The sequence below is a fragment of the Duganella hordei genome, from assembly GCF_040369125.1.
Lineage (GTDB): Bacteria > Pseudomonadota > Gammaproteobacteria > Burkholderiales > Burkholderiaceae_D > Rugamonas > Rugamonas hordei.
Genome location: NZ_BPWI01000001.1, coordinates 859,500 through 974,842 on the forward strand (window position 1 = coordinate 859,500; position 115,343 = coordinate 974,842).

Genomic DNA, 115,343 nt, shown 5'->3' on the forward strand with positions numbered 1-115,343 from the left:
TCAAGAGTGTCGATTCGGGCGCGACCTGGAGCCGGGTAAACGGGCTGAACGTGAATGACACGCCCAACGGCAACGGCATCGGCTTCGTGCTGCTCGATCCGGCCAGCGTCAGCCAGGGCACGGCCAAGCGCATCTTCGTCGGCGTGTCGCGTTACGGCTCGGTGGGACCGAACCTGTATTTCAGCAAGGACGGCGGCGCCACGTTCACCCCGGTCGCGGGCGCGCCAAGCGGCCTGATGCCGCAGCGCGCGGCGATCACGTCCAAGGGCCGCCTGTACCTGACCTATGCCAACGGCGCGGGACCGCACGGCTCGTCCAGCGTGGCCAACGAGCCGATGAGCACGGGCCAGGTCTGGGAGTACAACACCGTCGGCGGCGCCTGGACCAACGTCACGCCGGCCGGCATCAGCCAGCCGTTCGGCGGCATCAGCGTCGACCCGGGCAATCCCAAGCGCCTGGTCGCCTCGACCATCAACACCTATTGGCTGCAGCAGCGCGAGCCGGCCACCTACGGCGACCGCATCTTCACCTCGCTGGACGCCGGCCGCAGCTGGACCGACCTGATGGCGCGCGGCATGACGATCGACCCGAACGGCATCGACTGGGTCCGCACCTCGTCGATCCACTGGGCCGGCGCGATCGAGTTCGACCCGTTCGATACGAAGTCCGCGTGGGTGATATCCGGCAACGGCCTGTTCAAGACCAGCGACATCGACGCGCCCACCAGCAGCTGGAAGTTCGACGTGCATGGCATGGAAGAGACCGGCGTGTACGAAGCCGAGAGCATTCCTGGCGGCCCGCTGGTGACGGTAGTCGGCGACTACGACGGCTTCATCAGCACCGATCCGGCCCAGTACGGCCCGCGCCACACGCCGTCGATGGGTTCCACCACCGGCCTGGCCGTGGCCGCGCAGGCTACGCACGTGATGGCGCGGGTGGGCAATTTGCTGTACACCTCGACCAACATGGGGGTGAGCTGGGAGCAGGCGCCGTCCATGAATGGCTCGCGCGGCAACCTGGCGCTGTCGGCCGACGGTTTCGTGCTGCTGCACAGCCCGGAAAATTCGACCACCACCTACCGCTCCACCGATTTCGGCGCCAACTGGACGCCGGTGGCCGGCCTGGCCGTGAACAACGCGCGGCCGGTGGCCGACAAGGCCAACCCGGCCAAGTTCTATGTCTACGACCGCGTCAGCGGCAAACTGCTGGTGAGTACCGACGGCGGCAGCTCGTTCAATCCCCAGGCCCAGCTGCCCACCGGCGGATCGAGCCTGGTGCGCGCCACGCCCGGCCTCGAGGGCGACCTGTGGGTGTGCCTGGACTCGAAGGGTCTGAGCCACTCGACCGATTCGGGCGCCACCTTCACCAGCGTGGGCGGCATCAATTCCTGCGGGTCCATGGGCTTGGGCAAGGCGGCGCCGGAGGCCAGCTATCCAACCCTCTACATGTGGGGCGCGGTAGGCGGCACGCGCGGCCTGTTGCGATCGACCGACCGGGGCGCCCATTGGGACCGCATCAACGACGATGCCCATCAATACGGCGGCTCGCTGAGTGGCTGGGTAACCGGCGACATGAACACCTACGGCACCGTCTACATGAGCACCAACGGCCGCGGCAGCGCCTACGGCAGGATCGACCCGGACGGCGACGTCCAGGTGGTGCCGCAGGTGTACGCGAAGCCGGCGCCTACTGCCGAGTGCAAGTACGTCGTGACCAGCGGCTGGTGGGGCGGCCACATCGCCGACGTGCGCATCACCAACACCGGGTCGGCCACCATACCCGGCTGGACGGTGAACTGGACCTACAGCGACAACTCGTCGGTGCAACAGTTCTGGAACGGGGCGGTGACGGGCAGCGCGCCGAACTACTCGGCCTCCGACGTGGGCTGGAACCACGACATCGCTCCGGGACAGACCGTCACGTTCGGCATAGTCGTCGGCGGCCAGGATGGGCCGGACTTCACCGCGATACCGGCCGTGACCGGCGACGTCTGCAAATAAACGCCTCTTATTCAACAAGGTAATCCCATGAAAAAAACTCTGTTCGCACTGATCGCCGGCGCCAGCCTGATGCTGGCCTCCCAGGCCCATGCCGGCGTCACCAATTTCGATGACCTGGCCACCGCCGGCGACTTCGCCAGCCTGGGCGATATCAGCCCGTACGCCGGCCTGAACTGGAGCGCAGACTGGTACGCCGGCGACACCGGCATCGACGGCTACGCCAACGGCGCGCACTCCGGCACCAACTACGCCGTCAACGGCTTCGGCGCCGACGCGGTCGACATCAGCAGCGCCACCGCGTTCAAATTCACCGGCGCCTGGTTCGCCGCGCCGCAGGGCGTGGACGACAAGGCCAGCTGGGTCAACGTCACCGCCTACGACGCCTCCAACCACGTCATCGGCAGCACCGGCAACGTCGCCATCGGCGCCAGCTATGTGTGGGTGGCCGGCGGCTTCGACAACGTGTCGCGCCTGAGCGTCTCGCGCGACAGCGGTTGGTATGCGATGGACGACTTCAGCACCGCGGCCGCCGCGCCGGTGCCGGAGCCCGGCACGGCGCTGATGCTGGGGGCCGGCCTGCTGATGCTGGGCGCCGGCCGACGCCGGTCGCGCCGCCGCTAAGCGGCCGGCAACCAAGGCTGTAGCGGGGGCCGCGCCACAGCGCGGCTCTTTTTTTAGAACCATTTGAACTAGACGACGATGCAATTTAAGAAAAAAATAAGCCTGATGGCCAGCGCCATCGCACTGTGCTGCGGCAGCATGGTGGCCGCCGCCGATACCGCCACGGTGGCGCAACCGGACCAACCGTGGATGAACCGCCAGCTTGGCGCGGACCAGCGCACCGAGCTGGTGTTGCAGGCCATGACGCTGGACGAGAAACTCAAGCTGGTGATGGGCTATCTGGGCGCGGACGACGAAGGCAAGCATTTCAAGCGTCCGCCAGCATCGCACAAGCAGTCGGCCGGCTTCATTTACGGCGTCGAGCGCCTGCAGATTCCGCCGCTGTGGCAGACCGACGCCGGCGTGGGCGTGGCAAGCCAGGCGGGGCCGGAAGCGCGGCCGGCGACGGCGCTGCCGTCGGGCTTGAACACGGCCGCCACCTGGGACTTGCAAACCGCCTTCGACGGCGGCGCCATGATCGGCGCCGAAGCGCGTTCCTACGGCTTCAACGTGCTGCTGGCGGGCGGCGTCAACCTGATGCGCGAACCGCGCAACGGCCGCAACTTCGAATACGCGGGCGAGGATCCTCTGCTGGCCGGCAAGATCGTCGGCGCGCAGATCAAGGGCATCCAGTCCAACCATATCATCTCGACCCTCAAGCATTACGCGCTGAACGACCAGGAGACCGGCCGCACCACGCTCAACGTCAAGATCGAGGAGCAGGCGGCGCGGATGTCGGACCTGCTGGCCATGCAGATCGCCAAGGAAGAGGGCAACCCCGGTTCGGTGATGTGTTCCTACAACCGCATCAACGGCGTCTACGCCTGCGAACACAACTACCTGCTGAACCAGGTGTTGAAGCAGGACTGGGGCTTCAAGGGCTGGGTGATGTCCGACTGGGGCGCGACCCATAGCACGGTGCCGGCCGCCAACGCGGGGCTGGACCAGCAGTCCGGCCTGCCGTTCGATGTGGCCGAGTATTTCGGCGCGGCGCTGAAGGAGGCGGTGCAGAACGGCTGGGTGCCGCAGGCCCGCCTGGACGACATGGCGCGGCGCGTGCTGCACAGCATGTTCGAGCACGGCGTGGTGGACCGGCCGGTGCCGGCCACGCCCGAGGCGATCGACTTCAAGGCCCATGCCGCGGTTACGCTGCGCGATGCGCAGGAGGGCATGGTGCTGCTGAAAAATGCCGGCCGCGTGCTGCCGCTCAGTTCATCGATCAAAAAGATCGCGGTCATCGGCGGTTACGCGGACAAGGGCGTGATGGCGGGCGGCGGCTCCTCGCTGGTGTATCCGGCCGGCGGCAACGCGGTGCCGGGGCTGGAGCCCAAGTTCTGGCCGGGCCCGGTCATGATCTATCCATCGTCGCCGCTGCGCGCCATCGAACGCCATGCGCCGCAGGCCAAGGTCAGCTTCAACGACGGCAACGATCCGGCCGCCGCCGCCAAACTGGCCAAGGACGCCGACGTGGTGGTGGTGTTTGCCACCCAGTGGACCGGCGAGGCCTTCGACGTGCCCAATCTGTCCCTGCCCAACAAGCAGGACGCGCTGATCGCCGCCGTGGCGGCGGCCAATCCGAAGACCGTGGTGGTGCTGGAAACGGGCGGCCCGGTGACCATGCCGTGGCTGCCGAAGGCGGCGGCGGTGCTGGAGGCCTGGTACCCGGGCACCAGCGGCGGCGATGCGATCGCCGGCGTGCTGTTCGGCGCGGCCAATCCGTCCGGCCACCTGCCGGTGACGTTCCCCGCTTCCGAAGCGCAGCTGCCGCGCGTGGCGCTGGACGGCTATCCGGAACCCAAGGAGCCGCGCCGCTTCGACGTCGATTATCACGAAGGCGCGGCGGTCGGCTACAAATGGTTCGACCTGAAAGGCCATCAGCCACTGTTCCCGTTCGGCCATGGCTTGTCCTACACCGAGTTCGCGCTGTCGGACCTGGACGCGCGGGTGGAGCAGGGCGTGCTGCAGGCCTCCTTCACGGTCAAGAACGTCGGCAAGGTCAGCGGCAAGCAGGTGGCGCAGGTGTATGCCGCGCCGCTCGACGTCCGCTGGGAAGCGCCCAAGCGCCTGGTTGGTTTCCGCAAGGTCGAGGTCAAGCCGGGCGCCGGCGTCAAGGCGTCGGTCAGCGTGGATCCGCGCCTGCTGGCAATGTATGACACGTCCAGCAAGACCTGGAAGGTGGCGGCCGGCAATTACAAACTGACGCTGGCCAGCGACGCGATGGACCAGAAAGCCAGCAGCGTGGTGGTGCACCTGGACGCGGCCGTCTATGATGTCAACGGGCGGCCGGTAGCCGCGAAGTAACATCGGGCGCGGCCTGGCCGCGCCCATTTCCGGAGTCTTGCATGATGAATCCACAGAACGCAGCGTCTCATTTCAAACGCATCGTGGTGGTCGGCGGCGGCACGGCGGGGTGGATGACCGCGCTGGCGCTGGCCACCGGGCTGCGCGGCAGCACGGTGGAGCTGGTCGAATCCGAGGAGATCGGCATCGTCGGCGTGGGGGAGGCGACCTTTCCCTCGATCCGCGAGTACAACCGCCTGGTCGGCATCGACGAAGCGGAATTCCTGCGCGCCGCCAACGGCACCTACAAGCTGGGGATCGAATTCCGCGACTGGCGCGTGCGCGGCGAAAGCTACTTCCACACCTTCGGCGACTTCGGCCAGTTGAGCGGCCCGGAAGCGCTGTGGGGCCACTACCGCCGGCTGCGCGAGGGCGCCCCCGGCACGTTCGACGAACAGTGCCTGCCCTCCGTGATGGCGCGGCAAGGGCGGTTCTGCGTGCCCTCAACCGCGCCCGGCGCGCCGGTCTACAAATACGCCTTCCACTTCGATGCCACGCTGTACGCAGATTTCCTGCGCAAGCTGGCGCTGACGCGCGGCGTGCGGCGCACCGAAGGGCGCATCGTCGACGTGGCGCGCCGCGCCGACGGCGGGGTGGCTAGCCTGCGGCTGGCCGACGGGCGCGAGGTGGCCGGCGACCTGTTCATCGACTGTTCCGGCTTCGCCTCGCTGCTGCTGGGGCGCACGCTGGCCGAACCCTTCGTCGACTTCGGTCACTGGCTGCCGGTGGACCGGGCATGGGCCTGTCCCTGCGAGCGCAGCGGCGCCGAGCTGACGCCGTACACCCGCGCCACCGCGCTGGAAGCCGGCTGGGCCTGGCGCATTCCGCTGCAGAACCGGACCGGCCATGGCCACGTGTTCGCCAGCCGTTTCATCGACGAGGAGCGGGCCCGCGAGCAGCTGCTGCAACAGCTGGACGGCGCGCCGCTGGCCGAGCCGCGGCTGCTGCGCTTTGCCACCGGCCACCGCGCGCGCTTCTGGGTCCACAACGTGGTCGCGCTGGGATTGTCCTCCGGCTTCCTGGAGCCGCTGGAATCGACCAGCATCTTCCTGATCCAGAGCGGCCTGGGGCGGCTGATGCCGCTGCTGATGTCCGGCGCCCCGGTCGGCGCCGCGGCGGTGGCTGACTACAACACCGGCTCGGTGCGCCAGTTCGCGCGCATCCGCGATTTCATCATCCTGCACTACCGCCTGACGGCGCGCCGCGACAGCGAGCTGTGGCGCCACATGGCGGAGATGGAGCTGCCGCCGACGCTGGCGTTCAAGCTGCTGGCCTGGCGCGAGACCGGTTCCTTGCACATGTACGACGAGGAGGGCTTCGACGCCACCAGCTGGCTGGCGATCCACGCCGGCATGGGCCACTGGCCGATGCGCGAGGATCCGGTGCTGCTGGAGCTGGGGCGCGACGACGCGCTGCAGGCGCTGCGCGATCGGCGCGACGCGATCGCCGCCACCGTGGCGCGCCTGCCCGGCCACGACGCATTCCTGAACCACGTGCTGGGACGCTGACGACATGATCCATACGATGTCCTTAATCGGCGTCGCCTCTCTGGCGTCGCCCTGAAGGATGCCAACGACAATGGCATTGCCCTGTCAAGGCCCGCCTGTGCCTTGAGTGCACGGTTGCGTTGCGTTCGTAATGTATCTAGAATGATTGTATGCAACACCTCACTGTCCATGATCTGATTTCGGAAAATAATCGCTTACGTGCCTTATTGCAGCAACAAGCCGAGGCGCAACGCAAGGTCGAACAAGCGGTGGGTATCGAACGCCTGCTGATCCGCACCCTGACAGACAATATGCCCGAATTGATCTACGCGAAAGACGCTCAAAGTCGTTTTTTGTTTGGCAATATGGCGGTGGCCGACATCATGGGTGCCAGCAGCCCCGCCGCGTTGATCGGCAAGTCCGACTACGATTTCTACGCGAAAGAATTGGCGGATCAATATTTCACCGACGAACAAGCGTTGTTGCGTTCGGGTGATTCTCTGATTGGACACGAAGAGCCGGTCGCCGACGCCCATACCGGTGAGCAACGAACCCTGCTCACGACCAAGGTGCCGTTGCGCGACCACGACGGCGTAGTGATAGGCATTGTCGGTATTGGTCGCGATATCACCGATCGCAAGCTGGTCGAAGCAGAACTGTTGAACAGCAATAGCTTGTTGATCGAGCTAAACAAGAAACTGTCGCATGCGCAGGAGCAACTCGTTCAATCGGAGAAAATGGCGTCGATCGGTCAACTCGCCGCCGGCGTAGCCCACGAGATTAACAATCCGATCGGCTACGTATGTTCCAATATCAGCGCGCTCGATGGCTATATGGTGAAAATCCTTAACATCTTGGCGGTACACCTCGATGCGCAACAATTCATTACGGCGCCCGACGTGGTAGAGCGGCTGAACCGCTTGCGCATTGAAAACGATATTAACTACGTGATCACCGATTGCGGCGACTTGATGCGCGAAACCCGGGAAGGGATTTCTCGCGTCAGGCAAATCGTACAGGATCTAAAAGATTTCTCCCATGCCGACACCAATCTCGATTTCCATTGGGCCGATCTGCATCGGGGGATCGACTCGACGCTCAATATCATTTCTAACGAACTAAAGTACAAGGCCGATGTGGTCAAGGAATATGGCGACATTCCTCCGGTCGAATGTATCGGCTCGCAGATCAATCAAGTTATTATGAACCTGGCGGTCAACGCGGCCCACGCCATCGGTGCCAAGCGTGGCGTGATCACTTTGCGTACTGGGCTGGACAAGGTCCACGGTGACAAGGTGTGGATCGAGGTGGCCGACACTGGTTGTGGCATCGCACCCGAAAACGTGAAGCGGATTTTCGAGCCATTTTATACGACCAAGCCGATCGGGCAGGGAACCGGTCTGGGGCTGGCGCTGTCCTATGGCATCGTACAGCGCCACCGGGGGCAGATCGAGGTTACCAGCGTCGTCGGCCAAGGCACGGTGTTTCGCGTGACGCTGCCGCTCAAGCACACGCCTGTTGATATGCAAGAGATTTTGCCCCGCTCTTAGGCCTAAACGCTGAGCCAGCGCCACGACGCGATCGCCGCCACGGTGGCGCGCCTGCCTGGCCACGACGCCTTCCTGAACCACGTGCCGGGACACTGACCGCATGATCCAAACAATATCGCTATCGCTCCGCTCCCGGATCTTCCTTTCCGCCGGGACGGCCATGGTGCTGTTGCTGCTGCGCAAGAGCAACCGTCACTGCATGGCCGTCATACGTCACCATACGTTGCTTCGCGCGAGAGAACGCGGCACCGTGACCGCAGCCAGGCCCGACGACCACTACGCTGAACTGGCACTTTTCTTTCATACCAGGGAAATTACCCTGGCGCTCAAAAATGGTCAATTTCCTGCCAGCGTCATCCCATCGCATGCGCGTCAACGCGTACTCGCCGCGCTCGTATCCCCAGCCGTCGCCGGCGTCTTCGTAAAACGTGAATTGCCCACTCGCGCCAGGATAGACCCGAAGCTCGATCTGGGCACTGGTAACTTGCGACACATATTCCTGGACCGGGCCGATGGGAATGATGCTGCCGGCGCGGACGTGGACCGGGATGCGCGATAGCGGCGCATCGACCACGACCGTTCTCCCGCCGGCCTGCGATGTCCCGGTCCAGAAATCGAACCAAATTCCTTTCGGCAGATAGACTTCGCGGGTACGCTGTCCCTGCAGCGGAACGGACTTGGCGGCGTAATACATGGGTTCGAGCACGGGGCTGACCATGACGCCGTCGCCAATCAGCATCTGCGTTTTCAGATCGTATGTCCGAGGGTCGTCCGGGAAGCCGAACGCAACCGGCCGAATGAACGAGGCGCCCTTCAGGTAGACCAGTCCGGCCAACGAATACATGAATGGCAGGAGGCGATACCGTAACTGGATGGACTCGATGATCGCATCGTAGAACGGGGTCCCGGGCTCGCCGAAGTGCCACGGTTCACGCGGCGTGTCCGTACCGTGACTGCGGAACATCGGCAGGAATACACCGAACTGCAACCAGCGCGTATATAGCTCCCGATAGCCAAGATCCCCGACACCGGCATCGTAATCGCCATTCCAGAACCATTGCTGGCCACGCCGGACGAAGAATGCGCCAATATCGCACGTGACGTACGGATTCCCCGATGCGCTGTAGCTCTGGAGCGCCACGACCTGCTGGGCAAGGACCGACCATCTGGCCGCAATGTCGCCAGTCCACACCACGGCGCCTGCAGCCTGGCTGCCGGCGTACGCCGATCGCGTAAGGTTCACCAGACGCTTGGCAGGTGCAGCCTTCCGCCAGTTCCGGTAGAAACTCTGCGAGTCCACCAGAGCGTAGGCGTTGAGATACTGGGGATCGATGATCTTGGCCAAGCCGCGGATGTTGAGTTCATCCGCATTGTCAGGACGTTTGGCGTCCTGAACCCAATCAGCCACCTCCGGTTCGGTCGAGTCGCACCACCAGGCATCGATGCCGTGCCGGCCGAGATACTGCCATGCGTGGTCAAAATAGAGGTCGCCTGCCTTGCGCTGGAAGAAATCGACGTAATCGGTGCCGGCCAGCGTGTAGCCATTGTCTTTCAGGGCCCGGCCCGGCGGATCGAGCGGACTCGGGTTCGGCCAGACAGAAATCATCACATGGGCGTTCAGGTCAAGCGCGGCCTTCGTCATTGCCGCGATGTCGGGATACCTTGCCGCCTCCGGAACGAAGCTGCCCCAATGGTTGGGCATCCAGTAGTTCCAATCCTGGACGATGGTATCGAGCGGGATCTTCCGTCGACGGAACTGCGCGGCTGTCTCGACCAGATCCTGCTGGGAAACGTAACGTTCCTTCGATTGCATGTAGCCGAAGGCCCACTTGGGCAGCAGCCTGGCTGGCCCCGTAAGCTCGCGGTAGCCCGCGATGGCGTCGTCGGCTTTTTCTCCGACGATCACATAGTAATCGAGATCGTCCACGACATCGCTAGTGAGCGACATGCCGTCCGCGCCGTCGGCAAACGTGAGCGCACTGTACGAATCGAACAGCAGGCCATAGCCGCGCGTCGAGGTCATGAACGGCACGACGATACGCAGATTATGCTGATACAACCTCTTTCGTCTCCCGCGCAAATTCAGGTCGTCGGTTTCATCGAAGCCCAGGCCATATAATGCCTCATCGCCGTGTAAACTGAAACGCGCCGCCGCCTTCCAAGCATCCCTGTCTTTCGTCTGCACATAGGCGCCCGCGACCTGCCGCTCACCGTCGACGGTTTTTATCCTGGTGACCGTGGAGGGGTCCGGCATGGACTTGACAACTTCGACCCGTTCGAATGCGCGCGGTGACGCAGTATTCTCTTGCAGGAGCAAGGTGCCATCGGCTCGCCAGAATGAAAGCGCACCACTGCCGAGGTCAAGTTTGACCAGCATCTTGGGGGAGCGCAATGAGCACGCCTTGTCATCACCGCCGATCTTGATGACGGACGGCCGACCGCCAAAGTCGGCGCGCATCAGGCTTGCGCGCTCGGACCATTCCTGGTTCGGCGTCGCCGTGACACGGACGATGTGATCGTTGACGAAGCTGATTCTCAAACGGGTACTGGCGGTTGCGCACTCCACGCCCACCCCGGTCTTGCGTACGTTCTTCACCGGCGCAGTGCCCGACCCGCCGTGCAGCAGCTTCTCGGCGGCGCTCGCGTACCTGGTCACCGTCAGCGCTGGCACCGCCCCGACGAACTGCATAAGAAGTTTTCTACGGCTATACATATGTCCCCAATTGTTGTTATCGATCACCATCCTAGGCTTTGCAGTTCACATTGCGCATATCGCACTATGTAAATTATATATAAAGTACAAATCTCGGCAAAATTGGATGAATAGGCTAGACGCCCCCGCGCAGCAATTACAAAAATGCTCAAAGGCCACGACAAAAACGCGCAACGCCGCCTGCTGCCTATGTGGAAGTCCACATGGCTACGATACAATCGGCTGTATTAAACTTATAAGAGACAAGGCTCTGATCATGCGCGCAACCTCACTCAATCTTGGCCTGCTGATGTGCGCCATCCCGTTCGTCTGCGCGGCCCAGCGCAATCCGGAGCTGCCGTCACAGCAGGCGCCGGAACAGGTGCGCGCCAACCTGGCCGGTTCCGCGGTGCTGGCCCCCGACGACGTGCGCGCGTTGGCCGCCGCGCCGGCCGGCTTCGCGGAGGTGCAGCCCGGCGTCGCGCAGGGAAGGGTGGAAGAATTCAGCTACGACTCGGCCGTCACCGGCACGCGGCGCAAGGCCAACGTTTACCTGCCGGCCGGCTATTCGGGGCAGCGCCGCTATCCGGTGCTTTACCTGCTGCACGGTATCGCCGGCAACCACGAGGAGTGGCGCGGCTATGTGCACGCGCACACCATCCTCGACAACCTGATCGCCGCCGGCAAGGCGGTGCCGATGATCGTCGTGATGCCCAACGGCCGCGCGCTGGCGGACGATAATCCGCCGCCCGCCGACCGCATGTTCACGCCCGCGCACGTAGAAGGTTTCACCCGATTCGAACCGGAACTGCTGGCGTCCCTGATCCCGGCCATCGACCGCAGCTATCCGACCCGCGCCGAGCGCGGCCAGCGCGCGATCGCCGGACTGTCGATGGGCGGAGGCCAGGCGCTGAACATCGGCCTCGGCCATCTTGATACCTTCGCCTGGATAGCAGGCTTCTCGTCCGCGCCCAACACCCGAGCGAGCGAGGTGCTGCTGCCCGAACCTGCGCAGGTACGCCGCCAGCTGCAGCTGCTGTATCTTTCGTGCGGAAACAAGGACGGGCTGATCGGCGTGTCCCAGACGCTGCATCGCTACCTGAAGCAGCACGACGTCCCGCATGTGTGGAATGTGGATGAATACGGCCACGACCGCGAAAGCTGGGCAGATAATCTGTACAACTTCGCCCAGCGCGTCTTTCAGCCTGCGGCAGATTGATGCGTGGGCGCCGGTGTGCAACGGTGTCGCAGTGACAGACGGCATGACATGCTGTACATTGCGAGACCTGACGACTGCCGCCGCACCTGCGCCCGGCGGGGTCGCCGCCGTCCGACCATTCAACTGTAATCTATATGCACGCTTTATATTCAAAGGCACTGTTTCGGCTGGTCCTGCTTCTCGGTATGAGCATCCTGGTCGGGTATCTGTGCGTCATCCGCAGCTATCACCGCGTCGCCTTGTTTGAGCAAGAAGATTTTTCCTGGCAGTTGCGCACGCACAGCACCCACGACGCGACGACCCACCTGAACGCGAGAGTCGATGCCGCGCGCCTGATCATGGAATATGTCCTGTCAGGCAGCGATCCCCATGCCTATGTATCGAGCGGCCTGCTTTTCACAGATCGCAACGGCAAACCGGCACTGTTCGACTGGTCCAGGTTCGACAAGATCAGTTTCGAGGCACGCTGCTTCCCCGCCGGCACCATCCGGGTCGGCCTGGCCACCTTCGACGACAAGCTGTCCAAACGGGATGTGCTGATGACCTACCGCTCGCCAACGGCATACATCAACTGCAATCAGGACGGGGCCCGCGCCGAACTCGACCTGGCGCATTTGACGATTCCGGAATGGTGGGTCGACATGAACAAGCTCAACCCATCCGATCTGGGCTACTCGCTGGCCAAGGTCGCGCAGATCGAAGTCGGCACCAGCAACGCCAGCCGCTTCGGCACCCCGTCGCGTATCGAAATCGCGGGAATCGAAATGCACGAGCGGAAATACGGCTACCTGTATTTTCTGGCCGCGTTCCTGATACTGGCCTGGGCCGGTTTCGGGTTCTGGTTCGTCAAGCAGTGCGCGGCGGCCCTGGCCAACGACCTGCACGCGCGGATGCAGAAAGACCTGCCGCTGGTGGCGTACCAGCAGCTGACGCTGGAACCGCACAGGGAAAGGGAGAAATCCGCCATTTTGAGATTGCTGGCGACGCGTTATGCGGATCCGGAACTGGATCTGGAAACCGTGGTGTCGGAAACCGGCGTCAACCGTAATAAGGTCAACGACATATTGAAGGCGGAAATGGGGTATACCTTCATCGGTTACCTGAACAAGCTCAGATTGACCGAAGCATCGCGCCTGTTGGTGGAAAACACCAGCGCCAGTATCGCGGAAATCGCCTATTCGGTCGGGTACAAGAATTCCTCGTATTTCAATAAGCTCTTCAAGGAAGAATACGAATGCACGCCCAAGGCATTCCGGGAAGTGTGCAAAAAGGAAGCGCGGGAGCCGACGCCATAAAGCTCCATATTTCGCCGGCCGCGCCGAGCGCGGCCACGTGCGTTCACCGTCCGGTTGCATAGGCCAACTCCCCATCCGGCATCCGTCGCTCCGTCTCCCCCCGACGATTACGAGCGCCGCGACAACTCCTGAATATCCAATGAAAGGTGCCGTATTGCGCGACGCCGGCACAGCCCTGTGAGCAGCAAAAGCACAACGGCAATACCCACCGAAATAGCGCGAATGATGAAGATATTACAAGGGTGCAGATAATCGCATTGATACTGCACTTCCTTGCATCCGACACGCTGCAACGGCGACGCGGCCGCCCGCGCACAGGGAGGGAGGCGGCTCGAACAGCGGACCTTCAAAGCGCTCAATAGCAAAATCTGCACGAGCACCGATAACGACCGTGCAGAATTTTCGCCCGAGGCCGTCATGGCAGGCGGCGACGCATTTTGGCCCGTATTTTCGCCGCAATTTTTGGGATAGACTCGGCCCGTTTGCAGGACAGGCGGGCCTGTTCTCCGTCCTGCAAGCGACAGCCAAACGGTCCTGGACAGCATGGCCGAAAATAAAATGAAGGAGACATCAGCGTAGTGAAGCGCAGCGCACTAGCGCAGGCGCTTCCACATCTTCCATGCCCATACCGGCGGCACGCGCCAGCGACCGCGCCCCTGCCTAACAGGCACGCCTTGCAAGGCAGGGCTGCCAACCCTTTATCGCAGGGCTAAGTCACACCTCACGTCCTGCGCACGCCGGTGCCAAGGCGGAAGTGAATTTCACCTTGTCAGCGGCGTAGCCGGTGACAGGCAACTTGCAGTAGACGCAACAGAGAGGAAGCATAAATCATGAGGGGACAACAAAAAATGAGATTCCAGCTTACGGCTGTCGGACTGGCCTGCGCCACGCTACTGGCGGGCTGCGGAGGCGGTGGCGGTGGCAAAGGAAGCGACGCCGGGATGGCGCAATCAGTTTCCTTCCCGTTCCCGGGCGGGTCGAAGGTAGCTGTTCCGCCGGCCGTCGCGACCATCACGCTGAAGGCCACGGCCAGTTCCGGCGGGCCGATTACCTACGTGTCGAACACGCCGGCCACCTGCAGCGTCAGCGGCGACACGCTGTCGCTGCTGAAATCGGGCGAATGCTCGGTGAACGCCAACCAGGCCGGTGGGGATGGCTACGCCGCGGCCACGGCGCGCCAGCTTTTCGTCGTACCCAAGAATGATCAGGGTATTTGGCGCTTCGCCAACCCGGGAACGCAGCCCGTGGGGGCATCGGTGCAGGTGACACCGGCTTCCACCGCGGGTTCCTTAACCGACTTCCCCATCAGCATTACCACCAGCTCGCCCACAGTGTGCTCGGTTACCGGAACCACGTTGAAAATGCTCGCCGATGGGCTGTGCATCGTCACCGCCACCCAGGCCGGCAGCGATTTCTTTAACGAGGCTACGCTGACCAAGACCATTCCGGTCGGCGCCGCGGAAGGACCCGCGCTGACTTTCACAGGCGGCTACAGGCCAACCGATTCCTGGCGCACCGCGGAGGCCGGAAAAATCGAAGGGTACTCCTCGTCAGGCGCCCAAAACACCGTGGCCGATGACGGCAGCACCTTCACGTTCCGCATGGACAAGCGTTCGAGCGCCGCTGGTTTCGGCGGCTATTACGGTCTCCGGTTTTACGCCGCCACCCTGGAAAATCTTGTCGCAGGCGCCAACACGCTTGCCGGTGTGCGGATCGATTCCCAGAAGGCGATCAAGTTCAATATGCTGATGAACCCCGAAATGATCACCGCGCAAAAGACCGAGCTCAGAGTCTGGCTGTATCTCGGCCACTACGCCAACAACTGCAACGTGGTTCTGGAGAAGTTCATGACACCGGTGTTTTCGCCGTCCGTGCAGGGCTTGCAGGAGCAAAGTGTCGATCTCAAGTCGTTCACGGTCCAGAGTAGTTGCGGCCTGTCCAACCTCGACGTCTGGGACGAGCTGCAGAACTATCCGATCGCCAAGCTCGAGTTCAACGTGCCGGGTATCAACGATCAGGTGCCAACAGCGGGGACCGACATCTACACGACCAGCGTGACGATGGGGAAAATCACCTTCAAGTGATCGCGCACGACCATTTACCGTCCCCGCGTGGCGCGGCGGACAGCCAAAGCAACTACAAGAGTTCAAGAGGACAGAGACAATGAGGACAATCGGAACAATCACCAAGCGGAAACCGTTGCGGATGACCGCGCTGGCGCTCGCGGCGGCGCAGCTCGCGGCGCTGTACAGCGGCGCCGCGCAGGCGCAAACGGCGCCTTCGGCGCCGGCCGCCAAGGACGAGGAAGTCGTGAGCGTGGTCGTCAACGGCCAGCGCGAAGCGATGAAGTCGGCCGCCAAGCTCAAGCAGAATGCCGAGGAGGTCGTCGACGGCGTCGTCGCCGAAGAGGCCGGCAAGCTGCCCGACAAGTCGATCACCGAGGTGCTGCAGCGCATCGTCGGCGTGACGATGGACCGCAACCGCTCGCGCGGCGACCCGGAGCATTTCTCGGTCGAGGGTTCCGGCATTTCGGTGCGCGGCCTGACCTGGGGTTCGTCCACCTTGAACGGCCGCGAATCGTTCTCGGCCGGCTGGCCGGGACGCGAATTGAGCTGGGGCGACATTCCGGCCGAGCTGATGTCCGCCGTGGTCGTGCACAAGAACCCGCCTGCCGAGTTGATCGAGGGCGGCGTCAGCGGCCAGGTCGACTTGCGCACCGCGCTGCCGTTCGACTACAAGGGCGATAAATTCGCGGCCTCGACCTACGTGAACTATAACGAGCTCGGCAAGCAAACCTCGCCCGCACTCTCGGGTCTGGTCTCGAAACGCTGGGAAAACGACTTCGGCCAGTGGGGTGCGCTGTTCAACTTGTCCGCCAACCAGACCAATTCCCACAACGACACGGTGCAAGTTGACGCCTACTTTCCGCGCACCGACATCGTCGCCGGACAAACCGTGTGGGTGCCCAAATCGGCCTCGTGGCGCACCAACCTCGGCACGAACGACCGCGTCGGCGTCTATGCCGCGCTGCAGTGGAAGAAGGGGGGAGCCACGTCCGCGCTGACCTATTTCCACTCCGGCTACAAGGAAACCGGCACCGAGAACGCCCTGTACACGGGCGTGGAGAACCCCTACAAGTCCAAGCTCATCGACCCTGTGTTCGACAGCAAGGGCATCCTGCAGTCGGCCAGGTACACCTATCCGATCGGCGGCGCGGGCGCGAATAATTTCGTGGACGGCGGACTGGGTTTCAATACCAACCAAACCTATTTCGACAGGCGCTCGCAGACCCGCGAGATCGCCTGGAACACCAAGTGGACCATCGACGAGCGCTGGTCGGTCCAGAACGACCTGCAATGGGTCCATGCCACCAACAAGACCGAGAGCGAAAACATGACTCTGGCCACCTTCGTGCCGAGCATGAATATCGACCTGAGCAAACATGTCGGCGAGATCACCTTCGACGACAAGGCGCAAGCGTTCCTGCGCAATCCGGCCAACTACTACCTGCAGATGTTGGGGCCGGAAAGGACCAAGGCGGACGCCGACCTGTATGCGTGGAAGGGCGACGTGCGTTTCAAGTTCGACCATCCGATCATGCGCGATGTGCGCTTCGGCGTGCGCGCGACCAGGCGCACGGCGAACCACATCGACGCGACCGGCTCCATGTGGTACAACGTCGCCCGGCCATGGGAAGTCAGGAATTCGTCCACGCCGGGGCAGCCGGCCGCCACGACGGACGAACCGACCTGGGCGGGCCGCGCCAATTTCACTTACCTGAGCGATCCGAGGGTCGCAGCCCTGGTACCGACCAGCCTCTACACCTTCAACAACTTCTTCAACGGCAAGATCCCCACCCCGGGCGCCCTGGTGGTGCCGAGCCTCGCCGCGGTCAAGGACTACCCCAACGCCTACGTGGCGGCGGCGAATCCGATCATGAAGATTCAATGCGAACAGGGCAACGCGCAGTCAAATACCAACAACGACTGCTCGAAGATAGTCGACCCCTTCATGCCGCTTGTCTACGACGGCGATCCGTCCAAAACCTCCCGCCAGTCGGAGACAACGCAGGCCGCCTACGTGATGACGCGCTTCGGCTTCGACGACCTGCGTTTCCCGGTCGAGGGCAGCGCCGGCGTGCGCGTGGTCCACACCGACACGAAGGCCCAGGGCTACACCGTGTTCCTGCCGACATACGGCAACGGCTATTTGCCGGAGGTGCCGCGGTTTGGACAGATCAACGCGCCGATCGTCGAAGGCCGCAGCGCCGTCGACGTGCTGCCGAGTCTTAACCTGAAGATGGAATTCACCCCCGAGCTGCAAGCGCGCTTCGCGTTCGCCAAGTCGATGTATCGGCCGAGCTTTCAAGACCTGAGGGAGTACATCAAGCTGTACCAGCAGGTCAATGTCGACCAACCCACCGGCACCGTGACGGCCGTCAACTACCGCGGTGATGACCAAGGCAACGTCCACATGAAGCCCACCAAGGCCAACAGTTTTGACACGACGCTCGAATGGTATCCGGGCAACGGCACCTCGCTGACGGGCGCTCTTTTCTACAAGCAAGTGCATGACATCATCTTGCGCTCTGCCTATACCCGCGACTACAACGACCTGGCCGGCAACCCGCAAACCTTCCTGATCACCGCGCCGGACAATGCGGCGGACGGCAAGGTGGCCGGACTGGAGCTCGCCGGCCAAGCCTACTTCAATAATGTGCCGGCGTTGGCGCAGCTGTTGCCGGAATGGACCAAGGGCTTCGGCGTATCGGCGAACTACACCTACATCAAGAGCAGCCAGACGCTGCACCATCCGTTCAATATGAAGTACTGCCCGTCCTCCGGATCGTTCAACAACGATTCCTTGAGCTTGTATGGCTGCGACACCAATGGCATGCCGTTCACCGATATGCCCTTGCAGTATTTGTCGAAGAACGCCTACAACTTCATGGTCTTTTACGACAAGGGACCGATGTCGATGCGCCTGGCCTACAGCTGGCGCAGCCGCTTCCTGCAGGGGGTGAACGTCAATGGCACGTCGGACCCCAACGGCAGCGCCACCAGTGCCGATCCGACCCGGGCCACGGTTGTCGATGGCAAGACAGTCTATCCACAGGACGTGGCCTGGGGTTTGCCGACGTGGCAGGAAGCGGCCGGACAGCTGGACTTCGGGTTCGACTATCGGTTCAACGACCATATCCAGGCCAGTTTCAACGCAAGCAACATCCTGGATACCGTCGTTAAGCAGACCCAGCAGCAGGGTATCGGCAACATGACCCGTTCCTGGTTCGAGCCGGGCCGCAGTTATCGCCTGGCGCTGCGTTACACGTACTAAGCCCCGAGATCAGGTCCGTCGCCACTCAGGCGCGGCGGACCTTCCTTCGTCTCCTGTCGCTGTGCCGGCAGTTTCAGGGGCGGCTTCGGCCGCCCCTTTTTTTATATGGGTGGTCCATGTGTGACAAAGCTATTCGAACCATCGTCATCGTCGGCGGCGGCGCGGCCGGGTGGATGACGGCCACCGCGCTGGCCACCGCGTTCAAAGCCGGCGCCAGCGTCGAACTGGTCGAGTCGGAGGAGATCGGCATTGTCGGCGTGGGGGAGGCGACCTTTCCTTCGATCCGCGAGTTCCACCGCCTGCTCGGCATTGACGAGGCCGAGTTCCTGCGCGCCACCAACGGCAGCTACAAGCTGGGCATCCAGTTTTGCGACTGGCGCGCGCGCGGCGACAGCTATTTCCACACCTTCGGCGATTTCGGAGAACTGAGCGGGTCCCACGCGGTGTGGGGCCAGTACCGGCGGCTGGGCGAGGCCGGCCTTGGGGCGCTGGGCGAGCAATGCCTGTCAAGCGTGATGGCCAGCCAGGGCCGCTTCGCGCGGCCGGGAGAAGCCGACCGCTACGATTACGCCTACCACTTCGACGCCGCGCTCTACGCCGCCTTCCTGCGCAAGCTGGGGGAGCGGCGCGGCGTGCGCCGCACCGAGGGGCGCATCGTCGACGTGGCGCGGCGCGCCGACGGCGGCGTCGACCGGCTCACCCTGGCCGATGGGCGCGTGGTGGCCGGCGACCTGTACATCGATTGCTCCGGCTTCGCGTCGCTGCTGCTGGGGCGCACGCTGGGCGAGCCGTTTGTCGACTTCAGCCACTGGCTGCCGGTGGACCGGGCCTGGGCCTGTCCGACCGAGCGGATAGGGACCGAGCTGACGCCGTACACGCGCGCCACCGCGCTGGAGGCGGGCTGGGCTTGGCGGATTCCGCTGCAAAACCGCACCGGCAACGGCCACGTGTTCGCCAGCCGCTACATCGACGAGGGTCGCGCGCGCGAGCAGTTGCTGCAACAGCTGGACGGCCCGCCGCTGGCCGAACCGCGCCTGCTGCGCTTCCAGACCGGCCACCGCGCACGCGCCTGGGTGCACAACGTGGTCGCCCTGGGCCTGGCGGGGGGCTTCCTGGAACCGCTCGAGTCGACCAGCATCTTCCTGGTCCAGAGGGCCATGGGGCGGCTGATCGATTTGCTGCTGGCGGGCGCGCCGTTCACCGAGGAGGTGAAGGCCGGCTACAACGGCGAAGTAGGGCTGCAGTTCGCGCGTGTGCGCGATTTCATCATCATGCACTACTGCCTGAGCGCGCGCCGCGACAGCGCGCTGTGGCGCGCGATGGCAAGCATGGAGCTGCCCGGCACCCTGGCCTTCAAGCTGCACGCCTGGCGCCAGGCGGGCGCGCTGCACCAGTACGACCTGGAGGGCTTCGACGCGACCAGCTGGCTGGCGATCCATGCCGGCATGGGCCATTGGCCCGAGCGCGCCGACCCCACGCTGGGCGACGTCGAGCGCGCGGTGGCGCTGCGGGGATTGCAGTGGCGCCGCGAATGCATCGCCGCCGCCGTGGCGGCCATGCCCAAACACGACGCCTACCTGCGCGGCAGGCTGGGCCGCTGAGTGCGCTTGTATGCCGTGTTCATGCATTTCTCCTTGCCGGGCGGAGGTCAGCGCGCGGCGCCGCTTTGCCCGATCCGGTAGTAGTCAAAGTCGACCCGGCCGCCGGCGGTCTTGGTCGAATAATAGAACAGGGCGTAGCGGTAACCCATGAAGTGCGGGAAGGTGTAGACCAGGCGCGAGGGACGACCGATGGGGGTCCAGGATTTGCCGTCGAGGCTGTAGGAGAAGCGGGCGACCTCAGGCGCCCCTGGTATGCCGTAGGTCTTTGCGCCACCCTCGTAGACGCCGAAGCGGGCGTCGTCAGGCGCAGACTGGAATTCGCATTCGACCTTGAGGTGAACGGTTTGGCCAGAGAGGGGAATGGAGGCGATCTCCTCGGGCTGGTCGGAGTCGGCGCTCACCATGACGAGAGATCTGGCGCCGCCGCTCATCTTTACGCCAACAAAACCATACTTTTTCTGGAATGCGGCCAGGCCGGCCCAGTCGCCGTCTTTCATGCCGCTCACGTCGATGCTGGTGGTGGCGGAACTGTCGGGGCCAAAGGTGCGCTGGGTGAGGGTATTCCTGGCCTCGGGCAGGGTGGCATCGACCCGGCTGGTGACCAAGCTCAGGTAGCCCGGTCGCTTGCTGAGCGACCAGTTGCGCGGCTCGGGATTGTGATTCCATTGCCAGGCGAGGGGCAGGGCGCGGGCGCCGGGCCGGCGCTCGAATTCGTCGGAGGCGACGATGCCGGAGGCGCCGGAAGCGCCCTGGCGGCCGGCGGGGAGATCGAGCGTCATGGGCACCTCGCCGTCCTTGCCGAGCACGGGCCAGCCGTCCTTCCAGGTCACGGGAACGAGGTAGGGGATGCGGCCAACGGCGCCGTTGTCCTTGAACAGATAGGCATACCATTTGCCGTCCGGGGTGTCGATGAGGCCGCCCTGGGCGATGCCGCGGTCATCGAGTGCGATGCGCCCCTCGTAGGGACCGTCGATTTTGTCGGCGCGGTGGACGATGACGGTGCGGGACCAGCGGGTCTTGGGCGAGGCGATGTTGAAGAGGTAGTAGCGGCCGTTGATCTTGGAAAGCTGCGAGCCCTCGGCTTTGAGCCCGCCCTGGTCGGCGCCAAAGAGGGCGTTGACGTCTTCGATGATGACCTTGTTCACGCCGCCAGGCTTGAATCCGGAGAGGTCGGGTTGCAGCTCGATGAGCGAGATGCGACCGCCCCCGAAAACCATGTAAACACGACCGTCGTCGTCGAAAAACAGGCTGTGGTCGCCCAGCGCAGGCTCGAAACTCGTCTCTTTCCACGGGCCGCGCTCGGGATGCCGCGTGGCGTAGATGTGGGTGCGTCCTCCGGCGGTGGCGGAGAAAGTCGAGGCATAGAACATGCCGTCGTGGTAACGCAGGCTGCTGGCCCAGGAGCCCTCGCCGTAAACGCTCTTGCCGTTTTCGAGGCGGAAGGCTTCGTTGTCGGCCAGTGTGTCATAGGCGTAGGAGGCCATGCTCCAGTTGACCAGGTCGGTCGACTTCATGATCGGCAGGCCCGGGCTCATGTGCATCGTCGTGCTGCTCATGTAGTAGGTTTTTCCTACGCGGATGACTGCGATGTCCGGGACGTCGGCCCAGATCAGGGGATTATGGGCACGGTTCGCCTGTGCCGCCGGAACGGGCTGGGACAGATCGCGCTCGGCAAATTGCCAGTAGTCGAACTTGAACAGTTCTTCGCCGGCCGCACCGCGGAACACGAAGAAGACATCCTGGACGCCGGAGGCGGCGGAGACCGGTGCAGACTGCGGCTTCCATTGGCCGCCGGTTCCCGCGACCGGCAGCGTGCCGATCAGCTGGCCGTCGAGTTTGCCCAGACGAATCTCGATCTTCGCTCCGGTGGCCGCCTTCGCCTTGGCCGTGCTGGAGAGGCTGGCCATGAAGGCGCGCGCGCCGGTCGCGCCGAAATCGACATTTCGCACTTCGATGTAGGCGCCGTCGTGGATGTCGCGCACGTTCTGGCCGCCGGCGCTGCTGGGCTCGATTTTGACACCGGAAGACCAGGCGATGGTCTCGGCCTCCACCCGCTTGTAGGGATCGAGCGTGGCGACCGGCGCCGGTCCTTCCCTGGTCGGCCGCACCGTGGGGACCGAGCCGTCCGGGTTGAACTTCAACTCGTCGACGGACACGGAACGCTTGAAGCCGTCGCCTCCCGGAAGCGCGGCGTTGTGGTAGAAGAGGTAGGTCTTGCCCTTGTAATCCACCACGCCCGGATGGTTGGTGAAGGCGCTTTGCGGTGGCATGACGACGCCGCCGTAAGTCCACGGGCCTTCGGGTGTCGGGCCGGTGGAGTAGGCGAGATGCTCGGGGATGGGACCGGCGGCAAAAAACAGGTAATTGAGATTGGCGCGTTGATACAGCCAGGGGCCCTCCTCGTAGGATGTGCCGCGCAGAGCCGGCTTCGGCAGCGTCACGCCCTGGGTGTCCGGAGGGTTGCGTTCGCCCAGGGCCTTGACCGTCATCGGATGGCGAATGATGCCATTGTCCCCGACGCTGATGTCGTAGGAAATCATGTCCTTGTTCAGCTTCACCGACCACAGATTGGGATTGCCCCAGGCGAGATAGGCCTGGCCCTTGTCGTCGATGTAGACGGTCGGATCGATGCTGTCGTAGAGGCCGCCGGCGTGGCCGGCGATCAGCGGTTTTTTGAGCGGATCGGTGTAGGGGCCGAGGGGATTGTCGGCCACCAGCACGCCTATGCCCCGTCCTTGCACCGGGGCGTAGAGATACCATTTGCCATCCCTCTCGATCACCTGGGGAGCCCAGGCGCCGTTGTCAAAACCGTCCCAGCCGGAGATCTCCTTGGCGGCCCAGGGAAAATCCCGGAGGGAGGCGATCGCGCCGTGCTGGGTCCAGTTGACCATGTCCGTCGTCGTGGAGAGCACCCAGTTCTTCATGTTGAAATTGTTCTTTTCCCCGACATCTTCATCGTGGCTGGAAAACAGGTAGAGCGTACCCTGATGGACCATAGGGGCCGGATCGGCGGTATACATCGTTTGAATAACCGGGTTGAGCGCGAATGACACGGCGGGCAGCGCAGCCAACATGGACGAGAGAACGAGGGCGGAGCGGGTTGTTTTTTTCATGAGGGGCTTTATGGAGCTTATTGAATAATTGCTCGCTTGATGGTGACGGAACCTGCTGATCCGACGAATTGGATACCTACCGCCTCCGCATTCTGGACGTTAAAATCCGAACAGGTGAATTCTGTATCCTGACCTGCAACCAGCTCCTTATTGGCAGTCCAGCACTTCCACTCAGAAGCAGCCCAACCGGCGGAGTAGGTATAGAACTGGAACAAGGCATCCATCCCGCCATTTCGATCTGCAACAAACGCCTGATCAAAATTAAGCACCACTTTCAAGGTTTTGCCACTCCAATTGACTGGATTGGCGAAAGTATAGGCAGCGGCCGCCCCCGCCTGGTTGAGGGTAAGTCCCATGTACGCAGTTGAACTACTATTTGTGGCACCGGCACTCAAGGTCCAACTATTGGGGCGGTTACTCAATCCAAGGGCTTTGCCAGCGCCTACCAACATTGCATCCAGTACTTGTGGATCCCCCACGGCCGGAGTCGTACGGTCAAACAGCAGGCCTTCAGCCATCCCGATCTCCCAGGCGACTGGCAAGAGGCCGTTTGCAAGCGCCGACTTGGTGACATATTGATAGAAATGCTCCCGCGAAGCGAGATGCAGGTCAAGGTCAGCGCAAATTGACTGGTTACGCTTCATCGCGGCAAACTCCCCCAACATCACCGGAATCCCCTGGTCGACAAATTTTGTTTTCATTTTGGCGAACTGCGCATCGGTATAAGCCTCTTCCATCAGCGGAAGCCGTCCCGGCGAGTTGCGATAAGTATCGGTAGTCGAATGGTAGCCGTCACCCCAGTAACAATGCATCTGCGACCAGTCAGTATCTTCTCCCAGGTTCGAAAAAGCCCCTGGGTAATAATGAATTTCCATCATCTGGCGACCGGCTACAGGGTCGGAAGGCATGCCATTCCAATCATTGAAAGTCATGTCGATGTCGGTTCTCAGGCCTTGGAGCACCACCACGCGATAAGCGTTTCTACCGCCCGTCGAACGAACCGCATCGACAAATGTTTGATGATAGCTGTCGAGAACCCTTACCTGGTCTGGAAAGATAGCATCGGGCTCGTTGGCGCTGGCAAACAAGACATGCTCGTCAAAGTCGCGCAGCTTCGTGGCAATTTGCTGCCAGTAAGCCTTCTGTTTGGCGTTTACAGCGACTTTGCTTGCTTCGTTAACATGCCTCTCCAGCCAACCGCCGTCCCAATGGATGTTAACGATCGCGTAGAGCCCATTATCCACCGCATACTGCACCACTTGCTTCACGCGGTCGAGCCAGGCGTCGCTAATTTTTCCAGTCGTCTGGTCGGCATACTGATCCCAGGATACCGGGATCCGAATCGCGTCAAAACCGCTGTCCTTTACCAATTTTATGTAAGCGGCGGAGACCATCGGATTGCCCCAGCAAGTCTCTGACGCCGGGCTGCAACCATAAGCGTCCATGGTGTTTCCAATGTTAGTTCCCAGCTTTATTTTGGCAGCCAACTGTACGGCGTTACTGCTCATACCGGTCGCATTCGGGGCAATTGGATTGGTGTTGTAGTCCGGGTAAGCCGTGATCGCAAAGGACTGCGTGGTTTGTGCGCCGCAGCTGTTGGTATAGACCGCTGTTGCTGTACAGCTAGCATTTGGCGTTACGAATTGTTCGCGTGAAGAACCCGATGTTCCACAGCCACTCCATGACCAGGACCCGCCGTTGATCGGTTGCGGCCCAAATGCGATCTGGTTTCCGGTATTAATCGCTGCAGCTGCCGTTATATTCCAGGCGCCGGACGAATAAATATAGGGCGTTACCGTGGTTGGATCGCAGGTCTGCGCCTGCACGCTCGCAACGCTTCCTGACAGAGTCATAAAAAGGGACGTAATGACTAAACTTTTTTTATTCATTTCAATGATCTCCTCATTATTAGTATTAGGGGCTGTCCCGCAATCCGGCGGAGTCTATCCCAAATATCGCGGCGAAAATACGGGCCAAAATGCGCCGCCGCCTGCCATGACGGCGTCGGGCAAAAAATCTGCACGACCGGTGTTGATCCTCGTGCAGATTTTGCTATTGCTGGCTTTAAAAGGACGCTGTTCGATCCGGCCGCCACCTGTGCGCCACCTGTGCGCCGGCGACGCGGCACGCCGGATGCAATGAAGTGCAGTATCAATGCGATTATCTGCACCTTGTAATATCTTCACCATTCGCGCTATTTCGGAACGTATCTCCGTTGCCCTTTTGCCGATCACTCCTTAGGCTGGATCTGCGGCAGCGCGCCGGCCGGCGGCCGTCCTATCAGGTTGCGCGGCACGTAGCTGTAATCGGCCGCGCCGGGTTTTTTCCACGCAAGCATCAATGCGAGATCTGGGCCCGGGCCCTGGAAGTAGCGCACACGGAAATTGCGCAAGCCTTTCTCCAGCTTGATCCTGGTCGCCACCGGTGTGGGGGCATGGATGCCATCGTTGTCGATCACGTTTTCATCGTCGATGCTGAGCACGGCGCCATCATCGGCCAACAGCATCAGTTCCCACGTGGCGGCCTCCGCGATATTGACGGTGAAGCGAATATCCATCCCAAACCATTCGACCGTCGAGCCCAGGCCGGGAAAGCCTTCGCGGAAGGAGCGCGGCGTGATATCGAGTTGGGCCAGGCAAACGCGCTTGATCGGCTTACGCCGGCGCATTTCGGACACCGATTGGCTGCCGACATTGAGGCGATATACGTCGGCGACCATATGCCGATCCGACCCTTCGGCGCATTCTTCGAACAGCTTGGGGACCGCGCTGGCCACGGCCGTCTTCGCGGGTGGGTTGGGGTCCGGGGCCGGGGGAGGGGGCGGGGCCGCAGCCGGGGCGGGGGCGGGGGCGGGGGCCGGCGTCCGGGAGTCCGGCACGACGTCGAGCACTGGCAACGGGGGCACGGCGACCGGGGGCGGCGGAGCGATGACGGGAGGAGCGATATTGCTTGCGGCGGGCGGCGGTTCGGCAATCTTTTTTTCCGGTACTTTCTCCTGGAACAGGACCACGTCCACGCTGGGCGGCGGCGGCACGGGACGGCGCACGCGCGACAGCAGTATGCCGGCCAGCAAGGACAGGTGGATGAGCACCACGACGCCCAGCGCGTAGCGCCGGTTCTCGCGCCGCCTGGACGGTTGCCCTTCGGTTGCGGGCGGGGGCAAACTGGATTCCGGTGTTGAGCGCATACGTTTCTAAATACAATGTCAATTGATAAGGTTGGCGCCCATGCGGTGATCCCGATGCGCCCGCGCGGGAGGCGTTTATTCCTCCAACGCCACCACCATTACGGCTTTTGCAGGCACCTTGATCGGCAGCTTGCCGCCTGCGGCACGCGCGCTGAACGCCGACGGCTTGATGGCCTGCGGATTCTGGAACGTGTTATGCGCATCCATCGCGGCCGAGGTCAGCACCTTGCCGGCAGCACCTTTTACCTTCGTGCCGACGACGTTGACGGCGACATCGACCGCCCTGGACGGATCGGTGTTGACCAGCGCCAGGTAAAGCTTGCCGTCCCTGGCGCGTGCCGCCGAAGCGCTCACGCCGGGAATGGTCACCGCGCCCAGGGTGTAGCTGGTGTTGTCCTTGATCGCCAGCGGCAGCGTCTTGGCGTCCTGGAACGGCACATACATCTGGAACGCGTAATAGGTCGGGGTCAGGACCATCTTCTCCTTGTCGGTCAGGATCATCGCTTGCAGCACGTTGACCATCTGGGCGATGCTGGTCATGGTGACCCGCTCCGCGTGCTCATGGAAGATGTTGAAGTTGAGCGCCGCCACCAGCGCGTCGCGCAGGGAGTTCTGCTGGTGCAGCGCGCTTTTGGCGCCTTTCTCGTCGTACCAGGTACCCCACTCGTCGACCATCAGCCCGATCTTCTTCTCGGGATCGTTCTTGTCCAGCACGGCCACGTGATCTTTGACAAGCTGATCCATTTTCAAGGTATTGGCAAGGGCCGAGATCCACTCGTCCTCCTTGAAGCCGAGGGCTTCGCCCTTGACCTCCCAACTGCCGCCCGGGATGGTGTACTGGTGGACGCTGATGCCCACCGTGTGGCCCTTCAGTTCCTTGCTCAGGACGTCGGTCCACGAGGTGTCGAAACCGCTGCCGCCGCTGGCGATCATTTTCGGCCTGGACTGGTCGGGCGCCCTCAGGAAGTTCTCATAATTCCGGTACAGGCTGGCGTAGTACTCGGGCTTGATGTTGCCGCCGCAACCCCACGCCTCATTGCCGATACCGAACAGGGCGACTTTGAACGGCTTTTCGCGCCCGTTCTGGGCGCGCAGCCTGGCCAGGGGCGAACCGCCGTCCGCAGTCAGGTACTCGACCCAATCGGACATCTCCTGCACAGTGCCGGTACCGACGTTGCCGTTGACGTAGGCTTCGGCGCCCAGCATGTCGATCAGGTCGAAGAATTCGTGGGTGCCGACGGCGTTGATCTCGTCTACGTTGCCTCCGTTGACGTTGCTCGGACGCTTGTCCTGCGGGCCTATGCCATCGCGCCAATGGTAGGTGTCGGCGAAGCAGCCGCCCGGCCAGCGCACCAGCGGCACATGCAATTCCTTGAGCGCGCCGACGACGTCATTGCGCCAGCCCTTGGTGTTGGGGATGTTCGACTTCGGGCCGACGTACATGCCCTGGTAGACGCCGGTGCCGAGGTGCTCGGCGAACTGGCCGTACACGTTCTTGTTGATGACCGGGCCGGGTTTGCCGGCGTCGATGCTGATGCTGACCTCGCCGGCTGCAAAAGCCGGTGCTGCGATCATGCCGAGAACGGCCAGGCTGTGTTTAATGAGGTTCATACAGGGGTTTCCAGACAGTTGTTATTGAAGTGGCGGTGCCGTGGGCTCGATCAGCGGCAGAGTGCGCTTACCGGATTTTTTCCCTTTGCCGTGATAACACCCAGGCGGTACGGAATCTTGATGTAGTCGTCCACCCGCACTGCGGGGTCATTCCCCTGGAAGAGGTATTCGAGCGGCCGGCAAGGATCGATGGTCATCGTTTGATCGGCGTTAGTCCGCACCAATTCACCGTGGGAAATCCCTTCCGACCAACTCTGTTCAACGTTATCGCGAGCCGCGAATGCGTTCATAGGCGCGGAGGAGAATGGCTCCCATTTTCCGTCGAGGCCATTGCTCTTCCAAATCCGGAAGTAACGTCCTTGCGGCGAAATTGCCTCCACCACAGTAATGTAGGTATTCGTGTTGGCGATCTTGTAGGTATTGCTCGCCTCGAACAGGTCTTCCTTTTTTTCGATCATGACAGCGACGGTGTTATGGAAGCCGTTCGGGAACTGGGCTAATTCGGTTTCGGACCGAAGCAGACGTCCATTGTCGTCGGTGCTGAACAGATAGCATTTTTTATCATCGCAGATCACCCAAAAGTCCAACCAGCCCACGCCTGGCGGAGTCTTGACGATGTCGGGTACGACTGGAAAGAACGGCTTCGGCGCGCTCCAGGACATCGGATCGCCAATATCTTTCGAGGTTGAATACAGCGGGTCGGCGCCTTGATATACGAGATACCAGGTTTTCTGCGGAGCGAAATAAAATACCTGCGGCGCCGCGCGATAACCCGGCCCCATGGGGGACTTGTCAAGCGGGACTATTTTCGCGGTCGACGCGTTCGGCCATTTGTCAAAGCTCGTGTACCCAAGACCCCAGCCAGCAGATCCTGCCGTTGTCATGAATACGTGATATTTGCCATTCACGTAAACAATCGAAGGATCTTTCATAGCGTAAATTGTCTGATCTGGATCCGCTTGCGGCGCAATAAGCGGCGGGCTCGAAGTCCAGTTAAACGCCAGATTGTCAGGCGACGCCGCAGGCTCGGCGGCACATACTGCCAAAACAGCCCATAGGGCCATCCCCATACTGCGATTTTTTAATCTCATTAATATCCTCGTCTTTTTTGGCGCATCCGAATCCCTGTCCAGCAAACCGGCGGAGTCTATCCCAAATATTGCGGCAAAAATACACGCTGAAATGCGCCGCCACGTGCCATGACGGCCTTGAGCGAAAATTCTGCACGGCTGCAATGGGTACTCGTGCAGATTTTGCTATTGCCAGGGCACTGTGCGAGCTGGCCACCACCTGTGCGCTGGCGGCCGCGCCGCGGCGCCGCATGTCGGGTGCAAGGAAGTGCAGTATCACTGCGATTATCTGCACCCTTGTAATATCTTCACGGTTAGCGTTATTTCGGCGCTTACCCCACCGTGTCCTTTTGCTGCTCGCCTGTCCCTGTCGGCGATGTGCGATGACGCGCGCCATCACTTTGCGCCGACGGCAGCGGGACGGCCGGGCATCGCGGAAATTGCCTGTTCCATCGGCTATGGCCTTCCTGGTTCAACAAGTGGTTCAAGGAAGCGTACGGCTGACCCAGGGCCTTCAGCCCCCTCGGCAAACAGAAGTAAATCCCCAAGTCTTGCAACTATCCGCACACTGCTAGCAGTTTCAGAAAAATCGCTACCGACGACTGCGCCTTCCACCCTATGCTGACATTTGGCCTAAGAAAACCTTCAAGGCCGCATGACAATTTGTCAGATGAATATTCCGGGGATACGATGAAACTCAGCAGTGCATTTTTATTAATTGGAATCCTGTCGCTAAACGTCGGCTGTGGCGGCGGCTCGGCCAGCCCGACGCCAGGCCCCACCACACCAGCCCCAACGACGTCAGTCGCAACCACGCCAACGCCGACGACGCCAACTCCGGCAACGCCGGCTCCAACGACGCCGGCCGCAGGTCTCTATCCCGACTACAACCAGAATCCGATCGCGCCCGACGCGACCGGCATGGGCAGCACCGCTGTCCAGCTGGCCAGCCAAATTCGTCTGGGTTTTAATATTGGCAACACGATGGAGGCGATCGGCGGAGAAACCGCCTGGGGCAATCCCCTGATCACCCAGGAGCTGATCAAGGCGGCCAAGGCGGACGGATTCAACGCCATCCGGCTGCCGGTTGCCTGGGACCAGTACGCCAACCAGCAGACCGCCAAGATCGACCAGGCCTGGCTGGACCGCGTCAAGCTGGTTGTCAAATACTGCGTGGACAACCAGATGTATGTGCTTGTGAACATACATTGGGACGGCGGCTGGCTCGAAAGAAACGTCGTGCCCGACAAGCAAGTGGCTGTCAACGCGAAGCAAAAGGCGTTTTGGACCCAGATCGCCACGCAACTGCGCGACTTCGACGAGCATTTGATGTTTGCCAGCGCCAACGAACCGAGTATCGACACGGCCACCCAAATGCCGGTGCTCATGTCCTACCACCAGACCTTCGTCAACGCGGTGCGCGCCACCGGCGGCAAGAATGCCTACCGCACCCTGGTGATACAAGGACCGCAAACGGACATCGATAAAACAATGCAGATGTGGACGGGCATGCCGACCGACACCGTCAGCAATAAGCTGATGGCGGAGGTGCACTTTTATCCCTGGAACTTTACCTTGATGGACAAGGATGAAGTGTGGGGCAATCAATTCTATTACTGGGGCAAGGATAATCATTCGACCACCGACACCGCCCATAACCCCACCTGGGGCGAGGAGGCCTATGTCGATCAGCAGTTTTTGCTGATGAAGCAGAAGTTTGTCGACAAGGGCATTCCGGTCGTGCTCGGAGAGTACGCCGCAATGCTGCGTACCAATCTGACGGGCGATGCACTGGCCCTGCATAAGAAGTCGCGGATCTACTATATTCAATACACAACCCATGCGGCTGTGGCCAACGGCGTGATACCGTTCTATTGGGACGTGGGCGGCCTGATCGATCGGAGCAATAATACAGTCCTCGACCCGAACCTTCTCGATGCGCTGGTGAAGGGCGCGGCGCCGTAAGCTGCCGCCCCCACAATTCGCACAACAAGCAGACAATAACGAGACAACCCCAATTCAATACAGAGATGATGCGACTACTTCCAATCACGGCGATGCTGGCGGCGTTACTGGCTTGCGTGCCGGCCCTTGGCTTCGCCGAACCCAAACAACGCTTGATTGTCCTTACCGATATCGAGGCCGATCCCGATGACAGCCAGTCGCTCGTGCGCTTGCTCCTGTACGCGAACCAGATCGATATCGAAGGCCTCGTCGCCACGACCTCTACGCATCAGAAGTCGCGTATCGCACCGGCGTCCATACATGCGATCATCGACGCCTACGGCCGAGTGCAACCCAATCTGTTGAAGCACGAACCGGGGTTTCCGAAAGCGGAGGCGCTGAAAGCGGTGGTGCGCTCCGGCTCGCAAGTCTACGGCATGCAAGGTGTCGGCGACGGCAAGGACTCGCCTGGATCGGACGCCATCATCAAGGCCCTGGAGAAAAACGATACGCGGCCCCTGTGGGTTTCGGTCTGGGGCGGCGCCAATACGCTTGCTCAAGCGTTGTATCGGATCGGCCACGACAGGACGCCGGAGCAGGCCGCCCGCCTGGTCAGCAAGTTGCGCGTCTACACGATCTCCGACCAGGACGATTCCGGTATCTGGATACGCACCCAGTTTCCCCACCTGTTTTACATCGTCAGCCCCGGTGGGTATGGCAATGGCACGTGGACTGGCATGCATTCGACCGAGCCGGGCTTCGACAGCACGGAAGTGAGCAACAGCTGGATCGCCACGCATATTCAACAAGGGCATGGACCGCTGGGCGCGATCTATCCGGATGTTTCCTTTGGCGTGGAGGGCGATACGCCATCCTTCCTGTCCTTGATACCCAACGGCCTGAACGCGCCCGAGCATCCGGACTGGGGCGGCTGGGGCGGGCGCTACGAGTTCTACACGCCAGCGTTGGAGACGACCAATCCGGAAGGCTTCACCGGCAACGTACCTGTATTGCAAGAACCGCATGCCATCTGGACCAACGCCGTGGATAGTTACAGGCCGATGGTCCACAACGACTATGGCCGCACGGTGCGCGCCGACGACAAGGTCTCCACTGGGTACAGGACCACCATCTGGCGCTGGCGCAAAGAATTCCAGAACGATTTCGCCGCTCGAATGGAGTGGACCACCAAGCCCTACAAGGGGGCGAATCATCCACCAATAGTAAAGCTCGTACCCGGCGAACGGCTGACCGTCAAATCCGGCGAGGGCTTCATGCTGAGCGCGGCCGGCAGCTCCGACCCCGATGGAGATAGCTTGAGCTACCTGTGGTTTCAGTATCCCGAAGCTGGCAGCTACAAGGAGGAGATCAAGCTGGGGTACGCGGAAAATCATCATACCGTTTGGGGGCAGGCGCCAGTGGTAAGCAAGACGGAGACCGCCCACTTCATCGTAAAGGTTATCGACAAGGGCAGTCCGGCGCTGACGCGCTACCGACGCGTCATCGTCACAATCGTGCCGTCTGCGCCCTGAGCGTGTAAATAATTTCAATCGGCCGGTACAATGGGAGGGCCAGCCATCCGGCTGCGTGCTCTTTTCCTTTGATACGACACTATGAATCAACTGCGGTTTGATCTGAACGATTTGCAGGCCATGGTCGCGGTGGTCGAGCAGGGCGGCTTCCGCGCCGCGGCCACCACGCTGAACCTGTCCCAGCCGGCCCTGTCGCGCCGCATCAGCAAGCTGGAAGAGGCGCTCAACGTCAAGCTGTTCGAGCGCAGCACCCGGCGCGTGGCGCTAACCTTGATGGGCCGTGAATTCTTCACCAAGGCGGTCGAAATCCTGGATGGCGTGGAGCGCTCGCTGCACAAGATCAGCGATATCTCGCGCAGCCATTTTGGCCAGGTAACCGTCGCCTGCGTGCCGTCGGTCGCGCACAACTTCCTGCCGCCTATCCTGCAACGCTTCTATACCGAGCTGCCCGGCATCCGCCTGCGGGTGGCCGACGAAGGGGCGCATGAGGTGCTGAACATCGTCGCCCGCGGCGACGCCGATTTCGGCATCAATTTCCTGGGCGACGGCGAGCAAGGCATCGACTTCGAACCGATACTGAAAGAACGTTTTGTGCTGGCCTGTCTTGCCACCCACCCGTTGGCGCGCAAGCGCAGCGTCAGCTGGGACGACATCGGCAAGCACCCCTACATGACCGTCGCCAAATCCAGCGGCAACCGCATGGTGCTGGACCAGGCGATGGCGCCGACGGAGCGGCGCCCCAGCTCCTTCATCGAGGCGCGCCACGTCTCCACCTTGCTGGAACTGGTGCGCTCGGGCCTGGGCATCGCGGTCGTGCCGCAGTTGTCGATGCCGGCCGGCGCTGCCGGCGCCATGCTGCGTGCGGTTCCGCTGGCAGGCGAGGGCATCGAGCGCACGCTGGGGGTGATACGCCGTTCCGGCCGCATCTTCTCGCCCGCCGCGCAGCACCTGTATGAACTGCTGAAGGAGGAGCTGACAGGCAAACCCAATTGATGCATTTTGCTGATCAATTGCAATAAATTATGCAATATACATTATCGATGCAAGCTCGGATAATCGCCTGAAAATGGAGTTGAACAACAATCAGGAGACCAGCATGCATCGCCGTTTCATCCCTGCCACAGCTGTATCCATCGTGTTCGTGCTGGCCGCTTCGGTCGCCAGCGCGGAGCAAATCGATGTCATGAATTCGGGCGGCTTCACCGCCGCCTACAAGACGCTGCAACCACGCTACGAAGCTGCCAGCGGCGACACGCTGGCCACCGCCTGGGGGCCGTCGATGGGCAAGGCGCCGGAAGCGATTCCGAACCGCCTGGCGCGCGGCGAGCCGGCCGATGTGGTCATCATGGTCGGCTACGCGCTGGACCAGCTGATCGCCGAGGGCAAGGTCGAGCGCGCCAGCCGCACCGAACTGGCCGATTCGCGCATCGGACTGGTGGTGCGCAACGGCCATTCGCAGCCGGACATCTCCACCGTGGCGGCGCTGCGCCAGGCGATGCTGCAGGCCGAGTCGATCGCCTATTCCGATAGCGCCAGCGGGGTCTACATCGAGCGCGAGCTGCTGAAAAAACTCGACATCGAAGCGGCCGTCAAACCCAAGGCGCACATGGTGCAAAAAACCCCGGTCGCGGTCATGGTGGCCGAGGGGAAGTATGAGCTGGGCTTCCAGCAGGTGAGCGAAATCCTGCCGGTGCAAGGCGCGACCTTCGTGGCCCGCCTGCCGGAATCGGTGCAGAGCATCACCCGCTTCGCGGCCGGCATTCCGGTCGGCGCGCGCCATCCGCAGGCGGCGCGCCGCTTGCTGGACTTCCTGGCCTCGCCCCAGTCGCGCGATGCGGTCACCGCCAGCGGCCTCGATCCGGTGCCGGCCACCGCCGCGCACTAAGCGCTTTCTTCCCTTCCAAGCAAAGATACTACGATGACTACCCAATCAACGGCGACGCCGTCCCGCGTCGGTATGGTGCTGCGTGTTACCAGCGGCAATTTCATGGAAATGTTCGATTTTTTCCTGTTCGGTTTTTACGCGACCGCCATCGCCAAGACCTTCTTCCCGGCCGACAACGAGGTGGCGTCGCTGATGATGACGCTGATGACCTTCGGCGCCGGTTTCCTGATGCGGCCACTGGGCGCTATCGTGCTGGGCGCCTACGTCGACCGGGTCGGCCGGCGCCAGGGCCTGATCGTCACGCTGGCCCTGATGGCGCTGGGGACCATCCTGATCGCCTGCGTTCCCGGCTACGCCAGCATAGGCGCGCTGGCGCCGGCGCTGGTGCTGGCTGGCCGCCTGCTGCAGGGTTTCTCCGCCGGCGCGGAACTGGGCGGCGTGTCGGTCTACCTGTCCGAGATGGCGACGCCTGGCAATAAAGGGTTTTACGTCAGCTGGCAATCGGCCAGCCAGCAGGTCGCCATTATCGTGGCGGCGGCGCTGGGCTATGGTTTGAACCTGTGGTTCACGCCGGCCGAAATGGGCGCCTGGGGCTGGCGCATTCCTTTCTTCATCGGCTGCCTGATCGTGCCGGTGCTGTTCGTGATCCGCCGCTCGCTGCAGGAGACCGAGGAATTCAAGCGCCGCACCCACCGGCCGGACCTGCGCGCCATCCTGCGCTCGATGCTGGACAACTGGGGCCTGGTGCTGGCCGGGATGATGCTGGTGGCGCTGACCACGGTGTCGTTCTACCTGATCACGATCTACACGCCGACCTTCGGCAAGACGGTGCTTAAGCTCAGCACCAGCGACAGCCTGATCGTCACGCTGTGCGTCGGCTTGTCCAACTTCATCTGGCTGCCGGTGATGGGCGCGCTGTCGGACCGCGTCGGCCGCCGTCCGTTGCTGATCGTGTTTGCCGCGCTGACCATGGCCAGCGCCTATCCGGCGATGCGCTGGCTGGTGGCCGATCCCAGCTTCGAGAGGATGCTGATGGTGGAGTTGTGGCTGTCCTTCCTGTACGGCAGCTACAACGGCGCGATGGTCGTCGCGCTCACCGAGGTGATGCCGGTGGCGGTGCGCACCGCCGGCTTCTCGCTGGCCTACAGCCTGGCCACCGCCGTCTTCGGCGGGTTCACGCCGGCCATCGCCACGGCCCTGATCGAAGCCAGCGGCGACAAGGCGGCGCCGGCATTGTGGATGAGTCTTGCCGCCGTCTGCAGCCTGGCGGCGACGCTGGTGCTGTATCGCCGCCACCATGCGAGCCCGGCCGGCTTGGCGGCACAATGAGCAAGTATGCTCGACCTGGGTCTGCGCCACACGTTCCAATAAAAGAAGGGCTCCCGCGCGGTCGGGCGCGCTACGGTTTCGCAGGGCCGGTCAGGCGCAGCATCAGCACGCTGTGCGGCGCCAGCCGCGCTTCCAGCTTGCCGCTGGTGTCGCCCGTCTTCTTGCTCCACAGGTCGGACCAGCGGTAGACGGTCTTCTTGAAATCGACCGACCGCTTGCTCAGGTCATCGTTCATCAGGTGCGCCTTCCAGTCATGGCGCAGGTCGAGAGCCTGGTTGGAGCGGTTCAGGAACATCAGCGCCCATTGGCCGCCTTCGAGCGGCTTGGCATAGACCTCCAGCGGACCGTCGGCCAGGATGCGCAGCGCCTGCACACCCAGCTTGTCCTGGTTCACCGCGATCACGCCGGGGTTGGTCAGGATGCGCCGGGTCGACTCGGTCATGGAACGCAGGTCGTTGCCCAGGATGAGGGGCGAGGCCATCATGGCCCAGATCGACAGGTGGGCGCGGTCTTCATCCTCGCTCATGCCGTTGCCCACTTCGAGCATGTCCATATCGTTCCAGCGGCCAGGCCCTGCGAACTTGCGCAGGTTTGCCTGCTTGTCGAGGATGCGCAGCACGCCCAGACCAACGGAGAAACCGGGGCTGTATTCGCAGTCGAAGCAGTTATAGATATCGGGCGTGGTGCGCCACATGTGTGCGACCTGGCCGCCCCAGTCCCACGGTTTGCTCATGCCCCATTCGCAAACGCTGAACACCATCGGACGGCCCGCCTTGGCGATCGCGTCGCGCATCGTGGTGTAGGCCGCTTCGGCGTTCAGGCCCGGAGTGTCGCACCAGTCGTACTTGACGTAATCGATGCCCCAGCGCGCATAGGTCAGCGCATCCTGGTACTCGTGGCCGCGGCTGCCGGGATGGCCGCCGCAGGTGGTCGCGCCGGCGTCCGAGTAGATGCCCAGCTTGAGTCCCTTGCCATGCACATAGTCGGCCAGCGCCTTGATGCCTGATGGGAAGCGCTTGGGGTCGGGCTGGATGTTGCCGTCGGCGTCGCGCTGGCCGTGCCAGCAATCGTCAATGTTCACGTACTGGAAGCCGGCGTCCTTCAAGCCCTGCTTGACCATGGCATCGGCGGTCTCGCGGATCAAGCGCTCGTCGATATCGCAGGCGAACTTGTTCCAGCTGTTCCAGCCCATGGGCGGGGTGCCGGCCAGGCCTTCAGCTTTTTGAGCCCAGCTATTGCCGCAGGCGGCGGCACCCAGCAAGAGGCCTAACACGAGCTGCGCCGTGCGTTTGATTGTTTTCATTTCTTAATGTCTCCAAAAAAAGCGGTACCAATATATAAAACATCTATTAACGCGACAACTGAATGGGCCGCAGGCGCTGCGGTGGCGGAACCGGGCCCACGTCTGAAGCATGGGCCGTCCATCATGCTCGACGTTATCGCGGCGAATCGAATTTCTTGCAAACCGCAGAAATTGCAAGCAAAGTCAGTCACAGTGGAAGTCCGCCGTGGCAGTTGGCGCAAGGTTGAATGGTCGCTGGCGGAGGAGGGGATGGCGGCGGTTCAGCCCAGGTGTTCGGGCTGAGCGGTGAGGACGAGCAAGATCAGGCCGCGTGGTTGGAACGAGTCGGCTCAGGCGAGTGGTTCTGGCGGCGCCCTGTCGGCGGGCTGCTCCTGCTGCTGGGCGGCGAGCATCCGGAATGACTTCGGCGTGCAGCCAAATTCTTCCTTGAACAGCTTATTAAAATAAGGAACATTCGCGTAGCCAACCGAATACGCGATTTCGGACACGGCGGCGCTGCTTTTCTCAGTCAGCAGCCTGGATGCTTCAGTCAGCCGCAGTTTATTCAGGTAACCGGTGAATGTCATGCCGAGCTCAGATTTCAGCACTTCATTGATTTTATAGCGGTTCGCGCCGGTCCCTTCCACCACGGATTCCAGGTCCAGTTTGGGATCGGTATATGAGCTGGCGATATACCGAAAGACCGACGCCTTCTCCTTGTCCTTGTACGGTTCCAGGGTTAGCTGGCGATAGGCCTCCAGTGGCAAATTTATTTTTATTTTTGAATCCACGCTGGCCAACAGCGCGCGTGAATGGGCCAGAAAAAACCACACACCAAATGCCACCCAGCCACTCAGGATAATGACCCCGAGAGCGGCCAAATAGCGGTAATCGCGGCCATGCAATGTTAGTTCGCTGATTTCAATATAGACATCGACATCGCGTGGCGTAGCAGCGGCGGTGCCAAACATGATTTTCCCGACCTTGTCCAGCTTAAAAACCTGGCGCCCCAAGTCCTGCCTCATCGAAAGATACCACCATTCGGGAATAAGCAGCCGGGCCAGGTCGAGCGTCACCGGCGTGCTCTGTTCATAGCACGAAAAATACGTTCTAGGTGGAAGGTAAGTCTCGAACTTGCCTGGCTCGGAGAATTTTTCATCGAAGATGGACACCTCGAATGACATGGCAGTGGCAAGCGAACATTTGGCAACGAAGGAAACGCTATGGAACTTCGACCAATCCTCGTGGATAAACTGTCCTTTGTCGTCTTGGCGTTGCAGGTAGCCGGAGGCGGCAGGATACGCGACCACGTCCTTCAGCTTGAAGTCGAAGCGCAGCCGGTCACCCGACGTGTCGTGCAGGTGCGCTGACGGCACTGCGCCAGTTACCACATTGGAAAACGCTCCGTAATGCCAGCCGGCGCTATTTTTATTCGCCCCCGACAACGTCTGCGTCGGAAAGGCCAGGTAAACAAAAAAAACCACCAGCAGGGCGTCCACGACGAGCAGGGAAATCAGCGCCAGCAGCGCCTTTTTATAGAACTCTTGCATATAGGTAGGGTATTGAACTGTCTCGGCGCCGCGCGTTTTGACGGCTGCGGGTCCGGCATCATAACAGGCGACTTATGGACGGTCCCAGGTATTTTTTGGGCAAATAGGGACAACGGAAAAAATTGGGCGCCAGGCGTGGCGACCTGCATTGGCGTGCGGCGCACAACTGTGAAATTTCATTTCGGCATTTGAGAGTTTTCGTAAGTGAGACGGCCTCACCCACGGATAAGATGCATGCGGACCGGCAGCTTTTAGCCATCTCTGCATCCATAAATAACGCGTACGCCGGTCCAAGCACCGGTGCTGCAAAACCGGGCGCCGGCTCATTTAAATGGTTTTTTTGGAGGAGAACCGTATGAATCGGAAGTACAATTTAGTCATCCCGGCCTTGCTGGCTGGCCTGCTTGCTGCCTGCGGCGGCAGCCAGTCTGACAGCACCACCGACAATCGTCCCAAGTTCCTTGCTGCCACAACCAGCGTGATGGCCGCCGCGTCGACCTCGACCGCCTTGCCCGCCAGTTGGACCAGCGTGAAGTGGGGCGGCGGCGGATATGTCACCGGTCTCATTTACCATCCGACCAGCGCGAACGTCATGTACGCGCGCACCGACATCGGCGGCGCCTACCGCTGGAACAATTCGAACGGATCGTGGACGCCCATCACCGACGGCGCCGGCTTCAACGCGGGCGAGGGTACCTTCCACGGCGTCGAAAGCATCGCCCTGGATCCGACCAACGACAACAAGGTGTACCTGGCCACGGGCATGTACTCGCACAACTGGGACGGCACCCCGATCAACGGCCGCATCTATGTCTCGGGAGACCGCGGCGCCAGCTGGACGCACTACGACCTGCCGTTCCCGGTGGGCGGCAACGAGGACGCCCGCGCCATCGGCGAACGCATGAAGCTGGACCCCACCAATCCCTCGACGCTGTTCTACGCCTCGCGCACGGCAGGCCTGTGGAAGAGCACGAACTCGGGCCAGACCTGGACCCAGACCGGACTGTCGAGCAAGGTGCTGACGGCCGCCGAGATCCAAGGCCTGGGTACGGCTCCGGTGGGCGTCGAGCAGATCATCTTCGACAACTCGAACGTGGGTGGCGGCGCGACGACGTGGATCATGTACGCCGCCATCGCGCCGGATTACGTGCAGAAGGCGGGCCTGACCTCGACCATGTACAAGTCCACCAACGGCGGCTTCTCGTGGGCGCCGGTGTCGGTGCCGTCCAACGTGTCCGGCTACTTCGTCCCGCACATGCTGCGCACCAACGACGGCAATTACTACGTGGTGTTCAACAAGAACGCCGGGCAGGGCGCCCAAGGCCCGGGCTACCTCTACAGGTTCGGCGGCGTGACCAACGGCGAGACCTGGACCCAGCTCTCCACCACCACGCAGGGCGGCTACGGCGGCGTGTCCGTCTACGGCACCGGCGCGACGGCCCGCATCGCGCTGGCCGTGACCGGGACCTGGAGCGCCGGCCAGCCGGTGGTCCAGCTGTCCGACAACGGCGGCGCCACCTGGCGCGAAATCGCGGACGGCATGCAGCATTGGGGCGGAGGGTACAGGGGCTGGGTGGACGACATCGAGATCGATCCGGCCAACAAGGATCACATCATGCACGTCCACGGCGGCGGCGTCTGGGAAACCTGGAACGCGTCGGCGGCCAGCCCGAGCTGGGATGTTCCGCTGAATAACTTCGAGGAAACCGCCACCCTGGAGCTCGTCACGCCGCCGGCCGGCGCGTCGTACAAGTTCGTCAACAGCGCGGGCGATATCGGCACCTGGGTCCAGACCGACCTCGCGGCGACGCCGACCAAGGCGCCCACGAGCGCATGGAGCAATGGCAACGCCGCCGACGTGTTGTGGTCCGATCCGAGCTACATCGTCAGTGCCGGCGTCATCAACGGCACGCCCGCGGTCGCGTTCGGCTCCTGGTCCGGCGACAGCGGCAACACATGGTCGAACTTCGCGACCCTGCCCGCCGGCGCTTCCGCCAACACCGCCGAGTCGGCCAGCATCGTGACCCCGTTCCGCAACAACGCGATCTGGGCGCCCGCCAACTCGGTGCCGTCGTACACCACGAACAATGGCGCGAGCTGGACCTCGACCAACCTGCCGGCGCTGTCCGCCGTCGGTATCAATCGTGGCTACCGCCTGGTGGTCGACCGCAAGAATCCGAACAAGGTCTACGCCTACGATTCGGGCGGCGCTTCCTGGAGCAACCTGCCGGGCAAGGTCTACGTCTCGACCGATGGCGGCCACAACTTCACGCTGAGCCAGGGTTCGGTGTCGGCGAACCTGGCGCCGAACGGCTGGTATGCCACTTCGCTGGCGGTCAATCCGAACGTGGAGGGCGACCTCTGGCTGGCCGACGGCAATGCCGTGTACCACTCGACCAATTCGGGTGCCAGCTGGACCAAGCTGAACGGCTTCGCGACGATCGCGGCCAACGGTTCGACCGGACAGTTGCAGGGCGCCAGCGTCATCGCGCTGGGCAAGGCGCAGACCGGTTCGTCGTACTCGGCCGCGGTCTACGTGGTGGGTGCGATGAATGGCGTGTGGGGCATCTACCACTCCGACGATGGCGGCGCGACCTGGGCGCGCTTCAACGATGACGCGCATCAGTACGGCGGCATCGGCGTGATGGCGGCCGACTGGAACACCTACGGCCGCATCTACTTCAGCGGTACCGGCCGCGGTCTGGTGTACACCAACTAACCGGCGCGCTCGTTAGCGTAACGTGGCTTGAAAAAAGCAGTCCCTCGGGGCTAATGCCGTTCAGTTAAAACTGGGCGGCATTTTTATTTAAAGCCGATTGTCGTAAATGGGACGCTCTTCCGCCACGACTGAAAACGAATCGAGTCGATTCACGAACTGGCTTTCCAAGTCCACGAGATGTCTGGTTGCCGAATATTCCCGCTGGAACTGGGCCAGCGCGTCGTAGCTCTGGAACCACGTTTCGAGCACACCATCGTAGTCGGCCGCGACTCCGAACGGATTGCTCGCCGGCTTTAGCGCACTGTTCCACACATGTGCCGCCACGTTCCGCTCGTAAGCCTGACTGCCGGCAAATGCCTGTTGATAAGCGGGCCAAGCAGCCGCGAAGTCTTCTGCGGAAGTGCCGTGTTTGCGTTTGATGAAGTCGAAGGTCTTGATTTGGGCCGGTCCGCCTACAGTTGTCAGCAACGCGTTGACGTGCAGGAGCTGCTCCTGCGTCGCCACAATGATAAGTTTGCTCAGGTCGTTGAACCGGGCCTCGTCGGGACGGACCACCTCAGCGTAATTGGGCGCGGACATCAGATTGAGGAACATCTCCTTGGAGTCGAACCACAGTTCGATGACCGAGTCGCGCGTCGCCAGATGCGGGTAAACGGTGTCGATCGGCGCGCCATCCGCCGCCAGGCGGCTGTGGTTCTGAACATACTTGCGGACATAGTGCATGGTTTCCGGCATGCTTTGCACCAGCGGCGCATGGATGTTCGACAGATGGTTGAAAAATTCGTCGCGCGACATCGATGGATGCCTGGCCGACGACAGCACGACTTTTAGCGGTTCAGGGCGCGGCCCGCCGCCGGTTTGGCTGAGCGGACCGGAGTTTGTGGTATTGGTCATATGATACGTCCTTATCAAGTATGTGTTGCTTCATGATAGTTCCGCCGGCCCCCCCTGTCTTGTTCAAAAGTGCGGTGGAATTTATCTATTTGTTCGCCGCGCATGCCGGGGCGTCGCGCCGATCCGCCGGGGCGGGCGGCTGCGCTGGCAAGCGCCGCGATTATGTGTTTAGTTGATAACTTCATGTGCCGGTTCGGCGAACACCCCTCCTTTGAAAGTCGCGGCATTGGCGGACTTCACGCCTGGTTTAAGAAGGAAGCATGCCAGTGCGGGCAGCAAGACCAGAGCACCCAGCATATTCCAGATGAACATGAAGGCCAACAATATCCCCATGTCGGCCTGGAACTTGATCGGAGACAGCACCCAGGTGGCGACACCGATGGCCAGCGTGAAACCCGTCAGCATGACCACTTTCCCTGTGAATAAAAGCGCGCGGTAGTAAGCCTCGGACAGACTTTTACCCTCGCGCAGCTGCGCGAGCATGATGCTCATGACATAGAGGGCATAGTCGACGCCGATGCCAACGCCCAGGGCGATGACGGGCAGGGTGGCCACCTTGACACCGATGCCAAGCGCGACCATCAGCGCCTCGCACAGGATCGAAGTCATGATCAAAGGCACGACGGCGCACACGACCGCGCGCCAGGAGCGGAAGGTGATCAGGCACAGTAGCACGACCGCGCCATACACCCAGAAAAGCATGGCGCGGCTGGCGTCCGCGACCACGCTGTTGGTCGCGGCTTCGATCCCGGCACTGCCGGCGGCGAGCAGGAACCGCACATCGGGCGTGTTGTTTTCTTTCGCGAAGGCGGCCACTTTCGCCTCGACCCGTTGCAGCGTGTCCGCCTTGTGGTCTTGCAGATAAACCAACAGCGAGAGCGTGTTGCAATCGACGTTGAACAGTTCCGGCGGGACCTGGTTGGTCACGGAATTGAGCATGCTCTGGGTAGGCAGCAACTCGTACCATTTCGCCAGGCCTTCGTTCATCAGCACCATGACCTTGCGCGTCAGCGTCGACAGGGAATTGGTGGACTCGACACCCGGCAGCTGCCGCAGCTCCCATTCCAAGGCATCGACGCGCGACTGCGCCTCGTAGCCGGCACATTTGCCCGCCGGCGTCTTGACGATGACGACGAATACATCGCTGCTGGCGCCGTAGTTGGACGACATGAACGCGGCGTCGCGGTTGTAACGCGAGTCCGCGCGCAGCTCGGGCGCGCCGGCGTCAAGGTCGCCGATCTTGAGCCGCAGGCTGGCGGCGTAGCCGCCCAAGCTTGTCACCGCGCAGACGGCGATGGTCGCCATGGCCCAGCGGCGCTGGGTGAACAGGTCGAGGAAGGCCCACATCGGGTGTTTTCCTCCCCCCCCCGGTTGTCGCTCTTGTTGTTCCGTCTCCAGCGTGCGTGCCGCCGCCTTGGCGCTGACCCCGGTGTAGCTCAACAGGATAGGCAGCAGCATGAGGTTGGTGAAGATCAGTACCGCAACGCCGATGCTGGCGATGACGGCCAAATCCTGGATGACCTGGATACGTATCAGCATCAGCACCGCGAAGCCGACCGCATCGCACAACAGGGCGGTGACGCCGGCCAGAAACAGCCTGCGGAAGGTGTAGCGCGCGGCCACCAGCCGATGGGTGCCCCGCGCGATGTCTTGCATGATGCCGTTCATTTTTTGCGCGCCATGGCTCATGCCGATGGCAAAGACGAGAAACGGAACCAGGACCGAATAGGGATCGAGCTCATACCCCAGCGCAGGCAGCAAACCCAGTTGCCAGACGACCGCCACGAGCGAGCATACCAGCACCAATGCCGTGCTGCGGATGCAGCGGGTGAACCAGTAGAGCATGGCGGCAGCGATCGCGATGGCGGCGGCGAAGAAGAACAGGATCTGCCGCACGCCGTCGATCAGGTCGCCGACGACCTTGGCAAACCCGGTCACATGGACGCCGATGCGTTCGGACTGGTACTTCGCGCGGATCTGCTCGATCTGTGTCGATAAGGTCGCGTAGTTGATGGCTTTGCCGTCGGCGTCGGCGGACAGGAGCGGCACCGCGACGATGCTGGAACGCCAGTTCGGCGACACCAATTGGCCCAGCTCGCCGGACCGCTCGATATTGGCGCGCACATTGTGCAAGCTCGCGGCGGAGCCGTTGTAATCGGCGGGGATGACCGGTCCGCCCTCGAGACCGTCTTCGGTGACCGAGATCCAGCGGGTCGAGGCCGTCCAGAGCGATTTCATGCGTGGACGATCGACGCCCGGCAGCAAATACAGTTCATCGCTGACTTTTTGCAGCGTCGACAGGTAGCCGGCGTCGAGGATGTCGCCGGAGCGTTGTTCGACGGCCACCCTGACCACGTTGCCCGATCCGGTGAGTTCGCCTTTGTTGGCCAGGAAGTTGGCGATATAGGGATGCTGCTTCGGTATCATGTTTTCGAAGCTGGCGTTCAGTTCCACCCGGGTCGCCTGCCATCCCAGCAGCGCGGTCAACGCCATGCACAATATCAATACCAGCCGTCGATTGTTAAACAGCAGCCGCTCAACCATATTGCCGGAGCGCAGGTCGAAGTCGGCCAGGTCGCGCACGACCGGTTGCTGAGCGAGAGAGCTGTCAGCGTTCATCTTGCACACTCCATTATTGTGGTTGGGTTGGGGCCGGGACGGCGATCGCGCCCATCAGGCCCACACCGGTGAGCGCGCCGCCGGCGCCGTCGGCCAGTCCGGACAGCGGCGCACGTACGGCGCCCGCCGCGGCGAACGTGGCGCCGTCGTCGGTGCTGGCGAACACCTGGCCCATCTGGTTGGCCAGCAGCAGCCGCGCGCCATCCTGCGCAAACGCGGTGAACGAGGCCCGGGAGGCGACGTCGATCCTGTGCCACTGCGCCCCCATGTCCGGGGAGCGATAGGCGTTGCCGTTCAGGCCAGCCGCGACGATCGCGCCGGAAGGGCGCAGCGCCAGCGCGAAGTAGCTGCCGCGATATGGCGTCGCTACCGCCTCGAAGCGGGCGCCGCCGTCGTTCGAGCGCAGCAAAGTGCCTTGTTCGCCGGCGATATAAATCCTGGGACCCGCGCCCGCGATCGTGTACAGGTGCAGGCCGCGCGGGTTGTGCAGACGGTCCATGATCGGTTGCCAGCTTTTGCCGCCGTCGTCGGTGCTCAGCGCCAGCCCGTAGGCGCCGATGACAATGCCGTTGCGTGGATCGCGGAAAAACAGGTCGAACAACGGCTTGTCGGCGCCGTCCGCCGCCATCTGTCGCGCCGCTGCGGCGCTGCGGCGCTGCGCTTGGTCGCTATTCGGGCCTTGCTCCAGCTGTTGCGCGTACCGCTCCATCCGCGCCGCGATGGCCTTGCCGTCCAGTTGACGCGTCCAGTGCAGGCCGCCATCGTCCGTGTGCAGCACGATGCCGCGATGGCCGACCGCCCAGCCCTGCAGGGGATCGATGAAGCGAACCCCGGTCAGTGAAACGCTGACCGGCGCCGGCGATTGCCGCCAGGTCTTGCCCTGGTCGTCGGACAAGGCGATCACGCCGCGCTCGCCCACGGCGACGAGCCGGGGGCCGGCGGCGGCGATCGCCAGCAGCGCGACGTTGCCGACATTGCCGATGGCCAGCGCCGGACGGGTGATGGTGTCGGGCCGGTTTGGCGCGCTGTCGGCGGCGGCGACGGATCGCGGCCCGGCGAGGGCGAGCGCAACTAGGTAAAGGCTGATGAGTGAAGTGTTTGCGTTCATGGTATCGAAGGTAAGCGGGCCGCGCGGGCGGCTCCGCTGTGGAAAAGAGTGGATTGCTTAACGGACGCCTTCGCCGGCCATGGCGTCCGGCGTGAAATAGCTCTCCGGCTGGCGCTTGCCGACGGTGATTTGCTCGGCCTTTTCGTTCATCATGTTGTTGGCGATCCAATCCCCCGACTGCAGGTTGTAGTGGCCGAAAGGCCCGCCCAGGATGGCCGGAACGTCGGGCGCGACGATGGGGAGGAACCAGAAGGTCTTCCACAGTTGGCCTTTCGCGTCCCAGCCATCGGCCAGAACGGGCAGCCAGGTGTCTTCATCCAGGTAAAAGCGGCGCTTGGGAATGACATGGCGCTTGCCCGCCGCCAGCGTGGCTTCCACCTCCCACACCCGGTGCAGTTCCCAGCGAACGAAGTCGGGCTTGAGGTAGCGCTCGTCCATGGCGTCGGCGTCCTTGGCGGGACTGAAGATTTTATTGGCGTTGTAGGGGATCAGCAGCTCGCGCTTGCCAACCAGCTTCCAGTCGTAGCGATCCATCGCACCGGAGAAGGCGTAGATCTCGTCGAAATTCGATACGCCGGAGGTGACGAACGAGGGCGTGTCGTAGGCCGCGTTGGGCAACTTCCTGACCCTGCGCTGGCCGGTCAGATACTGCCAGCTCTGCCGGCCAACGGCGACCGGGTCCATCGGGTCGCGGATGAGCAGGGCCTCGCCGGCTTTCTGTGCCGGGCCATTGGTGACCAGTCGCAGGAAGTAAGGCTCCTTCTTGTAGGTCTCCAGCGTGCCGTCCTTGTAGTAGTAGGGCATCTGGTTGTCAACGACGGAGTCGGAAACCTGCACCTTCTTGCCATCGGCGGTGGTGATCCAGGTGTTGATGCGCCACTTGTAGGCTTCTCCCTGCCAGCGCAACAGGTGGTTCCACATCGCTTCCTGGCCCGTCTTGGGAATCGGGAACGGCACGCCGCCATAGGCGCCTTCCACCGCGAAGCCATTGTTGACGGTCTTGGCGCGGGTGGCGTTGGCCAGCGTGTTGTCATATACCCACTGGGGCGCCTGCGCGGTGCGGTGGGTCGGATAGACGTCGATGCGGTAGTTCGGGTACTTCTTGAAAAGCGCCTGCTGGCCTTCGCTCAGTTTCGACGCGTGCTGCGCCAGATTCTGCGCCGTGATGGCATACAGCGGCTTCTCCGCAGGGTAGGGGTCGGTCCGTTTCGTGCCCGATTTCGCGCTGTTGCCCTTGTAGCCGCCATCCCATTCCGGAATCGTGCCGTCCTTGTTGCCGGCGCGCTCGCCGCCCAGCGGGGTCAACTTGTTTTTCAGCTGTGCCGCCTCGTCGGCGGTGACGGCCGCCGTCGCGACGGCGGCCTGCAGGGTCAGCATCGCCAGCGTGGCGGCGAGCAGGGTGGGGGACTGTTTCATATGCTGTGCTTTCATTGGTGTGGTCAGAACGTGCGGGACAACGCGAACGAGATGAAGTCGCGGTCTTTGAGCGATTGTTTGAAGGAGAAGGCATTCTTGCCGTCGAGGACAGTGCTCGCCCCGCCCACGTAACGGGTGTAGGTGACGCTGCCTTTCCAGGTTTGCAGGTAGTCCCCGTTGAGGCCGAAGCTGACGTCGCCTCCCTTGCTCGAGCCGCCATTGAACAAGGTGATCACGGAGGAGCGTCCGTAAGGGTTGTAGCCGACACCGACGGGGAGCGACAGGTCGAGGCCGGACGCCGCCTGGTACCACGTCGGCGAGAAGATCAGCCGCGTGCCCAACGCGTCCCGGGTGGTGTTCGGATCGAGCGCCCCGGCGTTGCGGGCGATGCTGGTGCGGCGATGCCACGCCGCCTCGAACATCACCACGCCGCCGTCCCACAGCTCGCTCCGGGCCAGGGTGTGGATGGCGGAGAACTGGGCGTGCAGCGAATTGCCGATCGGGTACAAGGGATGGTCGTCGTTGTCGGACACGGCGCCGGGCGGCACGGTGACCGAGCCGCCGGCCGCGACCAGCGGCGTGTTCCGGCGCACGGAAACCTCGGCCGCCAGGTTGGTCGCGTCGATGGACTTGGAAACGCTTGCGCCGAAGGCGCGGATGCCTTCCGGATAGATCAGCCGGTAGGTCCCCAGATTGGGGAAGCCGCCGTTCGGCGTGACTTCGACGATGAAGTTGCGCGAGTGGAAGCGCAGCGCGTACAGGCCCAGGTCGTAGTCGGTATCGGCCGGACGCCAGCGCAGTTGGACGCCGCCCTGGCCGGATTTGCTCGCCAGCAGATCGTGCGCGCGCAGGAACGCCAGCTGCCCGACACCGGGCGCGGCGCCGGCGACCAGCGTTTCGCCGCCGCGGTCGAACAGGTCGGTGCGGGAGAAATAGCTGCCGGAGGCGGGTATGCGGTTTGGCTCCCAGCCGAACTGGTAGTAGGCGCCGGCGGTCAGGTTCGACGTGAGCTGTAGTTGGCCGGACAGCTGGTTGGTCGGCCGGATCAGTTCCTTGAATTGCGTGTTGGGCACGGACAGCAGCTTGATCAGGTCGACCGGGGCCTGTGCGCCGGCGATGCCGTTTTCGCCAAAGAACAGGCTCTCGCCCCACAGCAGCGAGTGGCGTCCCGCCCGAAAACTGCCGCTCATGTCCCCCACCGCGCCTTTGCCAAAAATGAAGGCGTCGAGCAACTCCGCCTTGCGGCCGTGAAGATCGCGTGTCGCCTCGGTGAAGCTGCCGACCTGGACCGAGCGCGGATTGAAGGTGGCGGCGGCGGTGTTGTCGGTGCCGCGGTTGTAGATGCTGTCGTACCAAGCCGCCGCGCTGACGCGCGCGCCGACGTTTTGATAGGTCACGTCGAACTCCGAGAGCAAGTCGACCCGGCTGGAGATGAAGCCCTTGCCGAAATTACGGTCGCCGTCGTCGAGGTTGGCGTTGGCGCTGCCGATCAGCTGCGCCGACGGCTGCGACAGCCGGTAGGCGCCGCTGTACTTGATCATATTGTCCCATCGCACCTGCAGATCGTCATTGCCAGTCTCGAATTGCGCCGCCAGCGCCGGTTGCGCGGCGACCAACGGCGCCAGCAAGGCCGCCAGTGTTCGCAGGCGCAGGCGCGCTTGCCGAGCGGGCCGGGTGACGCGGGGTTGGGGTCGTTGCATGCTGTCTCCTTGTATTGTTTTATTGTTCCCAAGCCGGGATAGGAAGACATTACAGGAGCGGCATGTGGCCTTTTGTCTGGCTGTGCGGGCGGACTTGACTGGACTCGGACGTGTGGTGTTCCGTTCAAAAAAAAAATGCCGCCCGCGGCGGCATATAAAGGAGTGTTGGTCGACCAACGATTGCAGTCGCTGCCGTCGTCAAGCGAGCGCTTCGCGCAGGAAGGCGCCGGCCAGCTCGGTGAATGCCTCCGGCTGTTCGACGTTGCCCAGATGCGCCGCGCCTTTGAGCACGGCGAATCGCGCCTGCGGAATCGTCGCCGCGATCGCTGCGCCGGCCGATGGCGGCAGCGCGACATCGTGTTCTCCGGCGATCACCAGTGTCGGACAGCGAATTTTATGCAAATTGGCGCTGTGATCGAGCTGCTGTATGGCCTCGATCGCGGCGATATAACCTTCGCCGCTGGTTTCCCTGACCAGGCTTTCGATCCATCCGACCGTCAACGGCGCGTTGTCGACAAAGCCGGCGGTGAACCAGCGCGCGATGGTGGCGGGGGCCTCGGTGGCGAAGCCGTTTTTGCGGAACGCGGCTATGCGTCCATCCCATACCTCGCGCAGATGGGCCCCGGTGGCCGCTGCGCCGTGGGCCAGCACCAGGGCACGGGTGCGATCCGGATAGGCCAGGGCGAAAGCCTGCGCCACCATCGAACCGAGCGACAAGCCGACCAGCGCGGCAGCGTGGATGCCGAGCCGGTCCAGCTCGGAGGCGATCAGATGCGCATAGCCGGCCATGGTGGCGCCGCCGTCCAGTGCCGCGCTGGCGCCGTGGCCTGGCAGGTCGACCACCACCAGGCGCAAGTGGCGGCGCCAGACGGGCACCTGCATCGACCACAACCCGGACGACGTCGCCAGGGAATGGATCAGTACGACGGCGGGCGCGTCGTCCGGACCGGACACCTGGGTGTTGAGTTGGGTCATGCGTGCTCCGATTGGTCGATACGCCAGCGCACCAGGCCGATGCCGGTGAACCATGCCGGCATCGGCTTGTACAAGATGGTTTCCGCCGCCGCGCCGCCAGCGGCCCCTTGCGCGACCAGCCAGTTGCGGATTTCCTCGGCGCCGTTGCCCGCCTCATTGACGTGGTCGGTGGCGTAGGCGGTCAGCGCCGCTTCGTCGCCGCTGACCAGGTGGGCCAGGAACGCGCGGTCGAATACCTCGTTGACCATGCCCATGCGGGGAGTGGCCACATCATGGCTGATACCTCCGGTGGCAAGCAGCGCCACGCGCGCCGCGCCCTGGTAACTGCGCACCGCCTCGCCGATGGCCTTGCCGAGCTTGAGGCAGCGGCGCATCGGCGGCAGCGGCGGCTGCACGCAATTGACGAGCAGTGGCACGACCGGAATGCCGGCCGACAGCCCCGCCAGCACCAGCGGCACGATGGTGCCGTGGTCGAGGGTGAGGTTCATCGACAAGGCGGGGTCGAAATCGTTTTGCAGCATTTCGCCAATCAAGTGCGCGCCAAGCGCGGCGTCGCCTGGCAGCACCGACTTGTCCACTTTCAGCCAGTGCTCCACCGGCGTTGGATAGCCGTCGGCGGCGCCGATGCAGAACGCCGGCAGGTTATCGAGGAAGAAATTGTGCAGATGATCGTCGGAGACGATGATCACGACATCGGGACGCGCCGCCGCGATTTCGGCGCCGACCCGCTTGAACGCGGCGAAAATTTCCAATCGATCGGCCTCGCCTATCGCCCCCGGGAAGTTCACCATCGAGGGCACGTGGCTGACCGCGTGCACGCTAACCAGCTTAGCCATGATCGACCTCCGCCAAGGCGCGCAGCGACGACAGGAAAACCTCTTCGGGGATGCGCATCCCCAGGCAGTGCGCGCGCAACAAGTAAGGGCTGACGCCGTTCATATACATGGCGCCGATGTCGTCGTTGCTGATGGCGGCGCGCAGCGCCGGCTCGAGCGGCAATTCGGCCACGTACGACGCCGGGTCGCGCTTGTAGCGCTCGAGTTCCGCCGGCTTGTGGTGTATGTCGTACAGCACCTTGTTCATCCAGTACGCTTGCGGGGTCGGCATGTCCTGCCGCCAGTTCCGCGCGGTCACGACGCCGCTCCTTCGTTGACGCGCGCGACGAGCCAGTCGACGATCGTCGGCACCGTCAGCGGCGTGTGTCCCATATGGCCTCCCGGGAACAGGCGCACATGTTTGGGCGTGCCATGCTCGATGAGCAGGTAGACATCTTCGATCGGACATTGACGGTCTTCCTTGCCGTTCACCAGCAAGATCGGCGCGCTGGGCCGGTCGAGCAGTCCCTGGTCCAGCAGCGAGAGCCGGCGGAAACCCTCGATGTATTCGGCGTCATTGCCGGCGCCGAGCATGCGGCAGCGCGTTTCGACCAGCTCCATCAGGTAGCTGTCGGGGAAACGCGACGCTTCCACCCACGATGGCTGGAACATATGGTGGGCGCCGCCGCCCCAATTGACCGCGCCGGCGATCTGTTGAGGATGCGTATGCGCCAGCTTGGTCGCCCAGTAGCCACCGAACGAACGGCCCAGACAACCGACCTTGGCGGCATCGAGGTCGGGCTGGGCGGCGGCCCAGTCGAACACCGCCAGGAACTGGCGCTCCGCGTCTTGCACGCCACGAACGGGCGATTCGCCGGTGCCGGCGTTGTCCATGGCGATGGTGGCGATGCCGCGCGCGAGGAAGGCGTCGCTCGCGCCCGTCATCTGTTCCTTCCAGGCGTCGACGCCGCCCCACATCACCACCACGGGCGGCCGCGCCACATGCGGCGGGCGGCGATAGAGCGCCACGACCTCGGCGCCTTCGCCCGCGCGGCCGGCGAATGGAATGCGGACCTGCTCGACAGGGATGTCCCAGGCGCGCGCGGCCAGCAGGTAGGACTCGCGTTCCATCTCCGCGCAGCGCAGCTTGGCCGCGTGGTTGGGGCAGGGGAAGCGTCCCATGAAGTACAGGCCGCTGGCGCGCATGTACAGCGCCGACGCGGCGTCGATGCCGTCCGATTTTTCAACCGCCGCCGCTTGCTTGAGCGCCGCGTCGCCGGCGGCGCCCCAGACCGCCGCCCAGCTTGCCCCATCGAGCCCCGACAGGCTGTCGATCAGTGGCAGAGCCTCTTCCGGCGAGACCATGTTCATCGGATGGGCGCGCGCGGCCAGCTTCGTGCGCATCCATGCCTTGGTTTCTTCGAGCGTTTTCGGGCGGCCGCTGACGGCGCCGTTGGTGATTGCGGTATTCAAGATTCCTCCTGGGATTGAACGCGGCGCGGCGGACTGCCGGGCGCGTGGTGGTGCGGGAAATTGTAGGCGCTCGTCACCTCGGTGACATGGCCGCGCCTGCGCTGGTTGTTGACTTGGTGTGCAGGGACGCTGGCGGCTCAGGCGCCATACCAGGCGCGCGCCTCGGCCGCGCTCGCGAGCCGGCGCCCGGTGTGGCTTGCGATGGCGGCGACCACGCGCACCAGGTCCGCGTTGCCGGCGGCGACGCTGCCATCGGGAAGGGCGACGTTGTTTTCAAACCCCACGCGGACATTGCCTCCCAGCGCGATCGCCATGGCCATGCAGCGCGCCTCGGCGCCACCAAAGGCACACACCGTCCATGGCCAATCGGCGGGCCACTGCGCAAGGAAGGGCAGCAGGTCGCTCGGTTCGGACTGCTGGCCCGCGCTGTAGCGCCCGAGTACGAACAGGGTGTTCGGCCTGGCGTGCGGGATCACGCCACGGCGCACCAGATCCTGTAATTGAACCGCCTCCTGCGGCGTGTAGACGATGTATTGCAGCGCCACCCCCTCGCGCAGGGCCCATTGGAACAAGTCGCCGCTGGCTTGTTCATGGCCGCTGTCCGGAATGAATTCGCGCAGCGCGACGGAGGCGGCCTGCGGGCGCAGTTCACGCAGCAAGGCGCGCTGCTGGTCCGGCTGGTAGATGCCGACGGCCTCGGTGGTCACCTGCACCAGCAGACGCTCGCCGAGGGCCGCCTCCAGCGCCCGCAAGGTTTCCCGGTAGCGGTTGGCGTCGAGGCTGTGGCCGCCCCGTTCGTCGCGCACATGCAAGTGCAACACGGTGGCGCCGGCCTCGACGCAGGCCTGCGCCGCGCGCACGATTTCTTCGCTGTCGAGCGGCAGCGCGGGGTGGTCGGCGTGGGTTTTTCGCGCGCCGTTGGGCGCCACGCAAATGGTCAACGGCGCCATGCGGGCGCCGTGGGAGGAAGTGCGAAGGTCGGTTGTCATGGTTGGCCATGCCGCCTAGCCGGCGGCGGATCAGGGGTACGCGGGATTGCTATCGGCTAGCATGCGCACCACCATGACCCTGGTCAACGGAAAACTGCCCGAACGCCGGTCCGGTCAACTCGGCCTTCAGAACCGGTCAAAACACTGACCGGCCTCGGCCAATTGCGCCTGCTTGCGAAAGTCGCGCGGCGAGACCGCGTAGCGGTCGCGGAACGCCCTGCTGAAATGGGCCACGTCGCTAAAGCCCCAGCTGTAGGCGATTTCGCCGATGGTGCGTTTCCTCAGCGCTGCGGCCGCCAGTTCGCGCCGGCAGTTCTCCAGACGCTTGTTCCACACGCTTTTCATCAGCGTGACCGCTTCGTCGTCAAAAAGCTGGTACAGATACCGTGCCGACAAATTGGTGGCGGTGGCGATCATGTTGACGTCCAGGCCGGGATCGCTCAGGTGGTCCTGGATGTATTGGCCGACCCGGTCGCGGTGGAATTGTTTGAGGCGCGACTGCGCCATCGTGTCCGAACGGTCGAGCGCGGTCAATGCCGTGGCAAGCACGCTGGGGATCATGTCGGCGATGCGGTCGGCGGTGTCGTCGGTCAGTCGTGGCACCATGTTGAACAGCTCGTCGATCACGGCGCGATACATCGCGCCGGGGCCGTCGCTCCCGCTCACCGTCAACGCCGTCAGGTCGTCGATGTGCGGCACCAGTTGCCGCACACGGTCGCGTGGCAAATAGACGGAGTGGGTGCGGATCTCGCCTGTTTCGATATGGAACGGCCGCGTCGGGTCCAGCACGAAAATGTCGCCCGCGTTGACCCGGCTTTCCCGGCCGTCCTGCGCGACCGTCGCCACGCCTTCCTTTTGCAGCGTCACCAACAAGCGGGGGGTTTGCTGCGGCGGCTTGCGGACGAACGAGGTCGAATGCGGGGAAAAGCGGATCGCGGCGAAGTGCAGCCGCGCGCTGCTGTAGGCGAGCATGTTCGTATGCAGCGGCTGCTGATTGCTCGTTTGCACGGCCAGGTCCATGGAAAACAGGCTATCCATTTTCTCCTGGAACATGCGCGCGCGCCTGTCGTGTGGCGTTCCGTCGGTACAGAACGTTTCGGTTTCGATCATGTCTCCTCCCGGTTGTCCGAGTGCTTTTTCTACGCCCGGGTAGGCCCGGACTCGACCGATTATGCAATAGTCCTTGCCTCGCTTGCAATAGACGATTGACCCGGGCGGTCAAATTCCGGCACAGGTTGAGACAAGCCCGCTTGTCGCGCTCCAGTAAGGTGTCTCCATACGGCGGCGCGGTGCCGCAGTTATTTACCCTGACGAAAAAATGTTCAATAAACAAGCAATATTAGTGGTTGGCGGAGGCATAGCCGGCATGTCCGCCGCCATTGCGTTCCGTTCGGCGGGCGCCGAGGTGGAGTTGATTGATCTCGATCCCGAGTGGCGCGTGTACGGCGCCGGCATCACCATCACCGGGCCGACGCTGAGGGCCTTCAAGTCGCTGGGCATACTCGACGAGGTGGTCGCGCGCGGCTACACGGCCGAGGGTCTCAATGTCTGCGACGTCGATGGCGTCGTCAGGCATCAGGTCGCCACGCCCCGGCTCGATGATGGCGCGGTGCCCGGCGCCGGCGGCATCCTGCGCCCGGCGCTGCACCAGATCCTGTCGGCACGTACCCTCGCCTTGGGGGTGAAAGTGACATTGGGCGTCACGCTCGAAGCGATCGAGCACACCGACGGCGCCGCCGAGGTGCGCTTTTCAGATGGCAGGACCGGTTCCTATGCGCTGGTGGTCGGGGCCGACGGCCTGTTCTCCCGGGTGCGGGAGTTGATCTTCCCGCAGGCGCCCCGGCCGCGTTTTACCGGCCAGGCGTGTTGGCGCCTTATGATGGAGCGGCCGCCCGAGATCGACCGGCGCCACTTTTATCTGGGCGGACCGGTAAAAATCGGCCTGAACCCCGTCTCTCCCGAGGAGATGTATATGTTCCTGCTTCACCCTTCCGAGCAAAAGCTGCGCTTCGACGAGGGCGAGCTGCACGTCCATCTGGCCCGGCTGATGGACGGCTACGGCGGTATCCTGGCGCGGATACGCGCTGGCCTGACGGAACGCTCGAGGATTGTTTACCGGCCGCTGGAAGGCATTTTGGTGCCGCGTCCGTGGTATCGCGGCCGCGCGGTCCTGATCGGCGACGCCGCCCACGCGACCACGCCGCAACTGGCCTCGGGCGCCGGACTGGCGGTCGAAGACGCGCTGGTGCTGCAGTGGGAGTGCTGCGCGGCGGGCGACATCGGCGTCGGCCTGGAGCGTTTCATGGAGCGCCGGTTCGAGCGCTGCCGGATGGTGGTGGAAAATTCGCTGGAGCTCGGACGACTCGAGGTGGCCCGCGCCCCGGTGGCCGTGCATACGGCGTTGCTCGAGCAATCCCTGGCGGCGTTGAACCTGGCGATCTAGGCCGGCGGAACCACAATAAAAAAACAGAATCGGAGACATCGTATGGCAGTCAAGTCGGTCGTAGACAGTCGGGCGCGGGACGAGGACAGGGCGGCCTACCCGGGCTGGCTGGTGGCGGTGGCGTCGATGGTGGCGCTGATATTCGGGCCCAGCACCATCGCGGTGTTGAGCTTTGGATTGTTCATCCGTCCGCTGGAGCAGGAGTTCGGCTGGAGCCGGACCGAGATCGCCCTGGCCAGCACCTTTATTTCCTACACCATCATGCTCATTTCGCCGCTGCACGGCTATCTGACGGACCGCTTCGGGCCGCGCAAGGTGATCCTGCCATGCATACCGCTGTTCGGGCTGGGCTTGGCGATGCTGTATTTCCTGCCGCCGGTGCATGCGATTTACTATGCGGCGTGGATATTGCTGCCCATCCTCGGCATCGGACTGTTCCCGCTGTCCTACCTGCAGACCGTGAGCACCTGGTTCAATGGCAGGCTGGGCCTGGCGCTGGGCGTCGCCAACGCGGGCATCGGCATCGGCGGCATGCTGCTGCCGTTGCTGATCGGTTTCCTGATCAACGCCTACGGCTGGCGCCTCAGCTTTGCCGTACTGGGTGCGATTACCGTGCTGACAAGCTTGCCGGTCGCCTGGCTCTTCATCCGCGAGCGCGAACGTGGCGCCGGCAGGCAGACGCGCGCCGCCGCGCCCGAAGGGCACGCCTTTGGCGTCGCGGCGCGCACGTCGAAGTTCCGCTTGTTGGCGCTGGCGTTCCTGATCCTGGGATTCATCAATACGGCGCTGGTGGTGCACCAGGTGCCTTTGCTTGCCGATGCCGGCGTGCCGATGTCGAAGACGATCGTCGTGCAATCGGTCTATGGCATGTTCGTGCTGGTGGGCCGCTTGATCACCGGCTTTCTGATCGACCTGTTCGCACCGGCGCTGGTCATGATGGTTTTCGTGCTGGGGGCGGCGGTCGCCTGCGCGTTGTACGCGATCGGCGTCAACAACGACCTCGTGTTCGTCGCGGCGGCGTTGTTCGGCCTGGTGTTCGGGGCCGAGTTCGATGTGTTGAGCTATCTGCTCAAGTCCTTCTTCGGGATGAAGTCGTTCGGCAGGCTGTACGGTGTGATTTTCGCGCTGTTCCAATTCGGCGCCGGCTGCGGCGCCGCGTTCCTGCCGCTGAGCCGGGCCTACACGGGCACCTACGCGGCGGGCTTGTGGGTTTTCTGCGCGCTGACGATGCTGTGCGCGGCTTGCCTGTATGGCCTTCATAGAAGCGCCGGCGCCAACGGCGGGGAAGTCAGGGGCGCGGCGCCGGCATAGCCGTCGGCGTCGATCCGCGTATGAATAAACAGGAGATGACATGCTTTTCGAATTGAAGGTCAACGGTACGGCCCATCGGATCGATGTGGACGAAGACACCCCTTTGCTCTACGTCCTGAACGGCGAACTGGGACTGAAGGGGCCACGCTTCGGATGCGGCCTGGCACAGTGTGGTTCGTGCTCGGTGCTGGTGGACGGCGTCGAGATACGTTCTTGCGTTGCGCCCGCTTCGGCGCTGGCGGGAACCGAGATCACCACGCTTGAGGGGCTGCCAAGGTTTTACGCCCTGCAGAAGGGCCTCAAGCGGATCCCCGAATTGCACCCGATGCAGCAAGCCGTCATTGACGAGCAAGCCCTGCAGTGCGGTTATTGTTACAACGGCATGGTCGTGAAAGGCGCCGAATTGCTGGCGTCCAATGCCCAGCCGACCGAAGCCCAGATACGCTCTGCCATGGCCGGCCATATCTGCCGCTGCGGCACCTACAGCCGCATCACCAAGGCGGTACGGCGCGCCGCCCTGGCAATTGTTAGAGAGGGGAGCGCGACATGATGCCCTTAAACCACGGGCGACGCCTGGTGCTCAAGGGCGGTGCGCTGACCGTCGGCTTTAGCCTGTTCGGCGGCACCGCGTCGGCCGTCAGCCCGGGGCCGTTTCCCGGCTATGTGACGGGTCCGGTCCCGGACCTCAAGCGCCTCGATAGCTGGATCGTCATCCACGCCGATAACTCCGCCAGTTTGCTGACCGGCCGCTCGGAATTGGGGCAGGGCGGCGTGCTGGGCTTGCTGCAGATCGCCGCCGAGGAACTGGATTTGTCGATGCGCCAGATCCGCTCGGGCCCGGCGCGCACCGGCGAAGCGCCTGAGACCGGTGAGACGGACGCGAGCTCGAGCATCGAAATGGCCGGCAAACTCGTTCGCCAGGCCGCCGCCGAGGCGCGTTCCGTCCTGTTGGATTTGGCGGCCGCGAGGCTGGGCGTTCCGCTCCAGGAATTGCGCGTGGTCGACGGTGTGGTGCATGCGCCGGCGGGCGCCGCATCGGTGACCTACGGCGAGTTGATCGGCGAACGCCGCCTGGACGCGCGGATAAGCGGCAAGGCCCAGGCCAAGCCGGTGTCGGCCTACCGCATTGTCGGCCAGTCCGTGCCGCGCCTGCACACGAGGGAAAAAATAACCGGCCAGTTCACCTATGCGCAGGGCGTGACGCTGCCGGGAATGTTGCATGGCCGGGTAGTCAGGCCGCGCGGTCAGGGCGTGTACGGCCAGGTCGCGCCCGTCCTTTCCATCGACGCGGAGTCGATCAGCGACATCCCGGGCGTGCGCATTGTGCGGAAAGGGAACTTCATCGGGGTGGTGGCGGACAAAGAGTGGCATGCGGTCAAGGCCGCCGCGCAGCTGAAGGTGAGCTGGGGAAGCGCCGGCAAGTTGCCCGGCAACGCCAAACTGTACCAGGCGATGCGGGCCGCCAAGACCACCGATTCCGTTATTCTGACCACCGGCGAGCTTGGACCCGCGTTCGACCAGGCCGCCTGCGTCGTCGCGGCGACCTACCACGCGCCGTATCAGGCGCATGCGCCGTTCGCGCCCAACTGCGCGGTCGCCGACGTGCGCCCGGACCGCGCCGCCGTCAGCTGCGCCACGCAGGGGATCTATGTCACGCGGATGGAGGTGGCCAAGGTGATCGGCATGTCGCCGGAGCAGGTCACGGTCACCCATGTCGAGGGATCGGGTACGTACGGGCCGAGCTGTTACCACGATGTGGCGCAGGCGGCCGCGATCATGTCGCAGGAGGCGGGGCAGCCGGTGCGCGTGCAATTCATGCGGTGGGATGAGTTTGGCTGGGATAATTACGGGCCGGCGCACCTGGCCGACGTGAAGATCGCAGCCGATCGCCACGGCAAGTTATTGGCCTACCAATACGATGGCTGGCAGCACGGTTGGATCGGCAGCGAAATGTCCGACGAGCTGGCGCTTGGCACCAGGGCGCCGTACGCGCCGTCGGGTCCCGCGCGCGTGGTCAACAAGGCCAACGCCGGCGCCATGTATGACATTCCGAACGTGCGCCTGAACAATCACCACATCTCGGCCTCCGACGGCTTCCTGCGCGGAAACCCGTTGCGCTCGCCCGTCGACCTGGCGATTTCCTTCGCGTCGGAACAAACCATCGATGAAGTGGCGCACCGCCTGGGGATCGACCCGGCCGTGTTCAGGCGCGTCAACATCAAGGACCCGCGCTGGCGCGGTGTGCTGGAGGCCGTCGTCAAGGCGTCCAGATGGGAGGGCGGCGTAGGCAAGGGGCGCAAGCGCAAACATGGTCTGGCGCGCGGTCGCGGCATCGCGCTGGGCACCCATTTCGTCTCGTACGGCGCCGCCGTCGCGGACGTCGAGGTCGATCTGCAAACCGGCGTGATTCGGATAGTGCATGTGTGGGGGGCGCTCGATGCGGGGCTGGTGGTCAACCCGGGGCTGGTGGAGGCCCAGATCGTCGGCATGCTGACGCAGGCGAGCAGCCGCATGCTCAAGGAGGAAGTGACTTTTTCGGAACTGGCCGTCACCAGCCTCGACTGGAACAGCTATCCGGTGCTCCGCTTCGACGAGCATCCGGGCATCACGCCGATTGTCGTGCAGCGGACCGACCAGCCCTCGACCGGCGCGGGCGAGGAGGCGATGGGGGCCGCCGCCGGTGCGATAGCCAATGCCGTGTTCGACGCGATCGGCGTGCGGCTCAGACAGTTTCCGATGACACCCGAACGCGTCAAGGCGGCGGTGGGCGGGAAGCGCATCGCTTAACAGGACAATGGACAGATATCTCTCCATCGAAGCCTTCGTCAGCATAGCGGAAACCCGAAGCTTTGCCGAGACCGCCCGCCGCATGCGCCTGTCCAAATCCGTTATCACGACCCGCATTCGGCAGCTCGAGGAGTTGGTCGGCACCCCGCTATTTCATCGCAACACCCGCAGCGTCCAGCTATCGGAGGCGGGGCTGGCGTTCGTGCGCCAGTGTGCCGATCTGGTCCACCGCACCGATCAGCTGGTCGATCAGATGCGCGGCCAGCAAGGCGCGGTGGCGGGGCGCTTGCGCATCCATGCGTTGCCGGGTTTCGTACTGGGGCGCATGGGCGCGTATTTGCGCGAGTTCCAGGCGCAGTATCCCGCCATTGCGCTCGATCTGGTCGTCAACGACGCCGTCGTCGATCCGGTCAAGGCCGGCGTCGATTGCGCGCTGCAGATCTTCGAGCCCAGTTCGGACGAGCTGATCGGCAGGGAAGTGTTCCGCGTGCGCCGCGTGTTTTGCGCCTCGCCCGATTATCTTCGGCGCCACCCGGCGCCGCGCAATCCGCGCCAGCTGTACGAACATACGCTCGGCCTGTATTCCGGCTACCCAACCCGCGACCGATGGATATTCGACAGCCCCGGGGAACAAATCGCGCTCGACCTCAAGCCGGCCTTGCGCTCGAACAGCGTGCACCTTTTGAAGGAGTACGGGTGCGAACACGCCGGCATCGTCTGCCTGCCGACGCTGGTGGCCGCCGACGCCATCCTGGCCGGCCAATTGCGGATCGTGTTGGCGGATTGGACCCTATCCTCGTTTCCGTTTTCAGTGGTGTATGCGCGTGCGCTCCGGGGCGATGTCAAGTTGCGCCTGTTCGTCGATAGCCTCTTGGGCAACTTCTCCGGCGAGCCGCCGTGGGATAGGGCGTTGGCCGAGCGCGGCCTGCTGCCGCCCGCGCCCGTGCGTTGAACCGGCGGCGGCGCCGCGCGCGGCAGGGCTCCTCCATTGTTCGAAAATCCCGAACGCTCCGGTTGTCGCCCAAGGGCTACCGGCGCGCGCCGGCGCCCCCTACACTGCAACGCGGAACGAAGAATTCCGATCGATTTCAAGCCAAACGGAGACAAGACATGACGCAGTACACCACCAAATTCGGTTCCCTGGAAAGCTATGAGAAAGGTGGCGTCCAGGTGATCAACGACAACGCCAAGAACTATGCGTTTTCCAACTGTTTCGAGATCGCGGCGACGTCGCCCCCTTATCAAAAGGTCGTTTTCGGCATCAACCAGATCTACGTGCTGGAAACCATTCGTGCTGAGGGCAGCTCTCCATGGTACACCTGTGCCCACGACGAATTCGTGCTGTGCATGGACAAGGAGGTCGATGTGGCGCTGGTCAAGCTCGATCCCGCCGTCCAAGTGACCGACCGGGACAAGAACGGCGCCGTGCTGGTCGACGGCGAGCCACAGGGCAAACCCATGGGCTGGATGCGCCTGCGTCGCGGGCACCAGGCGCTGTTGCCGGCCAATACAGCCTACCGTTTCAGCGCCACGGCGCCCGCCGTGCTGGTCCTGCAAACCTGCCTGGGCGACCTGTCGGTCGAAAAATGGGCGGACATCTGCCAGCCAGCCTAAGCACGCAACCGAAGGAGACAATGATATGAACGCCCCCACCCAATTCGACGTGCTGGCCTCGGCCGCACACCCCGTCCACGGCTACCAGGCCTTCACGCTGGGCGATTTCTCGTTCGAACGCGACGAGTATTTCGTACACATCCGCTGGACCACGGCCCGCGGCAAGCCACTGTCGCACAGCATGGACGCCGGTAACTTCCTGCGCGCGCTGATGCGCGACGTCGGCTGGGGCTTTTTCTATGGTTGGGTCAATTTCGACAGCGTGTTCGGCACCACCAACCATTACGACACGGTCGACGTGTTCGCGGGCAGCTACAACGCCAGCTACAAGGCGGCCGGCGCCGACCTGCTGCAGAACTTTCCCTCCGAACAGGTGCGCCTGACCTTCGTCGCGATCCTGGAAAACTGGACCAACGCCTGCTTCGACCCCTATGCCGCGCCGCTGGAGACGGGCAGCGCGTATGGCCGCAAGAACGGCACCAACCTGGCCGCGGTGCGCCGCGTGCGGCAACTGGCCGAACGCTGCGTCGGCCTGCGCGACGACCTGGCCATGCGCACCGACGCCGGCGGCTATCCCGTCAACCGCGCCTTCGCCGACGTGCCGCAGGACGTGCCGGAACTCCATCCGGAGCCGGGCTTCGAGGACGAGGTGCACGCCTTCAACCTGTTCGCCTACCTGTCGCGATCGGACGTGGTGTGGAATCCATCATTCACCTCGGTGGTCAAGCACAGCTTCATGTGTCCGACCACGGAAGAGCACATTCTGCCCATCATCCATGGCAATGACCGCGTCGAGTGGTTTTTCCAGATGTGCGACGAGATCACCTGGGACTGCGGCGACAAGCTCACCGCGGAACCGCGCGCCCGCGTCGTCATGAAAGCGGGCGACATGGCCGCCATGCCGGCCGACTGCCGCCACCAGGGTTATTCCCCCAAGCGCTCGATGCTGCTGGTGTGGGAAAACGGCTCGCCGAAGGTGGTGCATGACATCCTGGCCGGGAAATCGCCGGTTTATCCGGTGACCTTCTAAGTCCTCCAGCGGAATACCTATGCAAACCAAATTATTCATCGATGGCCGCTTTACCGACGCCGAAGACGGCGCCACGCTGGCCAGCCTGAACCCGCACGACAACTCGGTGATCGCCGATGTCGCCATGGCCGCCAAGGCCGACATCGACAAGGCGGTGGCCGCCGCCGCCCGTGCCTTCCCGGCATGGGCGCGGCGCTCCGCGATGGAGCGGGGGCGCTTGCTGCTCAAGCTGGCCGACGCCATCGAAGCGAACGCCGACGAGTTGGCGCGGCTCGAATCGCTCGACACCGGCCATCCGCTGCGCGACACGCGTGGGCTGGACGTGCCGCGCACCGCCGCCACCTTCCGCTATTTCGGCGGCATGGCCGACAAGGTGGAGGGCAGCGTGATTCCGGTGGAGGCCGGTTTCCTCAACTATGTGCTGCGCGAACCGCTCGGTGTGGTGGCCCAGGTGGTGCCGTGGAATTTTCCTTTGATGTTCACCAGCTGGAAGATGGGGCCGGCGCTGGCGGCCGGCAATTGCGTGGTGATGAAGCCGGCCGAGCTGACCCCGCTGTCGACCCTGCGCATCGCCGAGTTGATGGCCGAGGTGGGCTTCCCGCCCGGCGTGGTCAACATCGTGCCCGGCCTCGGCCATGTGGCCGGGCAATACCTGGCCGAACACGAGGGCGTGGCCAAGATCGCCTTCACCGGTTCGACCCAGACGGGACGGCGCATCGTCCAGGCCTCGGCCGGCAACCTCAAGAAGATCCAGCTGGAACTGGGCGGCAAGGGCGCCAACGTCGTGTTCGGCGACGCCAATGTCGACGCCGCCGTCAACGGCGCCGCGTTCGCCATTTTCCACAACCAGGGCCAGGCCTGCATCGCCGGTTCGCGCCTGGTGCTGCACGCGGGCATCGCCGATGAGTTCCTCGAGAAGTTCACCCGCCTGGCCGCGTCCATCAAGCTGGGCGATCCGCTCGACCCGGCCACGGAGATGGGACCGCTGACCTCGCAGCAGCACCGCGACCGCGTGTTGTCGTATTGCGAAGTGGCGCGCGGGGAGGGCGGCGCGGTGCTGCTCGGCGGCCGGGCGCCTTCGGACCCGGCGCTGGCGGCCGGTTGCTATGTCGAGCCGACCATCGTGCGCGCCGGCCCGCAGGACCGGGTCTGCCAGGAGGAGGTGTTCGGTCCCTTCGTCACCGTCAACACCTTCGAGACCGACGCGCAGGCGCTGGCGATCGCCAACGGCACCGAGTACGGCCTGGGAGCGGGCTTGTGGACCCGCGATCTGCAGCGCGCCCATCGGATGGCGCGGGAGATGGTGTCCGGCATGGTATGGATCAACTGCTACAAGCGGGTCAGCCCCGGCTCGCCGTTCGGCGGCGTCGGCCAGTCCGGCTACGGGCGCGAGATGGGCTTCGAGGTGATGCGCGAGTACACGCAGCCCAAATCCGTCTGGGTCAACGTCGATGCCGACGTCGCTCCCCATTATCCGCGCTGAGGGTAGCCACTATGGACGACTTCCTGTTCAGCACCAGCTTGCCGCGCGTGGTGTTCGGCGCCGGCGGCCTGCGCCACGCGGCCCGTGAAATCGAGCTGTTGGGCGCGCGCCGCGCACTGGTGTTGTGCACGCCCGAGCAGCGCCCGCTGGCCGAGCGCGTGGCCGTGCTGATCGGCCAGCGCTGTGCCGGCATCTTCGACCGCGCCGTCATGCACGTGCCGATCGAAACGGCGCGCGCCGCGCGCAACCTGGCGCGCGCGCTCGACGCCGATTGCGCGATCGCCATCGGCGGCGGCTCGACCACCGGGCTGGGCAAGGCCATAGCGCTCGAGTCCGAATTGCCCATCCTGGCCATACCGACCACATATGCCGGCAGCGAAATGACGCCGGTGTACGGCATTACCGAGGCCGGCGTGAAGAAGACCGGGCGCGACACCCGGGTGCTGCCGAAGAGCGTGATCTACGATCCGGAATTGACGCTGAGCCTGCCACCGGCGTTGTCGGTCACCAGCGGCATCAACGCCATGGCCCACGCGGCCGAGGGCCTGTACGCGCAGCACCGCAATCCTGTCATGGAACTGCTGGCGGCCGAGGGCATCGCGGCGCTGGCGCGCGGCTTGCCGCGCGTGGTGGCCGATCCGTGCGACCTGGCCGCGCGCAACGACTGCCTGTACGGCGCCTGGCTGTGCGGCGTGGTGCTGGGCAGCACGGGGATGGCGCTGCATCACAAGCTGTGCCACACGCTGGGCGGCAGCTACAATCTGCCGCACGCCGAGACCCACACCGTGGTGCTAGCGCATGTGCTGGCTTTCAACGCCGACGCCGCGCCCGGGGCGATGGCGCGCATCGCCGCCGCGCTGGGCGCGGACGACGCGGCGCAGGGCATGCATGCATTGGCACGCGCGCTTGGCGCGCCACTGTCGCTGCACGAGCTCGGCATGCGCGAGCAGGACCTGGACGCTTGCGCCGATCTCGCGGCCGCCAACGCCTACTGGAATCCACGCGCGGTCGACCGCGGCGCGGTCCGCAGCTTGCTGGGCGACGCCTGGCACGGCCGGGCGCCGGGAGTCGGCCATGCCGGCTGAGGGGCGAACCGGCTTCGCCAGCGACCGGCACGGCCTAATCGGGCACTTTTACTTCAGAGCGCTCTAACCTAAAAGTATCGGGTAACAAAACTCTGTCCTTCCTAGGGCCGAAACTGACTTCGCCAATTCCCCGATATCTGCGACGTCCAAACATGCCACACCTAAAAGTTGCCGGTAACGCACACACTGACGCAAACGTGTCGGGTATGTCCACGAGCCTTCCCCTTCTAAATCGCGGTTGGTTGAATACGCTTGCTTTCAAAGCATCGTTTACCTAAATTGAAATTCGGACTTTGCTGCGCCCGTGTCCAATCCTTAGTCTGAACTTCAGCGGCCCAACTTTTCGATTACTCCGCTGTCTCGTGATATTACGGGGTCATATGGCTCAATTCGCTCCTAATACTCCTCATCCGGCCGCTCTTGCGCGCCACGTCGCTGTGTTTCCGGCAGTGAAGACAAGGCGAAGAGCAATGGCGAATATCTGGTTCTTCGATTCGCCAAAAAATAGCAAACGCCATATCATCACTGGAGACTTGCAGTTCATGTCCTTCGTGCTGCTCGAAGGAACGTTATCTTGCCAACGCTACGATCCGCAGCCTGAGCCCGTTCACGTCCCAAATCATGGCATCGCAGCTCACGTGACGCCAGGCGCCTAACTGGCATCCTGTTTGTGCTTAAGACCTCGCGTACCGGCCCGCTTGCTTGCCCCGGATCAGCCCAGTTGATATTGGCGTCACCCGGACAAGAACGTTGTCGCTGGGCGTCGGCCTCGATCATACTGGCGTCAGTCGCAAAACCCTCGCCCTTTACCAAACCCTCAGCCATGCAACGGCGAGGCACCGAATCGAACAGCTTTCGGATCAACAGGCTGCAATGTAAATGTGCACATTCGTGTCGCTGCGGCAGATCGAAGGCGCCGGCCGGGGCTGATACAGAAAGCCTCAGTTACTGCGCAGGATGTCGGCCAGCATCGGGCGCAAGCGCGCGTTCAGCGCCGCTAATGTCTCGCTAAAACGCCCGGAACCCAGGAAGTCCTTTTCGCGCGCCGAGAACTCCACGTTGTCGCCTTCCCATTCCGCCCGCTTGGCCTCGAATAACCGCTCGTCGAACCTGCCGTCGACATCGAGCGGGAGGTGCTTTTCGAAGAACCGGTGGCGCAGAAGCGGCTTCGCGACGTCGTTCCTGGTCCAGCCTTCATGGTGATATACGAGCAGGGCAAGGACAGACCTGGCGTCGCGGTAGACACCTTGCCACGCGCCCACGTCCCACGCATCGGGTGGCGGGGACAGGCGTTCCACTAGGGAGGCGAAATGATCTTCAAGCTGATGATATGGGTCGCGGTCCGGCGTTGTGATCGCGCGCGCCATGCCGGACAGCTCAATCCAGCGCGCAATCGGGACGTTTGCGCCATCGGCTAGCTCGCCGCTAAGGCCGAGCCAGCGCTGCCTCAAGGTCTCGTGCGGATCCGAATCCAGCACTTTCGTCCATCCGATTGCCTCCGCACCCAGCACGCCACGCATTAAGCGGAACGGCACCTGCCGCACATCCTGCCCAGGCGTCAGCGCCGTAAAAACGTCTTCGATCTCGTTCCGATGTTCTGGAAAGAAGAGCTCGAGCGCATAGGCAAATCCATATGGAAGTCCGGTAACCCGCTCGAACACCCCGGGGGAGGTATGGTGCACCAGTGCGCACGATATCGAGCCCTTGCCATCGATCCAAGAGGGTATGGTAGAGGCACGCACCTCGCCGTTATTCATGTGCCGGAATAACCGTTCGACCAGGAACTGCTTCAGGCCGTCGTCGCCGTAAAAGGCGCCATGGAAGGGCTGCGCCTGCGTGTCGTCCGCCGCTGCGGCCAGCGCCACGCCGCGCTCGGCTAGCCAGCGCACGACGCCACTCTCCGGCTTGGTGCCGACGAAGCGGTCGTACTCGACGCCCTCGCGCACCAGGATCGTCGCCGGAATGCCACGCACCTGGAATTTGCGCGCCAGGTCCGGCCAAGCGTCCACGTCGACCCGCATGATCTCGATCTTGCCGCCATTCATGCGCTGGAGTGCGCCGAGCACCGGCGCAAAAGTCTTGCAGGGCTGGCACCAGCCGGCCGTAAAGTTCAACAACAGCGGACCGACCGGGCGTTGCAGGCGGTCACGTACCTCGGTCTCTGACACCAGGGCGGGAGCAATTATGTTGTTCATCGTGGACTCATCCTTAGACAGGGAAACGAAAGATAGTAAATCATTTAATAATCGCACCAGTAACTTACACCTGTTTGCGCCGCCACGCGGTCATACGACCCTTCGTAACCCAGTTCTTTCAGGTCCGCGTGGATCTGTTTCAAACTGCGCCGCTGCTTGCGCGGCTTGCTTGCTTCGGCCTTGAGCCATCCTGATAATTGCAGAGAGTATTTGTCTAGCCCGCTCGCTATACGCCGCTCGGCATAGCTGGGCTCAGTCATTTCCGATCGTAGATAGCGTCGGACTGTATTGCGCGAGATGCCGAGGCGTCGGGCAATCTCCCGTAGGGGAATCTGGTCACGAATGTGCCAGCGTCGAATTATGCCTAGTAAAGCCACGTCGATCACTCCGTTCTCCTGCCGATGAGACAGGTCGAATTGTGCTCTTCACGTGGGTCAGTTTCAGTTGCAAATTACTGGGGAAAGTGAGTCAATTTTCAGTGCAAATCAACAGACTGGACTCTCTTTACCTAAAAGTATCGGCTAAAGCAAGAAACAGCCGCTTTGGCATTACCCGATGCCATTACGTACATCAACCCGATAGTTTTAGGTTAGAGCGCTCAGAATTACTTTGACTGGGATCAACTCACAATTTGACATAATATAAATTATGCGAAGATTTGCAATTCATATTCCACGCGTTATTTCCAGGTTGTCTTCTCTTGCTTTACTCATTAAAATAAAAATATACGTAGGCACCTACTAATCATATGAGCAAAATCGACGGCCCTCTGACTACCGACTACAACCAGCAACAAGGCGGCGCCAGCATTGGTGCCCGCTTGCGTCGTTTGTCGGAACGCATCGATCGTGACGCTAACCGCGTGTATGCCAGTCTGGGGCTGGAGTTTGAGCAACGCTGGATGGGAACGCTGAATCAGTTGCATTTGAACGGCAACATGTCGGTCAATGAAGTTGCGGCGGCGCTTGGCATTAGTCATCCATCTGTGAGCCAGACTCGCCGCTCCCTGCTTGACGTTGGGCTGATTGCTGAGCATCCGGATCCGGATGACGGGCGTCGGCGCACGCTTGCGCTGACGGCGGCTGGAAAATCCCTGGTCGCGCGCCTGCTGCCAGTTTGGGCGGCGCTGGATGTGGCTGCGCTGGCGCTCAATGCGGAGGCCGGCGATCTGGTGTCTGGCCTGACCAGGTTGGATCGGGCGCTGAACCAGCAATCCTTGTTTGAACGCGTCAGCGCGGCATTGGCTGCCGCTCCAACACGCCGAGGCCTGTCATGAAGCCCGCTGTACGCATGCTTGCGCTCGTTCTGTGCGCGTCGGCCGGCATGGCGCGCGGTCAAGCCATCATGCCATGGGGCGTTGATCTGGCGGGCATGGACCGGTCGATCAAGCCTGGTGATGATTTTTTCCGCTACGGCGGTGGCAACTGGATGCGCACCACGCCGATCCCGCCTGATCGCACCAAGTGGAGCACGTTCTACCTATTGCGCGCCCGGGCCGAGGCCGAGGTCCAGTCAATTGTCGAGGCGCTGGCGGCCAAGCCACAGGCGCCCGGATCAACCGCCCGGAAAATCGTTGATTTTTACACCGCGTTTCTCGACACGGACGCCATCGAGCGAGCCGGTCTGGCGCCGGTGCGCGATGATTTGGCTGTCATCGCTGCGGCGCGCAGTCACGAGGAGATCGCACGCTTGATGGGACGTCCGGAGCTGCGTGCGGACGGCCCGATGTCGCTCACAGTTTGGCCGGACGCGAAGAATCCGGATCGCTATGGCATCAATATCGTTCAATCCGGCTTGAGTTTGCCGGGCCGCGACGTCTATCTGCAAAGCGATGCAAGGGCAACCGCCACGCGCGCGGCTTACCGTATCTACATCGCGCAGATGCTGAAGCAGGTGAATTGGCCCGACGCCGACCGGGCCGCCGACGCGGTGCTGGCCCTGGAAACAGCAATGGCCAGCTGCCACTGGACGGCTGAAAAACGCGCTGACCGCGACCAAACCTATCATCCGCAATCGCGGGCCGGGCTGATCGCCTTCGCGCCCTCCTTCCCTTGGGCCGACATGCTGGACGCGCAGGGCATCCCGCAGCAGAATTTTTTCGTCGTCAAGGAAGACACGGCGATCGCCGCCCTGGCCGAACTGTTCCGCGCGACGCCCGTGGCCGACTGGCGCGCCTACCTCGCCTTCCACTACCTGCAAGGCATGGCCGACCTGCTGCCGCCCGCCATCGACGAACTGCATTTCGATTTCAATGGCCGCACGTTGTCGGGCCAACAGCAGCAAAGAGTACGCTGGAAACGCGCGACGGCCGCGCTGAATGCCGCGCTGGGCGAAGCCGTCGGCGAATTCTACGTGGCCCGCCATTTCACGCCGCAAGCCAGGGCGCAGGTGGCCGAGTTGGTGGAAAATCTGCGCGCGGCTTATCGCGAACGCATCAAGCAGCTGGATTGGATGACGCCGTCCACCAAGCTGGCGGCGCTCGACAAGCTGGATAAACTCCGCGTCAAGATCGGATACCCGGAACAGTGGCGCGACTATGGCACTTTGGTTGTGCGCGCGGACGACCCTGTGGGCAATCAGAAACGCGCCCGCCTATGGGAATGGCGTCGTCTCACCGCACGCCTGAATCTGCGAGCCGATCGCGACGAATGGGGCATGACGCCGCAAACGGTGAACGCCTATTACAACGCATTCTTCAATGAGATCGTGTTCCCTGCCGCGATACTGCAACCGCCCTACTTTGATCCGAAGGCCGATACGGCCGTCAACTATGGCGGCGTGGGTGGCGTGATCGGCCACGAGATGAGTCACGTCTTCGACGATCAGGGCGCGAAGTCGGACGCCAGCGGCGCGCTGCGTCAATGGTGGCAGGAGGCTGACCTGGCCAACTTCCGCGCCCGCACTGCGCGTCTTGTGCGGCAGTTCGACCAATATGAAGTGCTGCCTGACTTGCGCGTGAACGGCCAGCTCACGTTGGGTGAAAACATCGGTGACAACGGAGGGCTGGCGATCGCCTTCGACGCCTATCAGCGCGCGCTGCATGGTCGCCCGGCCCCTGTTCTGGACGGTTTCAGCGGGCCGCAGCGCTTCTTTCTGTCGTGGGCGCAGACCTACCGCGAAAATATCCGGGAAGCGCAATTGCGGATCGACCTGCGCACCGATCCACACAGCCCCGCGCAGTATCGTGTCAACGGCGTGGTCCGCAATCTCGATGCCTGGTACGAGGCTTTTGGCATTGTGCCGGACCAGAAGCTTTATCTGGCGCCATCCGATCGTGTACGGATCTGGTAAGCCGGATAGTTATCGCGTCAAATCAAAGCCTGAACGGCGCACGCGCGTTCATCGAGGGACTCCCGGTTAACGACATGGGCAGGGGCTTGATTGCCCACGGCAACGCCGAGCGGCTGCTGGGTTTGTGAGCCAATCCAATAAAGGAAGCAACTGCACTACAGACGGCGGCGCGTCACGCTAGGCCATCTGCACGACGGCCTTGCCACCGAGCCGCTGGCCTCCCTCAAGCGCGGTGATCAGCTCGATCGTCTCGCTCAGCGGCACCACCTTGGCGATCGATAGTCGCAGTGTACCGTCACTGGCGGCGCGTCCAAGATTGTCGAGGATCTCCGGGCGGGGTGAGCAGACCACGAGCTTGAGCCTGCGGTCGAACAGCGCTCTCAAGAACTTGCCCGGCGAGGGATGCAGGTCCAGCAAGATACCGTCCGATTTCAGCAAGCCATAAGCGGTCTCACGGCTCATGTTGGCGGCAGTATCGAAGACCGCGTCGTAACGCGAGCTGAGCTGCGACAGGTCGGTGCGGCGGTAGTCGTGGACGGTTTCCACTCCCAGCGCGCGGGCGCGCTCGATGTCGCCCTCGCCGCAGGTACCCGATACCCGGACGCCGAGGCTGCGCGCAAGTTGTACGGCGGCTTCGCCCACCCCGCCCATGCAGCCGTTGATGAAGATATGCTGGTTCGCGCTCAGCCCGGCTTTATCGATCAAGCCGTTCCAGACGGTTATACCGGCCGAGCCAAGGCAGGCAGCCTGATCGAAGCCGACATTGGCGGGCTTGAGAGCCAGCGCGCTTTCGTTGGCGATGGCAGCCTCGCCCAGTGCGCCGCATTGCTTGAAACGAGCTTGCCCGAACACCTCATCGCCAATCTTGAAGCGCTCGACGCCGGGGCCGACCGACATCACAACGCCGGACATATCCATGCCCATCGCGCGCGGGAAGCGCATACCGGTGACGATTTTCATCTCGCCCCTGCGCAGCTTCCAGTCGATAGGATTGATGGCGGCGAACCTGACCCGGACGGCCACCTGGCCTTTGCCGGGACGCTCCGGTTCGAACGGTTCAAGGCGCATGACTTCCGGGCCGCCGTATTGCTGGTACTGAATTCGTTTCATCATGGTCTTGCTTTCTGTTTCAAAGGTAAAGTGCCACTGTAAAAAGGCGTGCTGATCGTGCGATTAGCTGAGCGCCATTTTCCAGTGATCCATAAATGGCGTATAGTCATAAAATTCAAAACACACTGTCTCAAAATTGGAACGAACTATGGATCTCAGTGCGCTAGCCGATTTCAATCTCGTCGCCACCCACGGTGGGTTCGGGAGAGCAAGCCGCGCAAGCGGACGGCCAAAGGCGACCCTGTCGCGCCATGTCAGCGCGCTCGAAGAGCAGATGGAAGTACGTCTCATCGAGCGTGGCGGCCGCGAGCTCCGTCTGACGCCGGAAGGCGCGATCCTGCACGCACGTACTGTTGCCCCCTTTGACGAGATTACGCAAGCGGCGGCAGAACTAAAAGCCGGCATAGGCCGGCCACGTGGCGTACTGCGCATTAGCGTGCCGCTTTTGTTCGCCGACGTCTCTGTGGGGCGCTTAAGCGCGGCCTTCTACGCCGCCTACCCGGAAATACGCCTCGACGTCATCGCGGAAGATCGTCTCGTCGATTTGGTGAGCGAAGGCTACGATGTCGTAGTGCGTTTCAATCCGCGCCAGGACGACACACTGGTCGGTCGCAAATTTTTGAGCGATCGCCTCGTACTTGTTGCGCCTCCCCACCTGCCGCAGCCTGGTTACACCGAGCAACCGCTCAAACTGGAGGCGGTAGTGCGCGCTGGTCGCGCCGAGGTTCCCCTATGGACCATCATCGATGCTTCAGGCAGAGTGCGCACCTATCGCCCGCAGCCAGTCATGTGCCTCTCGACACCCCTTATGGCGCGTGATGCCGTGCTTGCCGGCGCTGGCGCCGCCCTGCTACCTCGCTCGGCTGTCGCTGACGACCTGGCCTCTGGCCGCTTGATCGCCTGGGGAACGGCGCAGGGACCGATAATCGAATGCTGGGTATTGCACGCATCGCGTCGACTGGTGAGTCCCAAAGTGGGCGCGTTCGTGGAGTTTCTGTGCAATTACTTCGACTAGCTATCGACTACTTGGCTGGGACATTCATCTTTTTAAACATGCTCGCCATGGTTGACGGATCGATCGCCTGCATATCAAGTAACTTCAGCGATTTGACCATGTGCAGCGTCGTGGATTTGTACTTTTGGAAATGCGATGTCTTGAGGTGCGACTCATAAGCCTGACGGTCAGCATAGATCTCGAGTATCCTGAATTCGGTGTCGCGCTCCTTGTCGTACATCGGAAATATCGCAATAACCCCAGACTCCAGGCGTAGCGAAGCTTCCGCCTCTTCGGCGAGAATCGTCTTGTATTGCTGGAGATGATTTGCAGCTACCTGGATTTCCGATATGCGTACCATCATGCTTTGCTCCTGAGCGTACGAAACGTTAAATGTGGCGAGCACCATTGCCGGAATCGCAGCGGCGAAAAATCTTCGGGCCCGGCTAAATAAAACTTGGCCACGATTCCTGTTCGATCTCTTCAGTTCATTTTTACAGACTTTCATCTTTATCCTTGCGCAGGTAATTGACTCTGCTATTGCCAGCCACACGTAGCTGGCAGCGCGAATTTGGCGGCATGCCGGATTAAACCCCTATACCATCAAAAGTATTTTTAAAAAAGCAATAATTGGTGAGTATTGCTATCCTCTTTCAGGGATATATTTAATTGGTTTTCCACTCAAAAAAACTTTCACAAGCAGAGGCTTGCATAATAATTTCTTAAATTTCTTAAATTTCTTTGAAGGCATTGAAAAACATGAGAACTAAAATAATTGACTACATATGTCTCGGCTTCTTCATTCACGTCGCTGGTTCCGCATGGGCGGCCAATCCCGTTCCCGCCACCGGTGGTGTCTTGCCTTCAGGGGAAAATTCAGATCAATTATCCTGGCAACATTTTATTGCCGCGGTCGCTCCAGTGTCAAAGTCGCAAGTTCTCTTTGAAACCTGGGCGTCGGACCCCGACATTTACACTGCCACGCCACATTGGCCGACACCCGAGCAAGCGAGGATTAAAAAACTGCGGCCTGGTCTGCTGCAACTGAGCAAAGCACCTCATGCCTTGTCGGCAGCCATGATCGATGGCAAATGCAGTCCCGTTAGCCATCCCAAAGACGGCAATTTCCCGGTGGCTGGCAGTACGCCACCGGCGCAGCCAATCAAGTTGGCCGCTCCGCAGCCATGCTACGCCGAAGAAGTGCGGCGCAACCGTCCATCCTACGACTACCTGACCGGAAACGGCCTCAATACCCAAGCTGGACTGGCCATAGCCTATCAAAAAGCCAAATCCTCAGGCTGGCGCGTATCGCTGCCCACCGATGCGGTGGAGGTTAAAGTGGATTGGGTACCAATCGATACCATCGTCGATTGGCTGGCCGCCAATCACGTGAAAAAAACCGTCGCGCAAGTAAAAACGCAGTATTACACCACCATGTCTGGAGGCACTGCTTACGCTCTCGTCTCCCTCCATATCAGTTCTAAAGAAATCCCGAACTGGGTCTGGGCGTCGTTCGAACACCAGGATAATCCGGGGCGCTGCGACACGATGGGCTGCTACGACTCTTTCGGCGCGGCCAGGCCGAAAATCCCTCCAGCTCCGGAGGCCTCGGCCAACGGTCAATATGGTAATTGCGCCAAATCGCCTGCGGTCGCCCAACTATTCAAGGCGGCACATCTTGACGGCGTTTGGCAGAACTATTGTTTGAAATCGTCACAGATTGACTTCGTCGCCAAGAACGGTGAGCCGCTGATGTTGGGCGACTCGTTTACCGAGCGGATCGCGGCAGGCGTACCCATTCTGCAATCGTCCTGCATGGCTTGCCACGCCAGCGCGGCGGTTAACAAAGACGGTTCTCCCTTCACGACATTGCTCAGTACCAATCCAATGGGCAATGTAACGCTGCCGACCGACACGGTTAGCGTCGATTTCATCTGGGGCGTCATCAACCTGCTTCAATAAGGAGTGCATATGAGCTATTCACCGAACATAATCGACCCGGTCCCTCCATCGGCTTATCCAGTGCTGCAACGTGTCGCGACTGCAGCCCCGCTGATGCCCTCCTCCTGGAGCGGCGTGGCGTTACTGCATCCATTCAGCCCGCCGCAATCGAACAATCCCAATCCCAACAATCCTTTCTTTCAACTTTGCGTCGCCAATATCACCTATGTCGCAGGGGCCTATCTGTCGGCACAAATCGCCGGCCTCGATAATGGAAGCTGGTGGTATGTCGTGACGCCTGGCGGCACCGATCTGTCGACCGACCAGGGAAACAGCTGGGTCAGCGTCGACATGGGCTGGACGTTACCGGAAAACTGGTTTGGAGGGCAATTGGAAAACGCCGTTTGCGCCGGTTCCTGTCCGCTCAACTGGATGCCGGGTCCGACCGTGGACTGGTGGAAGGTTCCAGTGCCCGAACATCCGGGGGACGTATCCGCAGCGTCGACCTGGATGTGGTTCGACTCATCGTCCACTGCGCCGGTGCGAATGATGTTCGGCGAGGGGCCGCTGTCGACGGACAAGGGCGACCCTAATCAACTGGCGCTGTTCCAGATGTATTCGATGAGCTACCTGCCAGTGTTCAGCGAGGGTGCGCCAGACCAGCCGCCGCCTTGGGAAGAACCGGTCTTCCCAGGCTTTCAGAATGGCAACCCAGCGGGATACCAGACGTTCCAGTGGAATAGCAATTTCGGCATGACAGCGTTCATGACACCAGTAAACGAACTGTACAACCCGCTGGCGACCCGGATACTGTATGTGTGGAAACCTGACGATCAATACGCGGTGTTTAGCGACCGTGCTCAGCATACAAAGATGCTTTACGAATACAGCCAGCCCAACCCAGGCTCGCTGACGGCTCAAATCGCGATACTGACCGGACCGGCACCCGCGACCATCCAGCCGGCGCCAGCATACAGCGAAAATAGTTACGATATTCAATATACGAGCACTGCGCCGCCGACGTGCGCAGGCCAGAGCGCTGGATTCTTCTTCCCCCAGGAGCCGCCGGACTGGATGTCGCTGCCCGGGGTGGAAGGCACCATCCAAGCCACCATCAGCAATAATCCGGTGGTCAGCCCTGGCGCTACTGTGTTGATTTATTCGGCGCTGTTCCCGAAATCGGGAACCAACTATCCCGACTCTACCTATTTGTGGACGTGGTATTCCCCGCTCGACGACTCCGGTCTGCGCGCCCGGCCGGTTACCTTCATGCAGTCGCAGTCCGGAGTGGGTGTCGGTACCAGTCTGGCGCTAGCCGACTACTTCTTTTACGACGAGTTTGAAACGCCTATCGACCCGGGCAATTTCGACATACCGGCGATTTGCGAAGTACCCAAATAGGGCGCCACCGAACTGAAAAAGCGGACCTCAGTCGCATGACTGGGTTCGTTTTTTGATTTAGTTCCTTCCAACAGCTTTTTAAATAGTTATAGCAATACAGCAACTTTTTACTTGCCTTGCTTACGACGTGGATTTTTTACAAATCCTACGAGCCTTCTTCTGTGGGATAGACCGCAAGGATGCGCCGACAGTGCCGGTTGTGACTTGCTAAAAAACGTAACGGGCTCTGGCCATTTTCTGTCTTGTCAGCCGCCCCGGGCCGTTGCACCATCTTCGCCCACCGGGCATCCGCCTGGAACGGATAAACGAGGATGAGCACCATGCATCAGCTGAATGCGGCCGCAAAATTGTTTCGTCTTGCTTCGCTGGCGTGCCTGCTCGCCAGCGCCCACGCCCGGGCCTACGATCATCCGTTTCAGGACCCCGCCCTGCCGACAACGCAGCGAATCGACAACATCCTGTCGCTGATGACGGTGGAAGAAAAAATCGCCGCCCTGTCGACCGATTCCAGCGTCAAGCGCCTCGGCATTCCCAGCTTCGGCAGTTCCGAAGGCATCCACGGCGTGGTCAAGCGCGGCAACGCCGACAAAGGCCTGGCGGCGATTCCCACCACCCAGTTCCCGCAGCCGCCGGGCATGGGCGAGACCTGGAATCCGTCGCTGGTGCGCGCGGCCGGCGAAATCCAGGGCACCGAGGGCCGCTACATCACGCAAAATCCCAAGTACAACCAGCCGTCGATGATGCTGTGGGGCCCGCAGGCCGACCTGGCGCGCGATCCGCGCTGGGGCCGCACCGAGGAAGTCTATAGCGAAGATCCCTTCCTGGCCGGCACGATGGCCACCGCCTTCGTCAAAGGCCTGCAAGGAGACGATCCAAAATACTGGCGTTCGGTCGCACTGCTCAAGCATTTCCTCGCCAACAGCAACGAGAATGGCCGCGGCAATTCCTCGTCCGACTTCGACGAGCGGCTGTTCTGGGAATACTACGCCATGCCGTTTCGCATGGGCTTCGAGGACGGCGGCGCGCGGGCGCTGATGGCGTCGTACAACGCATGGAACGGCACGCCGATGGCGGTGCATCCGATTCTCAACAGCCTGGTGATCGGCAAATGGAATGCCGAGGTGGTGTCCGGCGACGGCGGCGCGGTCGGCAACCTGGTCAAGCTGTACAAGCGCTATCCCGACCACAAGGCGGCGGTGGTGGCGGCGTTCAAGGCCGGCATCAATCAGTATCTCGACAAATTCAAGGACGAGATGCAGCAGGCGGTGACGGAGGGATTGGTCACCGAGGCTGAACTCGATGCCGCGCTGCGGCGCAAATTCCAGGTCACCGTGCGGCTGGGCCTGATCGATCCGCCTGAAGGCAATCCGTACGCGGCCATCAAGGATGGGCCGGAACCGTGGCTGAGCGAGAAGCACCAGGCGCAATCGGTGCAGATCGCGCTGGAATCGGTGGTGCTGCTGAAGAACGCCGGCAACGCGCTGCCGCTGACGAAGGGCAAGCTGAAATCGATCGCCGTCGTCGGCCCCCTGGCCGACAGCGTGCACTGGGACTGGTACGGCGGCCATCCGCCGCATGCGGTCTCGCCGCTGGACGGCATCAAGGCCGCCGCCGGCCCCGGCGTGACGATCAACTACGCGGGCGACAATACCGACGGCGCAGCCGTCAAGGCAGCGCGCGCATCGGACGTGGTGGTGGTCGTCGTCGGCAACGATCCGACCTGCGGACCGAACATGGCGCACGACTGGACCGATGCCGGCACCAAGCCCTGCGCCGATCCCGGCGATGGCCGCGAGGGACGCGACCGCGAAACCCTGGCGCTCCAGCAGGAGCAACTGGTCAAGCTGGTGCATGCGGCCAATCCCAACACTGTGATGGTGCTGGTGTCTAGCTTCCCGTACACGATCAACTGGTCGCAGAAGAACGTGCCGGCCATCGTGCATCTGGCGCATTCATCGCAGGACGAAGGGACCGCCCTCGCCCGCGTATTGTTTGGCGACTACAATCCGGGCGGCCACCTGATCAGCACCTGGCCGGCCTCCATGCAGCAGTTGCCGCCGATGATGGACTACGACATTCGCCACGGGCGCACGTATATGTACTTCAAGGGCGCGCCGCTGTATCCCTTCGGGCATGGCCTGAGCTACACCAGCTTCAAGTACGGCAAGCTGCGCACCAGCAGCCCTTACCTGGATGCCCAAGGCGCGCTGACCGTCGACGTCGATGTCACCAACACCGGCAAGCGCGCCGGCGACACGGTGATACAGCTGTACGTCAGCCATCCGAAGTCCAAGGTGGCGCGGCCGCTGCGCGCGCTGGCCGGCTTCGAGCGCGTCAGCCTGCCGCCGGGTGCCAGCAAGACCGTGCACATACCGCTCAAGGCCAGCCAGCTGGCTTACTGGGACGCCGGCCGTGGCGCCGCCGCCATCGAGGCCGGACCGCTCAAGCTGATGATCGGCGAGTCGTCGTCGAATATCAAGCTGAGCAAGGAACTGCAGGTTCGATAATGGGCGTGCGCCGGCCCGGCCGGCCCTCCTGGCGTTATCGGCGCACGCTGTCTTGGTCGTCGTCATACAAAGAGCTGTCCTCGCTGCCCGGCCTGAGGATAGAGGTATCGTAGCTGGTGCCGGACGAGAAGCTGCTTATGCTGGACGCGTCATCATCGCGGGCCGTCGGCTCTTCCGCTCCGAACTTGTCCATCAGCTCTTGATCATGCCTGGCGGTGACCTTGGGCAGCTGCCCCTGAAGTGCCGCATTCCTCGAATCAATTCCGTACTGCGCCTTGAAGCGCTTGGCATCGTGCCGGACGACAGTACGGCGGGCCTCGTTCCGCGTCGCGGTATCCGCCGAGTCCATCGCGGGCGCATGGATACGCATCTTGTGCTCATGGTAGGACGCCTTGAGCGAAGGCACAACGTTGCGGATGCCAAAAACCATCGAGGTCAGCTTGCGGCGCTTGCCCATGATGTCTTCGTTATCGGCAAAATAGTCGCTGGCTTTGCGCGCCGCCCAGCCAGTCTTGGCCGGTGCCACGCCGGCCAGCTTGCGGGTCGGCCGATAGCCTTGATCCGTCAATTTTTCCAGGACAGCATCCGATCGCCGCGCATCCACCTCGGCAAACTTCCGGCCCAAGGCGACGTTGCCGCGCAAGGCGGCGGCATTGAGCGTGCGCATATCGCTGGCCCTGTCGGCCCGCCGCTGGAAGGTGGTATGCGCCTCGCCGTCGCGCTGGCTGATGCTGGCCGCCGCCTTGTAAATGCCTTGTTTGGCGTACAGCGTGGCATTGCGCAGGCCCACCGCGCCATACTGAACGGTGCGCTGCAAAGCCTTGTTCACGCCGGTCACGCCATGGTCCGACTGCAGGCTGGTGGTTTGGGCGATGGTCCGCGCCAGCAGCGGCGGCTTGTCGTAGCCGGCACGCACCCGATGACCATCCGGGCTGCTGAGAAATACCGCGTCCGGCCTGGGCAGCGCCACCTTCGCCAGGCCGGACGATGGTTGATATCCGTCTTCCTGAAGATAATCCTTCATGGTGCTGTTCGCGTCCTTGATCCGTGCCTGCATCTGCTGGTGGCTGCCTGCGTTATTGATGTCTTGTTTCATCCGCAGCCGATCCTGCTTGAACTCCGCCCTGGACAAGGCAATATCGTTGCGCAGGCTGCTCTCGGTGGAGGACACGCGTCGCGCCAGGCGGCTGTCGTTGATCTTCTGCCGCTGGTTCAGGTCGAACCGGCGCACGCTCTGGATGGCCTGCCCCATCCCCCGCACGTACTTGTTGCTGCTCGATAGCATCCGACTCGACAGCTGATTGCTCAGCGTTGGCGTGAACGTCGCGCGCTGCGCGGTCTTGGTTTGCGTGTCGTCCATGGGATGGTGGTAATAACCAGGTCCTTGTACACCGATAGTCATGTTGATTCTCCTTGCCCTGTTGCCGGCCTTATGCGGCGGCGTCCAGGAAATAGTGTGAGCGCCATGCGCCGGCCTGGCCGGACAAATTGGCGAATAAGCCCATGAGCTGCTCCGGCGCGACTTCGTCGACCCGGTATTGATACGCCAGCGTCACCTTCTTGCTGGGCGACAGCATGAAGGCCGGCGCGTTGCTGCCGTAGACAATCATGTTCGCTTCCAACAGCGCCTGATAGGCATCGAGCAGGCGGTCCTGCGGCGGCGTGCCGAAGTCGCAGTACACCATCACGTGGTCGGGACTGTTTTCTTCATCGTAAGCCAGATAGAAGTCGACACCGTCGACCTCCACCGCGTTGCCTTCGATGAGTTTTTCCGGTTGCGGCAGTTTGGCCAGGCGGCAGAAGCCGGTCGCCAGCTGGATATATCGTTCCTTGGACACGCGCATGCTCCTTCAATGGATGGTCGGGGGTCTCCATGAGTAGCGGCCCGCGCCGCGCGGTTCCGCCGCCATCGCGTCAAAAAAAATCCGGAACTACCTTTGCCGCCGGCGCTACTCAGCTTCAGACGGTGCCGCAGCATGCTCACGATGACCATGCCAGTACCGTCGGTTCGCTGATCCGACCATGCGTCGATGACGCTGCGAACCACCCAGCAACGGCGCCACGTTGGTGCCGTTCATCCGAACAACACTATATTTCGTAGACTGAGAATAAATATCATGGCAATCGTCAACCGCAGCCCTTCCCCCGACATCCACGCAATGGACGTCGTTCAAGACACGGCAACCACGTCCGCCGCCAAGCACGACCGTTCCGTTACGCCTGAAGCCACAACCAGCACCGCCACGCCGCCGACCCAATCCGCCCTCAAGCGCCAGCGCCTGTCGTCGCCGGTCGGACAAGCCGAGGCCGAAACTTCGCAGGCCGCCGTCAAATGGCCTGCAGGCGAATTCCAATCCGCACCATTCGTGCCGGCCGGCGCACAGACGCGGCGTGCGCAGACCGCCCACGCGGCGCAAACGGCGCCCCTGTCCACCAGCGGCCTGCCGCTGCCGCCGCTGAATCCGCAGTCCGTCGGCCGCTATTTCAAGCAGCCGGCCGGTAACTGGACCGTCGACCGCGGCCAGCTGGCCGATGTCGTTGCCCGCAATCTGACCAAGCTCGCCACCACAGCCCCGGAAAACCGGACCCAGCTGCACCTGGAGATCACGCTGCACTGGCACTGCCTGAGCGAGGCGGAACAGTGCAAGGTGCTTGAATCGCTGGGCACCGACCGCTCCAGCCTGCTGGGCAAAACCGCGCAGCCGGCGACATCCGAACAGGCGCGCACTCCGGTTCGCGACTGGCTGGAACACACCCTGGCCTTCATGCCGTCGGACCGCGCCAGCAGGCTGCTCAACGCCAGCAGCTCGGCGGTGCAGCGCAAACTGGAGACGCCGTTCAAGGCCAACACCGACCCGGCCGTCAAGCAAGCCATTTCGGAGCGCTTCACCGACCTGCGCATGACCATGCCGCTGGACCATATGTACGACTACACCGGCTTCTATTGGGACAACAACCGCAAGGTCGGCGAACTGCCGCCCGAGGTGGCCAAGAACCTGAAGGTCTGCGTCGTCGGCGGCGGGCCAGCCGGCATCCTCGCGGCCGACTGCCTGAACCGCATCGGCGTCAAGCCTGTCGTGCTGGAACAGGCCGACAAGATCGGCGGCCGCATCGCTTCCGAAACCTTGCAAGGCAAGGATGGCAGCACCACGCCGACCCGTTTGCATCCAGGCGGCATGCGCTTCCACACCACCCGCGGCAACGTGTACTGGAGCTTCGCCAAGCACTACAACCTGGACAACGTACCGTTCCCGAATCCGAGCTCGGTGCCGACTTCCTACCTGATCGGCAACGAGGTGCATGAAGCCGAGCCAGGCAAAACGCCGACCAATCCCGTCATGGCCAAGATCGCGCAGGATCTCGAACTGGCGCTGAATACGTCCCTGCTGAAGCCGATTCGCGATGCCCGCGACGCAGGCGACATCGCCACCTTCCGCCGCCTGTGCGACGAGGCCAAGAAGAAATTCGACCCGCTCAATTTCGAGAGCGGCATCAAGCAGTTGTTGAAGGAAAGCGGCGTCGAATGGAATGAGGAAGAGCAGAAAACCTTCGGTTCCGTGGGCATCGGCGTGGGCGGCTACAAGGGTTACTATAAAGTCGGTTTCCTGGAGGAGTTGCGCTTCCTGGTCGACGAACGCCTGGAACACCACGTCGGCCTGCTGCAGGGCGCCGACGAGCCGCTGCGCCGCGTGGTCGCCGACGCTGACGGTGTCGAGAATGGCTCGCTGGAAGATCAAGGCGCCATCAAGGTGAATACCGAAGTGACGAAAATCGCCAAGAAGGACGACAAGTATCACGTGACCTACACCGACCCGACGTCCAAGGAACCGAAGACCGAGGTCTACGATGAACTGTTCTTCGCCGGCGGTCCGCACGCCGCCAAGGAACTCAAGCTCACCAGCGAGATCGAAGGCCCCGGTGCGCTGATGTCGCCCGAACTGGCGCACGCCATCAATTCGGCCAACCTGGTCGGCGCGACCAAGATGGCGATCAAGATTCCGAACAGCGAGATCGCGGGCCTGGAGCTGCCCGGCAACCTGCAGGGCGACAAGCTGTTCCAGCAGTCGTACTTCCTCAAACCTGCGCCGGGTGGCAGCCACCACGTGCTGTACACCAGCTACACCCTGGGCACCAACTCCGACAAGGTGCTGGGCCAGAGCGCCGAGGACCAGCTGAAGACCTATATTGCGACCCTGCGCGAATCGGCCGGACAGAACCCCGACGATCCGGCCCACAAGAAACTGGCCAACCTGGCGACGCTGGTGGAGAACAACATGGAAAATGTCATGTACACCCACTGGAGCGAGAAGAAGCACTTCGGCGGCGCCTTCAAGATGGACGCGCCGAATGACCTGGACAACACCCGCGCGCTGTTCAGCGAGCCGTTCAAGGGCAACGACGGTGCGATCTTCATCGGCGAGGAGCATACCGCCGAAGGCGGCTTCGCCAGCGGCGCGGTGGCCTCCGCCATCCACGGGGTGCAGCAGATGATACTGCGCCACGACGGCAAGCTGCCGCCGAACTCCCCGCTGAAGCAGGAGGTGCTGTAAGCCGCGGCCCGGTATTTCTGCGACATTGACGCAACATTGATTTATACAATTTACTTGACACAGCGTTTGCTTTAGCCCGATACTAAATTCACACCGGATTTCCCATATCGCGAAATCCAGGTGGCAGCGGCAGCCAAGTCCAGCATCATTGGCCGCCGGCAAGACAGAATTTACGGTTGTGGCAGCAGTAACGCTGCTTTAAATACCGGGCTATAAAGCCCCCGATTTGCGCCTAGGCGCATCGGGGGCTTTTTTTTGCGTTTTTATTTCGCGTTAAGGGTGGCTATGGCAGCGCATATACCAAGTGCCGGATCGGTGAAGATCGCGTGCATACAAATGGAGCCGCACGTCGGCGACGTCGCAGGAAACCGGGCGGCCGCCGCGCGGTTCATCGAAGCTGCCGCGCGCCAGGGCGCACGGCTGATCGTACTGCCGGAGCTGTGCAATTCCGGCTATGTGTTCCGCAGCCGGGAAGAGGCGCTGGACCTGGCGGAAGACATTCCCGCCGGCCCCACCTGCCTGGAGTGGAGCGCCCTCGCCCGCCGGCTCGAGGTCTATATCGTGGCCGGCATCGCCGAGCGCGAAGGCACCGTCCTGTACAACACCGCCGTCGTCATCGGGCCCGACGGCTACATCGGCAAATACCGCAAGCTCCACCTGTGGAACGAGGAAAACATCTACTTCACGCCCGGCAATCTCGGCGTACCGGTGTTCGATATGCCGTTCGGCCGGGTCGGCGTCGCGGTCTGCTACGACGGCTGGTTCCCGGAAGTGTATCGGCTGGGGGCGCTGCAGGGCGCCGACCTGATCTGCGTGCCCACCAACTGGGTGCCGATGCCGGACCAGCCGCCCGGGCAGCATCCGATGGCGGTCACGCTGACCATGGCGTCGGCCCATTCGAACGCCTTGTTCATCGCCTGCGCCGACCGCGTCGGCGTCGAGCGCGACCAGGCCTTCATCGGCCGCAGCGTGATCGTCAACTGCGGCGGCTGGCCCGTGGCCGGGCCGGCCAGCCAGGACAACGAAGCCATCATCTATGCGGATCTGGACCTGTCCGAGGCGCGCAGCAAGCGGCGCCTGAATGAATTTAATCAGTTGCTCAGCGACCGCCGCGGCGATGTCTACGGCGATTACGAGGCGCTGACGAAATAACCGGGCGATGACGATCGCCCCGGCAGTAACCGGCGGCACGTGCTAAGGCGCGGGCAAGTGCAACCGGAATAAGCGGGACCATGACACTGGGATTTTTTCATATTAAAAGAGGGATAAGAGCAATGAAAAGCTTCGTAAGACTAGGATGTACCGGGGGCTGCACCGCGCTGGCGCTGGCGGCGCTGATGACACAGGTACACGCGCAGAGCAACGTCACTTTCTACGGCAACCTGGACACCGCCATCGGCAAATCCAGCGACACGCCGCTGACCATGGGGCCGGGGTATTTCAACTGGCTGGGCCTGGCGGGGACGGAAGACCTGGGCGGCGGCCTGAAGGCCGTGTTCAACCTGCAGATGCGGTTCAACCCCGACACCGGCGGCCTGTCCAATCCGGGCACCTTCTGGCAGGGCGAGTCGACGGTCGGCTTGAAGAGCGAGTCGCTCGGCACGCTGCGCCTGGGCCGCGCCATGTCGGCCGCTTGGCAATCGCTGTGGCGTCTGGAGCCATGGGGAAACGGCGCCACCTTCGCCACCCTGTCGGGCTATCAGACCGGCAGCTACAGCGCCGACGGCACCAACGACGTGGCGCTGAACTATGCCACCTTCGCCCGCATCAACAACGCCGTGTTCTACGACACGCCCAGCTGGAACGGCGCCAACATCACCGTTTCCGGCGAGGCGGAACTGGCGCCGGGCGCCCGCAAGCGCAACAAGGGCGCGGCGTTCAACTACGAGAGCGGCCCGGTGCTGGCCGTGGTGTCCTACGAGAAGAACCATGAGGACGATTCGATCGCCTACGCCGGCGGCACGTATACCGTCGAGAGCCTGAAAGTGTTCGCCAGCTATGCGCACACCAAGGTGCTCAACCTCAAGGCGGAGAACCTCTACCTGCTGGCCGCCACCTACGGCTTGAACGCGCACGACTCGCTGCGCGGCGGCTACGGCGGCAACAAGGGACTGGGCAGTCACAAGGTCAGCTTCGGCTACGTGCACGCGTTCTCGAAACGCACCAGCGTCTACGCCGATACCTGGACCGAACACCTGCGCGACAATGTGCACGGTTACGCGCTCGGCATCAGCCATTCGTTCTGAACATATTTGGGGAGCAAAAAAAATGCATAAGATAATCCAATTGAATGCGATGGCACTGGCCATCCTGTGCGCCGGCGCCACGATGGCGGCCGAGCCGATCAAGATCGGCGTGCCGATCGGTTTGTCCGGCGCCAACAGCGTGGTGGCGCCCGGCGTGGTGCAGTCGGCGCAGCTGGCGGTCGACGAGATCAACGCCGGCGGCGGCGTGCTGGGCCGCAAGCTGCAGCTGGAAATCGCCGACGACGGCTCGGGCGCCGTGGGCGCGCAAAAAGCCTTCGACTCGCTGGTGTTCCGCAAGAAGGTGGACGTGATCATCTCGATGGAAACCAGCGCCGCCCGCAACGCCGGCCTGCCCATCGTCAACAAGGGCAAGATCCCGTACATCTACACCTCGTTCTACGAAGGCCGCTCGTGCAGCCCATGGCTGTTCGTCAACGCCTGGGTGCCGGAACAGCAGGTGCCGCCCATCGTCCGCTACTTCATGCGCGACAAGAAGGCGCAGACCTTCTTCCTGGTCGGCAGCGACTACTCGTTCGGCCGCGGCATGCTGGAGTTCACCCGCAAGTTCATCGAAAGCCAGGGCGGCAAGGTGGTGGGCGAAGAGTACCTGCCGATGGACGGCACCGACTGGACCGCGGTGCTGAGCAAGCTGCGCGCCAGCAAGGCCGATGCGCTGATCACCTCGACCGCCGGCGGCGCGCCCAACGTGTCGCTGACCAAGCAGCTGCGCGCCACCGGCCTCAATCCGCTGTACGGCAACCTGGCGGTGGACGAAGGCACGGCCAAGAGCATGGGCGCCGACGGCCAGGGCCTGTATATTTCAGCGTCGTACGTGACCGGCATCGACAATCCGCAGAACAAGAAGTACCTGGCTGACATCGCGAAGAAATTCGGCGCCGACCTGAAGGTGCCGAACGATCTGTCGGTGCCGCAGTACGAAGCCATTTACCTGTACAAGGCGGCCGTCGAGAAGGCCGGCGGCACCGATCCGGCCAAGGTCAGGCTGGCGCTGGCCGAGGTGTCGCACGACGGCCCGCGCGGCCATGTGCAGATGTCCAAGCAGCACCATACGCCGCTGAAAATGTACCTGGGCCAGGTGCAGGCGGACGGCAGCGTCAAGGTGGTGCAGGACTTCAATAACATCGGCCCCGGGGAGCAATGTCCGGCAAACTAGGGCACCCGGCGTAAGTTGACAAGGAGCCGGGCCCCGCGCCCGGTTCCTGACGCAGAAAGTAAAACGAGGAGATGAAATGTCGTTGTTTTTGGATGTGATAAGTTCGGCCGCCATCCTGTATCTGGTGGCGGCGGGACTGCTGATGATCTTCGGTGTCATGAAGATCATCAACTTCGCGCATGGTGCGTTCCTGACCATAGGCGCCTACGCCAGCCTGGTGGTCACCCAGCTGGGACTGAACCCGTGGATCGCGCTGCCGGTGGCGATGGCGACGGGCTGGATCTGCGGCATGGCGATCGAGTACTTCATCGTGCGCCCGCTGTATGCGCGTCCGCTGGACGCGATCCTGGCCACCTGGGGCCTGGGCATCGTCATCGCGCAGCTGATCACGCTGAGCTTTGGGCGCGAGGCGCAATTCGCCACCAGCCCGGTGTCCGGACCGATGTCGGTGTTCGGCACCGAATATTCCGCCTACCGCATCGTGCTGATCGGCCTGGCCGCCGCGCTGGCGCTGGCCTTGAGCGTGCTGCTGACCAAGACCCGCTTCGGACTGGTCACGCGCGCCGTCATCATGAACGAGGAGCTGGCGCGCGGCCTCGGCATTCATTCGGGCCGGGTGCGCTTCTTCACCTTCAGCCTGGGCGCGGGCCTGGGCTGCCTGGCCGGCACCCTGATCACGCCGCTGTCCAGCGTCGATCCCAACATGGGGATACCATGGCTGATCAATGCCTTCATGCTGGTCATGGTGGCCGGCTCGTCCATGTTCGGCCTGGTCGCGGCTGCCGCGCTGTTCGGCGGCATCCAGGTGTTGTTGAGTACATTTGTCAGTCCGGTGCTGGGCGGTATCGCCATCGTGCTGTTGTCGGCGATCACGCTGCGCATTCGTCCGAAGGGGTTTTCTCATGATTAAGACATCAACCAAGGCCTCCAGCAAATCGCTGAAGCCGGTGTTCGGCGTCACGCTGGCGGCGCTGCTGATGGTGGCGCTGATGCCGTCGCTGCTCGACACCTATCTGCTCAACATCGTCATCCGCGCCTGCTGCTTCGCCATGGTGGCGCTGACCGTCGACATCCTGTGGGGCTACACCGGCATCCTGACGTTCGGCCAGTCGGCCTTCTTCGGCATCGGCGCCTACGCCGCCGGCCTGGTGTTCACCCATATGGGCTTCGGCGCCGGACCGGCCTGGCTGGCGCTGGGCATCGCCCTGGCCGGCGCCGCGCTGGTGTCGCTGCTGGTCGGCTGGCTGTCGTTCTACCAGGGCGCCACGCCCTTGTACGCGTCGGTCATCTCGCTGGTGCTGCCCATCGTCATGACGCAGTTGCTGTTCTCGGGCGGCACCTTCACCGGCTCGAGTTCCGGCCTGACCGGCTACACCACGATCGACCTGCCGCTGGACGCCTGGTTCTGGATCACCGGCGGCGCGCTGGTACTGCTGACCTGCGCCGCCTGGATTTTCGTCCACAGCGACGCCGGCAAGGTGCTGGTCGGCATCCGCGACAATGAATCGCGCTGCGAATACCTCGGCATCAATCCCTCGCTGGTCAAGATCGCCCTGCTGGTGGTCACCGCGCTGGTCGCCAGCGTGGCCGGCTTCGGCTACGCCTCCTTCAGCGGCGTGGTGGCGCCGGAACTGTCCGGCTTTGTGTTCGGCACCGAGATCATCATCTGGGTGGCGCTGGGCGGCCGCGGCACGCTGCTGGGCCCGGTGCTTGGCGCGATCCTGATCGAGACCGCCAGCGCCTACCTGAGCGGCAGCCTGCCCTTCCTGTGGAAACTGCTGGTCGGCATCGCCTTCGTGCTGGTCATCATCCTGCTGCCGCAGGGGCTGATGCCGCTGGCGCTCAAGCTGCGCCGCTTCCTGCCGCGGCGCGCGCGCACCGCCGGCCCGGCCCCGGTGCCGACGCTGACGGCGGCGCCCGACCGCCGCAGCGGCATCGACCGCATCGACCGCACCATTCCCGCCATGGAGCTGGCCGGCGTGGCCAAGCACTTCGGCAGCCTGAAGGTGCTGGAGGGCATAGACCTGACCGCCTATCCCGGCGAACTGGTCAGCCTGGTCGGCCCCAACGGCGCCGGCAAGACCACGCTGATGCGCTGCATGAGCGACGGCGCCGAGCGCAGCGCGGGCGACATCCGCATCGACCGCCACGACCTGCGGCAGCTGCCGCCGAGCCGCTGCGTCGGCTTCGGCATCGGCAGGAAATTCCAGACCGCGAACGTGTTCGAATCGCTGACCGTGGCCGAGTGCCTGCGCATCGCCCGCGCGCGCATCGAGACGCCGTCGCTGGTACGCGAGCGCAACAGCCTGTCGCTGCCGCCGTACGCGCTGGCGGTGCTGCGCGCCACCGAGCTGGACACCAAGCTCGACCGGGTATGCCGCAACCTGTCGCACGGCGAGCAGCAGGCGCTGGAGCTGGCGATGGTGCTGGCGCTGGAGCCGCGCGTGATCCTGCTGGACGAGCCGACCGCCGGGCTGACCAAGGCCGAGCGCACCAAGATCGGCCACATCCTGATCGAGCTGTCCAGGGACTACGGCCTGTGCTGCCTGCTGGTCGAGCACGACCTCGATTTTGTCCGCGAAATCTCGTCGCGCGTGGTCGTGCTGCACCAGGGGAAGATCGTCATGCAGGGCACGGTCGACGAGGTGGTGGCGTCCGAGCTGGTGCAGTCGGTGTACGCCGGCCACGCCGCCCCGGCGGCCGAACACAACAACGCCACACAGGAGAGCATGGCATGAGCGACGCGGCATTGGCATTACACGACATTTCCAGCGGCTACAAGGACGCCATCGTGGTCCGCAACGTGAGCCTGTCGATCCGGCCCGGCGAGATCGTCGCGCTGGTCGGCAAGAACGGCATGGGCAAGACCACGCTGCTGAAATCGATCATGGGCTACCTGCCCAAGCGCGGCGGCTCGGTGACCCTGTTCGGCAAGGATGTGACGCGGCAGCCGGCGCACCGCGTGGCCCGCGCGCAGATCGCCTACGCGCCGCAATCGCGTTCGCTGTTCCACGACTTGAACGTGCGCGACAACCTGCGGCTGGGGCTGGCCAAGGACAGCCTGTTCGACCAGCGCTTTGCGGAGGTCGAGCACCTGTTCCCCTTCCTCAAGGGGCGCATGGCGCAGCGCGCCGGCACGCTGTCGGGCGGCGAGCAGAAAATGCTGCTGATCGCCCGCGCGCTGATGGTGCGGCCGGCGCTGATCCTGATCGACGAAGTCACCGAGGGCATGCAGCCGTCGGTGATCGACCGGGTCGCGGCGGCGCTGCTGCACCAGCGCGCCACGCACGGCACGGCGATCCTGTTCGTCGAGCAGAACGTGCAGTTCGCCACCACGGTGGCGGACCGCTACGCGCTGCTGAAGCTGGGCGAGATCGTGCAGACCGGCGACACGCGCGGCGCCGACGCCCAGCGCGACATCATGCGACACTTGAGCGTCTAGGAGGACCACCATGAACATGCTCCACGGCGCGCAGCTCGCGCGCCAGATCGAACTGGGCGAGATCAGCCGCCACGACGTCATGGCCGGCGCCATCGGCCGCATCGCCGCGCACGACGCCGAGACCCAGGCCTTCGTCGCCGTGCTCGAACCGACGGCGGCGCTGGCGCTGGCCGGGCAGGCGCGCGGCCCGCTGGCCGGGCTGCCGGTGGCGGTCAAGGATATCTTCGACACCGCCGCGCTGCCCACGGCCTACGGCTCGCCCATCTACGGCGAGCACCGGCCGGCCGCCGACGCCGCGATCGTGTCGCTGATACGCCGCGCCGGCGGCGTGGTGGTCGGCAAGACGGTCACCAGCGAGTTCGCCTACATGGCGCCGACCCCGACCAGGAACCCGGCCGACCCGCGCCGCACGGCGGGCGGATCGTCCTCCGGCTCGGCGGCGGCGGTGGCGGCCGGCATGGTGCCGTTCGCCGTCGGCACGCAGACCGGCGGCTCCACCATCCGGCCGGCGTCGTTCTGCGGCATCGCCGGCTACAAGCCGACCTACGACCTGTTCCCCACGCCGGGCATGAAGTGTTTCTCGTGGTCGCTGGACACGGTCGGCCTGTTCGCGGCCGGCGTGGCCGATGTGGCCTGGTTCGCCGAAACGCTGATCGGCCGGCCGCTGCGGACCGACGCGGCGGCGGACGACCTGCGCGGGCTGGTGGTCGGCGTGCCGGCGGCCTATCCGTGGGAGGCGCCGTCGGCCGGCGCCGCCGCGGCGGTGCGCCGGGCGGCCGACGCCATCACGGCGCGCGGCGGCAGCGTGCGGGCCATCGCGCTGCCGTCGTGGTTCGACGCGCTGTATGCGGCCCATGCCACGCTGCAGCAATACGAGGCCAGCCAGTCGCTGGCGTTTGAATTCGACCTGCACGCGGCGCGCTTGTCGACGATGCTGCGCGATTTCCTGCGCGGCGCGGCCCACGTCACGCCCGCGCAGTACGACGCCACGCGCCAGCTGATCGCCGCCGCCCGCCAGCGGACCGCCGAGCTGTTCGACGGCGTCGACGTGCTGATGACGCCCAGCGCGCCGGGCGAAGCGCCGCTCGGCTGGGCCTCCACCGGCGAGCCGACCTTCAACAAGGTGTGGACGCTGCTCGGCACGCCCTGCGTCAGCGTGCCGGGCCTGAGCGGCGCCGAAGGCTGCCCGATGGGAATACAGATCATCGGCCAGCCGTGGCAGGACCGGCGCTGCCTGGCGGCCGCCGAACAGGTGGAGGCGGCGATACGGGCCGCCCTGCCCCGGCGCGGCCCATGAACGGCCTTGCGCGACGTTTGTTCCATACCGTACCATGAGCAGCACCACCAGTGAGCGATCGATATGACGGCTATCCATAGCGCAGCAGAGCAAGGCAACGAGACTTGGCGGGTCGGGATCCTGTTTTCCCGCTCCGGGGTGACCGCGGTCACCGAATCCGAACACTTCTTCGGCACCGTGCTGGCCATCGAGGAAATCAACGCGCGCGGCGGCGTGCGCGGCCGCCTGCTCGATCCGGTGGTGTTCGATCCCCAGGGCGACCTGGGCGCCTACCGCAGGCTGGCCAGCCAGATGCTGTCGCGCGAGGGCGTGAACGTGATTTTCGGCTGCTCGACCTCGTCCAGCCGCAAGGCGGTGCTGCCCGAGCTGGAGCGCAAGAACGGCCTGCTGTGGTACTGCTCGCTGTACGAGGGCTTCGAGTACTCGCCCAACGTAGTCTACACCGGCGCGGTGCCGAACCAGAACAGCCTGCAGCTGGCGGCCTATCTGCTGAAGAACTGCGGCAAGCGCATGTACCTGATCGGCTCGGACTACATCTATCCGCGCGAATCGAACCGCATCATGCGCGACTTCTTCGAGCGGCACGGCGGCGAGATCGTCGATGAGATCTACCTGCCCTTCGACGTGCGCCACGAGGAGATCGAGGCGGCCGTCGACGACATTTACCGCGACCGCCCGGAAGCGGTGTTTTCCACCGTGATCGGGCGTCCGGCGCGCGATTTCTACCGCGTGCTGCACGACGCCGGACGCGCCGAAAAGCGGCTGCCGGTGGCCAGCCTGACCTTGGGCGAGACCGAATTGAAACTGATCGGGCCGCAATACTGCGCCGGCCACATCGTCTCGGCGACCTATTTCAGCTCGCTGCCGTCGGAACAGAACCAGCGCTTCCTGGCCTCCTACCGGCGCCGTTTCGGCGCCGACGCCACCGTCAGCGCCTGGGGCCAGGCGGCCTACAACCAGGTGTATCTGTTTGCCGGCGCGCTGGAGCGGGCCGGCTCGATGGACACGCAAAAACTGGTCGACGCGGTGTTCGACGAGCGCTTCGACGCGCCGGAGGGCGCGATCGCGGTCGATCCCGAAAACCACCACGTCTGGCTGCAGCCCAAGATCGGCGTGGCCCGCGACGACGGCGCTTTCGACGTCGTCTGGCAGGCGGCGGAACCGGTCAAGCCCGACCCCTATCTGACCACATACGAGTTTTCCGAATTCTGGCTAAAGTAGGAACCTGAGATGAGCAGACTCTTTGATGATTTGCGCCATTTGCGCGTGGCCGTGATTCATCCGCCGGGCGAAGACCGCGACATTCTGCAAGGCCAGCTCAAGCGCATCGGTTGCCAGGTGCGCTGGATCTGGCCGTTTTGCCTGACGCGACCGCCCGACACCGACGTCATTTTCTTCCTGGTCGACCGCGAGCAGACCGCCACCGCCGACTGGTGCCTGACCGAGACCGAGGCCGTGCTGATCGCGCTGATCGACTATGAGAATCCCACGGTGCTCGGCGCGCTGCTCGAAACCAACGCCAGCGCCGTCATCACCAAGCCGTTCCGCTCGTTCGGCATCCTGAGCACGCTGGTGCTGGCGCGCTCGTCCAACGACTACAAGAAACGGCTGAACAACAAGGTCAAGCGGCTCGAGGATACGCTGCGCTCGCGCAGGGAGATCGAGAAGGCCGTCAACATCCTGGTCGAGCGCAAGCGGGTCAGCAGCAGCGAAGCCTACGAGACCATCCGCCGGCAGGCGACGGCGCAACGCATACCGGTGGTGCAGGTGGCGACGGAACTGATCCGCGCCACCGAAGCCTTCGACAAGATGGGCCTGTAGCGCGGGCCCGCGGCTACAGGAAGAAATATTTATCGAATGATATTGACATGATAGTTCATAGATTTTATATTCCTCCATGGAACCGTTTCCACCAAACGCTTGAACCAGCCGGACCTCGACAGGTATTCACGGTGAAGGCCCGGAGCGGGCCATGCTGAACCGGCTATCGCTTGCTGTTCAACATTTCATGCAGCTCCATGCGGTTGTACGCCACCCGCAGGGCGTCGCGCGTACCCACGGTTTTTTTCTGCACCAGCTGCACCAGGATCTCGTTGAGATTCCTCGACATATTGTCTTCCTTGCGCTTCATGAAGTCGGCAATCATGTGCAGCTTGTCCGGATCGGCGATATAGGGGGCGATCTGCTGGTTGTTGTTGAACACCATCTCGCTGGCCATCACGTGGCTGCTGCCGTCCTCGGAGGGCAGCAGGCTTTGAAAGATCACGCCGACCAGCGAGTCGGCCAGGGCCGCGGCGCGCTGGTTGCGCTGGTCCTGGGGGAAAAAGCTGAGCAGCTTGGTGATCGCGCGCACCGCGCTGCTGGTATGCAGCGTGGCCAGCACCAGGTGGCCCGACTCGCCCGCGTGCAGCACCGTGTCGGCGGTATCGAAATCGCGGATCTCCCCCACCATCAGCACGTCCGGCTTCTGGCGCAGGGCCTCGCGCAGGCCGCTGGAAAAGCTGGCGGTGTCGGTCGGCACTTCTTTTTGCGAAATGATCGACTGCTTGCGGTGCAGTTCATACTCGATCGGTTCTTCTATGGTGACGATATGGCCCTGACGCGTCGTGTTGATGTAATCAAGCATGGACGCGATGGTGGTGGTCTTGCCGGCCCCGGTCGGACCGGTCACCAGGATGATGCCCTTGGTCGCCTCCAGGATGGTCTTGACGTAGGACGGCAAGCCGGTCTGCTCCAGCGCGATCGGCTCCAGCGGAAAGCGCCGGATCGACACCGCCACCCGGTTGCCGCGCGACATGCGGTAGATATTGCAGCGCAAACGCCATTGTTCCAGCACATACGGATGATCGAGCGCCTTGTCGATGATCTTGTCTTCCCAATCCTCGTCGATGGCCCTCAGCAGCGGCGTCATCTCCGCCAGCGTCACCGGATTTTCATCGACGGCGAGCCAGCCGCGCGGCCCCTTCACCATGATCGGTTGATCCTGTTCGATGTGGATATCGGAAAAAATCCGTTTCGCGTTCACCAGTGCCAGCAGTTCCTGCTGAAGATTACGCGCCGTGTGATTGGACATGCTGTCACCTAAATATGAAGTCAGGCCAGTATACCGTGATCGGCATACACCAATGCTCAAGAATATTCACTTTCTTATATGATGCGCAACCGTCTTCGACAAAAACCGCTATCCTAACGCCATCCTGTTTGACATCGATAACATGAAAATAGCGTGCTACATCCGCAACCCGACCGTGTACGAGCAAGTGCGCGGCACTCTGGTCCGCGCCGGCTTCGAATCGATCCAGTTCGATTCAGAGAACGCGTTGTTGCGGACGCTTACGCGCCGCAGCTTCGACCTGATCCTGATCGACGTCGCGCTGCCTCCGCGCGACGACGACAGCATTTTTTCCTGGCTGGGCTTCCGCAGCGGCGACAACACGCCGACGCTGATCCTGTCGCCGATCCGCAGCGCGGACCTGGTCGCGCTGGCCTTGAATAGCGGCGCCGACGACTTCCTGGTACGGCCATTCGAAACGGTGGAACTGACGGCGCGCATCAATGCGCTGATACGCCGCGCCGCGCCGCCCAGCCTGCGGCGCACGATCGAGTACTCCGGCTTTTTGCTGAACCGGGAATCGTCCAAGTTCAGCTACCTCGGCACGCCCATTTCGCTGACCTCGCGCGAATTCAGCATGGCCTGGCTGTTCTTTTCCTCCCCCGGCGTCTACATCTCGCGCGAGACCATCGGCACGGTGATCTGGCGCGCCGACAGCGAAGTGGCCGGCCGCACGATCGAACAGCACGTCTATAAGCTGCGCAAGAAATTGCAGGTCGACGGCAAGCCGGTGGTCATGATACGCACCGCCTACAGCCAGGGCTACCGGCTCGAACTGTGCGAGGACGCCGGCGACGCGCCGCTGGAAGCGCAGGCCTAGCGCACGTCCTGGTCGCGCGCCTCGGCCGGAATATTCTTGTACACCCGCTGCGCGTACTTGATGCGCAACTGCGGATTCCTGGCGTTGTAGGCGCCCACCGCCTCCCAGGTCGGCCCCATGCGCCGCATATTCTGCGACAGGATCCAGGCCCCGACCTGCAGGTTGGTGCAGGCATCCTTCAGCTGCCCCTCCTCCACCCCGTATTTCTTCAACACCGGCAGCCAGCTGCTGTTAATCTGCATCAGCCCGATGTCGTAGGAGCCGTTCTTGTTGCGGTTGATCGCCGCCGGATTCAGGTTCGATTCCGTCTTGGCGATGGCGTACAGCAGGTGCGCGTTGATGCCGTACGAATCGGCGATGTCCTGCCAGCACGCCTGCGCGCTGGAGGCGCAGGCGGCCAGCAGCGCGGCGGCCAGCAGCCGTCGTCGCCGCGCGCGGTCATGGGCGGTAGGTGCCGTTGGCATATCTGAAGGTCTCGTCTGCATAGCATGTCATCGAAAGTGAGTTCGCATCCAGCACAATGGTACCGATCGGGAAAGGGATGTAATACACGCCGTCCGCCGCGTTGAACACCTGGAAATTGCAGGCGTCGCCGGGGTTGAAATGCTGGAACAGCGAGATATGGTTGCTATACATCCACAACTGGCCGCTGACGCCGCCGTCGGCGAACATATCGCGTCCGGCATAGACGTTGTGCGTGGCGCGCAGGTCGTGGCTGGCGTTGACATCGTGTTGTGCCGCGATGTCGTTACCTGAATTAATGTCCCCGTCGGCCCGGATGGTTCCCTTGGAATACACCGAATTGGCCGCGACCAGTTGCGCGGCGGTCGCCGTGCCGGGCACGTCGAGGTCGCCGTTCTGGTCCACCGCCAGCGCCGCCCACTTGGCGCCGTCCCAGGTGAAGGCGCGGCTCAGCGTGGTCACCATGCGCACGTCGCCGGTCGTGCTGCCGACGGCAGGCAGGTCGGCGTAGGCGGCCACCGGATCCTTCCATTGCGACGGCAGGCTCCAGGTGCCGCCGGCGCCGCAGGTCAGCACCGCGCGGGTGGCGGCATCGATCGCCAGGCCGGCCTCGGCCACGCCAGCCGACGTCAGACAGGACGCGCCCGGCGCCACCAGCGCCGCATTGGCCAGCCGTAGCGGCGTGTTCATGCGGTTCAGCTCGGGATGGCCGGGCACCGCGCCGCGATACAGGAAGTCGGTCGACAGCTGGCCGGGGCCGCCGTAGAACAGGTTCGACGCCAGGTGGCCGCCGTCGGCCGCGCCGCCGGTCAGCGCGCCGGCGCCGGCGCAGGCCGTGCCCCGGTAAGGTGTGGTGTCGATGCTCCAGCTGGTGCCTCTGGCGATGGCCGGACTGGCCGCGCTGATGTAGCCGCCGCCGGTGCCGGCGCCCGCCGCCACCACGGCGATCTCGCGGTCGGCGATCTTGTCGCCGCCGACGGTCGTCACCAGCGTGTCGAACTGGCCCGGATGGCCGACCGGATCGGATTGCCGCACCAGCACGCACGGGCTCTGGCCGTAGGCGTTGACGGCGGCCAAGCCCGGCGGCACGAAGCGCCCCGCCTTCAGCTGCGCCAGCGTGACCGGCACGATGGTGGCGGCGGTCGGCGTGGCCAGCTGCAGCGCATCGGCGTTGGCGCTGATGTATTTGTCGGCGCCCGCCACCAGCTGCGACTGGTAATAGCCGGCCTGCTGGCCCTTCAGGTCCGCCAGCGAGGTGTCCATCGCAGTGGACAGGCCGAGCAGGACCAGGGCGCCCACCGCCAGTGCGCCCAGCAGCTCAAGCAGGGCGAAGCCGTGCTGCCGTCGGGTCGGGGGGCGGGGCGTGTGACGTGCGTGCTGTGTCATGGGCTGGTTCCTATCCAGACCGGGGCGCCGTCGGGAACGGCGAGGCCGGCCAGTGCCGTCAATGGAATATGCGTGTCGCCGAACACCGGCGACTGCAGGTTGGGCTGTTCGCGGCGATACACGCCGGCCAGCATCGAGTTCCGCGACAGCCTGGCGATGTCGGCCGAGATATCGCCGGCCGGCAGCCTGGTCGCGTAGATGTAGATCAGGCCGGCGCCGTCGCGGTAGTTGCCCCAGGCCGGCGCAACGCCGCCCTGCCCGCTGGTCGACCAGGCGGGCAGCGCGTGCGCGGCCTTCAGCGTGGCCAGGGACACGCTGGTGTCGCGCAAGTCGTTGCTGCTGAAATAGTCGATCACCGCGCCACGGTAGACCGCCATGTCGTCGGCCACCGCCAGCGCGCCGTTGGCCTGGTTCTGGTCCTGCTGTTCCAGGTTATGGGTGGTGTAATACCCCGCCACCGAGAACAGCACCAGCATCACCGTGATATTCCACATCGTCGTCTCCCTTCAGCCGAGGTCGTTTGCTCAGGTGCCGGTGAAGGTCACGCTGTTGGCTGCCGCATTGGCGCACACGGCGGCCGCAGCGGCGGCCGTGGCCGGGAAGGTGTTGATGATGTTGGCGCCGCCCTGGTCGATCTGGGTCCAGCCGTTGGCGCCGCTGACCATGCCCACGCAGACGTCCTGCGGCACGCCGTTGTAGGTCACCGTGAAGGTGCTGGTGTTGCCGGTCACCGTGACCGCGCCCGCCCAGCTGTTCGTCACCGCGTTGGCGGCGCCCCTGGTCAAGGTGGCCGGCACGGCGTTGGCCTTCAGCAGCGTCGGCAGCAGGTCGGCGGCCGGGTAGGTCTGCCCCAGGTACAGCTTGTGCACGGCGGTGCGCAGCGCCACCACTTCCTCGGAGCTCTGGTTCGACTTGGCGCTGCCGAAGGCGGACGTCAGCAGCGACACCGCGCCCAGCACCACCACCGCCGCGATGCCCAGGTAGGCCAGCGCCTCCAGCAGCGAGGCGCCGCGTTGACGCGCGGGACGGCCGGCGCCGCGCAGTGTTGTTTGATTCAGGTTGTCTTGATTCGCCATGATGCATTTCCTCAATTAAGCTTGATGTCAAAGTTCAATGGACGCCATGCGTCAGCGCCGCGATTTCCTGCTGGATGCCAAAGAAGCCCGTGACCAGCCAGCCGATCACCAGGGCCAGCACGACGATCGCCACGCCGTTCAGCACCCTCATCCGGAGCGTAATCACTTCCACGCCCTGCTCCAGCCACTCATCCGCCATCAGCTGCAAGGCTTCGGCGAATCCCTTGTATTTCGCGTACACGCAGAGGTCGTCGATCACCTCCGGCGACGGAAATCCATATCCCGCATTGCGCAGCGCCTCGCCGCAGTTGAGGCCGGAACGCACCCCCAGCAAAGCCCCGTCCAGGCGCTCGCGCAGCCAGGGCTGCGCCATGGCCGACAGCCGCGCCAGCGACTTTTCCACCGTCACGCCGGCCGCCTGCAGGGCCGCGAACGCCATCAGGAAGCCGCTGCCCGCCGTCAGGCGGTAGATCGAGTACGGCGGCAGCCGGTCGACATGCACCCGCAGCGTGCCGCGCCAGCGTGGCAGCGAGACAAACAGCAGCACCAGCAGCAGCGCCACGCCCCCCACCGCCTGCAGCATCCAGTGCTGCACCCACACCGACATCAGGTACAGCGAGCGCGCCGCGCCGTGCCAGCCGGCCGGATCGACGATGCGGCTGAACTCCGGGATCACCCGCGTGCCGAACAGGTACACATACACGCTCACCAGGAACAGGATCGACAGCGGATAGGCGATGCCGCCCAGGATGGCTCCATTGATTTTCTTGTTGGCCTGGACCACGGTCACCACCGACAGCAAGGTCGGCTCGAGCCGGCCGGCCTGCTCGCCGGCCATCAGTATCATCTGCTCGGTCTTCGGCACCCACCAGTCCAGCCCGTCCGACAGCAGGCGGCCGTTCTGCACCATGCGGCGGCAGTCGTCCAGCACCATCGCCAGCGGATCGTTGGGACGCCGCCCCTGCTGCGAGGCGCGGTCGCGCAGCTCCTCCAGGATTTTCAGCAGCGGCAGGCCGTTGGACAGCATTTTGGCCATCTTGCGGTACAGGCGCAGCCGCGCGGAATCGTTGAACTGGGTCCTGGCCCACCAGCGGTTGACGTCAATGCGCATGGCCGCCCTCCACCAGTTGCAACTGCAGCTGCGGCGACTGCGGCGGCTGGCGCGTGATGCCCAGCGTGAAGTGGCCGACCACATGTTCCGCCATGCGCGGGTCGATCAGCCCGGCCGCCACCTTCTCGATCGCGTGGTCGAGCATGGTGCGTCCGCCCAGCTCCTTCAGCCAGTAGTTGATCGCCTCCATTTTCTCGCCCTGTCGCACATACTTGAAAAACTGGTCGTCGGGGATGATGATCTCGGCCACCACCGAGCGGCCGGTGGTGCCGTGCCCGCCGCAACGCTCGCAGCCCGGGCCGGCGATGTGGACGTTCTCCAGGTCCGCCGCCACCCGCTGGCGGATGCGCAGCAGCGCCGCCGGCGTCAGCCGGTCCTGGTGCGCCGCCAGCGGCAGCTTGCAGTGCGGGCACAGCGTCTTCACCAGGCGCTGGCTGATCAGGCCGGTGATCACCGTGTGGTCGGCGATCAGGCTGAGCGGCAGGCCCAGGTCGAGCAGGCGGTCGACGATGGCCAGCGCGCTGTTGGCGTGCACCGTGGTCCACACCTGGTGGCCGGTCATCGAGGCGCGCAAGGCGTTCTGCGCCGACGCGCGGTCGCGCACCTCGCCGATCATGATGGTGTCCGGATCGAGCCGCATGGCGTTGGAAATGGCGGCCGCGAACAGGCGCGAGCGCTCCTCCTCGTTGTGGGCGTTGGTGACGGCGGTCTGCACCGCGCCCTCGATCGGATATTCGACCGGATCCTCGATGGTCAGCACGTGCACCTTGCCGCCGGCCTCGATCAGCTCGCCCGACAGCACGCGCTGCAAGGTGGTCGACTTGCCGGAGCCGGTCGGGCCGCTGATGATGTTCATGCCGACCGGCTGCTCCTTGAGCCGCTGCAGCATGTCCGCGTGGGCGTCGCTGAAGCCCAGCGGGCGCAGGTCGATATTGTCGCCGGCGTCGTTGTACAGCAGGCGCAGCACCATCACGCTGCCGTCGCTGGTGGGCACGGTGGCGATGCGCACGCCGTACAGATCGGGCGGCAGCTTGTCGCGGTCGGCGATGCTGGCGTCCTGGCGTTCGGTCGGCTTGTACGAGCTGTCCGACACCGACGTCATCGCGCCGTACAGCGTCGCCAGCAGGCGCTCGCCGTATTCGCGGGTCTGGCCGCCGACCGGCACCAGGTCGTTATGGATGCGGAAATAAATCTCTGTGCAATTTTTTTTCACGCGCAAGTGGATGTCCGACGCCCTGGCGCGGCAGGCCTTGGTCAGCAGGTCCTTGGCCGTGACCTGCATCATCGAATGCTCCTGGTGGCGGTCGCCGCCCGGCAGCAGGTTCTGGTTGACGCGCCGTATCACCTCGATATTGGTGTACAGCGCGGTGTAGGCGCACCCCATCCGCTCCAGCCGCCCCTGGTAGGACAGCACGTGCGAATTGAGCTGCTGCCCGGCCGCCACCAGCAGGCGGCCGTCCGCCAGCAGGCACAACAATTTCTTTTCCTCGGCGCTGGCCTCGTAGTTGCCCGCGTTGCTGAGGATGGCCACCCCGTCGAGATCGCGGATATCGTCGACGACGGTCCGCGGCGCCGGCTGGCCGTTGTGCCTGACCGGGCGCAGCGTCATCTTGCCGCTCCGCGCAGCTGGGGCGCCGGCAGCGACAGGCCCGTTCCAGGATAGTTGGGGTTGAAGCCGACCGGCTGCTGGCCATAGGTGCCGAGCCGCACCCTGCGCTTGTTCCTGGCGCGCGCCACCACCTCGCGCGGGCCGATGGAGACGATGGTCATGCCGTTGCCCAGCACGTCGCCCGGCTGCACGTCGACGATGCTGCCGTCGCCCATCTGCAGCGTGGCGAAGAGCTTGCTGCCGATGCCCTCGATGCCGCGCACCACGGGATCGTCCACCGCGGCCGGCTGGGTCACGATGGCGGCCTGGTTCTGGCGGCTGGCGATGTCGTTCTGCTTGGCCACGATGCTGGCCTGGACATCGAGCTGGCGCTCGCGCGCCTTCAGCACCAGGGTCTCGGCCTCGATGCGGGTCAGGCTCTCGGAGGTGCTCTGGGCGCGGACTGCCTGCCCCTGCAGGGCCAGCACTGCGAGCAACGGAATGGCGAATTTATTTGGCATAGATCGTTCCCTCGATGAGCCATTCGGACGCGCGGTAGACCATCTTGTCCACCCGCACGCCGGGGCGGTTGAGTATCGTCGCAATTTCCATCGGCTCGACGCCGTGGGAATTCAACGCAAATGAAAAGGATTTCCACGCCGGCGGCGCCACGGCTTCGCCGGCCTGCGCCGGCCTGGCGTCGACCTGCGTCACGCGGAACGGCAGCCCCATGGCCTGGAAGCGCGTCAGCAACGGCTCGATCAGCTGGCGCTGCTCCAGCAGCCCGTCGTCGCTGCCGGCCTGGCCGTTCAGGGCGCTGGCGAAGGTGGCCTTGTCGCCGCCGATGTCCACCACCACGGCCGGAATCTGCTCGCGCAGCATGGCCACGGTCGAATCGGCGCGGCTCCAGGCATAGCGCGCCTCGCCGGCGGTGCAGCCATAGGAGTCGAGCCGCCAGCCGCCGGCGGTCGGATGGGTGAACTGGCGCTGGCAGGCCGCCACCAGCACCCGCGGCGGCGCCTGGTGCGACCACGGATGCGAGACCGCCGAGTTGGCGCGCAGCAGGTTGGCGCGGGCGGCCTGAAACGCCAGCTCGTCCGCCTCGGCCTGCTTCTTGTGCTGGTAGTAGCGCCAGCCGGCCACGCCGCCCAGCGCCACCGCCAGCGCCACGCCGGCGGCGGCCGCCATCGGCAGCCAGGTGCGCGCGCCGTCGATCTGGCGCAAGGCCCACCAGCGGTGGATGCGGGCGCTGCCGTCTTTTCTCTTCGGGATGAAGCTGTCGATGTCGCGCGGATTGAAATTGTGAAAGCCGTGGCTGGCCAGTCCCGCATCGCCGATCACCACGTTCCAGCCGCCCAGCGCGTAGTCGCTGTGCAGGCGCTCGAGCACTTCCTCCCGGCTGCCGGCGAAATCGCCATTGGGCAGGAAATTGGCGTCGCGCACCGCGAAGTACACCCACTGCCCGTCCGGCAAGGCGAAGGCGCCCAGCCAGTTGTGCACCTGCTGCTGCTCGCCATCGTAGAACGCGCCCTCCAGGGCCAGCGTCTTGGACACCACCGTGGCCAGCGAATACATGCCGCGGCGCGCGCCCTCCTTGCTGTGGCCGAAGCCGGCCTGGGTGGTGGAATGGTCGGTGCGGATGACCATCAGGTCCGCTTCGATCTTGCGGCCCAGGTCGGCCGCTTCCCTGGCCAGCTCGCGCGGCCGCGACAGCGACTGCCAGAACAGGCCGCAAACGAACTTGTGCTTGCCGATTTGCGTGATGTAGAGCGCCATGGCCGTCTCCGCCGATCAGGAAGAGATCGCCATCGACACCGGCGTGATCAGCACCACGATCACCTCCTTGGTCTTCTTGGCGTTGGCGCCGCCGCCCAGCAGCGGATTCTTGGCGCTGCCCACGCCGCGGTAGTCGAGGTTGTCGTCTGTCTGCTCGAAGCCGCTGATGATCAGCGTCTCGTTGGACTTCATCGACACCCGCTGCAGGAAGTTGCGGGTGTCCAGTTCGGGCGACTCGATCTTGGTGCCGTTGCTTTCGATCACGCGGATGGTGCGCAGGGTCGAGATATCGGTGGAGAACTGCAGCATCACGGTACCGTTGGTCAGCACGTGCGGCAGGATGCTCATGTTGAAGCCGGCCGTGACCACGCCCGGCACCAGCGTGGTGGTGGTGCCGACCTGCGCCACGATCGAAGTCTGCGACGACGCCAGGTAGGTGGTCTGGCGCGCCACCTGCACCGGCACCGGCTGGTTGTTCAGCGTGACCACCGAGGCGGTGGTCTGGCGCCGTACCTTGCCCTGTTCCGACAGCGCGTTGATCATCGCCGTGGTGCCGGAAAAGCGCGACGATCCCAGGATGCTGGCGGTGAAGCCGACCGCGCCGGTGCTCGGCGTGAAGGTATTGTTGATCTGGAATTTGCGGTTCAGCGTGTTGTACACCGCGTTCCAGTTGATGCCGTACTCGTCGGAATCGGACAGGCTGACCGACAGCACCGTGACGTTGATGGCGATCTGCCGCGACAGCGCCTTGTTCTCGCCCTCGATGTAGGCGGCGACGCGGTCCAGCGTGTCCGGCGTGTCGACCACGGTGATGGCGCCGGTGGCCGGCGACGCCAGCACCTTGCCGTAAGGCGACAGCATCACCTTGATCGCGCTTTCCATGCCGCTGTAGACCGACAGTTTCGAGGCCACGCCGATGTTTTGCGAATTGTTGGCCGAGACCGCGCTGCCGGAGCCGCCGCCGCTGCCGCCGCTGCCGCCGCTGCCACCCCCACCGCTACCACCGCCACCGCCGCTGCCGCCCGACACGCCGCCGGACGAGCTCGATCCGCTGGCGACGGTGGCGGTAAAGGTTGAATCGCCGGGAATGGCGCTGATCTGGAAATTACGCGCTTCGGTATGGAAGAACTGGATGGTGCCGTCGACGAATTTCCACGACACGCCAAAGCGCGCCGCCGAGGTGTCGAGCAGGCCTTTCAACGGACCGTCGCCATAGGTGATGCGCACGCCGTGCGGCACGTCGGCAAACGAAGCCTGGCCGGAAGTGGGTGGACGCGGCAGCGCCGGCGGCGCGGCGTTGTCGCCCGGCAGGCCGGCCGGCAACGGCGGCATGCCGCCGTTACCGCCAGCGGGCAGGTTGACCCGCGAACGGAAGGCGCTGGCGGCCACGGCGATCGCGTCCGGCGTCACCTTGCTCGGCACGCCGGAGCGCAGCGTGATGCGCTCGGCCAATTCGCTCAGCGAGCTGATCGTGCGGTCGAAGGTGGTCGGCGCATAGAACACCGGCGGCAAGGCCGGCTGGCCCAGCTTGATGACATTCTTGCCCAGCCAGATGCCCTGCTCGTGCGTCACCAGCGGCACCGCCGGCAACACCGCGCCGGGCGCCGTGCGGCCCACTTCGGCCACCAGGCTGTGCGCCTTCTCGTCGGCCGTGCCGATCTCGCTGTCCAGCTTGCCGGCCATGCCGCTGCAACCGGCGACGAGCAGGACCGTCGGTGCCAGCATTGATAATTTCCAGGCCATTATTCGCTCCCTTTCACCATGATGCGCAGCACCTTGTTACCTTGGTAGAACACTGCCTTCATCGGTATCTCCGCCGACTCCATGCTCTTGACCACGGTATTGACCGCCTCGTCGAAATTGCCCGGGACCGTGGTCCTGGCCTCGACCGCGTAATCGACCGGCAGCTCCCACAACAGCTGCCAGCCGGCGGCGGCGGCCCAGCGCTGCAGCGCGGCGTTCAGCGTCTTGTCGGAGACCATGATTTCCCACACGGGCGCGGCCGGCGGCGCCGGCACCACCGGTTCCGCCGGCGCAGCGGCGCGCTCGACAGCCCTGGCTGCGGCGCGTGCCGGCTTGCGGACGGCCTTGTCCGTGTCCAGGCTGGCCAGCAACATGTCGCGGTTGTCCGCCAGCGCGTTGGCCAGGCCCTCGTCGAGCGGCGCCGGCTCGTCGCACTCGTCCTGCTGCCCGATGCCGGCGGCGAACAGGCCGGAAGCGAAGCTGCCGCCCAGCGAATAATTCAGCGCCGGCGCGGCGTCGGCGGCCATCGCAGTGGCGCCATGAGCGGCCGCCACCGTCAGCAGCAGCGAGGCCGTCAGCCTGCCGACGCCTGCGTGCATGGATCTTGTTGACATACGTGAGAAATACATGACCTTCCCTTCCCTGCCGTACATTGAGAATCAACCGGCGCCGCCCACAGGCACGCCGCTTCCTGGCGGTGCCGGCGTCGCCGCCGCACCGCAGACCTGATGACTTGACTGATGGTAACGAAGTTGGCGCGACACATTCTCAAAAAATATGACCGTGCGCGCCGTGCCGCTTACAACATGCCGACGCGGCGCGCCGGCGTGCACTTGAACTTGCGTGGCGGCAGACGCAGGCCGCTGCCGATCACCACCGAGTCCTGCACCGTCGACGGCGCCGTCGACAACAGCGGCGCCGCCTCGACGGCCTCGCTCTTCTCCAGCACGGTGACCGGCTTCTCCTTGACTGCCGCCGCCACGGGCCGGCCCGACATGGTCTTGTGCTCAATGCCGTCGCTGCCGGAGATGCGCGGCGTGATCAGGAACAGGCGTTCCTTGGTGCTGTCGGACTGGGTCTCGCTGCGGAACAATCCTCCCAGCAGCGGCAGGTCGCCCAGCAGCGGCACCTTCTGCTTGTCGCGCTTCAGCGATTCGGCGTGGTAGCCGCCTATCATCAGGGTCTGCTGCGCGTCGATGATGGCCTGGGTGCTGATGGTCGAACGGGTGACGGCGGCGGAGACGCTGCCGGCCTTGCCGTCCGCGCCGGACACGCTGTCGGGACTGTCCAGGGTGCCGTCCTCGATGTCGACTTCGAGCCGCACGCGCGTCTGCCCGCCGTCATGGATGATGCGGGGAATCACGCGCAGCATGGTGCCGGCGGTGACGTCGGCCAGGTCGGCCACCCTCTCGCCCACCAGCGACACGTAGGCGCTGCGGCTCAGGTCCAGCACCGCCGGCACATTGTCCAGCGTCAGGATGGTCGGCGTGGCCAGCACGCGCGCCTCGCCGGTCGACTGCATCGCCTTCAGCCGCGCATAGAAGCGGCCGGCGTCGCTGATCAGCAGCGTGGCGCCCGGCAGCGGCAGGCTGGTGCCCTGCGAAGACTGGGTGGTGCTGTTGAACACGCCGTTGACGACCCCGGCCCGCACGCCCCATTCCACGCCCATGTCGGCCAGCTTGGAGCGGTCGATGTCGACGATCATCGCCTCGATCTCGATCTGCTGCGGCTGCACGTCCAGCTCGGCGATCAGCGCCGCGTACATTTCCTTCTTGTTGATGTTGTCGTAGATCATGATGGCGTTCAGCGTCGAATCGGCCTCGATGCGCGGCGGCGCCTCCTCCTCGCGCGGCTGTTGTTGCTGGCTGCGCGAAGACTGTGCGCCGCCGTCCTCGGCCATGACGCGGTTCTTGCCGGCGCTGTCGGGTGCCGTGAACAATGGCGCCAGGCCCTCGCCGCCGCTCTCGGCGGCCTCGCCCTTGCCCAGCTTCGGCAAGCGCGAACGCTTGCTGCTGTCGGCGTCGAAACGGCGCTTGGGATCGGTCACCTTCTCGGCGCTGTGCGGGCCGAACAGCAAGTTGCCGAGGATGGTCTTGACGCCGGGGATGGTCTCGCTCTTGCCGCGCGAATTGATGGTGCGGTCCGTCGCGCTGGCATATTTAAGGCGGAACATCATGATCTGGCGGCCTTTGCGCGGCGTCTTCTTTTCCTTGGGCAGCAGGGTGTCGCGGGCCAGTTCGACATAGCTGCGCGGGCCGCTGACGATCACCACGCCCTCGTCCGGCAGCTCGCCCCAGCCGAAACGGTCGTCAAACAGGCCGAGGCCGATCAGCGCCGATTTGGCGTCCTGCACCGCGTCCTCGCCGACCTCGATGCGCAGCGACGTGCTGGCACCGGCCGGGGTGACATACAGCGTGTCGTTGTAGACGAACCAGCGGAAGCGATGGATGCCACCAAGGCGGTTCAGGAATTCGACGCCGTTGTCGGCCTTGATCCGGCCGCCCTTGACCACGCGGTCGCCATCGATCTCCATCGACAGGCGCACGCCGTACGCGCGGCTGAATTCCTCGAACACGCTGCGCAGGGTCATGGCGCCGGCGTTGATGGAAAATCCGCTGTCCTTCCACGAAGCCGGCGTGGCGGCCCGCGGCGCGGCGCACCAGAACAACTGCAACAGCAGCAGGCCGGCGATGGCCAAGGTCCTGACACAGGCTTGACGGCTCATCGTGTTTCTCCGGAAAACAGTTGGCGGATGCGGTCGGCGTCGCGCCGAGTTTCGGCCGCGGGGGTGGAAGCGGCGGGCGCCATCGCCGCGCGCCACATCGCGACCTGGTTCAGCAGGCCTTCCAGCGCGTCGCCGGCGTCACGCCAGGATTCCGCCCCGGGCAGCCACTGGGTCAGCATCAGCGAGCCGTCGTCGCCGAGCGAGAGGCCGGCCTCGAATTCCAGCGCGCTCTGGAAACCGGTGCGCATCGCATCGGCCAGTTGCACCCCGGTGGCGGCGCGGGACAGGTGCGCGCCCAGTATGGCGCCGCCGGGCTGCAACGCCAGCAAGACTGTTTCGCCGTCCACGTCGACCGGCTCGTCCAGCGGCAAGGCGTCCAGCCATTGCTCGATTTGTTGGCTCTGCATGGCCTATTTGCTCTCGTTGAGCACGGTTTTCAGCGGCTTTTGCAGCAGGTTGAACTGCGCCATCATGGCAGTGTGGGTAACGGACTGCTTTTGCAGCAGATCCATGAAGCGGGCCGGGTCGGGCGTTTCGCCGTCGGCCTGCTGGCGGCTGAAGTCGTTGATCTGCTGGCCTATCCCCTCGAACTTCTGATTCAGGTGGCGCAGGTTTTGCAAGACCGGGCTGCTATGCTCTGACATGGTTTTCTCTCCTCGATGGCGGTGGAACGTGGCGCTGGACCTTGACGCTCCAATGAGTGGCGGGAGGAAGAGAATTAGTTCGCCATGCCCCAGTTTTATTTTTCGCCGGCATCGGCGGGCGGTGGCCCGACCTGGGCGATGGCCGCCCGCAATTCCCCGCTGGCGAGCTGGAACTCGGCCCGCCATTCGCCGCTGGCGGCCTCCAGCCGGCAGGTTCCGGCCGTCAACCGCGCATCGGCCTTGCGCTCCCAGACGCTGTCCGGCGCCAGCGCCAGGTCGTCGGGATGCAGCCATACCACCGGTTCCACCAGTTTTCCCGGCGCCTCCTGCTGGACGCGCCGGAACATGGCGGCGATGCGCTCGCGCGGCGTCAGCTCCAGCAGCAAACGGTCGTAGACTTCCTGGGCCAGCTCCACCACCACGTGTTCCATGCGCGCCAGCATGTCCTGCTGCGCCTGGCGCAGCCCATCCAGCAGCTGCGTTGCCTGGCGCACCACGTCCTGGCGCTGCTGTTGCACGGCCTGGCCGGCTTCCTGCCGGGCCTCAGCCAGGATCAGGCCGGCCTGCTCGCGCGCCTGGTCGAGCAGACGGGCCGCGGCCTGGCCGGCGTCCGCGCTGACGCGCAGCGCCTGTGGCCGCAATACGCCGTGCTCGGCACGCAGTATCGCCGGCACGCTGATACGTTCGACACAAAAATCGTTCATCGACATTCTTTCCTAGGTAGGGGCTTGTGCGCGCGCCAGGCAAAGGCTCCAGCACCGCTGCGCGCGCGACAGTGCCGCCGCCGATGCGGCAGCGCCGGACAACGTAGGGGATGGCGCGGCGGGAACGTCGTGCAGCAGGCGCCGCAGGCGCGGCCACATGCCGGGGAATTGTGCGTCCAGGCGGCATGCCAGTTCCAGCATGCCGCGCTGCCCGGCGTCGCCGCCGGCATGGACGGCTCCGCCTTGCAGGGGCTGCGTCATCGCCACGCTCAGGCACCAGCGGCGATCGCCGGCGAGGAGCGAGCGCAGCACGGCGTGATCCTGTTCGCGGGCGGCGAACAGGCCGCCATACAGCGCGCAACAGCGGCGCAGCGCGGCGCCATCCTCCAGCGCGGCGGCTTGCCAGCCGGGATTGCCGGCAGCCGGCAAATCCGGCGGCACGCCGGCCTGCCGGCACCAGGCGCGGTAGGCGTCGCGCCGCGCCGGCGGCGCGTCGACACCGGCCAGGACCGGATCGCCGCCGCCCAGGCGCCACGGCGCGAACCACCAATCCAGGAAGGTTGCGGACAGCGCGCTCACGGCTGCGCTTCCGGCGCAGGCGCCGGCACCGCCTTGCGGCTGGCCCAGCGCATGGCCAGCCGCATCACCAGCGCGGCCACCCTGGGACTGCGCATGGCGTAGCGGAACAGCAGGTAGCCCAGCCCGGCCGACGCCATCGCGCCCAGCACCGCCAGGGTGAAGGTTAGCCAGCCGACCGAATCCTGCGCCACCACGAACGGCCCCAGCATCGTCCATTGAATGCCGACCGGCGGCGGCTCGCCCGGCATCAGCACCACCGACACCTTGCCGCGCCCGTCGTCGCCGCCGAGGCCGGGAATGCTGGAGGCCACCAGCTTGCGCATGCGCGGCAGCACCGCGTCCTCGTCCAGCGGCGGCCGGTATTTGACAAACACCGCCGCCGACGACGGTTGTATCGGCTCGCCCGGCGCGATGCGTTCCGGCAGCACCACGTGCACGCGTGCCGACACCACCCGGTCGAATTGCTGCAGCGTCGATTCCAGCTCCTCGGACAAGCCATGGATGTAGCGGATGCGCTCTTCCATCGGGGTAGAAATCATGCCCTGCTTCTTGAACACCTCGCCCAGGTTGGACAGGCTGCGGCGCGGCAGGCCGGCGGCATTCATGGCCTCGGTGGCGCGCGACAGGTCGCCGTCCTTGGTGATCAGCGTCACGCCCTCCTTGGTTTTCTGCTTTTCGATCTCGATACCCTTGCGGTTGAGTACCAGGATGATGTCGTTGGCGTCGGCGTCGCTCAGGCCGGCCTGCAGCGTGACCATCTTGGTGCAGGCGGCCAGCATGACCGGCAAGGCCAGCATGCAGGCCAGGCGCAGGCAGCGCGATAACCGGTGTGGGTTCAGGATATCCATGGGCGGCCCGAAGGTGCTTACTGCAGTTTGGTCAGGGAGTCGACCGACGACGCGGCCTTCGACACGGTCTTGGAAACGGTCTGCACGCGCAACTGGTAGTCGTTGAGCGCCATCATGGCTTTCATCAGCTGCATCGAATCGCCGGTGCGGGTCGATTGCTCCAGCAGTTTGGACACATACATCTGGTCCTGCTTGAGCTGGCCAGCCAGATTGGTGGCGCGGCTGGCGATGACATTGCCCAGCGAGGCATTGTCGGCGCCGGTCTTGCGCGCGCCGGCCTGCATGTGGTGTTCCAGCCGGGCGCGGAACTGCGCGCTGTCGGCCGCGTCGGCGGGTTGTATGTCGAGCGACAGGGAATTCTTTTGCTGCGCGCCCGGCATCGAGGCCGCCGGGAGGGTTGCCGCTTGGGTCGTTGGATTCATGTGTTCGGCTCCAGGATTGAGTTGATCCGCAGTAGTTAAGTGGCGCCGGCGGCGCCGAGGGTTCCCTCACAACGGCTCGTAGCGGCTGGCGCAGTATTCGCCGCCACAGCCCAGGTCCGACGACGGATCGCAGAAGCCCGCCGTGCCGCAGCGGCGCTGGCAATCGGCGCGCGACGACGGCCGCAGGCGGGGCAGCGGCTGCGGCCGTCCCACCGGCGCCTGGCGCGGCGCCACCACCACGTGGCTTACCTTCAGCGCCATCTGGTGCGCGCGGTCGCCGACGCCGGCGATGGTGTGGTCGACGGGTTCGCCGGCATCGTCGTGCAGCCAGTCGCCGAAGCCGGCATTGGCGATGGCGCCGGCGGCGCCGATGAAGTCCGGCACCGGGGGCGCGGCGGCGCCGATCGCCAGTTCCGGCGCCACCGCGCAGTCGAGGCTGCCGCCCTCCTCCTGCGTCCTGGCCGCGGCCCGCTGGCGCCGGTCGGCCTCGGCCGCGGCCTGCAACCGGATCCGCACGCGCCGGGCACCGTCGGCGACGGCCTGCTCACGCGCCGCGACGGCGTCGATGTCGGCGCTCTTCATCGGCCGCCTGGCGGCGCCATGCCGCTGGGCGGCTCGCCGAGCGATTCCAGCTCCACCTCCAGCCCGGCCTGCCCGCTCGCCATCAACTCGTGGACCACGGCATACACCTGGGCCACCGCCTCGTAGCTCGATGTCGGCACCGGCGTATCGTCCCGGCATGTAGCGTACAGCGTGCGCGCCAGCCACACATGGCGGATCACCGGAATGCCGCATTCGCGGGCGCGCTGGATGATGGCCTGCGCCACCTCGTCCTTGCCCTTGGCCAGCACCTGCGGCACCATCACCTGTTCCGCGTCGTAGTACATGGCCACGGCGAAGTGGGTCGGATTGACCACCACCGCATTGGCGCTCTCGGTCTTGGCGGCCGGGCTCTCGTTGGCCCACTGCCGCGCCAGCTGCTTGCGCTTGCCCTTGATCATCGGGTCGCCCTCGGATTCCTTGTGTTCGCGCTTGATCTCTTCCTTGTCCATCATCAAGTCCTTTTTGTGGAAATACTTCTGGACCGCGAAGTCGATCATGCCCAGGCACAGGCAGACCACGACAATCACATGAAAAATCGAGCGCAGCAATTCAACAAAGGTGTGGAACACATCTTCCGGTTCGCCGCCGGACAGCGCGATCATTTCCGGCAGGTGGCTGCGGATCAGGTTGTAGACGATCCAGCCGATCAGCGACGCCTTGCCCACGGTGACCAGCAGCTCGATCAGCTTTTTTTTCGAGAACAACTGGGTGACGCCGTTGACCGGGTTGAGCTTGTCGAACTTGGGAACGATCGACTCGGTGGAGATCAGGATGCCGAACTGCCCCCAATGGGCGGCCACGCCGACCACGATGCAAACGACAAAGAAGCAGCAGAAAATCACCAGCAGAAACAAGCCGGCGGTGGTGGCGATCTGCCCCATCTCCAGCCGGAAGTTGTGGCCGATGCCGAGGATGGCTGAATTCATCATGTTGAAAATGGCGTCGCGCCACAGCGACTGGGTGGCGAAGGCCATCTCGGCCACTACCACCAGCGTGGCCAGCCGGGCCAGGTCGCGGCTGACCGCGACCTGGCCTTTCTCCTCGGCGTCGTCGATCTTCTTCTGTGTGGGTTCTTCGGTCTTGTCGTCGCTCACTTGGGCACCTGCATCAGGCTGGCGGCCAGGTCGAGCAGATGGGAGAAATCGCCGGTCACATAGTGCGAAAAGGTCGGCCAGTAGGCCAGCATCAGCAACAGGCCCACCAGGCCCTTGATCGGCGCCGAGGCAAACGATACCTGCAGATTGGAGGCGAACACGCCGACGATGGCGAAGCCGAACTCGATCAATATCAGCGGGATGATCACCGGCGCGCCATACACCACGGTGTACCACAGCAGCTCGCCGAAGCGCTTGATCAGCACGTCGAAATGCCCCGGTTCGAACGGTGGCAGCAGCGTGTACGCCGGCCACACGGCATAGCTTTCGATCAGGATGCGCGCCAGCGCCGAGAACAGGCCGGCCAGCACCATCACCAGCACCACGGCCTGGATCAGCATGCCGCCGATGGCGCTGGCGTCGCGGTCGACGCTGGCGTTGTTGGCCTGGATCTGGATCGGCGAACGCTGGGTGTCGAAGATCGAGCCGATCGACTGCGCCACCCACAGCGGGATCGACATCATGACGCCGAACATCAGCCCAATGATCGCTTCCTTGAACGCCAACATGCCCGACAACAGGAAGTCCGGGCCGTTGTGCTGCACAAAATAAAACGTAGGCAAGGCTGCCGGCAGCGCGATAGCCATTGCCGCCGTGTTCCGGGCCATGCCGGTCAGCACGTTGAGGCCGAAGCCGGGCAGGATCGACAGGCACACCAGCACCCTGGGCGTAATCAGCGCCAGGGTCACCAGCAGCGCCTGCATGTCCAGCAACAGCGAAGCCGGCATCACGCCGCTCCCGAGCGGACCGGGGCCTCAGCGGCCGACATCGGGCACCATGCGCATGGCCAGTTCGGTCAGTTGTATCAGTTCGACGCCGATCCAGCGCCCCATGCCGGCCAGGGTGACGGCGACCGCCACCAGCTTGACCACATATGGCAGGGTCTGGTCCTGGATCTGGGTCACCGCCTGCACCAGCGACACGGCGACGCCGCACAACGTGGCGATGATCAGCGGCGGCGCCGACAGCATGATGGCCATCCACAGTCCCTGCTGGAAGAAGTTGAGCGTATCACCCATGGTCTGTTGCTCCGGTTTATAAATAGGGGTTTATAAATACGACATCGCAAGCGCGTTGAGCAGCTTGCCCCAGCCGCCGACCACGGTGAACAGCAGCAGCTTGAGCGGCGTCGTGATGGTTTGCGGGCTGACCTGCTGCATGCCCAGCGCCATCAGCAGGTTGGAGATCAGCAGGTCGATCACGACGAACGGGATATAGATCAGGAAGCCGATCTCATATCCGGTCTGCAGCTCCGACACCACAAAGGCCGGAATCAGGATCAGCGCGTCGCTGGGCTTGGCGTCGCGCGCTGCCTCCTTCGGCCACAGCTTTCTGGCCGACGCCAGGAACAGCTCGCGCTGGTCGGCATGGCTAACCTTCAGCATGAACTTGCGCAAGGGCTCGAACGATTCCTGTGCCTTGGCCAGCAGCGGCATGCTGCGCGAACTGGCGGTATTGGTCTCCAGGCTGAGGGCGGTCTTGCCGATCTCCTGCACCGTCGGCGCCATCACGAACACGCTCAGCGCCAGCGAGATGCCGTAGATGGCCAGCGTCGGCGGCACCTGCTGCACGCCCATGGCGCTGCGCAGCACCAGCAACACCAGCGAGATCTTCAGGAACGACGTGGTCGTCACCACGAACAGCGGCACCAGCGCCAGCATGGCCAGCAGCACCGAGAACGAGACGACATCATATTGTCCGTTCAGCATGCCCCGCCCCACTGCGTGATGCGGATGCCCAGCACGCCGTCGACATCGACCACCTCGCCGCTGCCGACACTGCGGCCACCGCAGACGATGCCGATCGCTGCCGGATTGCCGCCGTCCAGCGTGAGCACCGTCTGCGGCCCCAGCGTGCGGACTTGCCCCAGCGGCAGGCTGACCCTGCCAAGCTCGAACACCAGCGTCACGGACACCTGGTCCAGCACGGCCTCGCCGGCGCCCTCCTGCGGCGTGGTTTCCTGCCAATCCTCGGGTCCGTCGCCGGGCGCCGGGTCAAGCACCTGCTGGTCGTCGCCGTCGCCGGCCTCGTACGTCTGTTCGAATTCCAATCTTTCCTCCTTGGCGATGAGTTGTAAGCTGCCGGGCGCGCGGTAGCACACCCGCCAAGCCTGGCCGGCCAGGCGCAGCATGCCGCCGCCGTCAATGGCAAATGCCGCCTGCGCGGGCAGGATGATGTCGCCGGCTTCGATGCGGCGCAGCGCCGCCAGCGGCAGCCGGTGGCTCGCCAGCACCACGGTTGCCGTGGCCGGCCAGTCGAGGCAGGCGGCAAGCGGAGAGCGCAGCGGCGTCCAGTCCGGCTGGTTCAACAGCTCCAGCCAGGTGGCGCCGGCCGCGCGCAGCGGCAGGTCGAATACATGGTGTTCGTGGCTGACCCGCAGGCGCATGGCGTGCGGCGGCGCGGTGAAGGCGGATGCCGGCGCGATGTCTTGCATGGCGCGCAGCGGCGTGTTCTGCAGGCGGCCAAGTACGGCGGCCACCAGCCAGTCGGGATAGCGGCCGGCCTCCATCTCGACCGATTCCAGGTCGATGCCGGTCAGCACGCGCAACAGGCGGGCGCCGTCGTCGACTTCCAACGGCCCGGCAGGACCGGACAGCCACAGCGGCACGGACTGGCCGCCGGCGTAGCCGTTGCTGACGCCGCCGGGCCGCAGCGTCAGGCTGGCGCCCTGTTCTAGCGGGCTATGCAGGCCCAGCCCCAGCTTGCGGCTGAGCAGCGCGTCGTCGGCACGCAGGCGCGGCGCCCCTTGCAGCAGGGAGCGCGCCGGCGCATCGCCGGGATCGCGGCAAATACCGGGCACGGGAAAAACGGTGTCGGACATGGATGCTTGGTTCCTCTGCGGCGTTCATCGGGGGCAGCGGCATCCGTGCCCAACTACAACACGGCGAGCCTGACCGGTCTGCTCATACGTCGCATCAAGCCTGTTTGCAGTTCCATTTGTTTGCGCCGCAACCAGTCGCGCAGTTTGTCCCCGCCGGCCGACAACAGGAACGAAGCCGAGTTGCGGCTGACGTCGGCCATCACGCCCAGTTTGTCGCCGTTAGGCAGCAGGATCTCGAAGATGCCGCTGTCGCCGTCCGTCGGCAGCAGGTCCAGCAGCATGTCGCTGTCGAATTGATCGCCGCCGGATGCGGCCGGCGGCGCCAGGCCGGTCTGCTGGCCGTCGTCATGACCGTCGCCGCGCCCACCGCCACCGCCGTCAAGCCCGGGCGGGATGGCGACGCTGATCGCTGACCCGGTCGGCTGCTGCTGGGACGCATCCTGCCGTGCCGGCGTTCCGGACGTGGCTGCGCCGGTCGT

The 115,343-nt window shown here is 63.8% G+C and carries 93 protein-coding genes and 2 pseudogenes (2 of these 95 cut by a window edge); 44 read left to right on the forward strand and 51 right to left on the reverse strand.

Translation table 11 applies throughout. The features are described from left to right. The 5 genes from ABWW33_RS03630 to ABWW33_RS03650 all read left to right on the forward strand — a co-directional run. Window positions 1-2,000, forward strand: partial view of a cellulose binding domain-containing protein gene (locus tag ABWW33_RS03630; RefSeq protein WP_353398970.1) — the 3' portion only. The gene continues 508 nt to the left of window position 1, outside the view; 2,000 of the gene's 2,508 nt are visible here — the last part of the coding sequence; its start codon lies off the left edge, out of view; its stop codon occupies window positions 1,998-2,000. Between the two features lie 27 nt (window positions 2,001-2,027). Further along, window positions 2,028-2,621, forward strand: a complete 594-nt coding sequence (locus ABWW33_RS03635) for a PEP-CTERM sorting domain-containing protein (protein WP_353398973.1) — start codon at window positions 2,028-2,030, stop codon at window positions 2,619-2,621. A gap of 78 nt (window positions 2,622-2,699) precedes the next feature. Next, window positions 2,700-4,961 (forward strand): glycoside hydrolase family 3 C-terminal domain-containing protein, encoded by a 2,262-nt coding sequence (locus tag ABWW33_RS03640; RefSeq protein ID WP_353398976.1) that lies wholly within the window; start codon window positions 2,700-2,702, stop codon window positions 4,959-4,961. Window positions 4,962-5,002: 41 nt separating this feature from the next. After that, window positions 5,003-6,508 (forward strand): tryptophan halogenase family protein, encoded by a 1,506-nt coding sequence (locus ABWW33_RS03645; RefSeq protein WP_353398979.1) that lies wholly within the window; start codon window positions 5,003-5,005, stop codon window positions 6,506-6,508. Between the two features lie 149 nt (window positions 6,509-6,657). Then, window positions 6,658-8,037 (forward strand): ATP-binding protein, encoded by a 1,380-nt coding sequence (locus ABWW33_RS03650; RefSeq protein ID WP_353398981.1) that lies wholly within the window; start codon window positions 6,658-6,660, stop codon window positions 8,035-8,037. Between the two features lie 118 nt (window positions 8,038-8,155). On the opposite strand, the gene ABWW33_RS03655 is transcribed toward ABWW33_RS03650, so the two are convergent. Continuing rightward, on the reverse strand, window positions 8,156-10,726 hold the full coding sequence (locus ABWW33_RS03655; RefSeq protein WP_353398984.1) for a glycoside hydrolase family 31 protein: 2,571 nt from the start codon (window positions 10,724-10,726) through the stop codon (window positions 8,156-8,158). Between the two features lie 280 nt (window positions 10,727-11,006). Here ABWW33_RS03655 and ABWW33_RS03660 point away from each other — a divergent pair, with 280 nt between their 5' ends. From ABWW33_RS03660 to ABWW33_RS03680, 5 genes are all read left to right on the forward strand, one after another. After that, entirely contained in the window at window positions 11,007-11,948 is a 942-nt protein-coding gene (locus ABWW33_RS03660; protein WP_176650906.1) for an alpha/beta hydrolase, read from the forward strand. Window positions 11,949-12,133: 185 nt separating this feature from the next. Beyond that, the gene (locus ABWW33_RS03665; protein WP_353398987.1) at window positions 12,134-13,243 is read left to right on the forward strand and encodes a helix-turn-helix domain-containing protein; all 1,110 of its coding nucleotides are present in this window, start codon (window positions 12,134-12,136) and stop codon (window positions 13,241-13,243) included. A gap of 830 nt (window positions 13,244-14,073) precedes the next feature. Next, window positions 14,074-15,327, forward strand: coding sequence for a hypothetical protein (locus ABWW33_RS03670; RefSeq protein WP_176650908.1), 1,254 nt, complete (start codon window positions 14,074-14,076; stop codon window positions 15,325-15,327). A 121-nt stretch (window positions 15,328-15,448) separates the two neighbouring features. Further along, window positions 15,449-18,577, forward strand: coding sequence for a TonB-dependent receptor (locus ABWW33_RS03675; RefSeq protein ID WP_353398989.1), 3,129 nt, complete (start codon window positions 15,449-15,451; stop codon window positions 18,575-18,577). A gap of 116 nt (window positions 18,578-18,693) precedes the next feature. Further along, window positions 18,694-20,178, forward strand: a complete 1,485-nt coding sequence (locus tag ABWW33_RS03680) for a tryptophan halogenase family protein (RefSeq protein ID WP_353398992.1) — start codon at window positions 18,694-18,696, stop codon at window positions 20,176-20,178. A 47-nt stretch (window positions 20,179-20,225) separates the two neighbouring features. Here ABWW33_RS03680 and ABWW33_RS03685 read toward each other — a convergent pair whose 3' ends face one another. Both ABWW33_RS03685 and ABWW33_RS03690 read right to left on the reverse strand, forming a co-directional pair. Further along, window positions 20,226-23,291 carry a family 43 glycosylhydrolase gene (locus tag ABWW33_RS03685; RefSeq protein WP_353398994.1) on the reverse strand — a complete coding sequence of 1,022 codons (3,066 nt, stop codon included), beginning with the start codon at window positions 23,289-23,291 and terminating at the stop codon, window positions 20,226-20,228. Window positions 23,292-23,308: 17 nt separating this feature from the next. After that, window positions 23,309-25,180 (reverse strand): cellulase family glycosylhydrolase, encoded by a 1,872-nt coding sequence (locus ABWW33_RS03690; protein WP_176650911.1) that lies wholly within the window; start codon window positions 25,178-25,180, stop codon window positions 23,309-23,311. Between ABWW33_RS03690 and ABWW33_RS03695 the strand changes: the two genes are divergently transcribed. Next, window positions 25,158-25,433: a hypothetical protein gene (locus ABWW33_RS03695; RefSeq protein WP_176650912.1), complete on the forward strand. Its 276-nt coding sequence runs from the start codon at window positions 25,158-25,160 to the stop codon at window positions 25,431-25,433. The two genes, ABWW33_RS03690 and ABWW33_RS03695, sit on opposite strands and share 23 nt — an antisense overlap. A gap of 88 nt (window positions 25,434-25,521) precedes the next feature. On the opposite strand, the gene ABWW33_RS03700 is transcribed toward ABWW33_RS03695, so the two are convergent. From ABWW33_RS03700 to ABWW33_RS03710, 3 genes are all read right to left on the reverse strand, one after another. After that, window positions 25,522-26,478, reverse strand: a complete 957-nt coding sequence (locus ABWW33_RS03700) for a PA14 domain-containing protein (protein ID WP_353398998.1) — start codon at window positions 26,476-26,478, stop codon at window positions 25,522-25,524. Between the two features lie 75 nt (window positions 26,479-26,553). After that, window positions 26,554-28,089: an alpha-N-arabinofuranosidase gene (locus ABWW33_RS03705; protein ID WP_353399001.1), complete on the reverse strand. Its 1,536-nt coding sequence runs from the start codon at window positions 28,087-28,089 to the stop codon at window positions 26,554-26,556. Between the two features lie 50 nt (window positions 28,090-28,139). Continuing rightward, window positions 28,140-29,180 (reverse strand): glycoside hydrolase family 62 protein, encoded by a 1,041-nt coding sequence (locus ABWW33_RS03710; RefSeq protein ID WP_353399004.1) that lies wholly within the window; start codon window positions 29,178-29,180, stop codon window positions 28,140-28,142. Between the two features lie 669 nt (window positions 29,181-29,849). Between ABWW33_RS03710 and ABWW33_RS03715 the strand changes: the two genes are divergently transcribed. The 5 genes from ABWW33_RS03715 (at window position 29,850) to ABWW33_RS03735 (ending at window position 35,849) form a co-directional block, all read left to right on the forward strand. Beyond that, entirely contained in the window at window positions 29,850-31,124 is a 1,275-nt protein-coding gene (locus ABWW33_RS03715) for a glycoside hydrolase family 5 protein (protein WP_353399007.1), read from the forward strand. A 65-nt stretch (window positions 31,125-31,189) separates the two neighbouring features. Next, on the forward strand, window positions 31,190-32,635 hold the full coding sequence (locus tag ABWW33_RS03720; RefSeq protein WP_353399010.1) for a nucleoside hydrolase-like domain-containing protein: 1,446 nt from the start codon (window positions 31,190-31,192) through the stop codon (window positions 32,633-32,635). A gap of 81 nt (window positions 32,636-32,716) precedes the next feature. After that, window positions 32,717-33,628 (forward strand): LysR family transcriptional regulator, encoded by a 912-nt coding sequence (locus tag ABWW33_RS03725; RefSeq protein WP_176650916.1) that lies wholly within the window; start codon window positions 32,717-32,719, stop codon window positions 33,626-33,628. A gap of 103 nt (window positions 33,629-33,731) precedes the next feature. Then, window positions 33,732-34,520, forward strand: coding sequence for a substrate-binding domain-containing protein (locus ABWW33_RS03730; RefSeq protein ID WP_353399014.1), 789 nt, complete (start codon window positions 33,732-33,734; stop codon window positions 34,518-34,520). 33 nt (window positions 34,521-34,553) lie between these two features. After that, window positions 34,554-35,849: an MFS transporter gene (locus tag ABWW33_RS03735; RefSeq protein WP_353399017.1), complete on the forward strand. Its 1,296-nt coding sequence runs from the start codon at window positions 34,554-34,556 to the stop codon at window positions 35,847-35,849. 70 nt (window positions 35,850-35,919) lie between these two features. Here the strand turns inward: ABWW33_RS03735 and ABWW33_RS03740 are convergent, their stop codons facing one another. Together ABWW33_RS03740 and ABWW33_RS03745 are read right to left on the reverse strand one after the other, a co-directional pair. Continuing rightward, window positions 35,920-37,152 (reverse strand): glycoside hydrolase family 27 protein, encoded by a 1,233-nt coding sequence (locus tag ABWW33_RS03740; RefSeq protein WP_353399020.1) that lies wholly within the window; start codon window positions 37,150-37,152, stop codon window positions 35,920-35,922. 329 nt (window positions 37,153-37,481) lie between these two features. Beyond that, window positions 37,482-38,681, reverse strand: a complete 1,200-nt coding sequence (locus ABWW33_RS03745; protein ID WP_176650920.1) for a helix-turn-helix transcriptional regulator — start codon at window positions 38,679-38,681, stop codon at window positions 37,482-37,484. Window positions 38,682-39,036: 355 nt separating this feature from the next. On the opposite strand from ABWW33_RS03745, the gene ABWW33_RS03750 reads away from it, so the two are divergent. Then, window positions 39,037-41,400, forward strand: a complete 2,364-nt coding sequence (locus ABWW33_RS03750) for a dockerin (RefSeq protein WP_353399023.1) — start codon at window positions 39,037-39,039, stop codon at window positions 41,398-41,400. An 87-nt stretch (window positions 41,401-41,487) separates the two neighbouring features. Here the strand turns inward: ABWW33_RS03750 and ABWW33_RS03755 are convergent, their stop codons facing one another. From ABWW33_RS03755 to ABWW33_RS03805, 11 genes are all read right to left on the reverse strand, one after another. Beyond that, window positions 41,488-42,294 (reverse strand): EthD domain-containing protein, encoded by an 807-nt coding sequence (locus ABWW33_RS03755; RefSeq protein ID WP_353399026.1) that lies wholly within the window; start codon window positions 42,292-42,294, stop codon window positions 41,488-41,490. Between the two features lie 168 nt (window positions 42,295-42,462). Next, window positions 42,463-44,913, reverse strand: a complete 2,451-nt coding sequence (locus tag ABWW33_RS03760) for an efflux RND transporter permease subunit (protein WP_353399029.1) — start codon at window positions 44,911-44,913, stop codon at window positions 42,463-42,465. Between the two features lie 13 nt (window positions 44,914-44,926). Beyond that, window positions 44,927-46,021 carry a WD40/YVTN/BNR-like repeat-containing protein gene (locus ABWW33_RS03765; protein ID WP_353399032.1) on the reverse strand — a complete coding sequence of 365 codons (1,095 nt, stop codon included), beginning with the start codon at window positions 46,019-46,021 and terminating at the stop codon, window positions 44,927-44,929. Window positions 46,022-46,078: 57 nt separating this feature from the next. Beyond that, window positions 46,079-47,437: a DUF1329 domain-containing protein gene (locus tag ABWW33_RS03770; protein WP_353399035.1), complete on the reverse strand. Its 1,359-nt coding sequence runs from the start codon at window positions 47,435-47,437 to the stop codon at window positions 46,079-46,081. 23 nt (window positions 47,438-47,460) lie between these two features. Continuing rightward, on the reverse strand, window positions 47,461-49,137 hold the full coding sequence (locus ABWW33_RS03775; protein WP_353399037.1) for a DUF1302 domain-containing protein: 1,677 nt from the start codon (window positions 49,135-49,137) through the stop codon (window positions 47,461-47,463). 198 nt (window positions 49,138-49,335) lie between these two features. Further along, window positions 49,336-50,112 (reverse strand): alpha/beta fold hydrolase, encoded by a 777-nt coding sequence (locus ABWW33_RS03780; RefSeq protein WP_353399040.1) that lies wholly within the window; start codon window positions 50,110-50,112, stop codon window positions 49,336-49,338. Then, window positions 50,109-50,948 carry a DODA-type extradiol aromatic ring-opening family dioxygenase gene (locus tag ABWW33_RS03785; RefSeq protein ID WP_353399042.1) on the reverse strand — a complete coding sequence of 280 codons (840 nt, stop codon included), beginning with the start codon at window positions 50,946-50,948 and terminating at the stop codon, window positions 50,109-50,111. The genes ABWW33_RS03780 and ABWW33_RS03785 overlap by 4 nt, the downstream gene beginning before the upstream one ends. Next, complete coding sequence (locus ABWW33_RS03790; protein WP_353399045.1) at window positions 50,941-51,246, reverse strand: subunit of meta cleavage enzyme; 306 nt, start codon at window positions 51,244-51,246, stop codon at window positions 50,941-50,943. The genes ABWW33_RS03785 and ABWW33_RS03790 overlap by 8 nt, the downstream gene beginning before the upstream one ends. Further along, a complete protein-coding gene (locus ABWW33_RS03795; protein WP_353399048.1) occupies window positions 51,243-52,400 on the reverse strand; it encodes an alpha/beta hydrolase family protein in 1,158 nt (385 codons plus the stop codon). Before ABWW33_RS03795 ends, ABWW33_RS03790 begins: the two co-directional genes overlap by 4 nt. Window positions 52,401-52,537: 137 nt before the next feature. Continuing rightward, entirely contained in the window at window positions 52,538-53,389 is an 852-nt protein-coding gene (locus ABWW33_RS03800; RefSeq protein WP_353399050.1) for a beta-keto acid cleavage family enzyme, read from the reverse strand. A gap of 126 nt (window positions 53,390-53,515) precedes the next feature. Beyond that, a complete protein-coding gene (locus ABWW33_RS03805) occupies window positions 53,516-54,499 on the reverse strand; it encodes a helix-turn-helix domain-containing protein (RefSeq protein WP_353399053.1) in 984 nt (327 codons plus the stop codon). 208 nt (window positions 54,500-54,707) lie between these two features. On the opposite strand from ABWW33_RS03805, the gene ABWW33_RS03810 reads away from it, so the two are divergent. From ABWW33_RS03810 to ABWW33_RS03855, 10 genes are all read left to right on the forward strand, one after another. Beyond that, a complete protein-coding gene (locus ABWW33_RS03810) occupies window positions 54,708-55,832 on the forward strand; it encodes an FAD-dependent oxidoreductase (protein ID WP_353399056.1) in 1,125 nt (374 codons plus the stop codon). 42 nt (window positions 55,833-55,874) lie between these two features. Further along, window positions 55,875-57,143, forward strand: a complete 1,269-nt coding sequence (locus ABWW33_RS03815) for an MFS transporter (protein WP_353399059.1) — start codon at window positions 55,875-55,877, stop codon at window positions 57,141-57,143. A gap of 40 nt (window positions 57,144-57,183) precedes the next feature. Further along, a complete protein-coding gene (locus ABWW33_RS03820) occupies window positions 57,184-57,693 on the forward strand; it encodes a (2Fe-2S)-binding protein (RefSeq protein ID WP_353399061.1) in 510 nt (169 codons plus the stop codon). Continuing rightward, on the forward strand, window positions 57,690-59,930 hold the full coding sequence (locus ABWW33_RS03825) for a xanthine dehydrogenase family protein molybdopterin-binding subunit (RefSeq protein WP_353399064.1): 2,241 nt from the start codon (window positions 57,690-57,692) through the stop codon (window positions 59,928-59,930). The genes ABWW33_RS03820 and ABWW33_RS03825 overlap by 4 nt, the downstream gene beginning before the upstream one ends. A gap of 7 nt (window positions 59,931-59,937) precedes the next feature. Further along, window positions 59,938-60,882, forward strand: a complete 945-nt coding sequence (locus ABWW33_RS03830) for a LysR family transcriptional regulator (RefSeq protein WP_353399067.1) — start codon at window positions 59,938-59,940, stop codon at window positions 60,880-60,882. Between the two features lie 158 nt (window positions 60,883-61,040). Beyond that, window positions 61,041-61,544: a cupin domain-containing protein gene (locus ABWW33_RS03835; protein WP_353399070.1), complete on the forward strand. Its 504-nt coding sequence runs from the start codon at window positions 61,041-61,043 to the stop codon at window positions 61,542-61,544. Window positions 61,545-61,569: 25 nt separating this feature from the next. After that, window positions 61,570-62,574, forward strand: a complete 1,005-nt coding sequence (locus tag ABWW33_RS03840) for a hydroxyquinol 1,2-dioxygenase (protein WP_353399073.1) — start codon at window positions 61,570-61,572, stop codon at window positions 62,572-62,574. A gap of 19 nt (window positions 62,575-62,593) precedes the next feature. After that, window positions 62,594-64,057, forward strand: a complete 1,464-nt coding sequence (locus tag ABWW33_RS03845; protein WP_353399076.1) for an aldehyde dehydrogenase family protein — start codon at window positions 62,594-62,596, stop codon at window positions 64,055-64,057. An 11-nt stretch (window positions 64,058-64,068) separates the two neighbouring features. Further along, window positions 64,069-65,142 (forward strand): maleylacetate reductase, encoded by a 1,074-nt coding sequence (locus tag ABWW33_RS03850; protein WP_353399079.1) that lies wholly within the window; start codon window positions 64,069-64,071, stop codon window positions 65,140-65,142. A gap of 470 nt (window positions 65,143-65,612) precedes the next feature. Next, window positions 65,613-65,798, forward strand: coding sequence for a hypothetical protein (locus tag ABWW33_RS03855; RefSeq protein WP_353399082.1), 186 nt, complete (start codon window positions 65,613-65,615; stop codon window positions 65,796-65,798). Window positions 65,799-65,817: 19 nt separating this feature from the next. Here ABWW33_RS03855 and ABWW33_RS03860 read toward each other — a convergent pair. The 3 genes and pseudogenes from ABWW33_RS03860 to ABWW33_RS03870 all read right to left on the reverse strand — a co-directional run. Further along, window positions 65,818-66,006 (reverse strand): annotated as a pseudogene (locus ABWW33_RS03860) (IS5/IS1182 family transposase); the annotation flags it as partial. Between the two features lie 77 nt (window positions 66,007-66,083). Beyond that, window positions 66,084-67,337, reverse strand: a complete 1,254-nt coding sequence (locus ABWW33_RS03865) for a thioredoxin family protein (RefSeq protein ID WP_353399085.1) — start codon at window positions 67,335-67,337, stop codon at window positions 66,084-66,086. Window positions 67,338-67,414: 77 nt separating this feature from the next. Next, window positions 67,415-67,723: pseudogene (locus ABWW33_RS03870) on the reverse strand (helix-turn-helix domain-containing protein); the annotation flags it as partial. Between the two features lie 362 nt (window positions 67,724-68,085). Here ABWW33_RS03870 and ABWW33_RS03875 point away from each other — a divergent pair. Both ABWW33_RS03875 and ABWW33_RS03880 read left to right on the forward strand, forming a co-directional pair. Further along, window positions 68,086-68,613, forward strand: a complete 528-nt coding sequence (locus ABWW33_RS03875) for a MarR family winged helix-turn-helix transcriptional regulator (RefSeq protein ID WP_176650752.1) — start codon at window positions 68,086-68,088, stop codon at window positions 68,611-68,613. Next, window positions 68,610-70,628, forward strand: coding sequence for a M13 family metallopeptidase (locus ABWW33_RS03880; RefSeq protein WP_353399088.1), 2,019 nt, complete (start codon window positions 68,610-68,612; stop codon window positions 70,626-70,628). The genes ABWW33_RS03875 and ABWW33_RS03880 overlap by 4 nt, the downstream gene beginning before the upstream one ends. 177 nt (window positions 70,629-70,805) lie before the next feature. On the opposite strand, the gene ABWW33_RS03885 is transcribed toward ABWW33_RS03880, so the two are convergent. Next, a complete protein-coding gene (locus ABWW33_RS03885) occupies window positions 70,806-71,741 on the reverse strand; it encodes an NAD(P)-dependent alcohol dehydrogenase (protein ID WP_353399091.1) in 936 nt (311 codons plus the stop codon). Window positions 71,742-71,886: 145 nt separating this feature from the next. Here ABWW33_RS03885 and ABWW33_RS03890 point away from each other — a divergent pair, with 145 nt between their 5' ends. Further along, a complete protein-coding gene (locus ABWW33_RS03890) occupies window positions 71,887-72,753 on the forward strand; it encodes a LysR family transcriptional regulator (protein ID WP_353399094.1) in 867 nt (288 codons plus the stop codon). Between the two features lie 7 nt (window positions 72,754-72,760). On the opposite strand, the gene ABWW33_RS03895 is transcribed toward ABWW33_RS03890, so the two are convergent. Further along, complete coding sequence (locus ABWW33_RS03895; RefSeq protein ID WP_353399097.1) at window positions 72,761-73,096, reverse strand: putative quinol monooxygenase; 336 nt, start codon at window positions 73,094-73,096, stop codon at window positions 72,761-72,763. Window positions 73,097-73,491: 395 nt separating this feature from the next. Between ABWW33_RS03895 and ABWW33_RS03900 the strand changes: the two genes are divergently transcribed. The 3 genes from ABWW33_RS03900 to ABWW33_RS03910 all read left to right on the forward strand — a co-directional run bounded on the left by ABWW33_RS03900 (window position 73,492) and on the right by ABWW33_RS03910 (window position 78,581). After that, window positions 73,492-74,694: a hypothetical protein gene (locus ABWW33_RS03900; protein ID WP_353399100.1), complete on the forward strand. Its 1,203-nt coding sequence runs from the start codon at window positions 73,492-73,494 to the stop codon at window positions 74,692-74,694. 9 nt (window positions 74,695-74,703) lie between these two features. Further along, window positions 74,704-76,074 (forward strand): hypothetical protein, encoded by a 1,371-nt coding sequence (locus tag ABWW33_RS03905; RefSeq protein WP_353399102.1) that lies wholly within the window; start codon window positions 74,704-74,706, stop codon window positions 76,072-76,074. A gap of 320 nt (window positions 76,075-76,394) precedes the next feature. Beyond that, window positions 76,395-78,581 carry a glycoside hydrolase family 3 C-terminal domain-containing protein gene (locus ABWW33_RS03910; RefSeq protein ID WP_353399105.1) on the forward strand — a complete coding sequence of 729 codons (2,187 nt, stop codon included), beginning with the start codon at window positions 76,395-76,397 and terminating at the stop codon, window positions 78,579-78,581. Between the two features lie 34 nt (window positions 78,582-78,615). Here the strand turns inward: ABWW33_RS03910 and ABWW33_RS03915 are convergent, their stop codons facing one another. Further along, the gene (locus tag ABWW33_RS03915; protein ID WP_353399108.1) at window positions 78,616-79,983 is read right to left on the reverse strand and encodes a hypothetical protein; all 1,368 of its coding nucleotides are present in this window, start codon (window positions 79,981-79,983) and stop codon (window positions 78,616-78,618) included. Between the two features lie 28 nt (window positions 79,984-80,011). Further along, window positions 80,012-80,419, reverse strand: a complete 408-nt coding sequence (locus tag ABWW33_RS03920; protein WP_176650747.1) for a CesT family type III secretion system chaperone — start codon at window positions 80,417-80,419, stop codon at window positions 80,012-80,014. 279 nt (window positions 80,420-80,698) lie between these two features. Here ABWW33_RS03920 and ABWW33_RS03925 point away from each other — a divergent pair, with 279 nt between their 5' ends. The 10 genes from ABWW33_RS03925 to ABWW33_RS03970 all read left to right on the forward strand — a co-directional run bounded on the left by ABWW33_RS03925 (window position 80,699) and on the right by ABWW33_RS03970 (window position 93,111). Continuing rightward, a complete protein-coding gene (locus tag ABWW33_RS03925) occupies window positions 80,699-83,131 on the forward strand; it encodes a flavin monoamine oxidase family protein (RefSeq protein ID WP_353399111.1) in 2,433 nt (810 codons plus the stop codon). Window positions 83,132-83,416: 285 nt separating this feature from the next. Then, window positions 83,417-84,283, forward strand: a complete 867-nt coding sequence (locus tag ABWW33_RS03930) for a nitrilase family protein (protein WP_353399114.1) — start codon at window positions 83,417-83,419, stop codon at window positions 84,281-84,283. A gap of 122 nt (window positions 84,284-84,405) precedes the next feature. After that, on the forward strand, window positions 84,406-85,377 hold the full coding sequence (locus ABWW33_RS03935) for a porin (protein WP_353399117.1): 972 nt from the start codon (window positions 84,406-84,408) through the stop codon (window positions 85,375-85,377). Between the two features lie 22 nt (window positions 85,378-85,399). Then, a complete protein-coding gene (locus ABWW33_RS03940; protein WP_176650744.1) occupies window positions 85,400-86,551 on the forward strand; it encodes a substrate-binding protein in 1,152 nt (383 codons plus the stop codon). Between the two features lie 76 nt (window positions 86,552-86,627). Further along, window positions 86,628-87,461: a branched-chain amino acid ABC transporter permease gene (locus ABWW33_RS03945; protein ID WP_176650743.1), complete on the forward strand. Its 834-nt coding sequence runs from the start codon at window positions 86,628-86,630 to the stop codon at window positions 87,459-87,461. Beyond that, window positions 87,454-89,289, forward strand: coding sequence for a branched-chain amino acid ABC transporter ATP-binding protein/permease (locus tag ABWW33_RS03950; protein ID WP_444550976.1), 1,836 nt, complete (start codon window positions 87,454-87,456; stop codon window positions 89,287-89,289). Before ABWW33_RS03945 ends, ABWW33_RS03950 begins: the two co-directional genes overlap by 8 nt. Continuing rightward, window positions 89,286-89,993 (forward strand): ABC transporter ATP-binding protein, encoded by a 708-nt coding sequence (locus ABWW33_RS03955; protein WP_353399121.1) that lies wholly within the window; start codon window positions 89,286-89,288, stop codon window positions 89,991-89,993. The genes ABWW33_RS03950 and ABWW33_RS03955 overlap by 4 nt, the downstream gene beginning before the upstream one ends. Before the next feature lie 10 nt (window positions 89,994-90,003). Continuing rightward, entirely contained in the window at window positions 90,004-91,290 is a 1,287-nt protein-coding gene (locus ABWW33_RS03960; protein ID WP_353399123.1) for an amidase, read from the forward strand. 63 nt (window positions 91,291-91,353) lie between these two features. Continuing rightward, window positions 91,354-92,511 (forward strand): transporter substrate-binding domain-containing protein, encoded by a 1,158-nt coding sequence (locus ABWW33_RS03965; RefSeq protein WP_176650739.1) that lies wholly within the window; start codon window positions 91,354-91,356, stop codon window positions 92,509-92,511. A gap of 9 nt (window positions 92,512-92,520) precedes the next feature. Then, complete coding sequence (locus tag ABWW33_RS03970) at window positions 92,521-93,111, forward strand: ANTAR domain-containing response regulator (protein ID WP_176650738.1); 591 nt, start codon at window positions 92,521-92,523, stop codon at window positions 93,109-93,111. A gap of 163 nt (window positions 93,112-93,274) precedes the next feature. On the opposite strand, the gene ABWW33_RS03975 is transcribed toward ABWW33_RS03970, so the two are convergent. Then, window positions 93,275-94,363, reverse strand: coding sequence for a type IV pilus twitching motility protein PilT (locus tag ABWW33_RS03975; protein ID WP_176650737.1), 1,089 nt, complete (start codon window positions 94,361-94,363; stop codon window positions 93,275-93,277). 142 nt (window positions 94,364-94,505) lie between these two features. Here ABWW33_RS03975 and ABWW33_RS03980 point away from each other — a divergent pair, with 142 nt between their 5' ends. Continuing rightward, window positions 94,506-95,222 carry a response regulator transcription factor gene (locus tag ABWW33_RS03980; RefSeq protein ID WP_353399126.1) on the forward strand — a complete coding sequence of 239 codons (717 nt, stop codon included), beginning with the start codon at window positions 94,506-94,508 and terminating at the stop codon, window positions 95,220-95,222. Here the strand turns inward: ABWW33_RS03980 and ABWW33_RS03985 are convergent. From ABWW33_RS03985 to ABWW33_RS04100, 24 genes are all read right to left on the reverse strand, one after another. Beyond that, a complete protein-coding gene (locus ABWW33_RS03985; RefSeq protein ID WP_353399129.1) occupies window positions 95,219-95,686 on the reverse strand; it encodes a lytic transglycosylase domain-containing protein in 468 nt (155 codons plus the stop codon). The genes ABWW33_RS03980 and ABWW33_RS03985 overlap by 4 nt on opposite strands. After that, window positions 95,661-97,070 carry a shufflon system plasmid conjugative transfer pilus tip adhesin PilV gene (pilV, locus tag ABWW33_RS03990; RefSeq protein ID WP_353399131.1) on the reverse strand — a complete coding sequence of 470 codons (1,410 nt, stop codon included), beginning with the start codon at window positions 97,068-97,070 and terminating at the stop codon, window positions 95,661-95,663. The genes ABWW33_RS03985 and pilV overlap by 26 nt, the downstream gene beginning before the upstream one ends. Then, entirely contained in the window at window positions 97,067-97,564 is a 498-nt protein-coding gene (gene pilM, locus ABWW33_RS03995) for a type IV pilus biogenesis protein PilM (protein ID WP_353399133.1), read from the reverse strand. The genes pilV and pilM overlap by 4 nt, the downstream gene beginning before the upstream one ends. A gap of 30 nt (window positions 97,565-97,594) precedes the next feature. Beyond that, window positions 97,595-98,146, reverse strand: a complete 552-nt coding sequence (locus tag ABWW33_RS04000) for a type 4 pilus major pilin (RefSeq protein ID WP_353399136.1) — start codon at window positions 98,144-98,146, stop codon at window positions 97,595-97,597. Between the two features lie 34 nt (window positions 98,147-98,180). After that, window positions 98,181-99,257 (reverse strand): type II secretion system F family protein, encoded by a 1,077-nt coding sequence (locus tag ABWW33_RS04005; protein ID WP_353399138.1) that lies wholly within the window; start codon window positions 99,255-99,257, stop codon window positions 98,181-98,183. After that, a complete protein-coding gene (locus tag ABWW33_RS04010) occupies window positions 99,247-100,866 on the reverse strand; it encodes a GspE/PulE family protein (RefSeq protein WP_353399141.1) in 1,620 nt (539 codons plus the stop codon). The genes ABWW33_RS04005 and ABWW33_RS04010 overlap by 11 nt, the downstream gene beginning before the upstream one ends. After that, entirely contained in the window at window positions 100,863-101,366 is a 504-nt protein-coding gene (pilP, locus tag ABWW33_RS04015) for a type IV pilus biogenesis protein PilP (protein WP_353399143.1), read from the reverse strand. Before pilP ends, ABWW33_RS04010 begins: the two co-directional genes overlap by 4 nt. Continuing rightward, the gene (gene pilO2 / locus ABWW33_RS04020) at window positions 101,356-102,621 is read right to left on the reverse strand and encodes a type 4b pilus protein PilO2 (protein ID WP_353399146.1); all 1,266 of its coding nucleotides are present in this window, start codon (window positions 102,619-102,621) and stop codon (window positions 101,356-101,358) included. The genes pilP and pilO2 overlap by 11 nt, the downstream gene beginning before the upstream one ends. 15 nt (window positions 102,622-102,636) lie before the next feature. Then, window positions 102,637-104,346, reverse strand: coding sequence for a PilN family type IVB pilus formation outer membrane protein (pilN, locus tag ABWW33_RS04025; protein ID WP_353399149.1), 1,710 nt, complete (start codon window positions 104,344-104,346; stop codon window positions 102,637-102,639). A 17-nt stretch (window positions 104,347-104,363) separates the two neighbouring features. Then, on the reverse strand, window positions 104,364-104,963 hold the full coding sequence (locus ABWW33_RS04030; protein WP_353399152.1) for a toxin co-regulated pilus biosynthesis Q family protein: 600 nt from the start codon (window positions 104,961-104,963) through the stop codon (window positions 104,364-104,366). Between the two features lie 200 nt (window positions 104,964-105,163). Then, on the reverse strand, window positions 105,164-107,089 hold the full coding sequence (gene sctC / locus ABWW33_RS04035) for a type III secretion system outer membrane ring subunit SctC (RefSeq protein ID WP_353399155.1): 1,926 nt from the start codon (window positions 107,087-107,089) through the stop codon (window positions 105,164-105,166). Further along, the gene (locus ABWW33_RS04040; protein WP_176650725.1) at window positions 107,086-107,496 is read right to left on the reverse strand and encodes a hypothetical protein; all 411 of its coding nucleotides are present in this window, start codon (window positions 107,494-107,496) and stop codon (window positions 107,086-107,088) included. The genes sctC and ABWW33_RS04040 overlap by 4 nt, the downstream gene beginning before the upstream one ends. A 3-nt stretch (window positions 107,497-107,499) precedes the next feature. Then, window positions 107,500-107,733, reverse strand: coding sequence for a hypothetical protein (locus ABWW33_RS04045; protein ID WP_176650724.1), 234 nt, complete (start codon window positions 107,731-107,733; stop codon window positions 107,500-107,502). A gap of 95 nt (window positions 107,734-107,828) precedes the next feature. Next, entirely contained in the window at window positions 107,829-108,437 is a 609-nt protein-coding gene (locus ABWW33_RS04050; RefSeq protein ID WP_176650723.1) for a FliH/SctL family protein, read from the reverse strand. A 12-nt stretch (window positions 108,438-108,449) separates the two neighbouring features. After that, window positions 108,450-109,016: a hypothetical protein gene (locus ABWW33_RS04055; RefSeq protein WP_353399160.1), complete on the reverse strand. Its 567-nt coding sequence runs from the start codon at window positions 109,014-109,016 to the stop codon at window positions 108,450-108,452. Beyond that, window positions 109,013-109,864: a type III secretion system inner membrane ring lipoprotein SctJ gene (gene sctJ, locus ABWW33_RS04060; protein ID WP_176650721.1), complete on the reverse strand. Its 852-nt coding sequence runs from the start codon at window positions 109,862-109,864 to the stop codon at window positions 109,013-109,015. The genes ABWW33_RS04055 and sctJ overlap by 4 nt, the downstream gene beginning before the upstream one ends. Window positions 109,865-109,881: 17 nt before the next feature. Then, window positions 109,882-110,286, reverse strand: a complete 405-nt coding sequence (locus ABWW33_RS04065; RefSeq protein WP_353399163.1) for an EscF/YscF/HrpA family type III secretion system needle major subunit — start codon at window positions 110,284-110,286, stop codon at window positions 109,882-109,884. A gap of 66 nt (window positions 110,287-110,352) precedes the next feature. Next, entirely contained in the window at window positions 110,353-110,868 is a 516-nt protein-coding gene (locus ABWW33_RS04070; protein ID WP_353399166.1) for a hypothetical protein, read from the reverse strand. Then, complete coding sequence (sctU, locus tag ABWW33_RS04075) at window positions 110,865-111,983, reverse strand: type III secretion system export apparatus subunit SctU (protein ID WP_353399169.1); 1,119 nt, start codon at window positions 111,981-111,983, stop codon at window positions 110,865-110,867. Before sctU ends, ABWW33_RS04070 begins: the two co-directional genes overlap by 4 nt. Beyond that, window positions 111,980-112,771 (reverse strand): EscT/YscT/HrcT family type III secretion system export apparatus protein, encoded by a 792-nt coding sequence (locus ABWW33_RS04080; RefSeq protein WP_176650717.1) that lies wholly within the window; start codon window positions 112,769-112,771, stop codon window positions 111,980-111,982. Before ABWW33_RS04080 ends, sctU begins: the two co-directional genes overlap by 4 nt. Window positions 112,772-112,798: 27 nt before the next feature. Beyond that, window positions 112,799-113,062, reverse strand: a complete 264-nt coding sequence (gene sctS / locus ABWW33_RS04085; protein ID WP_176650716.1) for a type III secretion system export apparatus subunit SctS — start codon at window positions 113,060-113,062, stop codon at window positions 112,799-112,801. Window positions 113,063-113,092: 30 nt separating this feature from the next. Next, entirely contained in the window at window positions 113,093-113,752 is a 660-nt protein-coding gene (gene sctR, locus ABWW33_RS04090) for a type III secretion system export apparatus subunit SctR (RefSeq protein WP_176650715.1), read from the reverse strand. Further along, complete coding sequence (gene sctQ / locus ABWW33_RS04095) at window positions 113,746-114,864, reverse strand: type III secretion system cytoplasmic ring protein SctQ (protein ID WP_353399174.1); 1,119 nt, start codon at window positions 114,862-114,864, stop codon at window positions 113,746-113,748. The genes sctR and sctQ overlap by 7 nt, the downstream gene beginning before the upstream one ends. A gap of 53 nt (window positions 114,865-114,917) precedes the next feature. Further along, window positions 114,918-115,343, reverse strand: the 3' portion of a protein-coding gene (locus ABWW33_RS04100) for a hypothetical protein (protein WP_353399177.1). It continues 177 nt past the right edge of the window; 426 of the gene's 603 nt are visible here — the last part of the coding sequence; its start codon lies beyond the right edge, outside the window; the stop codon is at window positions 114,918-114,920.

Excerpts from the sequence above, each read along its gene's own strand:
- ABWW33_RS03635 (WP_353398973.1), top strand. The coding sequence starts at position 2,028 with ATGAAAAAAACTCTGTTCGCACTGATCGCCGGCGCCAGCCTGATGCTG.
- ABWW33_RS03640 (WP_353398976.1), top strand. The coding sequence starts at position 2,700 with ATGCAATTTAAGAAAAAAATAAGCCTGATGGCCAGCGCCATCGCACTG.
- ABWW33_RS03645 (WP_353398979.1), top strand. The coding sequence starts at position 5,003 with ATGATGAATCCACAGAACGCAGCGTCTCATTTCAAACGCATCGTGGTG.
- ABWW33_RS03650 (WP_353398981.1), top strand. The coding sequence starts at position 6,658 with ATGCAACACCTCACTGTCCATGATCTGATTTCGGAAAATAATCGCTTA.
- ABWW33_RS03655 (WP_353398984.1), bottom strand. The coding sequence starts at position 10,726 with ATGCAGTTCGTCGGGGCGGTGCCAGCGCTGACGGTGACCAGGTACGCG.
- ABWW33_RS03660 (WP_176650906.1), top strand. The coding sequence starts at position 11,007 with ATGCGCGCAACCTCACTCAATCTTGGCCTGCTGATGTGCGCCATCCCG.
- ABWW33_RS03665 (WP_353398987.1), top strand. The coding sequence starts at position 12,134 with ATGAGCATCCTGGTCGGGTATCTGTGCGTCATCCGCAGCTATCACCGC.
- ABWW33_RS03670 (WP_176650908.1), top strand. The coding sequence starts at position 14,074 with ATGAGGGGACAACAAAAAATGAGATTCCAGCTTACGGCTGTCGGACTG.
- ABWW33_RS03675 (WP_353398989.1), top strand. The coding sequence starts at position 15,449 with ATGACCGCGCTGGCGCTCGCGGCGGCGCAGCTCGCGGCGCTGTACAGC.
- ABWW33_RS03680 (WP_353398992.1), top strand. The coding sequence starts at position 18,694 with ATGTGTGACAAAGCTATTCGAACCATCGTCATCGTCGGCGGCGGCGCG.
- ABWW33_RS03685 (WP_353398994.1), bottom strand. The coding sequence starts at position 23,291 with ATGAAAAAAACAACCCGCTCCGCCCTCGTTCTCTCGTCCATGTTGGCT.
- ABWW33_RS03695 (WP_176650912.1), top strand. The coding sequence starts at position 25,158 with ATGACTAAACTTTTTTTATTCATTTCAATGATCTCCTCATTATTAGTA.
- ABWW33_RS03690 (WP_176650911.1), bottom strand. The coding sequence starts at position 25,180 with ATGAATAAAAAAAGTTTAGTCATTACGTCCCTTTTTATGACTCTGTCA.
- ABWW33_RS03700 (WP_353398998.1), bottom strand. The coding sequence starts at position 26,478 with ATGCGCTCAACACCGGAATCCAGTTTGCCCCCGCCCGCAACCGAAGGG.
- ABWW33_RS03705 (WP_353399001.1), bottom strand. The coding sequence starts at position 28,089 with ATGAACCTCATTAAACACAGCCTGGCCGTTCTCGGCATGATCGCAGCA.
- ABWW33_RS03710 (WP_353399004.1), bottom strand. The coding sequence starts at position 29,180 with ATGAGATTAAAAAATCGCAGTATGGGGATGGCCCTATGGGCTGTTTTG.
- ABWW33_RS03715 (WP_353399007.1), top strand. The coding sequence starts at position 29,850 with ATGAAACTCAGCAGTGCATTTTTATTAATTGGAATCCTGTCGCTAAAC.
- ABWW33_RS03720 (WP_353399010.1), top strand. The coding sequence starts at position 31,190 with ATGATGCGACTACTTCCAATCACGGCGATGCTGGCGGCGTTACTGGCT.
- ABWW33_RS03725 (WP_176650916.1), top strand. The coding sequence starts at position 32,717 with ATGAATCAACTGCGGTTTGATCTGAACGATTTGCAGGCCATGGTCGCG.
- ABWW33_RS03730 (WP_353399014.1), top strand. The coding sequence starts at position 33,732 with ATGCATCGCCGTTTCATCCCTGCCACAGCTGTATCCATCGTGTTCGTG.
- ABWW33_RS03735 (WP_353399017.1), top strand. The coding sequence starts at position 34,554 with ATGACTACCCAATCAACGGCGACGCCGTCCCGCGTCGGTATGGTGCTG.
- ABWW33_RS03740 (WP_353399020.1), bottom strand. The coding sequence starts at position 37,152 with ATGAAAACAATCAAACGCACGGCGCAGCTCGTGTTAGGCCTCTTGCTG.
- ABWW33_RS03745 (WP_176650920.1), bottom strand. The coding sequence starts at position 38,681 with ATGCAAGAGTTCTATAAAAAGGCGCTGCTGGCGCTGATTTCCCTGCTC.
- ABWW33_RS03750 (WP_353399023.1), top strand. The coding sequence starts at position 39,037 with ATGAATCGGAAGTACAATTTAGTCATCCCGGCCTTGCTGGCTGGCCTG.
- ABWW33_RS03755 (WP_353399026.1), bottom strand. The coding sequence starts at position 42,294 with ATGACCAATACCACAAACTCCGGTCCGCTCAGCCAAACCGGCGGCGGG.
- ABWW33_RS03760 (WP_353399029.1), bottom strand. The coding sequence starts at position 44,913 with ATGAACGCTGACAGCTCTCTCGCTCAGCAACCGGTCGTGCGCGACCTG.
- ABWW33_RS03765 (WP_353399032.1), bottom strand. The coding sequence starts at position 46,021 with ATGAACGCAAACACTTCACTCATCAGCCTTTACCTAGTTGCGCTCGCC.
- ABWW33_RS03770 (WP_353399035.1), bottom strand. The coding sequence starts at position 47,437 with ATGAAACAGTCCCCCACCCTGCTCGCCGCCACGCTGGCGATGCTGACC.
- ABWW33_RS03775 (WP_353399037.1), bottom strand. The coding sequence starts at position 49,137 with ATGCAACGACCCCAACCCCGCGTCACCCGGCCCGCTCGGCAAGCGCGC.
- ABWW33_RS03780 (WP_353399040.1), bottom strand. The coding sequence starts at position 50,112 with ATGACCCAACTCAACACCCAGGTGTCCGGTCCGGACGACGCGCCCGCC.
- ABWW33_RS03785 (WP_353399042.1), bottom strand. The coding sequence starts at position 50,948 with ATGGCTAAGCTGGTTAGCGTGCACGCGGTCAGCCACGTGCCCTCGATG.
- ABWW33_RS03800 (WP_353399050.1), bottom strand. The coding sequence starts at position 53,389 with ATGACAACCGACCTTCGCACTTCCTCCCACGGCGCCCGCATGGCGCCG.
- ABWW33_RS03805 (WP_353399053.1), bottom strand. The coding sequence starts at position 54,499 with ATGATCGAAACCGAAACGTTCTGTACCGACGGAACGCCACACGACAGG.
- ABWW33_RS03810 (WP_353399056.1), top strand. The coding sequence starts at position 54,708 with ATGTTCAATAAACAAGCAATATTAGTGGTTGGCGGAGGCATAGCCGGC.
- ABWW33_RS03815 (WP_353399059.1), top strand. The coding sequence starts at position 55,875 with ATGGCAGTCAAGTCGGTCGTAGACAGTCGGGCGCGGGACGAGGACAGG.
- ABWW33_RS03820 (WP_353399061.1), top strand. The coding sequence starts at position 57,184 with ATGCTTTTCGAATTGAAGGTCAACGGTACGGCCCATCGGATCGATGTG.
- ABWW33_RS03825 (WP_353399064.1), top strand. The coding sequence starts at position 57,690 with ATGATGCCCTTAAACCACGGGCGACGCCTGGTGCTCAAGGGCGGTGCG.
- ABWW33_RS03830 (WP_353399067.1), top strand. The coding sequence starts at position 59,938 with ATGGACAGATATCTCTCCATCGAAGCCTTCGTCAGCATAGCGGAAACC.
- ABWW33_RS03835 (WP_353399070.1), top strand. The coding sequence starts at position 61,041 with ATGACGCAGTACACCACCAAATTCGGTTCCCTGGAAAGCTATGAGAAA.
- ABWW33_RS03840 (WP_353399073.1), top strand. The coding sequence starts at position 61,570 with ATGAACGCCCCCACCCAATTCGACGTGCTGGCCTCGGCCGCACACCCC.
- ABWW33_RS03845 (WP_353399076.1), top strand. The coding sequence starts at position 62,594 with ATGCAAACCAAATTATTCATCGATGGCCGCTTTACCGACGCCGAAGAC.
- ABWW33_RS03850 (WP_353399079.1), top strand. The coding sequence starts at position 64,069 with ATGGACGACTTCCTGTTCAGCACCAGCTTGCCGCGCGTGGTGTTCGGC.
- ABWW33_RS03855 (WP_353399082.1), top strand. The coding sequence starts at position 65,613 with ATGGCGAATATCTGGTTCTTCGATTCGCCAAAAAATAGCAAACGCCAT.
- ABWW33_RS03865 (WP_353399085.1), bottom strand. The coding sequence starts at position 67,337 with ATGAACAACATAATTGCTCCCGCCCTGGTGTCAGAGACCGAGGTACGT.
- ABWW33_RS03875 (WP_176650752.1), top strand. The coding sequence starts at position 68,086 with ATGAGCAAAATCGACGGCCCTCTGACTACCGACTACAACCAGCAACAA.
- ABWW33_RS03880 (WP_353399088.1), top strand. The coding sequence starts at position 68,610 with ATGAAGCCCGCTGTACGCATGCTTGCGCTCGTTCTGTGCGCGTCGGCC.
- ABWW33_RS03885 (WP_353399091.1), bottom strand. The coding sequence starts at position 71,741 with ATGATGAAACGAATTCAGTACCAGCAATACGGCGGCCCGGAAGTCATG.
- ABWW33_RS03890 (WP_353399094.1), top strand. The coding sequence starts at position 71,887 with ATGGATCTCAGTGCGCTAGCCGATTTCAATCTCGTCGCCACCCACGGT.
- ABWW33_RS03895 (WP_353399097.1), bottom strand. The coding sequence starts at position 73,096 with ATGATGGTACGCATATCGGAAATCCAGGTAGCTGCAAATCATCTCCAG.
- ABWW33_RS03900 (WP_353399100.1), top strand. The coding sequence starts at position 73,492 with ATGAGAACTAAAATAATTGACTACATATGTCTCGGCTTCTTCATTCAC.
- ABWW33_RS03905 (WP_353399102.1), top strand. The coding sequence starts at position 74,704 with ATGAGCTATTCACCGAACATAATCGACCCGGTCCCTCCATCGGCTTAT.
- ABWW33_RS03910 (WP_353399105.1), top strand. The coding sequence starts at position 76,395 with ATGCATCAGCTGAATGCGGCCGCAAAATTGTTTCGTCTTGCTTCGCTG.
- ABWW33_RS03915 (WP_353399108.1), bottom strand. The coding sequence starts at position 79,983 with ATGACTATCGGTGTACAAGGACCTGGTTATTACCACCATCCCATGGAC.
- ABWW33_RS03925 (WP_353399111.1), top strand. The coding sequence starts at position 80,699 with ATGGCAATCGTCAACCGCAGCCCTTCCCCCGACATCCACGCAATGGAC.
- ABWW33_RS03930 (WP_353399114.1), top strand. The coding sequence starts at position 83,417 with ATGGCAGCGCATATACCAAGTGCCGGATCGGTGAAGATCGCGTGCATA.
- ABWW33_RS03935 (WP_353399117.1), top strand. The coding sequence starts at position 84,406 with ATGAAAAGCTTCGTAAGACTAGGATGTACCGGGGGCTGCACCGCGCTG.
- ABWW33_RS03940 (WP_176650744.1), top strand. The coding sequence starts at position 85,400 with ATGCATAAGATAATCCAATTGAATGCGATGGCACTGGCCATCCTGTGC.
- ABWW33_RS03945 (WP_176650743.1), top strand. The coding sequence starts at position 86,628 with ATGTCGTTGTTTTTGGATGTGATAAGTTCGGCCGCCATCCTGTATCTG.
- ABWW33_RS03950 (WP_444550976.1), top strand. The coding sequence starts at position 87,454 with ATGATTAAGACATCAACCAAGGCCTCCAGCAAATCGCTGAAGCCGGTG.
- ABWW33_RS03955 (WP_353399121.1), top strand. The coding sequence starts at position 89,286 with ATGAGCGACGCGGCATTGGCATTACACGACATTTCCAGCGGCTACAAG.
- ABWW33_RS03960 (WP_353399123.1), top strand. The coding sequence starts at position 90,004 with ATGAACATGCTCCACGGCGCGCAGCTCGCGCGCCAGATCGAACTGGGC.
- ABWW33_RS03965 (WP_176650739.1), top strand. The coding sequence starts at position 91,354 with ATGACGGCTATCCATAGCGCAGCAGAGCAAGGCAACGAGACTTGGCGG.
- ABWW33_RS03970 (WP_176650738.1), top strand. The coding sequence starts at position 92,521 with ATGAGCAGACTCTTTGATGATTTGCGCCATTTGCGCGTGGCCGTGATT.
- ABWW33_RS03975 (WP_176650737.1), bottom strand. The coding sequence starts at position 94,363 with ATGTCCAATCACACGGCGCGTAATCTTCAGCAGGAACTGCTGGCACTG.
- ABWW33_RS03980 (WP_353399126.1), top strand. The coding sequence starts at position 94,506 with ATGAAAATAGCGTGCTACATCCGCAACCCGACCGTGTACGAGCAAGTG.
- ABWW33_RS03985 (WP_353399129.1), bottom strand. The coding sequence starts at position 95,686 with ATGCCAACGGCACCTACCGCCCATGACCGCGCGCGGCGACGACGGCTG.
- pilV (WP_353399131.1), bottom strand. The coding sequence starts at position 97,070 with ATGACACAGCACGCACGTCACACGCCCCGCCCCCCGACCCGACGGCAG.
- pilM (WP_353399133.1), bottom strand. The coding sequence starts at position 97,564 with ATGTGGAATATCACGGTGATGCTGGTGCTGTTCTCGGTGGCGGGGTAT.
- ABWW33_RS04000 (WP_353399136.1), bottom strand. The coding sequence starts at position 98,146 with ATGGCGAATCAAGACAACCTGAATCAAACAACACTGCGCGGCGCCGGC.
- ABWW33_RS04005 (WP_353399138.1), bottom strand. The coding sequence starts at position 99,257 with ATGCGCATTGACGTCAACCGCTGGTGGGCCAGGACCCAGTTCAACGAT.
- ABWW33_RS04010 (WP_353399141.1), bottom strand. The coding sequence starts at position 100,866 with ATGACGCTGCGCCCGGTCAGGCACAACGGCCAGCCGGCGCCGCGGACC.
- pilP (WP_353399143.1), bottom strand. The coding sequence starts at position 101,366 with ATGCCAAATAAATTCGCCATTCCGTTGCTCGCAGTGCTGGCCCTGCAG.
- pilO2 (WP_353399146.1), bottom strand. The coding sequence starts at position 102,621 with ATGGCGCTCTACATCACGCAAATCGGCAAGCACAAGTTCGTTTGCGGC.
- pilN (WP_353399149.1), bottom strand. The coding sequence starts at position 104,346 with ATGCTGGCACCGACGGTCCTGCTCGTCGCCGGTTGCAGCGGCATGGCC.
- ABWW33_RS04030 (WP_353399152.1), bottom strand. The coding sequence starts at position 104,963 with ATGCACGCAGGCGTCGGCAGGCTGACGGCCTCGCTGCTGCTGACGGTG.
- sctC (WP_353399155.1), bottom strand. The coding sequence starts at position 107,089 with ATGAGCCGTCAAGCCTGTGTCAGGACCTTGGCCATCGCCGGCCTGCTG.
- ABWW33_RS04040 (WP_176650725.1), bottom strand. The coding sequence starts at position 107,496 with ATGCAGAGCCAACAAATCGAGCAATGGCTGGACGCCTTGCCGCTGGAC.
- ABWW33_RS04045 (WP_176650724.1), bottom strand. The coding sequence starts at position 107,733 with ATGTCAGAGCATAGCAGCCCGGTCTTGCAAAACCTGCGCCACCTGAAT.
- ABWW33_RS04050 (WP_176650723.1), bottom strand. The coding sequence starts at position 108,437 with ATGAACGATTTTTGTGTCGAACGTATCAGCGTGCCGGCGATACTGCGT.
- sctJ (WP_176650721.1), bottom strand. The coding sequence starts at position 109,864 with ATGGATATCCTGAACCCACACCGGTTATCGCGCTGCCTGCGCCTGGCC.
- ABWW33_RS04065 (WP_353399163.1), bottom strand. The coding sequence starts at position 110,286 with ATGAATCCAACGACCCAAGCGGCAACCCTCCCGGCGGCCTCGATGCCG.
- ABWW33_RS04070 (WP_353399166.1), bottom strand. The coding sequence starts at position 110,868 with ATGAAGAGCGCCGACATCGACGCCGTCGCGGCGCGTGAGCAGGCCGTC.
- ABWW33_RS04080 (WP_176650717.1), bottom strand. The coding sequence starts at position 112,771 with ATGCCGGCTTCGCTGTTGCTGGACATGCAGGCGCTGCTGGTGACCCTG.
- sctS (WP_176650716.1), bottom strand. The coding sequence starts at position 113,062 with ATGGGTGATACGCTCAACTTCTTCCAGCAGGGACTGTGGATGGCCATC.
- sctR (WP_176650715.1), bottom strand. The coding sequence starts at position 113,752 with ATGCTGAACGGACAATATGATGTCGTCTCGTTCTCGGTGCTGCTGGCC.
- sctQ (WP_353399174.1), bottom strand. The coding sequence starts at position 114,864 with ATGTCCGACACCGTTTTTCCCGTGCCCGGTATTTGCCGCGATCCCGGC.